This window comes from Streptomyces sp. NPDC093591, assembly GCF_044764885.1.
Lineage (GTDB): Bacteria > Actinomycetota > Actinomycetes > Streptomycetales > Streptomycetaceae > Streptomyces.
The window spans coordinates 170,117-283,523 of record NZ_JBIWIY010000008.1; the positions used below are offsets into that span (position 1 = coordinate 170,117).

At 70.8% G+C, this 113,407-nt stretch carries 102 protein-coding genes and 3 pseudogenes (1 of these 105 only partly in view); 43 read left to right on the forward strand and 62 right to left on the reverse strand.

The genetic code is table 11. The annotated features are described in order from the left end of the window. The 9 genes from ACIREI_RS18705 to pssA all read left to right on the forward strand — a co-directional run. Positions 1–240 carry the final stretch of a TetR family transcriptional regulator gene (locus ACIREI_RS18705; protein WP_403333965.1) on the forward strand. The gene continues 573 nt to the left of window position 1, outside the view, so 240 of the gene's 813 nt are visible here — the last part of the coding sequence; the start codon falls outside the window, past its left edge; the stop codon is at positions 238–240. Positions 241–365: 125 nt separating this feature from the next. Beyond that, complete coding sequence (locus ACIREI_RS18710; protein WP_403334347.1) at positions 366–1,544, forward strand: CdaR family transcriptional regulator; 1,179 nt, start codon at positions 366–368, stop codon at positions 1,542–1,544. 330 nt (positions 1,545–1,874) lie between these two features. After that, on the forward strand, positions 1,875–3,218 hold the full coding sequence (ccrA, locus tag ACIREI_RS18715; protein WP_403333967.1) for a crotonyl-CoA carboxylase/reductase: 1,344 nt from the start codon (positions 1,875–1,877) through the stop codon (positions 3,216–3,218). Between the two features lie 18 nt (positions 3,219–3,236). Beyond that, on the forward strand, positions 3,237–5,285 hold the full coding sequence (locus ACIREI_RS18720; protein WP_403333969.1) for a protein meaA: 2,049 nt from the start codon (positions 3,237–3,239) through the stop codon (positions 5,283–5,285). Further along, positions 5,282–6,241, forward strand: a complete 960-nt coding sequence (locus ACIREI_RS18725; protein ID WP_031475710.1) for a CoA ester lyase — start codon at positions 5,282–5,284, stop codon at positions 6,239–6,241. Before ACIREI_RS18720 ends, ACIREI_RS18725 begins: the two co-directional genes overlap by 4 nt. Positions 6,242–6,246: 5 nt before the next feature. Then, complete coding sequence (locus ACIREI_RS18730; protein WP_062716551.1) at positions 6,247–6,759, forward strand: MaoC family dehydratase; 513 nt, start codon at positions 6,247–6,249, stop codon at positions 6,757–6,759. Between the two features lie 2 nt (positions 6,760–6,761). Further along, the gene (locus tag ACIREI_RS18735) at positions 6,762–7,967 is read left to right on the forward strand and encodes an acyl-CoA dehydrogenase family protein (RefSeq protein ID WP_031475707.1); all 1,206 of its coding nucleotides are present in this window, start codon (positions 6,762–6,764) and stop codon (positions 7,965–7,967) included. 170 nt (positions 7,968–8,137) lie between these two features. Continuing rightward, on the forward strand, positions 8,138–8,797 hold the full coding sequence (locus ACIREI_RS18740; RefSeq protein WP_301995591.1) for a phosphatidylserine decarboxylase: 660 nt from the start codon (positions 8,138–8,140) through the stop codon (positions 8,795–8,797). A 22-nt stretch (positions 8,798–8,819) separates the two neighbouring features. Beyond that, positions 8,820–9,638, forward strand: a complete 819-nt coding sequence (gene pssA, locus ACIREI_RS18745) for a CDP-diacylglycerol--serine O-phosphatidyltransferase (RefSeq protein WP_398822774.1) — start codon at positions 8,820–8,822, stop codon at positions 9,636–9,638. Between the two features lie 193 nt (positions 9,639–9,831). Here the strand turns inward: pssA and ACIREI_RS18750 are convergent, their stop codons facing one another. After that, the gene (locus ACIREI_RS18750; protein WP_403334349.1) at positions 9,832–10,950 is read right to left on the reverse strand and encodes a glycerate kinase; all 1,119 of its coding nucleotides are present in this window, start codon (positions 10,948–10,950) and stop codon (positions 9,832–9,834) included. A gap of 166 nt (positions 10,951–11,116) precedes the next feature. Here ACIREI_RS18750 and ACIREI_RS18755 point away from each other — a divergent pair, with 166 nt between their 5' ends. Continuing rightward, positions 11,117–12,196 carry an ADP-ribosylglycohydrolase family protein gene (locus ACIREI_RS18755; protein WP_403333972.1) on the forward strand — a complete coding sequence of 360 codons (1,080 nt, stop codon included), beginning with the start codon at positions 11,117–11,119 and terminating at the stop codon, positions 12,194–12,196. Between the two features lie 80 nt (positions 12,197–12,276). Beyond that, complete coding sequence (locus tag ACIREI_RS18760) at positions 12,277–12,771, forward strand: NUDIX domain-containing protein (RefSeq protein ID WP_403333973.1); 495 nt, start codon at positions 12,277–12,279, stop codon at positions 12,769–12,771. A gap of 13 nt (positions 12,772–12,784) precedes the next feature. Here the strand turns inward: ACIREI_RS18760 and ACIREI_RS18765 are convergent, their stop codons facing one another. Both ACIREI_RS18765 and ACIREI_RS18770 read right to left on the reverse strand, forming a co-directional pair. Next, the gene (locus tag ACIREI_RS18765; protein WP_403333975.1) at positions 12,785–12,985 is read right to left on the reverse strand and encodes a DUF2191 domain-containing protein; all 201 of its coding nucleotides are present in this window, start codon (positions 12,983–12,985) and stop codon (positions 12,785–12,787) included. An 83-nt stretch (positions 12,986–13,068) separates the two neighbouring features. Continuing rightward, positions 13,069–13,734 (reverse strand): DNA-binding response regulator, encoded by a 666-nt coding sequence (locus ACIREI_RS18770; RefSeq protein ID WP_403333977.1) that lies wholly within the window; start codon positions 13,732–13,734, stop codon positions 13,069–13,071. A 393-nt stretch (positions 13,735–14,127) separates the two neighbouring features. On the opposite strand from ACIREI_RS18770, the gene ACIREI_RS18775 reads away from it, so the two are divergent. From ACIREI_RS18775 to ACIREI_RS18785, 3 genes are all read left to right on the forward strand, one after another. Next, a complete protein-coding gene (locus ACIREI_RS18775) occupies positions 14,128–14,754 on the forward strand; it encodes an NAD(P)-dependent oxidoreductase (protein ID WP_403333978.1) in 627 nt (208 codons plus the stop codon). A gap of 88 nt (positions 14,755–14,842) precedes the next feature. Further along, positions 14,843–15,568, forward strand: coding sequence for an SIR2 family NAD-dependent protein deacylase (locus tag ACIREI_RS18780; protein ID WP_403333980.1), 726 nt, complete (start codon positions 14,843–14,845; stop codon positions 15,566–15,568). A gap of 44 nt (positions 15,569–15,612) precedes the next feature. After that, positions 15,613–15,981, forward strand: coding sequence for a VOC family protein (locus tag ACIREI_RS18785; RefSeq protein ID WP_403333982.1), 369 nt, complete (start codon positions 15,613–15,615; stop codon positions 15,979–15,981). Between the two features lie 10 nt (positions 15,982–15,991). On the opposite strand, the gene ACIREI_RS18790 is transcribed toward ACIREI_RS18785, so the two are convergent. Both ACIREI_RS18790 and ACIREI_RS18795 read right to left on the reverse strand, forming a co-directional pair. Beyond that, positions 15,992–16,480, reverse strand: a complete 489-nt coding sequence (locus ACIREI_RS18790; RefSeq protein WP_403333983.1) for a methylated-DNA--[protein]-cysteine S-methyltransferase — start codon at positions 16,478–16,480, stop codon at positions 15,992–15,994. Positions 16,481–16,493: 13 nt separating this feature from the next. Next, positions 16,494–17,975: an AlkA N-terminal domain-containing protein gene (locus ACIREI_RS18795; protein ID WP_403333985.1), complete on the reverse strand. Its 1,482-nt coding sequence runs from the start codon at positions 17,973–17,975 to the stop codon at positions 16,494–16,496. Between the two features lie 155 nt (positions 17,976–18,130). Between ACIREI_RS18795 and ACIREI_RS18800 the strand changes: the two genes are divergently transcribed. After that, positions 18,131–18,493, forward strand: coding sequence for a metalloregulator ArsR/SmtB family transcription factor (locus ACIREI_RS18800; RefSeq protein WP_003996615.1), 363 nt, complete (start codon positions 18,131–18,133; stop codon positions 18,491–18,493). A 42-nt stretch (positions 18,494–18,535) separates the two neighbouring features. Here ACIREI_RS18800 and ACIREI_RS18805 read toward each other — a convergent pair whose 3' ends face one another. Beyond that, entirely contained in the window at positions 18,536–19,045 is a 510-nt protein-coding gene (locus ACIREI_RS18805) for a hypothetical protein (protein ID WP_403333987.1), read from the reverse strand. Between the two features lie 44 nt (positions 19,046–19,089). Beyond that, complete coding sequence (locus ACIREI_RS18810; protein ID WP_403333989.1) at positions 19,090–20,619, reverse strand: FAD-dependent monooxygenase; 1,530 nt, start codon at positions 20,617–20,619, stop codon at positions 19,090–19,092. A gap of 207 nt (positions 20,620–20,826) precedes the next feature. On the opposite strand from ACIREI_RS18810, the gene lanKC reads away from it, so the two are divergent. The 4 genes from lanKC (at position 20,827) to ACIREI_RS18830 (ending at position 27,313) form a co-directional block, all read left to right on the forward strand. Next, positions 20,827–23,475, forward strand: coding sequence for a class III lanthionine synthetase LanKC (gene lanKC, locus ACIREI_RS18815; protein WP_403334351.1), 2,649 nt, complete (start codon positions 20,827–20,829; stop codon positions 23,473–23,475). Then, entirely contained in the window at positions 23,462–23,608 is a 147-nt protein-coding gene (locus ACIREI_RS18820) for a SapB/AmfS family lanthipeptide (protein ID WP_403333991.1), read from the forward strand. Before lanKC ends, ACIREI_RS18820 begins: the two co-directional genes overlap by 14 nt. Positions 23,609–23,684: 76 nt before the next feature. Further along, the gene (locus ACIREI_RS18825; protein ID WP_403333992.1) at positions 23,685–25,415 is read left to right on the forward strand and encodes an ABC transporter ATP-binding protein; all 1,731 of its coding nucleotides are present in this window, start codon (positions 23,685–23,687) and stop codon (positions 25,413–25,415) included. After that, positions 25,412–27,313, forward strand: coding sequence for an ATP-binding cassette domain-containing protein (locus tag ACIREI_RS18830; protein WP_403333994.1), 1,902 nt, complete (start codon positions 25,412–25,414; stop codon positions 27,311–27,313). The genes ACIREI_RS18825 and ACIREI_RS18830 overlap by 4 nt, the downstream gene beginning before the upstream one ends. Here ACIREI_RS18830 and ACIREI_RS18835 read toward each other — a convergent pair. The 10 genes from ACIREI_RS18835 to ACIREI_RS18880 all read right to left on the reverse strand — a co-directional run bounded on the left by ACIREI_RS18835 (position 27,243) and on the right by ACIREI_RS18880 (position 37,460). Further along, positions 27,243–27,848, reverse strand: coding sequence for a response regulator transcription factor (locus ACIREI_RS18835; protein ID WP_403333996.1), 606 nt, complete (start codon positions 27,846–27,848; stop codon positions 27,243–27,245). The genes ACIREI_RS18830 and ACIREI_RS18835 overlap by 71 nt on opposite strands. Positions 27,849–27,948: 100 nt before the next feature. Beyond that, complete coding sequence (locus ACIREI_RS18840; RefSeq protein ID WP_403333998.1) at positions 27,949–28,458, reverse strand: O-acetyl-ADP-ribose deacetylase; 510 nt, start codon at positions 28,456–28,458, stop codon at positions 27,949–27,951. Between the two features lie 38 nt (positions 28,459–28,496). Then, a complete protein-coding gene (locus tag ACIREI_RS18845; RefSeq protein WP_403334000.1) occupies positions 28,497–29,684 on the reverse strand; it encodes a cytochrome P450 in 1,188 nt (395 codons plus the stop codon). Continuing rightward, on the reverse strand, positions 29,681–31,102 hold the full coding sequence (locus ACIREI_RS18850) for an alkaline phosphatase family protein (protein ID WP_403334001.1): 1,422 nt from the start codon (positions 31,100–31,102) through the stop codon (positions 29,681–29,683). The genes ACIREI_RS18845 and ACIREI_RS18850 overlap by 4 nt, the downstream gene beginning before the upstream one ends. Continuing rightward, on the reverse strand, positions 31,099–32,256 hold the full coding sequence (gene eboE / locus ACIREI_RS18855; RefSeq protein WP_403334003.1) for a metabolite traffic protein EboE: 1,158 nt from the start codon (positions 32,254–32,256) through the stop codon (positions 31,099–31,101). Before eboE ends, ACIREI_RS18850 begins: the two co-directional genes overlap by 4 nt. A 7-nt stretch (positions 32,257–32,263) precedes the next feature. Next, positions 32,264–33,118 (reverse strand): TatD family hydrolase, encoded by an 855-nt coding sequence (locus tag ACIREI_RS18860; protein WP_403334005.1) that lies wholly within the window; start codon positions 33,116–33,118, stop codon positions 32,264–32,266. A 2-nt stretch (positions 33,119–33,120) separates the two neighbouring features. After that, complete coding sequence (locus tag ACIREI_RS18865; protein WP_403334006.1) at positions 33,121–33,846, reverse strand: EboA domain-containing protein; 726 nt, start codon at positions 33,844–33,846, stop codon at positions 33,121–33,123. Positions 33,847–33,910: 64 nt separating this feature from the next. Then, on the reverse strand, positions 33,911–34,771 hold the full coding sequence (locus ACIREI_RS18870) for a sugar phosphate isomerase/epimerase family protein (RefSeq protein ID WP_403334008.1): 861 nt from the start codon (positions 34,769–34,771) through the stop codon (positions 33,911–33,913). A 35-nt stretch (positions 34,772–34,806) separates the two neighbouring features. After that, entirely contained in the window at positions 34,807–35,901 is a 1,095-nt protein-coding gene (locus tag ACIREI_RS18875; RefSeq protein ID WP_403334010.1) for an SCO3242 family prenyltransferase, read from the reverse strand. A gap of 146 nt (positions 35,902–36,047) precedes the next feature. Next, complete coding sequence (locus tag ACIREI_RS18880; RefSeq protein ID WP_403334012.1) at positions 36,048–37,460, reverse strand: phytoene desaturase family protein; 1,413 nt, start codon at positions 37,458–37,460, stop codon at positions 36,048–36,050. 97 nt (positions 37,461–37,557) lie between these two features. On the opposite strand from ACIREI_RS18880, the gene ACIREI_RS18885 reads away from it, so the two are divergent. Then, entirely contained in the window at positions 37,558–38,160 is a 603-nt protein-coding gene (locus ACIREI_RS18885; RefSeq protein ID WP_403334014.1) for a hypothetical protein, read from the forward strand. Here ACIREI_RS18885 and ACIREI_RS18890 read toward each other — a convergent pair. The 6 genes from ACIREI_RS18890 to ACIREI_RS18915 all read right to left on the reverse strand — a co-directional run bounded on the left by ACIREI_RS18890 (position 38,096) and on the right by ACIREI_RS18915 (position 46,040). Continuing rightward, positions 38,096–38,941, reverse strand: coding sequence for an inositol monophosphatase family protein (locus tag ACIREI_RS18890; RefSeq protein WP_403334016.1), 846 nt, complete (start codon positions 38,939–38,941; stop codon positions 38,096–38,098). The two genes, ACIREI_RS18885 and ACIREI_RS18890, sit on opposite strands and share 65 nt — an antisense overlap. Positions 38,942–39,110: 169 nt before the next feature. Continuing rightward, positions 39,111–40,937, reverse strand: coding sequence for a gamma-glutamyltransferase family protein (locus ACIREI_RS18895; RefSeq protein ID WP_403334018.1), 1,827 nt, complete (start codon positions 40,935–40,937; stop codon positions 39,111–39,113). Between the two features lie 433 nt (positions 40,938–41,370). Next, complete coding sequence (locus tag ACIREI_RS18900; protein ID WP_403334020.1) at positions 41,371–41,988, reverse strand: hypothetical protein; 618 nt, start codon at positions 41,986–41,988, stop codon at positions 41,371–41,373. A gap of 112 nt (positions 41,989–42,100) precedes the next feature. Next, a complete protein-coding gene (locus ACIREI_RS18905; protein ID WP_403334022.1) occupies positions 42,101–43,681 on the reverse strand; it encodes a NucA/NucB deoxyribonuclease domain-containing protein in 1,581 nt (526 codons plus the stop codon). Positions 43,682–44,265: 584 nt separating this feature from the next. Beyond that, positions 44,266–44,940, reverse strand: a complete 675-nt coding sequence (locus ACIREI_RS18910) for a response regulator (protein ID WP_403334024.1) — start codon at positions 44,938–44,940, stop codon at positions 44,266–44,268. Further along, a complete protein-coding gene (locus ACIREI_RS18915; protein ID WP_403334026.1) occupies positions 44,937–46,040 on the reverse strand; it encodes a sensor histidine kinase in 1,104 nt (367 codons plus the stop codon). Before ACIREI_RS18915 ends, ACIREI_RS18910 begins: the two co-directional genes overlap by 4 nt. Positions 46,041–46,207: 167 nt before the next feature. Here ACIREI_RS18915 and ACIREI_RS18920 point away from each other — a divergent pair, with 167 nt between their 5' ends. Beyond that, positions 46,208–47,215, forward strand: coding sequence for a carboxymuconolactone decarboxylase family protein (locus ACIREI_RS18920; RefSeq protein WP_403334028.1), 1,008 nt, complete (start codon positions 46,208–46,210; stop codon positions 47,213–47,215). A 150-nt stretch (positions 47,216–47,365) separates the two neighbouring features. Continuing rightward, positions 47,366–48,028, forward strand: coding sequence for a hypothetical protein (locus ACIREI_RS18925; protein WP_403334030.1), 663 nt, complete (start codon positions 47,366–47,368; stop codon positions 48,026–48,028). Positions 48,029–48,058: 30 nt separating this feature from the next. On the opposite strand, the gene ACIREI_RS18930 is transcribed toward ACIREI_RS18925, so the two are convergent. The 9 genes from ACIREI_RS18930 to ACIREI_RS18970 form a co-directional block, all read right to left on the reverse strand. Further along, positions 48,059–49,606 carry an NCS1 family nucleobase:cation symporter-1 gene (locus ACIREI_RS18930; RefSeq protein ID WP_403334032.1) on the reverse strand — a complete coding sequence of 516 codons (1,548 nt, stop codon included), beginning with the start codon at positions 49,604–49,606 and terminating at the stop codon, positions 48,059–48,061. Positions 49,607–49,811: 205 nt separating this feature from the next. Beyond that, positions 49,812–50,834, reverse strand: a complete 1,023-nt coding sequence (locus ACIREI_RS18935) for a TIGR03842 family LLM class F420-dependent oxidoreductase (RefSeq protein ID WP_403334034.1) — start codon at positions 50,832–50,834, stop codon at positions 49,812–49,814. 11 nt (positions 50,835–50,845) lie between these two features. Next, positions 50,846–52,249, reverse strand: a complete 1,404-nt coding sequence (gene hydA / locus ACIREI_RS18940) for a dihydropyrimidinase (protein ID WP_403334036.1) — start codon at positions 52,247–52,249, stop codon at positions 50,846–50,848. 31 nt (positions 52,250–52,280) lie between these two features. Next, entirely contained in the window at positions 52,281–53,123 is an 843-nt protein-coding gene (locus ACIREI_RS18945; RefSeq protein WP_403334038.1) for a nitrilase-related carbon-nitrogen hydrolase, read from the reverse strand. A gap of 155 nt (positions 53,124–53,278) precedes the next feature. Continuing rightward, complete coding sequence (locus tag ACIREI_RS18950) at positions 53,279–54,850, reverse strand: PucR family transcriptional regulator (protein ID WP_403334040.1); 1,572 nt, start codon at positions 54,848–54,850, stop codon at positions 53,279–53,281. 23 nt (positions 54,851–54,873) lie between these two features. Continuing rightward, a complete protein-coding gene (locus ACIREI_RS18955; RefSeq protein ID WP_403334042.1) occupies positions 54,874–56,157 on the reverse strand; it encodes an aspartate aminotransferase family protein in 1,284 nt (427 codons plus the stop codon). Next, positions 56,154–56,996 (reverse strand): nitrilase-related carbon-nitrogen hydrolase, encoded by an 843-nt coding sequence (locus ACIREI_RS18960; protein ID WP_403334044.1) that lies wholly within the window; start codon positions 56,994–56,996, stop codon positions 56,154–56,156. The genes ACIREI_RS18955 and ACIREI_RS18960 overlap by 4 nt, the downstream gene beginning before the upstream one ends. Before the next feature lie 180 nt (positions 56,997–57,176). Further along, on the reverse strand, positions 57,177–59,006 hold the full coding sequence (locus tag ACIREI_RS18965) for a hypothetical protein (protein WP_403334046.1): 1,830 nt from the start codon (positions 59,004–59,006) through the stop codon (positions 57,177–57,179). A 132-nt stretch (positions 59,007–59,138) separates the two neighbouring features. After that, a complete protein-coding gene (locus ACIREI_RS18970; protein ID WP_403334047.1) occupies positions 59,139–59,399 on the reverse strand; it encodes a helix-turn-helix domain-containing protein in 261 nt (86 codons plus the stop codon). 64 nt (positions 59,400–59,463) lie between these two features. On the opposite strand from ACIREI_RS18970, the gene map reads away from it, so the two are divergent. From map to ACIREI_RS18985, 3 genes and pseudogenes are all read left to right on the forward strand, one after another. Next, a complete protein-coding gene (map, locus tag ACIREI_RS18975) occupies positions 59,464–60,240 on the forward strand; it encodes a type I methionyl aminopeptidase (protein ID WP_403334049.1) in 777 nt (258 codons plus the stop codon). An 82-nt stretch (positions 60,241–60,322) separates the two neighbouring features. Continuing rightward, positions 60,323–60,526 (forward strand): annotated as a pseudogene (locus tag ACIREI_RS18980) (hypothetical protein); the annotation flags it as partial. Positions 60,527–60,748: 222 nt separating this feature from the next. Next, positions 60,749–63,304 (forward strand): ATP-dependent Clp protease ATP-binding subunit, encoded by a 2,556-nt coding sequence (locus tag ACIREI_RS18985; protein WP_403334051.1) that lies wholly within the window; start codon positions 60,749–60,751, stop codon positions 63,302–63,304. Between the two features lie 156 nt (positions 63,305–63,460). Here ACIREI_RS18985 and ggt read toward each other — a convergent pair whose 3' ends face one another. After that, positions 63,461–65,260 carry a gamma-glutamyltransferase gene (gene ggt, locus ACIREI_RS18990; protein ID WP_403334053.1) on the reverse strand — a complete coding sequence of 600 codons (1,800 nt, stop codon included), beginning with the start codon at positions 65,258–65,260 and terminating at the stop codon, positions 63,461–63,463. A gap of 119 nt (positions 65,261–65,379) precedes the next feature. Here ggt and ACIREI_RS18995 point away from each other — a divergent pair, with 119 nt between their 5' ends. Continuing rightward, positions 65,380–66,144, forward strand: a complete 765-nt coding sequence (locus tag ACIREI_RS18995) for a hypothetical protein (protein ID WP_403334055.1) — start codon at positions 65,380–65,382, stop codon at positions 66,142–66,144. A gap of 116 nt (positions 66,145–66,260) precedes the next feature. Next, the gene (locus ACIREI_RS19000) at positions 66,261–67,829 is read left to right on the forward strand and encodes a CocE/NonD family hydrolase (RefSeq protein ID WP_403334056.1); all 1,569 of its coding nucleotides are present in this window, start codon (positions 66,261–66,263) and stop codon (positions 67,827–67,829) included. Positions 67,830–68,055: 226 nt separating this feature from the next. Here ACIREI_RS19000 and ACIREI_RS19005 read toward each other — a convergent pair whose 3' ends face one another. Beyond that, positions 68,056–68,799 (reverse strand): amino acid ABC transporter ATP-binding protein, encoded by a 744-nt coding sequence (locus ACIREI_RS19005; protein ID WP_403334058.1) that lies wholly within the window; start codon positions 68,797–68,799, stop codon positions 68,056–68,058. Positions 68,800–68,936: 137 nt separating this feature from the next. Continuing rightward, positions 68,937–69,344: a DUF6278 family protein gene (locus ACIREI_RS19010; protein ID WP_301995635.1), complete on the reverse strand. Its 408-nt coding sequence runs from the start codon at positions 69,342–69,344 to the stop codon at positions 68,937–68,939. A gap of 216 nt (positions 69,345–69,560) precedes the next feature. Here ACIREI_RS19010 and ACIREI_RS19015 point away from each other — a divergent pair, with 216 nt between their 5' ends. Continuing rightward, a complete protein-coding gene (locus tag ACIREI_RS19015) occupies positions 69,561–71,330 on the forward strand; it encodes an SGNH/GDSL hydrolase family protein (RefSeq protein WP_403334061.1) in 1,770 nt (589 codons plus the stop codon). 110 nt (positions 71,331–71,440) lie between these two features. Here ACIREI_RS19015 and ACIREI_RS19020 read toward each other — a convergent pair whose 3' ends face one another. The 8 genes from ACIREI_RS19020 to ACIREI_RS19055 all read right to left on the reverse strand — a co-directional run bounded on the left by ACIREI_RS19020 (position 71,441) and on the right by ACIREI_RS19055 (position 82,344). Then, positions 71,441–72,220 (reverse strand): exodeoxyribonuclease III, encoded by a 780-nt coding sequence (locus tag ACIREI_RS19020; RefSeq protein WP_403334063.1) that lies wholly within the window; start codon positions 72,218–72,220, stop codon positions 71,441–71,443. A gap of 56 nt (positions 72,221–72,276) precedes the next feature. Continuing rightward, complete coding sequence (locus ACIREI_RS19025) at positions 72,277–72,912, reverse strand: MBL fold metallo-hydrolase (RefSeq protein WP_403334065.1); 636 nt, start codon at positions 72,910–72,912, stop codon at positions 72,277–72,279. A 63-nt stretch (positions 72,913–72,975) separates the two neighbouring features. Continuing rightward, entirely contained in the window at positions 72,976–74,274 is a 1,299-nt protein-coding gene (pcaC, locus tag ACIREI_RS19030; RefSeq protein WP_403334067.1) for a 4-carboxymuconolactone decarboxylase, read from the reverse strand. Positions 74,275–74,540: 266 nt separating this feature from the next. Next, the gene (locus ACIREI_RS19035) at positions 74,541–76,742 is read right to left on the reverse strand and encodes an SWIM zinc finger family protein (protein WP_403334069.1); all 2,202 of its coding nucleotides are present in this window, start codon (positions 76,740–76,742) and stop codon (positions 74,541–74,543) included. Further along, positions 76,739–79,558, reverse strand: coding sequence for an SNF2-related protein (locus ACIREI_RS19040; protein ID WP_403334071.1), 2,820 nt, complete (start codon positions 79,556–79,558; stop codon positions 76,739–76,741). Before ACIREI_RS19040 ends, ACIREI_RS19035 begins: the two co-directional genes overlap by 4 nt. 110 nt (positions 79,559–79,668) lie before the next feature. Continuing rightward, entirely contained in the window at positions 79,669–80,250 is a 582-nt protein-coding gene (locus tag ACIREI_RS19045; RefSeq protein ID WP_403334073.1) for a sugar kinase, read from the reverse strand. Beyond that, positions 80,247–81,401 carry an ROK family glucokinase gene (locus ACIREI_RS19050; RefSeq protein ID WP_403334075.1) on the reverse strand — a complete coding sequence of 385 codons (1,155 nt, stop codon included), beginning with the start codon at positions 81,399–81,401 and terminating at the stop codon, positions 80,247–80,249. Before ACIREI_RS19050 ends, ACIREI_RS19045 begins: the two co-directional genes overlap by 4 nt. Positions 81,402–81,606: 205 nt before the next feature. Next, positions 81,607–82,344, reverse strand: a complete 738-nt coding sequence (locus ACIREI_RS19055; protein ID WP_403334353.1) for a GntR family transcriptional regulator — start codon at positions 82,342–82,344, stop codon at positions 81,607–81,609. Between the two features lie 129 nt (positions 82,345–82,473). Between ACIREI_RS19055 and ACIREI_RS19060 the strand changes: the two genes are divergently transcribed. Beyond that, positions 82,474–83,496 (forward strand): Gfo/Idh/MocA family oxidoreductase, encoded by a 1,023-nt coding sequence (locus ACIREI_RS19060; protein ID WP_403334077.1) that lies wholly within the window; start codon positions 82,474–82,476, stop codon positions 83,494–83,496. A gap of 70 nt (positions 83,497–83,566) precedes the next feature. Here ACIREI_RS19060 and ACIREI_RS19065 read toward each other — a convergent pair whose 3' ends face one another. From ACIREI_RS19065 to ACIREI_RS19075, 3 genes are all read right to left on the reverse strand, one after another. Next, a complete protein-coding gene (locus ACIREI_RS19065) occupies positions 83,567–84,745 on the reverse strand; it encodes a cytochrome P450 (RefSeq protein ID WP_403334079.1) in 1,179 nt (392 codons plus the stop codon). Positions 84,746–84,801: 56 nt separating this feature from the next. Beyond that, positions 84,802–85,482, reverse strand: a complete 681-nt coding sequence (locus tag ACIREI_RS19070) for a response regulator (protein ID WP_403334081.1) — start codon at positions 85,480–85,482, stop codon at positions 84,802–84,804. Positions 85,483–85,639: 157 nt separating this feature from the next. Beyond that, complete coding sequence (locus ACIREI_RS19075) at positions 85,640–86,884, reverse strand: histidine kinase (protein ID WP_403334083.1); 1,245 nt, start codon at positions 86,882–86,884, stop codon at positions 85,640–85,642. Between the two features lie 179 nt (positions 86,885–87,063). Between ACIREI_RS19075 and ACIREI_RS19080 the strand changes: the two genes are divergently transcribed. Then, complete coding sequence (locus ACIREI_RS19080) at positions 87,064–87,264, forward strand: hypothetical protein (RefSeq protein WP_403334085.1); 201 nt, start codon at positions 87,064–87,066, stop codon at positions 87,262–87,264. 60 nt (positions 87,265–87,324) lie between these two features. Here ACIREI_RS19080 and ACIREI_RS19085 read toward each other — a convergent pair whose 3' ends face one another. From ACIREI_RS19085 to ACIREI_RS19095, 3 genes are all read right to left on the reverse strand, one after another. Then, positions 87,325–87,711: a ribonuclease domain-containing protein gene (locus tag ACIREI_RS19085; protein WP_403334087.1), complete on the reverse strand. Its 387-nt coding sequence runs from the start codon at positions 87,709–87,711 to the stop codon at positions 87,325–87,327. 154 nt (positions 87,712–87,865) lie between these two features. Then, positions 87,866–88,492 (reverse strand): dihydrofolate reductase family protein, encoded by a 627-nt coding sequence (locus ACIREI_RS19090; protein WP_403334089.1) that lies wholly within the window; start codon positions 88,490–88,492, stop codon positions 87,866–87,868. A gap of 89 nt (positions 88,493–88,581) precedes the next feature. Continuing rightward, positions 88,582–89,397 (reverse strand): AIM24 family protein, encoded by an 816-nt coding sequence (locus ACIREI_RS19095; protein ID WP_403334091.1) that lies wholly within the window; start codon positions 89,395–89,397, stop codon positions 88,582–88,584. A gap of 100 nt (positions 89,398–89,497) precedes the next feature. On the opposite strand from ACIREI_RS19095, the gene ACIREI_RS19100 reads away from it, so the two are divergent. After that, entirely contained in the window at positions 89,498–90,244 is a 747-nt protein-coding gene (locus ACIREI_RS19100) for an SDR family oxidoreductase (protein ID WP_403334093.1), read from the forward strand. A 147-nt stretch (positions 90,245–90,391) separates the two neighbouring features. Here the strand turns inward: ACIREI_RS19100 and alc are convergent, their stop codons facing one another. Both alc and allB read right to left on the reverse strand, forming a co-directional pair. Next, a complete protein-coding gene (alc, locus tag ACIREI_RS19105) occupies positions 90,392–91,507 on the reverse strand; it encodes an allantoicase (RefSeq protein ID WP_403334095.1) in 1,116 nt (371 codons plus the stop codon). 48 nt (positions 91,508–91,555) lie between these two features. Next, positions 91,556–92,896 (reverse strand): allantoinase AllB, encoded by a 1,341-nt coding sequence (gene allB / locus ACIREI_RS19110; protein ID WP_403334097.1) that lies wholly within the window; start codon positions 92,894–92,896, stop codon positions 91,556–91,558. 249 nt (positions 92,897–93,145) lie between these two features. Between allB and ACIREI_RS19115 the strand changes: the two genes are divergently transcribed. Both ACIREI_RS19115 and ACIREI_RS19120 read left to right on the forward strand, forming a co-directional pair. Next, positions 93,146–93,943, forward strand: a complete 798-nt coding sequence (locus tag ACIREI_RS19115) for an IclR family transcriptional regulator (protein WP_403334099.1) — start codon at positions 93,146–93,148, stop codon at positions 93,941–93,943. A 5-nt stretch (positions 93,944–93,948) separates the two neighbouring features. Further along, positions 93,949–94,635, forward strand: coding sequence for a DUF6304 family protein (locus ACIREI_RS19120; protein WP_403334101.1), 687 nt, complete (start codon positions 93,949–93,951; stop codon positions 94,633–94,635). Position 94,636: 1 nt separating this feature from the next. Here the strand turns inward: ACIREI_RS19120 and ACIREI_RS19125 are convergent, their stop codons facing one another. Next, on the reverse strand, positions 94,637–94,930 hold the full coding sequence (locus tag ACIREI_RS19125; RefSeq protein WP_403334103.1) for a DUF5955 family protein: 294 nt from the start codon (positions 94,928–94,930) through the stop codon (positions 94,637–94,639). 212 nt (positions 94,931–95,142) lie between these two features. On the opposite strand from ACIREI_RS19125, the gene ACIREI_RS19130 reads away from it, so the two are divergent. Together ACIREI_RS19130 and aceB are read left to right on the forward strand one after the other, a co-directional pair. Beyond that, positions 95,143–95,745: an NTP transferase domain-containing protein gene (locus ACIREI_RS19130; RefSeq protein ID WP_403334105.1), complete on the forward strand. Its 603-nt coding sequence runs from the start codon at positions 95,143–95,145 to the stop codon at positions 95,743–95,745. 210 nt (positions 95,746–95,955) lie between these two features. Continuing rightward, on the forward strand, positions 95,956–97,581 hold the full coding sequence (gene aceB / locus ACIREI_RS19135) for a malate synthase A (RefSeq protein ID WP_403334107.1): 1,626 nt from the start codon (positions 95,956–95,958) through the stop codon (positions 97,579–97,581). 4 nt (positions 97,582–97,585) lie between these two features. Here the strand turns inward: aceB and ACIREI_RS19140 are convergent, their stop codons facing one another. The 6 genes and pseudogenes from ACIREI_RS19140 to ACIREI_RS19165 form a co-directional block, all read right to left on the reverse strand. Then, on the reverse strand, positions 97,586–97,864 hold the full coding sequence (locus ACIREI_RS19140) for a SelT/SelW/SelH family protein (RefSeq protein ID WP_403334109.1): 279 nt from the start codon (positions 97,862–97,864) through the stop codon (positions 97,586–97,588). Beyond that, complete coding sequence (locus ACIREI_RS19145; RefSeq protein WP_403334111.1) at positions 97,861–98,766, reverse strand: HipA family kinase; 906 nt, start codon at positions 98,764–98,766, stop codon at positions 97,861–97,863. Before ACIREI_RS19145 ends, ACIREI_RS19140 begins: the two co-directional genes overlap by 4 nt. Positions 98,767–98,845: 79 nt before the next feature. Further along, the gene (locus ACIREI_RS19150; protein WP_403334355.1) at positions 98,846–100,117 is read right to left on the reverse strand and encodes a tyrosine-type recombinase/integrase; all 1,272 of its coding nucleotides are present in this window, start codon (positions 100,115–100,117) and stop codon (positions 98,846–98,848) included. 214 nt (positions 100,118–100,331) lie between these two features. After that, complete coding sequence (locus tag ACIREI_RS19155; protein ID WP_403334113.1) at positions 100,332–100,643, reverse strand: helix-turn-helix transcriptional regulator; 312 nt, start codon at positions 100,641–100,643, stop codon at positions 100,332–100,334. Between the two features lie 127 nt (positions 100,644–100,770). Further along, the gene (locus tag ACIREI_RS19160; RefSeq protein WP_403334115.1) at positions 100,771–101,091 is read right to left on the reverse strand and encodes a hypothetical protein; all 321 of its coding nucleotides are present in this window, start codon (positions 101,089–101,091) and stop codon (positions 100,771–100,773) included. A gap of 923 nt (positions 101,092–102,014) precedes the next feature. Beyond that, positions 102,015–102,212 (reverse strand): annotated as a pseudogene (locus ACIREI_RS19165) (hypothetical protein); the annotation flags it as partial. Positions 102,213–102,476: 264 nt separating this feature from the next. On the opposite strand from ACIREI_RS19165, the gene ACIREI_RS19170 reads away from it, so the two are divergent. The 4 genes from ACIREI_RS19170 (at position 102,477) to ACIREI_RS19185 (ending at position 106,567) form a co-directional block, all read left to right on the forward strand. Beyond that, positions 102,477–102,842, forward strand: a complete 366-nt coding sequence (locus ACIREI_RS19170) for a helix-turn-helix transcriptional regulator (protein ID WP_403334117.1) — start codon at positions 102,477–102,479, stop codon at positions 102,840–102,842. Beyond that, a complete protein-coding gene (locus tag ACIREI_RS19175) occupies positions 102,839–103,813 on the forward strand; it encodes an L-threonylcarbamoyladenylate synthase (RefSeq protein ID WP_403334119.1) in 975 nt (324 codons plus the stop codon). The genes ACIREI_RS19170 and ACIREI_RS19175 overlap by 4 nt, the downstream gene beginning before the upstream one ends. A gap of 645 nt (positions 103,814–104,458) precedes the next feature. Then, on the forward strand, positions 104,459–105,268 hold the full coding sequence (locus tag ACIREI_RS19180; RefSeq protein ID WP_403334121.1) for an alpha/beta fold hydrolase: 810 nt from the start codon (positions 104,459–104,461) through the stop codon (positions 105,266–105,268). Between the two features lie 174 nt (positions 105,269–105,442). Further along, a complete protein-coding gene (locus ACIREI_RS19185; RefSeq protein WP_403334123.1) occupies positions 105,443–106,567 on the forward strand; it encodes an amidinotransferase in 1,125 nt (374 codons plus the stop codon). Between the two features lie 156 nt (positions 106,568–106,723). Here the strand turns inward: ACIREI_RS19185 and ACIREI_RS19190 are convergent, their stop codons facing one another. Then, complete coding sequence (locus ACIREI_RS19190) at positions 106,724–107,611, reverse strand: universal stress protein (RefSeq protein WP_403334125.1); 888 nt, start codon at positions 107,609–107,611, stop codon at positions 106,724–106,726. 301 nt (positions 107,612–107,912) lie between these two features. Beyond that, entirely contained in the window at positions 107,913–108,143 is a 231-nt protein-coding gene (locus ACIREI_RS19195) for a hypothetical protein (protein ID WP_403334127.1), read from the reverse strand. A gap of 249 nt (positions 108,144–108,392) precedes the next feature. Between ACIREI_RS19195 and ACIREI_RS19200 the strand changes: the two genes are divergently transcribed. Continuing rightward, positions 108,393–109,460: a TerC family protein gene (locus tag ACIREI_RS19200; protein WP_403334129.1), complete on the forward strand. Its 1,068-nt coding sequence runs from the start codon at positions 108,393–108,395 to the stop codon at positions 109,458–109,460. 139 nt (positions 109,461–109,599) lie between these two features. Then, the gene (locus ACIREI_RS19205) at positions 109,600–109,728 is read left to right on the forward strand and encodes a hypothetical protein (protein ID WP_403334357.1); all 129 of its coding nucleotides are present in this window, start codon (positions 109,600–109,602) and stop codon (positions 109,726–109,728) included. A gap of 249 nt (positions 109,729–109,977) precedes the next feature. Here ACIREI_RS19205 and ACIREI_RS19210 read toward each other — a convergent pair. After that, positions 109,978–111,465: pseudogene (locus ACIREI_RS19210) on the reverse strand (potassium/proton antiporter); the annotation flags it as partial. A gap of 75 nt (positions 111,466–111,540) precedes the next feature. Beyond that, a complete protein-coding gene (locus ACIREI_RS19215) occupies positions 111,541–112,005 on the reverse strand; it encodes a hypothetical protein (RefSeq protein WP_403334131.1) in 465 nt (154 codons plus the stop codon). A 676-nt stretch (positions 112,006–112,681) separates the two neighbouring features. Here ACIREI_RS19215 and ACIREI_RS19220 point away from each other — a divergent pair. Together ACIREI_RS19220 and ACIREI_RS19225 are read left to right on the forward strand one after the other, a co-directional pair. After that, complete coding sequence (locus ACIREI_RS19220; RefSeq protein ID WP_319072992.1) at positions 112,682–112,918, forward strand: DUF6186 family protein; 237 nt, start codon at positions 112,682–112,684, stop codon at positions 112,916–112,918. Positions 112,919–112,934: 16 nt separating this feature from the next. Then, entirely contained in the window at positions 112,935–113,294 is a 360-nt protein-coding gene (locus ACIREI_RS19225) for a DUF6256 family protein (protein ID WP_403334133.1), read from the forward strand. Positions 113,295–113,407 lie beyond the last annotated feature (113 nt).

The following is a 113,407-nucleotide window of genomic DNA, read 5'->3' on the forward strand; positions in this document are numbered from 1 at the left end:
CTGCGCCGCTGGCTGCGCGCGGGCGGCCAGGGTGATGTGGAGGCGCAGCTCGACCACGCCTTCGCGATCGTACGGCGGACGTTCGGGACGGGTATCGGGGCCGGCCGGGAGACCGCGCCGCGCACGGCGCCCGCCTCCGTGGCGGCGCAGGGTGAGGTGCTGGTGACGGTGGCCAGGACCGACGCGCCGCTGGACGAGGTGATGCGGACCATCGAGCAGGCGCTGAAGGAGCGGGCCTAGGCGAGCGGGCCCGGGCGGGCGGAACCAGGCGGGCGGACCCAGGCAGCTACGCAGGGTGCTCGTGACGGCTCCCTCCGTGGGAACCAGCGTCGGCCCATCCGTTCGACATCGCCGCCTTCATCGCACTGTCGGTCACCCCCGTCCTCACACCCGAACTCGCCCAGGAGATCGCCTGCGACATCGGGCGCATCACCGGCTTCAACGTGCTGATCACGGACCGTGTGGCCGTCGTCATCGGCTGCGGCGACACTGCCCGCCTGGGCACGGTTCACGAGGCGTCGTACGAAGTGCTGCGCACCCGGCGACCCGCCACCCACACCGCCGAGCAGGCGCGGCGGATGCGCGGGGTGCTGTCGGGGATGAGCCTGCCGATCACCGTGGGTGACCGCGCGGTGGGCACCGTCTGTCTCACCGGCGACCCGGACGAGGTGCGGCGCTTCGGGCTGGTCGTCCAGCGGCAGGCCGAGATCCTGCTGGAGGAGGCGGTCCTGCTGCTGCACGAGCGGGCGGTCGACGACTGCGTACGGGACATCGCGCTGTACGACCCCGAGGTGGTCGACGCCGAGACGGTGGAGGCGCGACTGGCGGAGCTGGGGGCCGATCCGCGGATCCCGCGCAGGGCGGTGGTGCTGGACGTCCGGGCGGGCGGGGTGTCACGGATGTCGCTGCTGCGGACGGTACGGGAGGTGTTCGGCTCCGCCCAGGACGTGACGGGGGAACTCGCCGCTGGCCGGTATGCCGTCCTGCACGCCTCGACCGGGCGCCCCGAGCGGCTCGTCGAGCGGTGCTCCGCCCTGGTCGAGCGCCTCGGCGAGCGGCACGGGGCCGACCCGCGGTGCGGGATCGGCGAGCCGGGCCGGGGCGTCGCCGGGACGCATGCCTCGTACCGGGAGGCGGCGCTGGCACTGCGTGCCGGGACCCGGCTGGAGCCCGGTCGGCGCGTCTTCGCGGTCGCCGAGCTGCGGGTGCCCCAGCTGGTGGCGTCGGTCGTACGGCCGGAGCGCGCCCGGTACGCGGCGGCCCTGCTGGGCGGACTGCGCGAACGGGAGGACTGGGCGGTGCTGCGGGAGACGCTGATCGCGTGGGCGGAGTGCGGCTTCCAGCTCGTGCGGACCGCCGACCGGCTCGCCATCCACCGGAACACGTTGCTGTACCGGCTGACGAAGATCGAGGAGCTCACGGGCCGCGGGGTGCGGGAGCCGCGGACGGCGATGGCGCTGTATCTCGCGTGCCTGGCCGACACTCTCCAGCGCCGCGCTTCAGCACCGCCCCATTCCACCCGATTGATACCTACTCACGGGTAGCTTTGATCGATCATCGCTCATTTGTTACGTAAAGATTTCATCTGAGAGCAAGTTCTGGCACTCGGTGCCTTGCCAGGTGACACGCCGTGCCATACGTTGAAGAGGTCCGGGCGGCCGGCGTGCAGAGACCTTTCGTACGCCGGCTGTCCCCGCAAGCCCCTCCCGGGGCCTGCGCGCCCGGCGCCTGCGTCACAGGCAACCTCCCGCGCCACAAAGCGCTGCCGAACAGCACCACCCGCCGAACCGACGGCAACCACCACCAACCCTCAGCAGCACCGACGTAACCCTCAGCACCCCTCCCTCAGGGTGCTCACCGCCGGAGGCAACACCGTGACCGTGAAGGACATTCTGGACGCGATCCAGTCGCCGGAATCGACGCCGGCCGACTTCGCCGCCCTGCCGCTCCCCGAGTCGTACCGCGCGATCACCGTGCACAAGGACGAGACGGAGATGTTCGCGGGCCTCGAGACCCGCGACAAGGACCCGCGCAAGTCGATCCACCTCGACGAGGTTCCGCTGCCCGAGCTCGGCCCGGGCGAGGCCCTGGTGGCCGTGATGGCCTCCTCGGTCAACTACAACTCGGTGTGGACCTCGATCTTCGAGCCGCTGTCCACCTTCGGGTTCCTGGAGCGCTACGGCCGCACCAGCGAGCTGGCCAAGCGCCACGACCTGCCGTACCACATCATCGGCTCCGACCTCGCGGGCGTCGTCCTGCGCACCGGTCCGGGCGTCAACTCCTGGAAGCCGGGCGACGAGGTCGTCGCGCACTGTCTGTCCGTCGAGCTGGAGTCCAGCGACGGCCACAACGACACGATGCTCGACCCCGAGCAGCGCATCTGGGGCTTCGAGACCAACTTCGGCGGCCTCGCCGAGGTCGCCCTCGTCAAGTCCAACCAGCTGATGCCCAAGCCGGGCCACCTGAGCTGGGAGGAGGCCGCCGCTCCGGGCCTGGTGAACTCCACCGCCTACCGCCAGCTGGTCTCCCGCAACGGCGCCGGCATGAAGCAGGGCGACAACGTCCTGATCTGGGGCGCGAGCGGCGGACTCGGTTCGTACGCCACGCAGTTCGCCCTCGCCGGCGGCGCCAACCCCATCTGCGTCGTCTCCTCGCCGCAGAAGGCGGACATCTGCCGCTCGATGGGCGCCGAGGCGATCATCGACCGCAACGCCGAGGGCTACAAGTTCTGGAAGGACGAGCAGACCCAGGACCCGAAGGAGTGGAAGCGCTTCGGCAAGCGCATCCGCGAACTCACCGGCGGCGAGGACATCGACATCGTCTTCGAGCACCCCGGCCGCGAGACCTTCGGCGCCTCGGTCTTCGTCACCCGCAAGGGCGGCACCATCACCACCTGCGCCTCGACCTCGGGCTACATGCACGAGTACGACAACCGCTACCTGTGGATGTCCCTGAAGCGGATCATCGGCTCGCACTTCGCCAACTACCGCGAGGCCTGGGAGGCCAACCGGCTCATCGCGAAGGGCAAGATCCACCCCACCCTGTCGAAGGTCTACTCCCTGGAGGAGACCGGCCAGGCCGCGTTCGACGTGCACCGCAACCTCCACCAGGGCAAGGTCGGCGTGCTGTGCCTGGCCCCCGAGGAGGGCCTGGGCGTGCGCGACGAGGAGATGCGTGCCCAGCACATCGACGCCATCAACCGCTTCCGCAACATCTGAGAGCAGTCGAGGTCATAGATGACTGAGCGTCAGCCTGCCGAAGGCAAGCGGGAGAAGGACCGGCCGTGGCTCATGCGGACCTATGCCGGTCACTCCACGGCCGAGGCGTCCAACGAGCTGTACCGGCGCAACCTCGCCAAGGGGCAGACAGGTCTGTCGGTGGCGTTCGACCTGCCGACGCAGACCGGCTACGACTCCGACCACATCCTCGCCCGCGGCGAGGTCGGCCGGGTCGGCGTGCCGGTCGCGCACCTCGGTGACATGCGCCGGCTGTTCCAGGACATCCCCCTGGAGCAGATGAACACCTCGATGACGATCAACGCCACCGCCATGTGGCTGCTGGCGCTCTACCAGGTCGTCGCCGAGGAGCAGGGCGCGGACATCACCAAGCTCCAGGGCACGACCCAGAACGACATCGTCAAGGAGTACCTGTCCCGGGGGACGCACGTCTTCCCGCCGGGGCCGAGCCTCCGCCTGACGACGGACATGATCGCGTACACGGTCTCCCACATCCCGAAGTGGAACCCGATCAACATCTGCAGCTACCACCTGCAGGAGGCGGGCGCCACGCCGGTCCAGGAGATCGCGTACGCGATGTCCACCGCGATCGCGGTTCTCGATGCCGTACGCGACTCAGGGCAGGTCCCCGCCGAGAAGTTCGGGGACGTCGTGGCCCGTATCTCCTTCTTCGTGAACGCGGGCGTCCGCTTCATCGAGGAGATGTGCAAGATGCGGGCGTTCGGGCGGATCTGGGACCAGGTCACGCGCGAGCGGTACGGCATCGAGAACCCCAAGCAGCGCCGCTTCCGCTACGGCGTCCAGGTCAACTCCCTCGGTCTGACCGAGGCGCAGCCGGAGAACAACGTCCAGCGGATCGTGCTGGAGATGCTGGCCGTGACCCTCTCGAAGGACGCACGCGCGCGTGCCGTGCAGTTGCCCGCCTGGAACGAGGCGCTGGGCCTGCCCCGGCCCTGGGACCAGCAGTGGTCGCTGCGCATCCAGCAGGTCCTGGCGCACGAGAGCGACCTGCTGGAGTACGAGGACATCTTCGAGGGCTCGCACGTCATCGAGGCGAAGGTGAGCAAGCTCGTCGAGGAGTCACTCGCCGAGATCGAGCGGATCCAGGAGATGGGCGGCGCGATGGCCGCCGTCGAGTCCGGCTACCTCAAGTCGCAGCTGGTCTCCTCGCACGCCGAGCGCCGGGCTCGTATCGAGTCCGGTCAGGAGAAGATCATCGGTGTCAACATCTTCGAGACGACCGAGCCCAATCCCCTGACGGCGGACCTCGACACGGCCATCCAGACGGTCGACCCGGCCGTCGAGGCCCGTGTCATCGCCTCCCTCCAGCACTGGCGCGACACCCGCTACCAGCCCCCCTTCAACCACCCGCGCCCCTGCAAGGCGCTGGAGAAGCTGAAGGAGGCCGCCAAGGGCACCGCCAACCTCATGGAGGCCACCCTGGAGTGCGCCCGCGCCGGTGTCACGACCGGCGAGTGGGCCGGGGCGCTGCGCGAGGTGTTCGGCGAGTTCCGGGCGCCGACGGGTGTGTCGTCGGCTCCGGTGGCGGTCCCCGCCGAGGAGGGCTCGGCCATGAGTGAGGTGCGTCGCAAGGTCGACCTCACGGCCAAGGACCTCGGGGTCGGCAAGCTCCGCTTCCTCGTCGGCAAGCCGGGCCTGGACGGGCACTCCAACGGCGCCGAGCAGATCGCCGTGCGGGCCCGTGACGCCGGGTTCGAGGTGGTCTACCAGGGCATCCGGCTCACCCCGGAGCAGATCGTGGACGCGGCCCTCGCGGAGGACGTGCACGCGGTCGGCCTGTCGATCCTCTCCGGATCGCACGCCCAGCTGGTGCCGGACGTGCTGGAGCGGCTCCGTGTGGCCGGTGCCACAGATATACCCGTGATCGCCGGTGGCATCATCCCGAATGGTGACGCCGAGCAGCTCCGGGCCGCCGGAGTGGCCGCCGTCTTCACCCCGAAGGACTTCGACATCACCGGAATCATCGGCCGCATCGTCGACGAGATCCGGAAAGCGAACAAGCTCGACCCCCTGGAGGTCCCCGCATGACCGTCAACCGTCTCCGCCCGCGGCGCTCCTGCCTGGCCGTGCCGGGCTCGAACCCCCGCTTCCTGGAGAAGGCCCAGGGTCTGCCCGCCGACCAGGTCTTCCTGGACCTGGAGGACGCGTGCGCGCCGCTCGCCAAGCCCGAGGCGCGGCACACCATCGTCAAGTTCCTCAACGAGGGTGACTGGACGGGCAAGACGAGGGTCGTGCGCGTCAACGACTGGACGACCGAGTGGACGTACCGCGACGTCGTCACGGTCGTCGAGGGCGCCGGCCAGAACCTCGACTGCATCATGCTGCCGAAGGTCCAGACGGCCGAGCAGATCGTCGCCCTCGACCTCCTCCTCACCCAGATCGAGAAGACGATGGGCTTCGAGGTCGGCAAGATCGGCATCGAGGCGCAGATCGAGAACGCCCAGGGCCTGAACAACGTCAACGAGATCGCGACGGCCTCCCAGCGGGTCGAGACGATCATCTTCGGCCCGGCCGACTTCATGGCGTCCATCAACATGAAGTCGCTGGTCGTGGGCGAGCAGCCGCCCGGCTACCCGGCGGACGCCTACCACTACATCCTGATGAAGATCCTGATGGCCGCCCGCGCCAACAACCTCCAGGCGATCGACGGCCCCTACCTCCAGATCCGCAACATCGACGGCTACCGCGAGGTCGCCCAGCGCGCCGCCGCGCTCGGCTTCGACGGCAAGTGGGTGCTGCACCCGGGCCAGGTCGAGGCGTCCAACGAGATCTTCTCGCCCTCGCAGGAGGACTACGACCACGCCGAGCTGATCCTGGACGCGTACGACTACTACACGTCCGAGGCGGGCGGCAAGAAGGGCTCGGCGATGCTCGGCGACGAGATGATCGACGAGGCCAGCCGCAAGATGGCGCTGGTCATCTCCGGCAAGGGCCGCGCGGCCGGTATGCAGCGCACCAGCAAGTTCGAGATCCCGGAGGCCTGACCGCCATGCAGTTCGGACGCACCTACGAGGAGTTCGAGGTCGGGGCGACGTACAAGCACTGGCCGGGCAAGACGGTCACGGAGTACGACGACCACCTGTTCTGTCTCCTCACCATGAACCACCACCCGCTCCACATGGACACCAACTATGCGGAGAAGACGACGGACTTCGGCAAGAACGTCGTCGTCGGCAACTACATCTACTCGCTGCTGCTCGGCATGAGCGTGCCGGACATCTCCGGCAAGGCCATCGCCAACCTGGAGATCGAGTCGCTCAAGCACGTGGCGCCGACCTTCCACGGCGACACGATCTACGGCCAGACGACCGTGCTCGACAAGTGGCCGTCGAAGTCGAAGAACGACCGCGGCATCGTCTACGTCGAGACCAAGGGCTACAAGCAGGACGGCACGCTGGTGTGCGTGTTCCGCCGCAAGGTGATGGTGCCCACCGAGACGTACATCAAGGAGCGCGGCGGCGAGCAGCCCGGCCGCCCCGAGCTCAAGCAGCAGGAGAAGTAGCCATGGCCCGTCTCGCCCAGACCGCCGGTCTGACGGACATCCAGCAGGAGATCCTCTCCACCGTCCGCGACTTCGTGGACAAGGAGATCATCCCGGTCGCGACCGAGCTGGAGCACCGCGACGAGTACCCACAGCAGATCGTCGACGGCCTCAAGGAATTGGGCCTGTTCGGTCTGATGATCCCCGAGGAGTACGGCGGTCTGGGCGAGTCGCTCCTGACGTACGCCCTCTGCGTCGAGGAGATCGCCCGCGGCTGGATGTCGGTCTCCGGCATCATCAACACGCACTTCATCGTGGCGTACATGCTCAAGCAGCACGGCACGCAGGAGCAGAAGGACCACTTCCTGCCCCGCATGGCGGCCGGCGACATCCGCGGCGCCTTCTCGATGTCGGAGCCGGGCCTGGGCTCCGATGTGTCGGCCATCACGTCGAAGGCGGTGAAGGACGGCGAGGAGTACGTCCTGAACGGCCAGAAGATGTGGCTGACGAACGGCGGAACGTCGTCCCTGGTCGCCGTACTCGTCCGAAGTGACGAAGGACACCCCGAGGGCACCGCGCCCCACAAGTCGATGACGACCTTCCTCGTGGAGAAGGAGCCCGGCTTCGGAGAAGTCCGCCCCGGCCTCACCATCCCGGGCAAGATCGACAAGATGGGCTACAAGGGCGTCGACACGACCGAGCTCATCATGGACGGCCTGCGAATTCCGGCCAATCGGGTACTCGGTGGCGTAACGGGCCGAGGCTTTTACCAGATGATGGACGGCGTCGAAGTCGGGCGCGTCAATGTCGCGGCACGTGGCTGCGGCGTCGCTCAGCGTGCGTTCGAGCTCGGTGTCCAGTACGCCCAGCAGCGGCACACCTTCGGCAAGCCGATCGCCCAGCACCAGGCGATCCAGTTCAAGCTGGCCGAGATGGCTACCAAGGTCGAGGCCGCGCATGCCATGATGGTGAACGCGGCACGCAAAAAGGATTCAGGGGAACGAAACGACCTTGAGGCTGGGATGGCGAAGTACCTCGCCTCCGAGTACTGCAAGGAGGTCGTGGAGGACGCCTTCCGGATCCACGGCGGCTACGGCTTCTCCAAGGAGTACGAGATCGAGCGCCTCTACCGTGAGGCTCCGATGCTGCTTATCGGTGAAGGTACCGCCGAGATCCAGAAAATGATCATTGGTCGCAGGTTGCTCGAAGAGTATCGGTTCCAGGGCTGATTATCCGCATACGGGGTGTTTTCTTGGAGAAGAAGATCACACCCCGTCAGCACTCTTCAGCCGCCGACTCGACTTCCTGGCTTGCCCAGTTGTGGCCCGCGACCGGTACGATCCCGGGAAAGCCGCCGTCCCCTGATACCGCGCGGCATCATCCGCTACGAAGGTCATCCATGCCCCACAGCCAAACCTCTGCACCACGCGACAGCCAGGTCGGCGGCGTACGCCTCGCGCGCGGAGCATCGCCGTGGCTTCTCCCGACCGTCGCCACCGCAGCCGTCAGCCTGCTGCGCGCACGCCGCTCCGGCGTCGCCAAGGCCGTCGCCGTGCCCGCCACCGCTCTCGCGGCGGGCATGCTGTGGTTCTTCCGCGACCCCGAGCGCGAGATCGCCCAGGGCCGGGTCATCTCGCCCGCCGACGGTGTGGTGCAGAGCATCATGCCGTGGAAGGACGGCCGCACCCGCGTCGCGATCTTCATGAGCCCGCTCAACGTCCACGTGAACCGCGCGCCGCTCTCCGGCACGGTCACGTCCGTGGAGCACATCCCCGGCGGGTTCGTTCCGGCGTTCAACAAGGAGAGCGAGAACAACGAGCGCGTTGTCTGGCACTTCGACACCGAACTCGGCGACATCGAGATGGTCCAGATCGCCGGCGCGGTGGCCCGTCGCATCGTCCCCTACATCCCGCAGGGCACGAAGGTCGAGCAGGGCGACCGTATCGGTCTGATCCGCTTCGGCTCGCGTGTCGACATCTACCTGCCCGAGGGCGTGGAGGTCGCGGTCGAGGTGGGGCAGAAGACCGTGGCTGGGGTGACTCGCATTGACCGTGATTGATCCTGAGACCCAGGCGGGCTGGGTGCCCGAGGCCGACGAGGTGGACGAAGAGGAGGAGATGCCTCTTTCTCTCCGCCTGTCGATAGCGGACACCCTCACTCTCGGCAACGCCACGTGCGGCTTCATGGCGGTGTACTTCACCACCACCGGCATCCTGATCCCGCACCTGACCGGCAGCGAGGAGACCGGCATGGCCCGCCACAGCGCGGCCACGGCGGTCATCCTGATGCTGTGCGCGGCGGTCTTCGACCTGTTCGACGGCCTGGTGGCGAGGAAGCTGCGCTCCTCCCCCATGGGCGCGGAGCTGGACAACCTCTCCGACCTGATCAGCTTCGGTCTGGCCCCGGCGTACTTCGTCCTGGTCTACGGCATGGTCGCCAACGACGCCCACCAGCGGGTGGCGGCGGTCGGCGCGATTGTCGTTCTGCTGGCGGTGGTGCTGAGACTCGCGCGCTTCTCGTGTGTGACCGTCCCGAACGGCATGTTCCAGGGCATGCCCTCGCCGTTCGGGGCGCTGACGGTGGTCTCGATCGTGCTCCTCGAGCTGCCCTTCGTGGCGACGCTGCTGGCGATCCTGGGGACGGCCTGGCTGATGGTGAGCCGCGTCGAGTACCCGAAGCCGCGCGGGCGGCTCGCGGTGGCGATGCTGTCCTGGATCGTCGTGTCGATGGGTCTGCTGGCGGCCTGGGCCTTCGACGCCCCGTCCGGTCAGCTCCTCCTCCAGACGGGCTGCGCGCTGCAGCTGGTCATGGGCGCGGTGATCCCGCTGTTCGCCACGGCCCGCCGGGTGAACAACTTCCGCGACAACCGGCGTGAGGCGCGGGCGGCGCAGCTGCCGTAGCGCTCCGCTGAGTGGGGCCCCGAACCGGGTTGGTTCGGGGCCCTTCGCATGCCTCGGGTTCTTCGCTGCTGAGTTTTTCAGCCCGTCCGGCGTTTGAGGACGAGGCCCGTCAGGGCCGAAGCGGGGATCTGGGGGCGGCAGCCCCCAGGGGACGGGATTGGGCAGGGGCGGCCGGGGGCGAGGAAAACCTGGCCTAGGCCAGGAAGTCCCGTGCGATCCGTTCCGCCGAGCGTTCCAGGATCGGACCGGCGTCCGCGATGCACTTGGCCACGTCCGGCTCGACGTCCGTGAGGGCGTACGCCCGCCGGATGCCGGCTCGGCCCAGTGCCTCCGGGGCCAGGGCCAGGCGGCCGCACACCGCGACGACCTCCTTGTCGGCCGCGCGGGCGGCGGCGGCGACGCCCGCGGGAGCCTTGCCGTGGAGGGTCTGCTCGTCCAGGGACCCCTCGCCGGTGATGACCAGATCGGCCCGTTCCAGCGCGGGCGCGAAGCCCAGGACGTCCAGCATGACCTCGATGCCGGCGCGGAAACGGGCACCGAGGAGCAGGGCGCCGTAGCCGATGCCGCCCGCGGCCCCGGCGCCGGGGGCGGCGGCGTGCTCGGCGGCCACGGTGCCGACCGACTCCTCCAGCACCTTCGCGAAGTGCGCGAGCGCGGCGTCCAGCGTCTCCACGTCGTCCGGCGAGGCGCCCTTCTGCGGGCCGTACACCGCCGGTGCGCCCTTCGGGCCGGTCAGCGGGTTGTCGACGTCGCTGGCGAGCACCAGGTCGACGGAGGCCAGTCGCGGATCCAGGCCCGACAGGTCGGCCGTGGCCAGCTCGCCCAGCCCGCCGCCGCCCGGCGCCACCGGCTCGCCGTCCGCGTCCAGGAGCCGTGCGCCCAGCGCGGTCAGCATGCCGGCGCCGCCGTCGGTCGTGGCGCTGCCGCCGACGCCGAAGACGATCGTGCGGGCACCGGCGTCCAGCGCGGCCCGCAGGAGCTCCCCGGAGCCGTAGGTGGATGCCGTGAGCGGCGCGAAGACGCCGGCGGGCAGCCGTTGCAGGCCGCTCGCCTCGGCCATCTCCACGACCGCCGTGTCGCCGCGCAGCGCGAACGCCGCCGTCACCTCGTGCCCGAGGGGCCCGGCGACCCGGACCTCCCGCCGCTCGAAACCGGCCGCGACCGCCGCGTCCACCGTCCCGTCGCCGCCGTCGGCCACGGGCATGGCCTCCACCCGGAGGTCCGGCACGACCCGGCGCAGACCGGCCGTCACCCGCTCGGCGACCTGCACGGCCGTCAGCGAGCCCTTGAACTTGTCCGCGGCGATGAGCACGCGCTGTGTCACCTGTTTTCCCCTTGCTCTCCGGGCCTCGCGCACGTCAAGGCCAGTCGCGCCGCTGCGACCTTAACCGGAGGACGCCCCCGCCGTCATGCGGAGCCCGGACCCTGAGAATGCGGCGGGAACAACGTAAGCGGCCGGAATTGGGTAAACCGGTCCTATGACCCCTGTGGGCACTGAGCCAGAGCTCGCCGACCGCGTCCTCGGGGGCTGGCTGGGCCGGATCGCGGGCAACATGCTCGGCAAGCCGGTCGAGCAGGGCGACCTGTGGACGCGGGACCGTATCGATCAGTATCTGCGGCAGGCCGCCGCCCTGCCCCTCACCGACTATCTGCCCGAGCCGATCAGCGAGGACGACGGCTTCGAGCTGCGCCCCGAGTGGCGCCAGTGCGTGCGCGGCCGCATCCACGGCAGCTGCCGCGACGACGACGTCGACTACGCCATCCTCGGCCTCGACCTGCTGGAGACCCACGGCTTCGGCTTCAGCACCGAGCAGGTCGGCGACCTGTGGCTGCTGCGGCTGCCGTATCTGCAGACCTTCACGGCGGAGCGGGCCGCGTACCGCAACCTCGCGAACGGGCTGAAACCGCCGCTCACCGCCACGTACGACAACCCGTACCAGGAGTGGATCGGTGCCCTCATCCGCGCCGACATCTACGGCTGGACCTGCCCCGGCGCCCCGCGCCGCGCCGCCTCCCTCGCCCGCCGGGACGCGGTGCTGTCGCACACCGGCAACGGGGTGTACGGCGCGATGTGGGCGGCGGCGCTCGTCGCGGCGGCGTTCACGGCGTCCACGGTCCGGCAGGCGGTCGACGAGGCACTCGCCGTCATCCCGGCGAGCAGCCGCCTCGCCCGCACCGTACGCCGGGTCGTCTCGCTCCACGACACCCGGATGACCTGGGAGGACACGCTCACCACGGTCGCCGAGGAGACCGCCGGGCTCGGCTGGATCCACACCGTTTCGAACGCCGCCGTGCTCACCGCCGGGCTCCTGTACGGCGACGGCGACTTCACCCGCACCATCACGCTCACCGTGCGCGGCGGGCTGGACACCGACTCGAACGGGGCGACGGCCGGTTCGGTCGCCGGGGTCATGACGGGCGCGGCGGCGATCCCGGACCAGTGGACTGATCCGCTGGAGGACACGGTGCGCAGTGCGGTGTTCGGGTTCGACGGGGTGCGCATCAGCGAGCTGGCGGAGCGGACCCTGCGGCTCGCGGCGGCGGAGGCGGAGGTCTAGCGACAGTGCGCCCGGCGGACGCTTCCCTGCGCGGGGCGTACGGCCGAGGCACGGTCGGGCCGGCTGGTTACCCTTCCTCAATGACCACCACGCAGGACTTCGCCGCGTACATCGCGAGTCTCCCCCGCGTCCTCGCCGGCGCCGCCGCCCTGTTCCGTGACGCGGAGGGCCGGGTGCTGCTCGTGGAGCCCAACTACCGTGAGGGCTGGGCGCTTCCGGGCGGCACGATCGAGTCCGACGACGGCGAGACCCCGCGGCAGGGCGCACGCCGTGAGACGGCCGAGGAGATCGGCCTCGACCGCGAGCCGGGCCGGCTGCTGGCGGTGGACTGGTCGCACGGCACGGGACGGCCGCCGGTGGTGGCGTATCTGTACGACGGCGGAGTCCTCGGCGAGGACGACCTCAAGGCGATCCGGTTGCAGGAGGCGGAGCTGCTGTCCTGGCGGCTGGTTCCACGCGAGGAGATCACGGCTCATCTGCCCGGCTCACTGGGCCGCCGGGTCCTGGCCGCCCTGGACGTCCTCGCGGACGGCGGGGGGACGGTGGAGCTGGAGAACGGTCACCGGGTGGGGTGACCGGAGAACGGGTTCAGCCCTCGACGTCCCGGGGCTTCACATCCACCGCGCGCAGCGCCTCGTCGCGTTGGGCGAGCCGGGCCTCCGTGCGGTGGCCGCGCGCGATGTAGTCGCGGACGACGAGCTCGACGGCGTCCTGCGGGTTGCCGACACCCGCAAGGACCATGACTTCCACGACGAGTTCGGCATCGAGTGACACGATGACCTTGGCCATGGCCGGACGCTAGCACCGCTCCGGCCCCGTCGAATACCCATTCGCCGCCCGCCCTGCGCACCGGTTCGTCCCCGCCGTGCTGATCAGCTGCGGGTCAGGCCCAGCTTCCCCGCGCGTACTCCGGCCTGGAAACGTGAGGCCGCGTCGAGGCTGGTGAGCAGTTCCGCGACCCGGCGGCGGTAGGTGCGCAGGGACATGCCCAGTTCCCGTGCGGCTGCCTCGTCCGTTGCGCCGGAGCACAGGGCGTGCAGGACCTTGGTGGTCTGGTCGTCCATGCGGGGCCGTCGCGAATCGAGGAGCGTGGCCAGGTCGGCCGCGCTTTCCCAAGCGGCTTCGAACAGCGCGTGGGCTCCGCCGACCAGGGCCGGCGAGGCACTCATGGTGTAGGTGCGCGGGCCCGGAGCGGCCGGGGCGGAGGGCGCCGGGCCGATGAGGATCATGGTCCGGCGGTCGATGATGACGGTTCCCTGCGGGAGCGGGGCGGTGGCGATCCGCACCTGGAAGCCATGGGCGGCCATCTCCCGCAGAGCGTCCCGGTCGCGCTCGTCGGCGAGAACCGCGGGGCTGTACAGCTTGCGTGCCTGGTGTGCCCTGCCCAGGCGCGCCTGGCGGCGGGCGGCCTCGCGGGCTCCGGGCCAGGTGTCGAGGTCGTGGGCGATATGAACCCATTCCACGTCGTCCGACTCCGTCAAGGGCTTCATCCGAGCCCAGAACTCGACATCGCCGCGGAGCTCCATGACCTCTGGCATACGTCCATTGTGCCGTTGGCAGCAACATGCCACGGGCTCGCCCCGGCGAGTAGCCGCGTTGCAGGCTCACCTCCATGAGCAAACGATTCCGCGTCGATGGCGATCTGGACGTGAACCGGCTGGGTTTCGGCGCCATGCGTCTGCCGTCGAAGGCCGGCATGTTCGGTCCACGCTGATCCGCGCGACGTTGTTCCCCTACCTGTCCAGCCTGGTGATCGCCACCAAGGTGGGGCCGGGCCCTCCCCGGTGGCCCTCGCCATTCCGGGCACGGGGTCGCTTCCCCACCTGGAGGAGATCATGGCGGCCGCCATGATCGACCTCACTGAGGAAGACCTGGCCGACCTCGCCTGAATACCGCCGTATCCCGCTTTCCGGACGAAGGACACGCATTCCATGAAGCTTTTGATCCTCGGTGCGACCGGCCCCACCGGCCGCCACGTCGTCGACCTGGCCGTCGAGGCCGGCGACACCGTCACGGTCCTGGCCCGCAGGCCGCAGGCGCTGGCCGAGCTGGCGGACCGGGTCACCGTGGTCGCCGGCGACGCCACCTCGCACGGCGATGTCGCCAAGGCCATGACCGGGCAGGACGTCGTCGTCTCGGCGCTCGGCAGGAGCACATCCGTGCGGGCCGACGACCTGTTCACCCGCGCCGCGGCTGCCGTGGTCGGCGCGGCCAAGGAGCAGGGCGTGTCCCGCCTGGTGTGGCTGTCGTCGTTCGGCGTCGGTGACACCTACCGGTCGGCGAGCGCCCTGCAGAAGGTCATGTACAGCACGTTCCTGCGGAACATCTACGCGAACAAGGAGCTCTCCGAGAGAGCGATCCGCTCCAGCGGCCTGGACTGGACGCTGGTCTACCCCACCATGCTGACCAAGGGCCCCGCCAAGGGCAGCTACCTCGTCGGCGACCGCCTCCCGATGAAGGGCAACCCGACGATCAGCCGCGCGGACGTCGCCGACTTCATGTACAAGGCGGCCCACAGCCCCGAGTGGATCCACCGCGACGCCGTCATCACGGACTGACGAGTCCTGATCTCCCACCTGGCAGGGCGGTCCTCGCCCCACGGATACTCGCTCGCCGCGCTGCGGTCCACCGCCTTACTCTCGGCCCATGAACAGGCCCCTCGTAGCCATCCTCAGCGGCGCAGGCATCTCCACGGATTCCGGAATCCCTGACTATCGCGGGCCGAACGGCCTGTGGCGGCGGGATCCGGAGGCCGAGAAGCTCGTGACGTACGAGTACTACATGGGCGATCCGGAGATCCGGCGGCGCTCGTGGCAGATGCGGCGGCAGAACCGGACGCTGAAGGCCGAGCCGAACGCGGCGCACCTCGCCGTTGCCGAGCTGGAGCGGTCCGGGGTGCCGGTGCGGGTGATCACGCAGAACGTGGACGGCCTGCACCAGCTCGCCGGGATGCCCGCTCGCAAGGTGCTCGAACTGCATGGCAGCGCGCGGAGTGTGCTCTGCACGAAGTGCCATGCGGGCGGGCCGATGGAGGACGCCCTCGCACGGGTCGAGGCCGGGGAGGAGGATCCGGCGTGCCTGGAGTGCGGTGGCATCCTCAAGTCGGCGACCGTCATGTTCGGCGAGCGGCTCGATCCGGTGGTCCTCGGTGAGGCGGTCGCCATCACCAAGGCGTGTCAGGTGTTCATCGCCGTCGGCAGCAGCCTGCAGGTCCAGCCCGCCGCCGGGCTCGCCGGTGTCGCCGCCGACCACGGGGCCCGGCTGATCATCGTCAACGCCGAGGCGACGCCGTACGACGACCGCGCCGACGACGTCGTACGGGGACCCATCGGCACGGCGCTGCCGAAACTGCTGAGCGAACTCGCCGGGTAGAAATGCGGGTGCGGGGGCTCGCCGGGCAGATCAGAATCCGTGCCATGACTTCTGCGATCCGCCATGTGACGATCGACTCCGCCGACGCCTACGCCCTCGCCCGCTTCTGGTCCCAGGTGCTGGACCTGCCCGTGCACGAGGACGACAAGCCGGGTGACGAGGACGTACTGATCGAGGGCGCCGGCCTGCTGTTCGTCACCGTCCCGGAGCCCAAGACCGTCAAGAATCGCGTGCACCTGGACCTCCAGCCGCAGGACCGCACCCGTGACGAGGAGGTGGAGCGGCTGCTGGCCATCGGTGCCACGCTGGTCGACGACCGCCGCACCCCGGACGGCAGGGGCTGGGCGGTCCTCGCCGATCCGGAGGGCAACGAGTTCTGCGTGGAGCGCGGTTCGGCGGAGCGGGCCGGCTGAGCCGACGGGTTCAGAACAGCGCCGCTCCGCTCTCGAAGTCCAGCAGCCGCTTCTTGCGGTCCAGGCCTCCGCCGTACCCGGTGAGGCTGCCGCCGGCGCCGACGACACGGTGGCAGGGGACGATGATGCCGATCGGGTTCTTGCCGTTGGCGAGGCCCACGGCGCGGGAGGCGGCCGGGTTACCGAGGGCGTCGGCCAGTTGGCCGTAGGAGCGGGTCTCGCCGTAGGGGATGTGGCGCAGGCGGTCCCAGACGCGGCGCTGGAACTCGGTTCCGTTCAGCCGCAGTTCGAGGGTGAACTCCTTCAACTCGCCCGCGAAATAGGCCTCCAGCTGGTCGATCGCCGCCCCGAAGGGCCTGTCGTCCCGCTCGCCGAAGGTCTCCTCGGGTGGGCGGTGGCGCTGTTCGGTCATGTAGAGGCCGCTCAGGACGTCGTCCTCGGCGACGAGGGTCAGGGGGCCGTACGGGCTGTCGATGACGGTGTGCTGCTTCGTCGGCATGTCCTTGAGGTCCTTATACGGGGAGGAAGTTGATCGGGTGGCTGTCCGTCGCCCACAGGTACTGGACGGCGTACGCCCGCCAGGGGCGCCAGGCGGCCGCCCGGGCCGTGAGGGCCGCCGGGGTCGACGGGAGGCCCAGCTCCTGGGCGGCGCGGCGGATTCCGAGGTCGGTGGGGAGGAAGGCGTCGGGGTCGCCGAGGGCGCGCATCGCGATGACGTCGACCGTCCAGGGGCCGAAGCCGGGCAGCGCCAGGAGCCTCGCCCGGGTTTCCGGCCAGTCGCTGTCCGGGCCCAGACGCACCTCGCCGTCGGCGAGTTGTCGTACCAGGGTCGTGAACGTCGTCCGGCGGGTGCGGGGCATCGCCAGTGACTCCGGGTCCACCGAGGCCAGCGCCTCGGGGGCCGGGAAGAGGTGGGTGAGGCCGCCCTCGGGGTCGTCGACCCGCTCGCCGTGGGCGAGGACCAGGCGGGCCGCGTGGGTGCGGGCGGCGGCCGTGGAGACCTGCTGGCCGAGGACCGCCCGTACGGCGAACTCGGCCTCGTCGACCGTGCGCGGAACCCGGCGGCCGGGGGCCTTGTCGACCAGCGGGGCGAGCAGCGGATCCGTGCGCAACTGGTCGTCGATCGCGACCGGATCGGCGTCCAGGTCGAGCATCCGGCGGCACCGGCTGATCGCGACGGTCAGATCGCGCAGGTCGCCGAGGACGAGGCGGCAGGCGATGTGGTCGGGCTGCGGAGTCAGGGCCACGATGCCGTGGCCGTACGGCAGCATGAGCGTGCGCCGGTACGCGCCGTCCCGCCACTCCTCGACGCCGGGGACGGCGGTCGCGGCGAGGTGGCCGAAGAGGTTGTCGGGGTTGAGGGGGGCGCGGAACGGCAGCCGCAGGGTGAGTGCGCCGGCGGCGTTGCCGGGACTGCCGCGGGGTGCGCGGGCGCGCAGGTCGGTCGGGGCGAGGGCGAAGACCTCGCGGACGGTGTCGTTGAAGGTGCGGATGGAGGCGAAACCGGCCGCGAAGGCGATGTCCGCCATGGGCAGGGGCGTCGTCTCGATGAGGAGGCGGGCCGCCTGGGCGCGCTGGGCCCGGGCCAGGGCGAGCGGGCCGGCGCCCAGTTCGGCGAGGAGCTGGCGTTCGATCTGCCGGGTGCTGTAGCCGAGCCGGGCGGCGAGGCCGGGCACGCCTTCGCGGTCCACGACGCCGTCGGCGATCAGCCGCATCGCGCGGGCCACGAGGTCGGCGCGCTGGTTCCACTCCGGGGAGCCGGGGCTGGTGTCCGGGCGGCAGCGCTTGCACGCCCGGAACCCGGCCTGCTGGCAGGCGGCCGCGCTCGGGTGGAAGCGCATGTTCTCCGGCTTGGGCGGGACCACCGGGCAGCTGGGCCGGCAGTAGATCCCGGTCGTCACGACCGCCGTGAAGAACCAGCCGTCGAAGCGGGCGTCCTTGGACTGGACGGCGCGCACGCAGCGCTCCGTGTCGATGTGCATCCCCTTCTGCATGCGTCCAGCATCGACCAGCGGGGACGCCGAGGGCTGGCGAGAATCCGACATCAACCTCGGCTGGGCTGGGAGCTGCCGGATCGCCGGAGCCGAAGAACCCGTCGACGCATGAAGAATCATTCATGCGTTCAGGTACGATGAGTAAGATACCCGGCATGGGTCATGGAGCCGTCACCGCCGCGCAGGACGCCACCGAGCGCGTACGTCTGGACGCGGCCAACGCAGCCAAGGTGGCCACCACCCTCCAGGCCCTCTCCACCCCCTCCCGCCTGCTGATCCTGGCGCGGCTGCGGGAAGGTCCGCTGCCCGCCACGGAGTTGGCCGCCGAGGTGGGCATGGAGCAGTCCGCCTGCTCGCACCAGCTGCGGCTGCTACGCAATCTGGGCCTGGTGGTGGGCGAGCGGCGCGGCCGGTCGGTCGTGTACGCGCTGCACGACCACCATGTCGCCGAGCTGCTCGACCAGGCCGTGTACCACGTGGAGCATCTGCGGCTGGGTATCAGCGACGCGGCCGAGTGAGGCGCGGCGGTCGAGCGAGCCGCGCCGGCCGACCCGGCCGCCTTACGACGGGGTCGGGGCGGGGGTCGGGCCCACGCCCCGCAACTGCTGGATCTTTCCGCCCAGTTGGGGACGGAGCCGCTCCAGCAGCGCCGGTTTCGCGCTGACCACCCAGCGGGGCCCGACGAGGTACTTGCCGCCGTAGACGGCTGCCGCGTCCAGCCAGGTCAGCTTGTACTTCTCCGCGGGAAACGTCGTGATGAGGTAGTCGCCCTGCTTCGTCCGGCAGACGCCCTCGCGCAGTTCGTCCGCCTCCGTCCGGATCTTGACCTCGCAGCCCGTCAGGCCGGCGATCACCTCGATCTTCGCCGGCGCCACGACACCGGCCACGGTGGCGGAGACGTTCGTCGGGCTGCTCTTCGCGGCGGTGCCCTCGTCCCCGCTCCCGCCGCACGCGGTCGCCAGGAGCAGAAGAACCAGACTGCCGGCCGCCGTCGCGGTACGGCCGATGCTCCCCCGGTCGACTGCTCGGTCGCTTCCTCGCTGTGACTGCTGTGACTGCTGTGCCTGCACGGAAAGCGGTACGGATCAACGCCGGGAGCCGTTCACCCCGTGTGTCACCTGGTGCCGGTCGGCAGCCAGCGGGCGGCATAGGCCCGCAGCCCCTCCAGTGCGGCGCCGCGTGCGAGGTAACCGATGTGGCCGTCGGGCCGTACGAGTGCCTGGGCGACGTCCGGCCAAGGTCCGCGGTCGTCGAGGCGGTGCACGGTGATCAGGTCGTCCCGGCCGGCCAGGAGCGGCGCGAGCCGGTGGTCCGGCCAGAGGTGCGGTGGGCCGGTCAGGAGCAGGTGCCAGCCGGGGGCGGCGGTCCGGGCCTGGAGCCCCTGCGGCAGGTCGGGCAGCCGGTCGCCGGCCCGCGGGCCGCGGCGTGGCGGTCGCGTGCCCGTCGCCGAGGCAGGGCTGCGGCGGTAGTGGATGCCGAGTTCGGAGACGGTGCGGAAGGCCCATCCGCGGAGTGCCGTCGCGCGCACCGCCAACGGGGCCAGGCGCGGGACGAGTTGGGCGCGCGCGAACCGCAGGAGAGGACTGGAGCTGGTGCCGACGACGAACGCGCGGTCCGTGAACCGGCGTACGTGGCGGCCGACCGGGACACGTTCGATGCCGTATGTCTCCAGCAGTTCCTCCGGTGCGGCGCCCCGGCACACAAGGGCGAGCTTCCAGCCCAGGTTGAGGGCGTCCTGGATGCCGGTGTTCATGCCCTGCGCCCCGGCCGGACTGTGGATGTGGGCCGCGTCGCCCGCGAGGAAGAAGGGTCCGGACCGGTATCGGGCGGCACCGCGGTTGTGAAGCCGGAAGGCGGTCATCCAGACGGGATCGCGCAGGGCCGATGCGTCCGCACCGTACCGTTCGGCGATCTGTCGCAGCAGCGGCAGCGTCACCTCGCCGTCCGGGGCGTCGGACGGCCGCATGGCGAGCATCCGCCAAGGCGCAGGCGAACCCAGCGGGAAGAAGATCAGCATCCCGTCGCCGGTCATGTACGAGTGCACGGCGCCCGGCTCCAGCCCCGCCACCTCCAGGTCGGCGAGGAGATACGTCTGCGGATAGGCGTAGCCCTCGAAGCCGATGCCCGCCTGGGCGCGCACCGTGCTGTGCGCGCCGTCGCAGCCCACGACGTAGCGCGCCACCACGACTTCCTCCGCGCCGTCGCGACCGCGCAGCCGGCCGACGACCTGTGGGCCCTGCCGCTCCAGCCGCACCAGCTCGGTGCCCCGCTCGATCGCCACGCCCCGCCGGGCCAGGTGCTCACCGAGCACGCTCTCCGTCTCGGCCTGCGAGAGGAACAGCAGGAAGGGATAGGGCGTGTCGGGGAGTCCGATGTCGAAGAGCGGTACGGAGACCGTGCGCCGGGCCAGGTGCAGGCGCAGCCGCATCGCGGGATTGCCGCGGGCCACCAGCCGGTCGGTCACACCGAAGCCCGCCAGCGCCTCCAAGGTGCGCGGCTGGATGCCGAGCGCCCGGGACTCGCGCACCCGGTCGAGGGAGCGGTCGACGACGCGGAACCTGACTCCGTAGGCACGCAGTTGCGCGGCGAGCGCGAGGCCCGTGGGGCCCGCGCCCACCACCAGCACGTCCAGGGGGGCCGTCATGTGTCCACGGTAGAAGCCTGAGCAGTCGTTTCTCCCGGCCATCACGAGATGGTTCTCCCGGCCCCGGAGAAACAGTCTCACCGCGCAAGCATGACAAACGGTGGTATTCCGCGGCGGGCGCAGTCTGCCATCCTCGTTAGTGATCCCGGGTGAACGTTCCCCCATGAACTCCAAAAAGGTCCTCGGACCACAGGAGCCCCCGTGGACATGCGCTACGAGGCCTATTGCCTCATGGACCCGGACTTTTACGACACGCCGACCCGTGCGCGACGGCAGCGTGGTGACTTCGAGCAGACCCGGTGTCCGGCCCCGGCCGGGTGGGAGTGCTCCGAGTTCGGCGAGTGGGTGGTTTTCACCCCCGATGGCGTCGAGCTCCCCCCACAGGGCTGGAAGATCCATGTGTCGGCGTGCCTCGACAACGCACAGGACATCCTCACCACGGTGTGGGACTACTGCGTTCCTCGCCGCATCGCCTTCAAGTTCCTCCCGAGCGCGGACCACCTCCTGATCGCCAACGCCAAGTACGCGGTGCGGGGAGCGAGCGGCAAGTTCGTGACGATCTACCCGGCCGACGAGGACCGGCTCGAGGTGGTCCTCCACGAGCTGGGTGCCCTCCTGGAGGGTTGGCAGGGCCCGTACATCCTCAGCGACCTGCGCTGGGGAGCGGGCCCGCTGTATGTCCGGTACGGCGGCTTCGCCTACCGGACGTGCGTCTCGCCCGAGGGAGAGACGGTGACGGCGATCGAGGACGCCTCCGGCCGACTCGTGCCCGATGTGCGTGGCCCGTCGTTCCGGCCTCCGGACTGGGTGAAGCTGCCCGCCTTCCTCGAACCCCATCTGGCCGCCCGGGCCGGCACGACCGTCGCCGACCTGCCATACCGGATCGAGGGTGCCCTGCACTTCTCCAACGGCGGTGGCCTGTATCACGGTCGCGACGAGCGGACGGGGCAGCGGGTCGTGCTCAAGGAGGCCCGGCCGTATGCGGGGCTCACCACCGACGGCGCGGACGCGGTCACCAGGCAACGCTACGAGCGGGAGGCCCTTGAGCGGATGCGCGGGCTCGACTGCGTGCCCGAGCTGCTCGACCACTTCGTCCTGGGGGACCACCACTTCCTCGTCGAGGAGTACGTCGAGGGACGGACCCTCAGCAGTCTCTTCGTCGAGCGCTATCCCCTCGTCCACCCGCAGCCCGACGACACAGAGCTCTCCGACTACACCTCGTGGGCGCTCGGCATGGTGAACCAGGCCGAGCGAGCCGTCGCCGCCGTGCACGACCGCGGCGTGATCGTCGGCGATGTGCACACCGACAACATGCTGGTCCGGCCCGACGGCAGGCTCGTACTGATCGACTTCGAGGGTGCGATGGACGCGGCCGAGCAGCACAGGCAGCGCCTCGCCGCCGTGGGGTTCGCGGCCCCGCCCGACCGTACGGGGACCGACATCGACCGCTACGCGCTCGCCTGCCTGCGGATATCCCTGTTCATGCCGCTGACCGGCCTGTTCGGGCTCGACGACGGCAAGGCCGGGCAACTCGCCGAGGAGGCCGCCCGCTCGTTCCCGGTCCCCCGCTCGTTCCTGGACGAGGCGGTGGAAGTGATCAGCGGGGACGGAGGGCGGACACCGGCGGGCGCCGGCACGAGGACACGGCCGGAGCTGATCCGTCCGCAGAAGGTGCGGGTGGAACCGGACCGCCCTGGCTGGCTGCGCGCCCGCGCGTCCATGACCGCCGCCATCCTGGCCGCCGCCACACCACAGCGCGACGACCGGCTCTTCCCGGGCGACATCCGGCAGTTCGGCGCCCCCGGCGGGGGCCTGGGCATCGCGTACGGCGCGGCAGGAGTGCTCTACGCGCTCGACGCGGTCGGCGCCGGCCGCCACCCCCAGCACGAGGAGTGGCTCGTACAGCAGGCCCTGGACCCGCTGCCGGGCACGCACCTCGGTTTCTACGACGGCCTGCACGGCATCGCGTACGTGCTCGAACACCTCGGCCACCACGACGAGGCGACGAAGCTGCTCGACCTGTGCCTGGGTGAGCAGTGGGAGCAACTGGGACCCGACCTGCACGGAGGCCTGGCCGGCATCGGACTGAACCTCCAGCACTTCGCGGCGGCGACCGGTGACCCGGCGCCCCGCGACGCGGCACTCAAGGCCGCGGCCATCGTCGCCGACCGGCTGAACAGCCCCACCTACCCGTACGCCGGGCTGCTGCACGGCTCGGCAGGGCCCGCTCTGATGTTCCTGCGGCTCTACGAGTCCACCGGCGACCCGGAGTTCCTCGACCTGGCCGGCACGGCACTGCGTCAGGACCTGGACCACTGTGTCGTCCGCGAGGACGGGGCGATGGAGGTCGACGAGGGCTGGCGGACCATGCCGTACCTGGCCGACGGCAGCGCGGGCATCGGTCTCGTCCTCGACGACTTCCTGGTCCATCGCGAGGACGACCGGTTCCGTGAGGCGGCCGCCGCGATCCGCACGGCGGCCATGGGGCGGTTCTTCATCCAGTCGGGGCTCTTCGCGGGCACGGCCGGATTGATCCTCTGTCTCAGCAGGCCCCATGCCCCCGGCACGGCCGCGCAGCGGGACCCGGTGGTCGCCGGGCATGTGCGCAGCCTGTCCTGGCACGCGCTCACCCGCCAGGGCCACCTGATCTTCCCGGGCGAACAGTTGCAGCGGCTGTCCACCGACCTGGCCACCGGCAGCGCGGGCGTCCTGCTGGCCGTCGGCGCCGCCCTGCACGACAGCCCCGTGCGTCTTCCGTTCCTCGCCCCTTCAGGCGAACGGAGCCGCCGCACGGATGAAGACCCCCGTCCCCACGAAGTTCTCAGAGAGGAGGTGAATCTCCATGTCACTGCTTGAACTGCAGGAATTCGAGCCCGACACTGCCGGCATCCTCGGCAGCAACAAGGGTGGAGGCAGCCGCCTCAGCGCGCTTGCCTGTGGTCACGCGCCGAGCAACCTCAGCCTGACCATCTGCGGCAGCGTCAAGTGACCGACCGGGTGCGAGGACGCCCCCCGCGTCCCCGCACCCCGATACCCGATCCCGCACACGCTCGGGGGGAGAACCCATGACCCTGCGTGAGGGAGACCGCCTGTTGCTGGCGGCGGCCCGGCGGGGCGGTGTCTGGGTGGTTGCCATCCTGGTCACCTCCCTGCTGCTCACCGGCGTCACCATCGCGCTGCCCGCCGTCATGGGCCGCACCGTCGACGCCGTCCTCAACGACCACGGCATGGCGAAATGGATGGCCCTGAGCGGTGCGTTGATCTTCGTCCTGGTGGCGTTCGACGCCGTGGACGACCTGGTCTCCGGGGTGGCCGAGGCACGGTCGACCGCCTGGCTGCGGCACACGCTGCTCAGGCATGTGCTCGCACTGGGCACGCGGGCCACCCGCCGGTTCACCGGAGGAGACCTGGTCAGCCGTCTGGTCGGCAACGCCGCGAGGACCGGGAACTTCGCCTCGGGCCTGGTGTGGGTGGCCATGGCCCTCTTGCCGCCCCTCGGCGCGATCGTCGCCCTGGCCCTCATCGACTTCTGGCTGTGTCTCACCTTCCTGGTGGGCATGCCCCTCGTGGTGTTGCTGGCACGGTCCTTCCTCCGGGACGTCTCGGACGCCAACGAGGGGTACTTCCGTGTCCAGGGCACCATCGCCGCCCGGCTCGTCGACGCCCTGGGCGGTATCCGGACCATCGCCGCGGCGCGGACCCTCGACCGCGAGGCGCGTCGTGTTCTCGCACCGCTGCCCGAACTCCACCGGCACGGCCTGGGCATGTGGAGCGCGGTCGCGCGGGTGTCGGCGCGCGGAGATCTGGTCGTTCCCCTCCTGGTGGTCGCCGTACTGGCGGTGGCCGGACTGGAGCTGTCCCAAGGGCGCATCACGCCGGGAGAGATGCTCGCGGCGAGCGAGTACGTCGTCATGGCGGTCGGCATCAGCAGCGTGCTGTCGTCGGTGAACCAGCTCGCCCAGGCGCGTACCACGGCCGGGCGGATCGGCGAGGTGATCGCCGAACCCCCTGTGGCGTACGGCCACGAGCGCCTGCCCGAAGGTCCCGGAAGGCTGGAGTTCCGGCGCGTCACCGTCCAGGGGACGGACGGCCCCGTACTCAGGGACCTCAGCTTGGTCGTCCCGGGCGGCGCGCTCGTCGCCGTCGTGGGGCGCTCCGGGGCCGGCAAGTCGCTGCTGGCCGCGCTGGCCGGGCGGCTCGTCGACCCGGACGAGGGCGAGGTGCTGCTCGACGGTGTGCCGCTGCGCCGCCTCCGCCGCGAGGAGCTCAGGCGGGCGGTGGCGTACGGCTTCGAACGTCCGGTGCTGCTCGGCGAGACCTTCGCGGACGCCATCGGGTTCGGGGCGCGGACCCCTCCCTCCCAGGAGCTGGTGGCGCGGGCCAGGGCGGCCCAGGCCGACGCGTTCATCCGCCACATGCCGGCCGGCTACGCGAGCCGCGTCGCCGACACCCCGATCTCCGGCGGTGAGGCGCAGCGGGTCGGGCTGGCCCGCGCGTTCGTGCAGGCCGGACGGGTGCTCGTGCTCGACGACGTCGCCGCGAGCCTGGACACCGTGACCGAGCACCACATCAGCCAGGTGCTCACGGGTGCGCTCGCCGGCCGTACGCGGCTCATCGTGACGCACCGGGCCTCCACGGCCGCGCAGGCGGACGTCGTGGTCTGGCTCGCCGACGGCGGGGTCCGAGGTCAGGGGACACATCGCGCACTGTGGGCGGATCCCGGATACCGGGCCACGTTCCAGCCGACGGCCGACGCCGGGGCGGTGGCCGGCATGGGCGCCGGGAGTATCCGGTGAAGCGGCGGTCCGTCCAGATCCTGCGCTCCTCGCTCGGGCGGCGGCGCCGGGAGTACCGGCGACTCGTGGCCTGGTCCCTGGTGCAGGCCGTGCCCGCCTTCCTGTCCGGGTGGATCGTGGCCCGCGCCGTCGACCACGGATTCCTCGCCGACCGGCCCGCGACCGGCTTCCTCTGGCTGGGCGCGCTGGCGGGCGCCTACCTCGTCGGGGCCTGGGGCACCCGGCACGCCATGCTGGGCCTCGCCTCGCTCATCGAACCGTTCCGGGACGAGCTGATCACGCTCGTGACCACGGGCACGCTGCATCGGTCCGCCCGGCTGGGCGCGCCCGCCGACACCGCCGGCGTGGCACGGCTCACCGAGCACGTGGAGCGGGCCCGGGACGCCTACGGCGCGATCGTCCTGTTCATCCAGGGCTTCGTCGTCACCGCCGTCGCCGTGCTGCTGGGCTTGGCCGGCCTCGACCCCGTGCTGCTCATCCTCGTCCTGCCGCCGCTGCTGATCGGCCTCGCCCTCTTCGTCGCCGCGCTGCGGGCGATGGCCGCACGTCAGCGGGAAGTGATCCTGGCGGACGAGCGCATCGCCGAGACCGCGAGCGCCCTGACCGGCGGGCTGCGGGACGTGGTCGCGTGCGGTGCCGAGGAACGTGTACGGGCGCAGACCGGCGGGCAGGTCGACGCCGCGCAGCGGGCGGCGGTGTCGCTGGCGCGGCTGACGGCCGTACGGACCGCCGCCCTGGGTATCAGCGGCTGGGTACCTCTGCTGCTCATCCTGCTCGGCGCGCCCTGGCTGGTGCGCAACGGTGTGACGGCGGGCGCGATCCTCGGGGCGGTGACCTATGTGTCGCAGGCCCTGCAACCGGCTCTGCAGGGCTTCGTCCAGGGACTCGGCAGCAGCGGGCTGTGGCTGCTGGTCACCGTCGGCCGGATGGCCGAGATCGCCGTGCCGCCCGACGAACCCGAGACCGCCGGGGCCGGGGCCGGCGCCGCGCCGGTGCACATGCCGGGACGGCCCGGTGGCGCCCGCGTGGAGACGCACGGTCTCACCTTCGGGTACGCCCAGTCCGCGGAGCCGGTGATCCGCGACCTCGACCTGGTCCTGCGCCCGGGCGAGCACCTCGCCGTGGTGGGGCCGAGCGGCGCCGGAAAGTCCACCCTCGCCGCGCTGATCGCGGGGGTACTCGAACCGCAGGCCGGGCGGGTGCGCGTGGACGGCGTGCCGGTCCTCGCCCTGGGCGACGGCGAGGAGCTGGCCCGGCATCGTGTGCTCATCCCGCAGGAGGCGTACGTCTTCGCCGGCACGTTGCGGGAGAACCTCACCTACCTGGTGCCCGGCGCCGCCCCCGCGGACGTGGCAGCGGCGGTCCACGCCGTGGGCGCGGCGCCGCTCGTGGAGCGCCTGGGCGGCTACGACGCGCTGGTGGACCCGCGAGACCTCTCGGCCGGGGAGCGTCAGCTTCTCGCCCTGGCCCGCGCCCTGCTTCCGGCACCGCGCCTGGCCCTGCTCGACGAGGCCACCTGTCACCTCGACCCGGTCGCCGAGGCGGTCGCCGAGGAGGCCTTCGCCCGCCGCCCGGGCACCTTGATCGTCGTCGCCCACCGCATCAGTTCGGCCCTGCGCGCCGACCGGATCCTGGTCATGGACGGCACCCGGGTCGAACTCGGCACCCACGAGGAACTGATCGCCGGCTCCGCGCTCTACCGTGACCTGGTCGGCCACTGGGGCGCGGCGAGCGGTTCCCCGGCACCGGTCGGGGCGGCGACCCGTACGGGACGGGTACGGGGTGCGGTCCGCGTCCTCTCACGGCTCGCCGCGCACCTTGGAACGGTCACATCCAGCCCGACTCCCGGGCGATCCGGATGGCGTCGATCCGATTGCGTCCGCCGGTCTTCCTGGTGATCGCCGACAGGTGGTTGCGGACCGTGGCCACGGAGAGGGACAGCCGCTCGGCGATCTCCCGGGTGGGCGTGCCGTCGGCGGTCAGACGAAGGATCTCCGCGTCCCGCGGGGTCAGCGGGTTCGCCCCGGCGTCGAGCGCGACCAGTGCGAACTCGGGGTCGATGAACCGCTGCCCCCTGACCAGCTTGCGGACGCCGTGGACGAGGCGGTCCGCGGGGGCGTTCGTGCTGATGACCCCGCCGGCGTGCAGGTCGAGGATGCGGCGGAGCCGCTCGGGCGTCGTCGAGGCCATCAGCAGCAGCATCCTGCAGTCGGGCAGCCGCGCCCTCAGGTCACTGCGGGCGGCGAGTTCCTCGCCCTCCTTGGAGTCGACGTCGATCACCACCACGTCGGGGCGGCACATCAATGCCCGCGCGATCACCTCCCCGTCGCCCCCGGCTTCGGCGACGACTTCGATGTCCTCTTCGCGAGACAGGAGGGCGGCGACCGCTCCCCGCATGAGGCGGGCTTTCTCGACGAGAAGAACGCGGATCAATGTCGCTCCCACATGGCGCTACGCGGCCTGCTCGGGAACCTCACCCTGCGTGCCGCACTCCCTGAACGCCTCTGGGGCCAATTATCCGGCCGCTCCGCGATCAGCGCACGTGCGCGGCGAACGCCTCGTACGCCCGCTCGTCGAAGAGCACGAACCGCACCTCCTCGACCGCGGTGTCCGCCGCCCGCACGGTCTCCACCGCGATCCGGGCACCGTCGTCCATCGGCCAGCCGTAGACGCCCGTGGAGATCGCCGGAAACGCGACCGTCCTGGCGCCCAGTTCGTCGGCCACCCGCAGCGACTCCCGGTAGCAGGAGGCCAGCAGGTCCGAGCGGTCCTCGGTGGACGACCAGACCGGGCCCACCGTGTGGATCACGTGCCCGGCGTCCAGCTCGCCCGCCGTCGTGGCGACCGCCTGCCCCGTGGGCAGACCCTTGCCGTACCGGGAGGCGCGCAGCTTGCGGCACTCGTCGAGGATCGCGGGGCCGCCCCGGCGGTGGATGGCGCCGTCGACTCCTCCCCCGCCGAGGAGGGAGGAGTTCGCGGCGTTGACGATCGCGTCGGCGGTCTCTCGTGTGATGTCGCCCTGAACGAGCCTGATGGTGGTCATGACCGCCTCTATAGCAGCCCCGGCCACCGAGGGCCGGTTCATTCCCAGGCGACCGGCAGCGAGCGCACCCCGTGCACCGTGCTCGTGGAGAGCGCCAACGACTCCGGCGGGGCCGTCATGCGCAGCGACGGGAGCCTGCGGAACAGGGTGGACAGGCCCAGGCGGAGTTCGGTGCGGGCCAGCGACTGGCCGAGGCACTGGTGCAGTCCGTGCCCGAAGGCGAGGTGGCCGGCGGCGTCGCGGCGGACGTCGAGCGCGTCGGGGTCGGCGTACACGGACGGGTCGCGGTTGGCGGCCTGCAACGCCACCACCACGCCCTCCCCCGCGCGGATGCGGACGCCGGACAGTTCGACGTCCTCGGTGGCGATCCGCCGTATGCCGGAGTGGATGACGGTCAGATGGCGCAGGAGCTCCTCCACGGCCCCCGGCCACAGGGAGTCGTCGGCGCGCAGGGCGTCCAGTTGGGCCGGGTTCTGCAGCAGGGCGATCACGGCCAGGGGAAACATGTTCGCCGTGGTCTCGTGGCCCGCCAGCAGGAGCAGGGAGACCATGCCGGTGGCCTCGTCGAGGGTGGCCTCGCCGGTCGCGACGCGCTCGGTGGCCAGGCGGGAGATCAGGTCGTCGGCGGGGTCGTGCGTGCGGCGCTCGATCAGGGCGCGCAGATAGCCGTAGAGGGCCATGCGGGCCGCCATCGCCTCGGCCGGGTCACCGGCGACGCTGGTGAGGGCGTTGGACTTCGCGCGGAAGAACCCGTGGTCCTCGTAGGGGACGCCGAGCAGTTCGCAGATGGCGAGGGTGGGCAGGGGCAGCGCGTACGAGGCGACCAGGTCCCCTCGCGTCGCGTCGCCGTCGGTCATCGCGTCCAGCAGGTCGTCGCAGATCCGCTGGACGGCGCCCTCCATCTGCTCGATGCGCCGGAAGGTGAAGTCGGGGATCAGCATGCGACGCAGCCGGGTGTGGTCCGGCGGGTCCATCTGGTGGAAGAGGCCGGGCGCCTGCGGCGGTGCTCCGGGGCGGGTGTGAGGGAAGCCGGGGTGGCCGGCGTCCGCGCTGAAGCGGGCGTCGGCGAGGACCGTGCGGGCGTCCTCGTGGCCGGTGATCAGCCAGGGGCTGTTGTCGCCCCAGATCGTCACCCGGCGGACCGGTTCCTCGGACTGCCACTTGGCGTACTCGGGGGCCGGGTCGAGCAGGGGGCGGATCGTGGGCAGGGGCGGGTGGATCGTCACTTCTGCGTGCCTTCCGTCGCGTCGGGCGTCTCGTGCAGGCCGGCGAGGCCCAGCAGCAGGGACTTGACCTCGGTGGCCGCGTAGGCGTCCCGGGCCCGCTCCGGCTGCGAACACAGCAGCACGGGGCCGTGGTCGGGGTCCTCGGGCAGGCGGCCGTGGCTGCCGCGGACGCCGGACGGGTCCAGGGGGACGGTCTTGAGGCGGTAGCGGAAGCCGAGCTTCTTGCGGGCGACCTGGCCGACGGCGCGCAGCTTCACCGCGGGGACGGTCTCGTCGTAGAGGAGCTCGGCGGGGTCGTAGCCGGGCTTGCGGTGGATCTCGACCTGGCGGGCGAAGTCGGGGGCGCGGTCGTCGTCCAGCCAGTAGTAGTACGTGAACCAGGCGTCGGGGTCGGCGAGTGCGACGAGTTCGCCGGAGCGCTCGTGGTCCAGGCCGTGGGCCGTCTTGCCCTCGGCGTCCAGCACCCGCTCCACACCGCCGAGTTCACCGACGAGCTTCGCGACCGCCTCGACGTCGGCCGGGTCGCGGACGTAGACGTGGGCGACCTGGTGGTCGGCGACCGCGAAGGCGCGTGAGGTCCAGGGGTCCAGGTACTCCATGCCGTCCTGCGTGTACACCTCCAGCAGTCCCGCCCGGCGCAGGGCGCGGTTGATGTCGACCGGGCGGGAGACGGGTGTGATGCCGTACTCGCTGAGCGCGACGACGGTCGCGCCCTCGCGCAGGAAGTGGTCGATCAACGGGCGCAGGGAGTCGTCGAGTTGGCGGGCGGCGCGGATGGTCTCGGGTGAGTCGGGGCCGGAGCGCTGGGGCTCGTAGTCCATCTGCGGGATGTAGACGAGGGTCAGGTCGGGGCGGTGTTCGTCGAAGACCTGGCGGGCGGCGGCCAGGATCCACTGGGTGGAGGGCATGCCCGCGTTGGGACCCCAGTAGGTGAACAGGGGGAACGGGCCGAGCCGGTCGGTGAGTTCGTCGTGCAGGGACGGCGGCCAGGTGTAGCAGTCGGGTTCCTTGCGGCCGTCGGAGTAGTAGACGGGGCGCGGGGTGACCGTCCAGTCGACGTCGGCGCCCATCGCGTACCACCAGCAGATGTTGGCGACCTTGTAGTCGGGGTTGGTCCTGCGGGCCGTCTCCCAGATCTTCTCGCCGCCGACGAGGGCGTTGTGCTGGCGCCACAGCATGACTTCGCCGAGGTCGCGGAAATACCAGCCGTTGGCCACCGCACCGTGTGCGGACGGGGGTTCGCCGGTGAGGAGGGTGGACTGGACGGTGCAGGTGACGGCGGGGAGCACGGTGTCGAGCCGGGCCCGGAAGCCGCGGTCGCCGAGGGCGGCGACGGACGGCATGTGCTTCAGGAGGTCCGGGGTGAGGCCGACGATGTCGAGGACGACAACGCGGTTCACTGGGTGGTCGGTCGTCATGACGGGTCCTCCTTGAGGCCGAGGCCGGTCAACCGGTCGCGGGCCCAGGCGAGTTCGGCGGCGATGCCGCCGGGCAGGTCGGCGGGTGGTTCGGGGAGGACGGACCAGGTGTAGGTCTCGACCTCGATGTGGTCACAGGCGGCCGAGGAGCCGCCCAGCAGCCCGGCGAGGACCTGGTCGAGCTGGTCGGCCGTCGTACGGAGCGGGGCTTCCGGCTCGGTGTGCAGCGGGGCGTGGAAGTGGACGCGCCAGGGGCCGCCGTCGGCGGGGAGGGCGCCGTCGAGGGCGTCCGGGAGGTCGTCGGCGCCGAGGACGTCACCGTCGCTCGTCGTCCGGGTCTGGTGCAGGAACCGGGGTTCGGCGAGCCGGCGCAGGGCGGCACGGGCGGCGGGGTCGGCCGGGTGCGGGGCTTCCACGGCGCAGGACGCCTGGAGCTTGACGACGGGCAGCCCCGCTTCGGTGAGCCGCCGCAGCGCCTCGGCCGGTTCCTCGAACTGCACGGCGAGATGGCAGGCGTCGAGGCAGATGCCGAGCCGGTCGGGGTCCAGTCCGCCCAGTTCCCGCACCGCCTGGGTGGTGGTCTCCACGACGCACCCGGGTTCCGGTTCGAAACCGACGCGGATACGGCGGCCCGTCCACGCCTCCAGCGCGGCGAGCCCGGTGGTCAGCCGGTCCAGGGCGTGCCGGGCCTCCTCGGCGCAGACGTGCGTCCACGGGGTGCGCCAGGCGAGCGGGAGGGTGGAGACGCTGCCGTGGCCGACGTCGTCCGGGAGGAGGGCGGCGAGGACGCGGGCGCAGTCCAGGGTGTACTTCAGCCGGGCCTCGTCGGCCCAGTCGGGTTCGTACACGTCCTTCTTGACGACCTCGCGGTGGAAGCCGGCGTACGGGAAGGCGTTGAGGGTCACGGTCTCCAGGCCGCGCGCCCGCAGCTCGGTCCTCAGGCGCGTCAACGCGCCTTCGTCGTCGGCGAGTTCGGTGACGACGGGGCGGGCCAGCCACAGCCCGATGCCGAGCCGATCGGCGCCGAGGCGTTCACGCACGGGCTCGGCGTACTCGGCGAGCTGGGCGATGACACCCGCCAGGTCCTCCGCCTGGTGGACGTTGCTGCAGTAGCCGAGGTGGACGGTCGTACCGTCCGGGTGCTGAAACCGCATGGACCGCTCACGCTCCCCCGCGACGTATGGAGTTGCCTCGGAAGGTGGCCTCCTCGTCCGGCTTGGGCTCCTCCAGCTCCAGCCGCCCGCTCTGGCCGTAGAAGGCGACGGGGTTGCGCCACAGCACCTCGTCGACGGCGTCGTCGTCGAACCCGGCGGCGAGCATCGCGTCAGCCGTCTTACGGGTCTTGAGCGGATCCGAACGTCCCCAGTCGGCGGCGGAGTTGACGAGCACCCGCTCCGTCCCGTGCTCCTTGAGGATCTGCACCATCCGGTCCTCGCTCATCTTGGTCTTCGGGTAGATCGAGAACCCGGCCCAGCAGCCGCTGTCGAGGACCATGCCGACGGTGAGCTCGTTGAGGTGGTCGAGGACGACGAGTTCGGGGGCGATGCCCGACTCCCGCACGACGTCCAGGGTGCGCCGGGTGCCGCCCGCCTTGTCGCGGTGCGGGGTGTGCACGAGGGCGGGCAGTTCGTGCTCGACGGCGAGCTGGAGCTGCCGGGCGAGCGCCTCGTCCTCCTGAGGGGTCATCGAGTCGTAGCCGATCTCCCCGACGGCGACGACCCGGTCCTTGGCGAGATAGCGGTCCAGTTCGTCGAGGACCGGGAGGCAGCGGGGGTCGTTGGCCTCCTTCGGATTGAGCGCGATCGTGCAGAAGTGCTGGATGCCGAACTGCGCGGCGCGGTACGGCTCCCAGCCCAGCAGCCCGTCGAAGTAGTCGTAGAAGCTCTCGGGCGAGGTACGGGGCTGGCCCAGCCAGAAGGCGGGCTCGACGACGGCGCGCACCCCGGCCGCGTGCATCGCCTCGTAGTCGTCGGTGGTCCGGGAGGTCATGTGGATATGGGGATCGAAGATGCGCACGGTCAGCCCTCTTCCTTGAGTACGTCCGTGAGTGGGTCCGGGAGTGCGTGCTCGGGTACGCGCTTGAGTTCCGTGAGTTCCTTGAGTTCCGCGCCGAGGACGTCCGGGAAGGCACGGACGACGGGCAGGATGTCCTGGGGTACGTCCCGTCCGGCGACGATCCGTTCGTGGGCGAAGTCGGCGAGCATACGGGCCAGTTCGCGGTCGGCGCGAGTGTCGAGGCCGGTGACGCGGGCGAGCGGGATCTCGTAGAAGACGCACTTCAGTACGGCCTGGCGGTACTCGGCGTCCGGGAGGTGCGCGGCGGCGTACGGTCCGAGGGCGGCCTCGATCAGGGTGGTGTCGTTGCCGCGCAGGCTCTCGCGCACCAGGGGCAGGGCGAGGTCGCCCAGGTCGAGCAGTGGCAGGGTGCGCAGGACGGCGCGTTGTTCCGCCGGGTCGCCGTGGCGGTGGAGTCGGGTGACCTCGTCGGCGAGGGCCCGGCCGCGCAGGGGCAGTGCGGTGAGCAGGGCGGCCCGGGCGGCCTCGTCGACGGTCCAGTAGGGGTCGAGGCGCCCGTGTCCGCAGCGCCTTCGGGCAGCGGGGAAGAGCCGTCGTACGGCGGCGGGGTCGGCGGCGGCCTTGGCGACGCTCGACTCCAGCCAGGTACGGGCCGTGTCATCCAGTACGGCGATCAGGGCGGGGTGGGGATCGGGCGGAGCCGGGGGCGAGGCGGTCGTGACAGCCATGGGGGTGCAACTTCCGGAGAGATGGGAGGAGTAGAGCTGAGCCAGAAGGAAGGCCGGGCGGTGTCTACCGGCCCGCCACGGTCTTCACGGCCGCGCGCAGGAACTCGATCGAGCGGCGGGCGACGTCGGGCGCGTCGAGCGAGCCGCCCTGGATCTCGACGGAGACAAGGCCACGATGCCCGAGGTCACGCAGGGCGGTCAGGACGGACGGGAAGTCGATCTCGCCCGCGCCGAATTCGAGGTGCTGGTGGATGCCGCGCCGCATGTCCTCGATCTGCACGTTGCGCAGGAGCGGTGCCGCCCGGCGCACGCAGTCGAGCACGGGGCGTTCCTCCACGCAGTGCGCGTGCCCGATGTCCAGGGTGATCCCGAACAGCTCGTGCTCGTCGACCAGTCGGGCGAGATGCAGGCACCGGTCCACGGTGTCGACGAACATGTACGGCTCCGGCTCGAAGGCCAGCGCCACCCCGTACGTCTCCGCCGTCTCCAGCACGCTCTCCACACCGGCCGCGAGCCGCTTCCACGCGTCCCGCTCCGGCAGCCCGTCCGGCGCCGGGCCGCTGCACAGATGGACGGTGGGCGAGCCGAGGTCGGCCGCGATACGCAGGGCGCGGCGCAGCAGGTCGACCCTGCGCTCGGAGCCGTCCGACATCAGCGTGGGCAGGTGCTTGCCCCACGGGTCGAGGAAGTACGGCGCGCCGGTCTCCACCGTCACGTCGAGGCCGTGCCGCTCGAGTCGCCGCGCGAGGGCGGCGACACGCCGGGGCAGATCGTCGGCGTACGGGTCGAGGTGGCCGTGGTCGAGGGTGAGGGCGACACCGTCGTAGCCGAGGTCGGCGAGGACGGCCAGGACGTCGGTCAGCCGGTGGTGGGTGAAGCCGTTGGTGCCGTAGCCGAATCTCAGATCGGTGGGGGGAGGTCTCATGGTGCCGGTTCCTCACACGGAGGGTGTGGTGGGTCTCAGGTGGGCGATATGCGCCGGGCCAGCCGTCGCGCGAGGGGATGGACGACCCCGAGCGCCGCCGCGACGCCCGGCGCCCCACCGCGTGCGGTGAGCGCCGCCTGAAGGGGCATCAGCCCGAGAATCCCGGCCCCGACGGCACGTCGTACGTTCTCCCCCGACGGGTCCTTCACGGCGCGGACTTGGGCGGTGCCGTAGGTACCGAGGTAGGCGAGGGCAGCAGCTGCGGTGACGGAGGTGCGGAGCTTCGCGGACAGCGTGGTTCCGAGCTTCCCGAAGCGGGCGGCGCCGGCAACGCCCATAAGGGGCGCGGGGCTGTGCCGAACAGCGGCTCCGCCGCGGGGCGCGACAAGCCACGACGGCGCAGCAGACGCCAGACGCCCCTTCGCGGCACTTCCCGCGGCGGCTCGGGCAACCGGAACAGCCGTCGCGACGGCCGTAGCCGCCGACACGGCAAGAGTCGCAACCGGCACCCGCACAGGCGCCCCGCCGACCTCGTGCCGACTGAGCGCCATCAACGTGCCGGTATGCACCCCGACCAGCCCGGCAGGCACCGCGGCACGCCGCAGCGCGACGCCGGTCGACACGGCACCGGGGCCGGAGCCGGAGGCAACCGCTCCAGCCAGGACGTCCAGAACCCGGGCTCCCGCCATGGCAACGCCGCCCAACGGCGTGGACTTGAGCTTCAGGTCATACGCCCACACCAGCCCGGCCAAGGGAAGCGCGGCACGCACACTGCGCCGGCCCCCCGCCGCGGCGGCGAGACCGAGCCCCGCCACGGTGAGCCCACCGGCCACACCGAGCGCGGTCCGGCGCGGAACACGCCCCGACGGCACAGGGCGGCCCGGCCTCTCGACGGAGTCCACCGTGGCGTCGGCGTAGTCGTTGAGGGCCATGCCGGCCCAGTACAGGCACACGGAGGAACCGATCACTCCGAGGGTGCGGGCGCCCAGCGGGCGTCCGGCGGCGGCCGCTCCCGCGATCACGTCACCGGGGACACTCAGCGCGGCCGGCGCTCTGACGAGCAGGGCGAGGTCGCTGAGGCGCACGGGAGACCGGGATCCGAAGCGGACAACCGCTTTCCGATCTTTCATGGCCGCACCTTACTCGCGGCTGTTGAGCAGTCAGGTACCTACCCCCCGGTAAGGGGAGTGACAAAGAAGACACAGATTTTTCTTACCGTGCGGCCCGAACTAGCGGTAAACGTGGGTCGTTTGAGCAGACTCACAGCGCCCGGTACTCAGGGCTCCTGACGTAGCCGCCGCCACACCGCCTTGGCCGCGTTGTGCCCCGACATGCCGTGCACGCCCGGGCCGGGCGGGGTGGCCGACGAGCAGATGTAGACCGCCGGGTGCGGGGTGGTGTACGGGAAGAGCGACAGCTTGGGGCGCAGCAGGAGTTGGAGTCCGGAGGCCGCGCCGGAGGCGATGTCCCCGCCGACGTAGTTGGCGTTGCGGGCGGCGAGTTCGGCCGGCCCGGCCGTGGCCCGGGCGAGGACGCGGTCGCGGAACCCCGGGGCGAAGCGCTCCAGTTGGCGCTCGATGACGTCGGTGAGGTCTCCGGTCCAGCCGTTCGGCACATGCCCGTACGCCCAGAAGGCGTGCTTGCCCTCGGGAGCCCGGGTGGAGTCGACGACGCTGGGCTGCACCGTGATCATGAACGGCTTGTCCGGCGCCCGGCCCTCCCGGGAGGCGGCGCGCAGTGCGGTGCCGATCTCCGCGCTGTCCGCGCCGATCTGCACGGTCCCGGCGCGGCGGGCCTCCGGGGCGGTCCACGGCACGGGGCCGTCCAGCGCGTAGTCGATCTTGAAGGCGCCGGGGCCGTAGCGGTAGCCCTCGTAGTACCGGCCGAGACCGGCGATGCGGGCCAGCGCCGTGGGTGAGGTGTCGAAGACGTACGCGCGGGCGGGGGGCAGGTCGTCGAGCCGCTTGACCTCGTAGTCGGTGTGGACGGCGCCGCCGAGGTCCTTCAGATACGCGGTGAGGGCGTCGGAGATGGACTGGGAGCCGCCGCGGGCCACGGGCCAGCCGCGGGCGTGCGCGGAGAGGGCGAAGACCAGGCCGATGGCGCCGGTGGCGAGGCCGCCGAGCGGCGCCATGACGTGGGCGACGAGGCCGGAGAACAGGGTCTTGGCCCGCTCGTCTCGGAAGCGGCGCATCAGCCAGGTGGACGGCGGCAGCCCGACGAGGCCGAAACGGGCGAGGGTGACGGGGTCGCGTGGCAGCGCGGTCAGGGGCAGGGACATGAAGTCGCGGGCCAGGGTGTCCCACTTGGCCAGGAACGGCTCGACCAGTCTGCGGTACGCCCCCGCGTCGCGCGGGCCGAAGGAGGCGGCGGTCTCGGCGACGGAACGGGACAGGACGGCGGCGGTGCCGTCGGTGAAGGGGTGCGCCATGGGCAGCTCGGCGTGCAGCCAGTCGAGGCCGTAGCGGTCGAGCGGCATGGTCCGGAACACGGGCGAGTTGATGCCCAGGGGGTGCGCGGCGGAGCACGGGTCGTGCCGGAAGCCGGGCAGGGTCAGCTCTTCGGTGCGGGCGCCCCCGCCGACGGTGTCACGTGCCTCGAACACGGCCACGGAGAAGCCACGCCGGGCCAGCTCCACGGCAGCGGTCAGCCCGTTCGGCCCCGCACCCACCACGACCGCATCGAGCATCGACGGCACCTTCGGACTCCTTCGTCAGCCGACGGCCTTGAAGGATCAGGATATGCCGGGCCACTGACAGCGCAGGGGCGCGGGTAAAGTCCGCCGGGTGACGCGCCGCTTTCGTTTCCCTGCGCCCGAGGACGATCTGTGGCACTGGTTCGAGGTGCGGGACGCCGGTCGGGTGGTGCGGCAGATCTCCTTCCGGGGGCCCGATTCGGTCCCCGTGGTGGCCGCCGAACCGGTCGAGATGGAGCGGACGCGGCAGGCGTGCGGGGAGTGGGGCGTACGGCTGTACGAGACCGTGTACGGGGCGCCGGTGCGGGAGCCGGTCGTGGAGCCGCCGGGCGCCCGGCCGGTCGACGCGCGGGAGTTCGATGTGGCGTGGGGCCGTGCCCGGTCCTTCCGCCAGTGCCACGTCCGCCATGACACGGGTCCCCTGCCGGTGGGGACGCACCTGACCGGGAGATTCACCGTCTCGCCCTGGGGTCCCGGTGTCACGGGTGTGTTCGTCGACGTCGGTCTGCCCGCTGCCGGCTTCGTGGACGCCCTGGTCCTGCTGCAGGCGGAATGCGAGTGGCCCGCGGACGGCACCCCCGCCGAGTTCGAGGTGGTCGACCTCCGTTTCGGCGGGGGCCGCCCCCAGATCAGGCTGCGTCCGACAGCAGTTCCCGCACCCGGCGAGCCGTGGCCGCGTCCCGGGCCGCCGTGAACGGCAGGGCGTTGCCGCCGGTGATGCGGAACGGCTCGCCCGCGCGCGTCAGGTGGGCGCCACCCGCCTCCTCGACGAGGAGAATGCCCGCCGCGTGGTCCCAGGCGGCCTCCCACGAGAACGCCGTGGCGTCCAACTGACCCCGGGCGATGGCGAGATACTCCAGCCCCGCGGAACCGCAGGCGCGCGGCGCGACGCCGTCGGTCCACAGGCCGAGCAGCGCGCTCTTCTGCTCGTCGGTCGTGTAGTCCGGGTGGGAGGTGGCGACTTCCAGGTCACGACCGGGGTCCGGCGCGCCGGAGTACAGCCGCTCGCCGTCGAGGAAGGCGCCCCGGCCCCGTATCGCCGTGGCCAGCTGGTCGCGGGCGGGGGCGTAGGTCCAGGAGGCGAGCAGGACGCCGCGCCGTGCGAGCGCGACCAGGGTGCAGAAGCCGGTGTCTCCGTGCACGAACTGGCGGGTGCCGTCGACCGGGTCGACGATCCAGACGAGGGCGTCGCCCTGGAGCGCGTCGTACGTCGCCGGGTTGGCGTGCACCGCCTCCTCGCCGACCACGACCGAGCCGGGCAGGAGCGCGGCGAGCGCCTCGGTGAGGTACTGCTCGGCGAACCGGTCGGCGTCGGTCACCAGGTCGTGCGGTCCGGCCTTCTGGTCGACCTCGTGCGCGGCGAGCTGCCGGAAGCGCGGCATGATCTCGGCCGCGGCCGCCTTGCGGACCGCTTCCTCGACGTCGGCGGAGCGCTGTGCGAGAAACTCGTCGATGGTTTCGTAGTCTTCGATCACCCCTCCATGAGAGCACGCCCCACTGACAAACCCCGCCTGCCCGATGGACGCCGGATGGCGTCGGCGTGAACAGGAGGGGCACGTATCAGCAGGTCAGAGGCGTTCCCTCGGCCGCGCGAGACCCTCCCTCAGCGGTCCGGGCCCCGCCCTCGGCGCCCCGGACCAGCCCTCAGCGCCCGACCGCGTACCCCTGCATCCCCCGCGGATTCGCCGCCGCCGACAGGACCCCGGTCTCCGGATCCCTCGCGACCGCGCACAGCCGCCCCTCCGACCAGGCGTCACCGACGGTCACGTGATGACCACGCCGCCGCAGCTCCTCCACGACCTCGGCGTCCATCCGCGACTCCACGGTGACGCTCCCCGGCCGCATCCCGCGCGGGTAGAAGGAGCCCGGGAAGCTGTCGTTGTGCCAGTTCGGGGCGTCGATCGCGCCCTGGAGGTCGAGACCGCCGCGGACCCGGTCCCGCAGGGCGACCGCGAGGAAGAAGTGCAGCTGCCACTGGTCCTGCTGGTCCCCGCCGGGCGTGCCGAAGGCCATGACGGGGACGCCGTCGCGCAGGGCGATCGAGGGGGTGAGTGTCGTACGCGGCCGCCGCCCCGGGGTGAGCGAGTTCGGCAGGCCCTCCTCCAGCCAGGTCATCTGCAGCCGGGTGCCGAGCGGGAAGCCCAGTTCGGGCACGACGGGGTTGGACTGGAGCCAGCCGCCGCTGGGGGTGGCCGCGATCATGTTGCCCCAGCGGTCGACGATGTCGAGGTGGCAGGTGTCGCCGCGGGTGCCCCCGTCGGCGGCGATGTCGGGCTCGCCCGGCACCGGGGACGTCGGGCGCTTGGCGACGGTCGGCTCGCCGACGCCGAGCACCTCGAAGCCGGGGTCGTCGGAGGCCACCGCGTGGGCGTGCGCGCACAGCCGCGGGGCCCGTCCGCCCGGGCTGCCGGGCCGCAGCTCATGGGAGGCCTTCTCGCCGACCAGCTCCCGCCGGGCCGAGTTGTACGGCTCCGACAGCAGCTCGGCGAGCGGTACCTCGGCCGCGTCCCCGTACCAGGCCTCCCGGTCGGCCATCGCCAGCTTGCAGCCCTCGATCAGCAGATGGACGTACTCGGCGGACCCGTACCGTGGCAGCTCGGGCGGGAGCAGCGCGAGCTGCTGGAGCAGGACCGGGCCCTGGCTCCAGGGGCCGGCCTTGCACACGGTCCAGCCGTTCCAGTCGTACGTCGCCGGCGCCTCGTAGGTCGCGGACCAGCCGGCGAGGTCGGCGGCCGTGAGGGTGCCGGAGTGCCGCTCACCGCTGGTGTCCATGGTGGGCCGCTGCGCCTGCCGTACGAGGGCCTCGGCGATGAACCCGGTGCGCCACACCTCCCGCGCGGCCTCGATCTGCGCGACCCGGTCCCCGGCGCCGGCGACCTCGTCGAGCAGCCGCTTCCAGGTGGCGGCGAGGGCGGGATTGCGCAGCAGCTCCCCGGCCCGGGGTGCCTGCCCGCCCGGCAGATACACATCGGCCGACGAGGTCCACTCCGTCTCGAACAACTCCCGCACGGTCTCGACGGTCTCCCCGACGCGCTCCACGGGCGCGTGCCCGTGTTCGGCGTACCCGATGGCGTACGCGAGCACCTCGGCGAGCGTCCTGGTGCCGTGGTCGCGCAGCAGCAGCATCCAGGCGTCGAACGCCCCGGGTACGGCGGCGGCGAGCGGCCCCGTCCCCGGTACGAGCTCCAGCCCGAGCCCTCTGTATTGCGCGACGGTCGCCCCGGCGGGCGCGACGCCCTGCCCGCACAGCACCCGCACCTCCCCACCCGCCGGCGCGAGCAGGATCGGCACCTCACCGGCCGGCCCGTTGAGATGCGGCTCGACGACATGCAGCACGAACGCCCCCGCCACGGCCGCGTCGTACGCGTTGCCGCCGCTCTCCAGCACGGCCATCGCCGACTGCGAGGCGAGCCAGTGGGTGGAGGACACCATGCCGAAGGTGCCCTGGAGGGTGGGTCGGGTGGTGAACATACGGCCTCTCACCTCGCTGTTTACGCGCGTCTGCCAGCCTGATGGACGCTCAGGAACGGCCCTGGGGAGGGAATCCGGGAGTTCGGGCCGCGGCTCTCCTCCCTCCGCTCCCCCAGCAGGCTATCGATCGCCCTGCGTCCCTTCCTCCCCGCCTCCGGCACGAAGGGGGCGTAGCGGTCGAGGGCGAGGGGCGGCGACGAATGCCCCAGCGCACCTGCCGCCGGACGTGAAGGATTCCGCGCCCGCCATCGATGCCCTCCGGGCCGAGCCCGAGAAATTCTCCTTGGCGCAGGCCACACCCGAGCCCCGGAACCACCGCTGTGCGGTGCCTCTGGCTGATCCCATCATCAGGCGACTTCGGCCAAGGGACCGACCTGGACCTCAAATACAGCGTTCGACGACCAGGCGAACTTATCGGTACGACAACGGATTCTCAGCGGCTGCTTGTTTGGCCCGCGATCCAGCCGTCCGTATTGACGCAATCGGTCAAGTGACGGCGTGAGACAGCGTAGAAGGCAGTATCCAGCCGCTCTAGGTCACGCATCTCCTGGAGGTGCGGAGCCAGCGCCCGGAAGCCTCCGCCGTGAAATCCGGCCTCCGTCAACGCCCGGTCCATATCGGGCGCGAGTTCACCGCGCCGGTCTCCGCTCAGTGTGTTGATGTACGCCGGGTTCATGCCGCTGGAGGAGACGAGCACCTGTGCGTTGCCGCTGTCGTAGAAGCAGCTGTAGGCGATGCCGTATGACTCCGACACCGAGCGCAGGATCTCCGTCTTGCAACCCGTCCAGCCGGTCATTCCGTCGACTTCGATCGCAACGGACCAGTCGTTGTCCACAGCCGCCGCGACGAGGAGGGGCGTCTCACGGTCCTCCGGGGCGCCCATGTTCTCCTGGACCCACGCGTACTCGTGATGCTCCTGTAGTTCCTTGAGTGCGTCCTCGACCGTCTCGTATTCGACGACGCCAAGGGCCGTGAGGAGTTTTGGGGGACTTGTCGGGGCGAGAGTGAACGCTGCGGCACCAAACTCGCGATACCACTCGGACAGATCCATTACTGCTTTCTCTCTGCTGTGCATGCGAAAGGGAACCCGCAGTGTGACACGGCGATGGGCCGGCAGGAACATCCCTGCCGGCCCATTGTGATCTCTGGCCGCAGGCTGGATGTCAGCTGATGCGCACGTAGAACGTGTCGTTGGTGGCGTCCGGGCTCGGCAGGGTGGGGTCCCACGCCAGCACCCGGTCGGAGTTGTAGAACGCGATGAGGCTGCCGCCGGCGGACTGGTTCTGTGTCGTGTCGACCGCCCGGACGGAGAAGTCCCAGTCGGGGCTCGCTGCTCCCTCCAGCGTCGAGCGGAACGGGTACTCGTCGCAGTCCTGTCCCGTCTTGGGCTGAAGCGTGTACGGCAGGCCGGTGTCGGCGTAGTCGCCGATCTTCTGGCAGGCGTCGTTCTTCTCCGCCTCGTTCGCGTTCATCACCGACGAGTGCAGCGACTCGGTCAGGCGGTGCAGACCTTCCGGTGCCCACGTTCCGTCGTACTGGCCGGGGAACACCTTCGCCGTGGAACTGGTCGGGTAGGTGCTGTTCGGAGCGGTGAACGCGTCCTGGATGTGCTGGGCGACCTCGCGGTTCGGCGAGTCCGCGCCCGTGGCGTACGCGACGAACGGTACCGCCTCGAGGAACACGCACGACTGGGGCCGGCTCGACGAGAAGTACGTGGCCGAGTCACACCGCGGCGACAAGGACGGGACCACGCCCGGCTGGTCCATGTCGTACTCTTCGCTGTCCGTGTAGAACTGCATGTTGAGGCCGTGGAGCCCCTGCTTGTCGCGCCCCCACATGCCGGTCTCGGGGCTGTTGGTGTTCCATGGGAACCAGGTGGTGTTGTTGTCCCACGTGCCCCACGTCATCGTTGCCGGTCCCTGGAACGTGGAGCACTGGGTGAGCAGCTGCTCGCACTGCCCGATCATCGACAGCGGAACCCCCGGGGCGGTCCACCAGTCGTCGATCGGGCCCCACTGGTAGTCCACGGAGCCCTGCTGGAGCCGCGCGAACAGACGCGTCGACCGGCTGTCGGTGTAGTTCTGGCCGAAGAGTTCCATGTTGGCGTACGTCGTGCCCAGGTGCTCGATCTTCGCCCCGGTCGTCTTGTCGACCTTCCAGTAGTCCGCGCCGATCTTCTGCCGTGCGCAGTAGGTGTACCGGTCGAACAAGATCGTGTAGTCCGTGAAGCTGCTGTCGCTCGAGAAGCACAACTGGGCGAGCGCGTCCGGCGGAGTGTCGCCAACCGCGTAGGTGTGCGTGAACGCGTTGACGTTGCCCATGGACAGCGCGCCCGGGGACTTGACCGTCTCGGGCTCCGGGAGCTTGAACGGCTTGCCCTTCGCCTCGGTGGCGAACGACCGGGCCCTGTCCATCACCGCCATGAAGTCCTCAGCGGTGCCCTTGCCGTCCTTGAGCTTCGGCTTCAGATACTCGGGCCGGTCGGTCTGGGCACTCTTCGCCGTGGGCGACGTCAGCTCACCCTTGACGCGCTTCTTGGCCTTGGCGATGTCCTCCTCGGTGAGCAGAACCTCCATCTTCAGGACTCCGTGGCCCGGACGGGCGGTGGTGGAGATCTGCGGCTCGATCTGGTTCGAGACCGTGGTGACGGTATCGCCGTCCTGTGCGCTATAGGGGGTGAAGGACCCGGCGAGCGCTGCTGTGGCCGTGAGGGCTGCAGCCACCGGAAGTGCGCGTATACGCATGAAGTTCCTTTGTTTCGAACATGTGTTCACCAAGTGGGCGTCAAGGAACTTATCAGGGCGAAGCACCCTTGTGATCATGGAATTGAAGGCAGACTGTGCCTTCCCTGTGAAGATCCTGAGGAGCGCAGAGGAGAGAGGGGCATCCGGCGGCGCGGCACAGCGCGGCGAGAAATCAGACTCGTGGCGGTTGCGCGGCGAATCGGGCGGCGGCCGCGACGACGGTCGCTGCCGTCAGGACATACAGCAGGCCGCTGCCCCCGGCGGCCACGAAGTCCATAGGACCTGCATCAATTCGCCTACGCCCGACCGCTGTTGCCCGACACACTTGCCCGGGAGTCGAGAAACTCGGCCAACGCCGCGCCGACCCTGACCCCACCTCCAGGCCTGCATCGTCCGTGACGGCCGAACGGCGATCTCGCCACGCTCCACCTCACCGTCAGGGGGCCGTGCGTCCACTCAACCGGCCGCGGCCACCAGCCCGCCCGGCCGGGCCGCCCGGTGCGCCTCGGTCAACACCCTTACTCAGCCGGCCCGTTCGGGCAGGCAGTAGAGCCGGCCCGGGATCTGCACCATGGCGCAACGGGTCATGCCCCGCGGGCCGTCACCAGCCCCGACTCGTACGCGAACACCACCAACTGCGCCCGGTCCCGCGCCCCCAGCTTCGTCATCGCCCTGCTGACGTGCGTCTTCGCGGTGAACGGGCTGATGACCATGTGCTCGGCGATCTCCTCGTTGGTCAGACCCCGCGCCGCCAACGCCGTCACCTCGCGTTCGCGGCGAGTCAGGCACTCCAGGCCGGGGGCGGTGGCCCGGTCGGGTGGGCGGGAGACGAACTCGCCGATCAGGGTGCGGGTGACCGACGGGGACAGCAGGGCCTCGCCCCGTGCCACCACCTCGATCGCCTGGAGCAGGTCGGCCGGTTCGGTGTCCTTCAGGAGGAAGCCGCTCGCGCCGGCCCGCAGGGCCTCGAAGACGTACTCGTCGTGGCCGTAGTTCGTCAGGATCACCACGCGGACCGCCGCCAGTGCCGGATCCGCGGCGATCCTGCGCGTCGCCTCGATGCCCGTCATCACCGGCATCTGTACGTCGATCAGCGCGATGTCGGGGACCTGGGCGCGGATCAGCTCCAGGCCCCGCTCCCCGTCCGCCGCCTCGCCGACCACCTCGATGCCGTCCTCGGCGTCCAGCAGGGCCCGGAAGCCCGCCCGCATCAGCGCCTGGTCGTCGACGAGCGCCACCCTGATGACGTGGTCCGTCATGCCGCCTCCCCCAGCGGCAGCCATACCCGCACGGCGAACCCGCCCTCCGCGCGCGGGGCGGCGTCCAGGGTGCCGCCGAGGGCCGTGACCCGTTCACGCATGCCGGTCAGACCGATGCCGGGGATGGGAGGTCTGGTCGCGTCGGCGGAGCCGTCGTCCTCGACGCATATCGTCAACTCCCCCTTGCCATAGATGAGTTGCACTGCCACTTTCGCCGGACCCGCGTGCCGCGCCGCGTTCGTCAAGGCTTCCTGGACGATGCGGTACATCGCCCGGTCGACCGTCGCCGCGAGCGGCCGCTCCTGTCCCGTCACCGTCAACTCGACAGCGAGGCCAGCCGCCCGCGCCCGCTCCACGAGCAGCGCGGGTGTACCGGTGGGCTCGTCCGTGCGCAGCACCTCCAGCGTGGCGCGCAGCTCGCGCATCGCCTCCCCGCTCGCCTCCTGGATGGCGAGCAGCGCGGGCGGCACCTCCTCGCCGCGCTTGCGGGCCAGGTGCACGGCGACTCCCGCCTGGAGCTTGACGATCGAGATGCTGTGGGTGAGGGAGTCGTGCAACTCCCTTGCTATGCGCAGCCGCTCCTCGCCCGCTCGGCGCAACGCCGCCTCCTCGCGGGTGCGTTCGGCCTCCAGGGCGCGCTGCTCGGTCTGGCGCAGATACGCCTGCCAGTTACGGTCGGCCAGGCCCGTCACCACCGCGCACAGGAACCAGCCGGCGAGCAGCAGCGCCTCCCGCGTGACGTCCGAACTCGCCGAGCCCGCCGCCACGTATCCGCCGAGGAAGACGGCGGCGGCCGCCGCGGCCGTGCCCCGGTGTCCGGTCCGCGACGCCGTGTGCGCCGCCCCCACCACGGGTATGGCCAGACCGGCGGCGGGCCCTGTGTGGACGACCTCGGCGAGCAGACAGCCGGTGGCGACGGCGAGAACCACGCGAGGAGCGGTGCGATGCGCGGCCAGGGCCAGCGAACCGGCCCCGATCAGCGCGCAGTCCACGAGCCCCGCGCGGTCGTCCGCCACGGCGGCGAACACGGTGATCACACCGACCACGACGGCGGCCGTCATGTCGGCGAGCCGCTCGCGTGTGATCCGGTACCCGCTCATGCACGCACAGTAGACGGCCCCACCGACAGCGACGTCAGCCCTGTGGACGGCTCTGCGACTACTCCCGGCGTAGTAGGGCGGGGCACCTGCCCGCCCCGCCGTCGCAGCACCGACTGCCTTCGGCGGTACGACGACCCGGACCGCCCCTGCGGCGCACGCTGTTGCCCATGCCCACACCCTTCCGATACACCGAACCCCTCCCGGCGAAGTCGGCCACCGGCACCGTCGCCGAGGTGTACGCCCAGATCGCCCTGGACTTCGGCATCGCCGAGCCCGTCACCTTCGCGGTGCTGTCCTGCGCACCCGAACTCCTCGCCCCCACCTGGGCATTGATGCGCGAGTCGCTCATCGCCGGGACCGGCAGCCGGACCGGCAAGGAACTCGTGGCCCTCGGGGTGTCGCTCGCCAACAAGTGCCCGTTCTGCGTGGACGCGCACACCGTGCTCCTGCACGCCACCGGCGACCACGCGCTCGCCGAACGGCTGGCCCGCGGGGAGCGACCGCAGAACGAGGAGCACGCGCGCCTGCTCGCCTGGGGGCGGCACACGCGCGTGCCCGGCGCCGCCCTGGAGCCGTACCCCTTCCCGCGCGAGCACGCCCCCGCCTATCTCGGCACCGCGCTCACCTTCCACTTCATCAACCGGATCGCGTCGGCCCTGCTGACCGAGAACCTGCTCCCCGCGGGCGCCCAGCGCTTCCGGGCGGTGCGCAGCCTCGCGGGCCGTACGCTCGCCAGGACCGTGCGCCGCCCCGCCCGGCCCGGCACCTCCCTCGCGCTGCTCGAGCACGTCGATCCCGGCGAGGCGCCCGCATGGGCAGGCGGCACACCCGTCGGCCTCGCGTACGCGGCGCTGCTCAGGGCGGCCATGCGGGGCGCCGGACTGCTCGACACCGACGACCATCACATCGTGGAGCAGACCCTCCAGGACTGGGACGGAACCCATCCGCCGCTCACCCTGGCCGGGTTCCCGGACCGCCGGGAGCGGCCGGCGGCGCGCCTGGCCCTGCTGGCCGCTCTCGCGCCGTACCGCATCACCGACGAGGACGTGGCGGCCTGGCGCCGGCCGGAGCACACCGACCACTGTCTGGTGCATCTCATCGCGTACGGCGCTTTCGTGGCCGTGGACCGCATCGAAAGCTCACTTTCCACCCAAATCACCAGGCAGCCTATGTAACTCACCCAGAGCTCCACGTAATTACGACCGTCCCGTAACAGCGTCAGCACGGAGCGAGTTGGCACTTCCGCCCCACAGGGAGTCATGTGACACTGGCGTCCCGTCCGCAGTGCGGACTCCCTCCGCACCGTCCCCCACGAAAAGTGCGCCGTGCGTTCTCTTCCCTTGCCGCTCGCTCTCACCGCGCGTCTGTCGCCCGTCGTCGTGCTCGCCGTGGCCGGCTGGGCACTGTCGTCCGGACCCGCGACACAGGCCGCCGACGCGCCGGCGACGCAGAAGAGCGGCGACGCTTCACCCTCGGCCCCCGCGACGGCGGCGGTGTCGAAGACGTACTCCTCCGCTCCCGCGCCGTGCGACAGCCTGAGCACGAAAACGGTCAAGTCGCTCGTGCCGGGCGCCAAGTCGGCCGGCAAGGAGATCCCGTCGACGGACTCGAAGCTGCGCCGCACCTGCTCGTGGAACGCGCTCAAGGGCTACGACTACCGGTGGCTGGACGTGTCCTTCGAGATCACGGCCTCGGACGACGCGGCGGAGAAGTCCTACGAGGAGCGCGTCGGGAACAAGAGCGGCGGCGGCGCCGTCCCCGGCATCGGCGACTCGGGGTACTCCGTCGTGAACCTCACCACCGAGGACAAGCAGCAGACCCGGGAGGGCGTGGTGATGGTCCGCGCGTCCAACGCGCTGGTCTCCGTCACCTACAGCGGAAGCGACTTCGAGTCGAAGACGGCGCCCAGCACGGACGAGATCAACAAGGGCGCCATCAAGGCGGCCAAGGAGGCGGTGGCCGCGCTGGAGGACGGCCAGAAGAGCTGACCGTCCTCCAGATCTCCTTCCACGGCGGGTTCAGGCCTCCACGCGTTCCCTGTGTCCGGCCATCAGCACCACGTACAGCACCAGCGAGGCACCCAGGCCCACCGCCCAGCCGTAGTCGGCGAGCGGCTTGAGGAACGGGATCAGCCCGTCCACCGGGAACGGCCCGGTCTTCGCGCCGTCGGCGCCGACGCCCGAGTACGAGCCGCCGACCGCGAGCACGCCGCCGACCAGGAAGGCGACGATGGCGCGCCAGTTCCAGCCGGACGAGTACCAGTAGCGTCCGCCGGGCGTGTACAGGTCAGCGAGGTGCAGGACCGTGCGGCGGACGATCCAGTAGTCGGCGATCAGGATGCCCGCGACCGTGCCGAGCAGGCCGCCGACCACGCCGAGCCAGGTGAAGATGTAGAACTCCGGGGTGGAGATCAGCTTCCACGGGAAGATCAGCACACCGATGACGCCGGTGATCAGCGCGCCCGTACGGAAGTTGATGAGCTTCGGCGCCAGGTTCGCCAGGTCGTACGCCGGGGAGACGACGTTCGCCGCGATGTTCACGGAGATCGTGGCGACCAGGACGACGATGAGGGCGAAGAGCAGGCCGAAGGCGCTGTCCGTCTTGGCGGCGAGGGTGACCGGGTCCCAGATCGCCTCGCCGTAGACCACCTCGGAGCCGGAGGTGACCAGCACGGCGAGGACGGCGAAGAGCGTCATGGTCGTCGGCAGCCCCAGGGACTGGCCCCAGGTCTGCGCCTTCTGGCTCGCTCCGAAGCGGGTGAAGTCAGGAATATTGAGGGACAAAGTGGCCCAAAAACCTATCATTCCCATGAGGGACGGGAAGAAGACCGGCCAGAAGTCGGGCCCCCAGCCCAGCTTCGAGGGCTGGTCGAGCAGCGCGCCGAAGCCGTCCGCCTTGACCGCGATCCAGATCAGCAGCACGAAGGCACCGACGATCACGAAGGGCGCGGCCCAGTTCTCGAAGTGCCGCAGGAAGTCCATGCCGCGGTAGATGATGGCGATCTGCGCGGCCCAGAAGAGGAGGAAACAGAGCCACAGCGGCCAGGGGTTGCCCGCGATCTTGCTCGCGTTCTCCCACCCGCCGCCGGTGAGCTTGGAGCCCAGGGCGAAGATGCCGCTGCCGCCGATCCAGGTCTGGATGCCGAACCAGCCGCAGGCCACGGCCGCCCGGATCAGCGCCGGGACGTTGGCACCGCGCAGCCCGAAGGAGGCGCGCGCCAGCACCGGGAACGGTATGCCGTACTTGGGCCCTGCATGCCCGGTGGCCAGCATCGGCAGCAGCACGATGACGTTGGCCAGGGCGATGGTGAAGACGGCCTGCTTCCAGTCCATGCCGAGCGCGACCAGGCCGGAGGCCAGGGTCCAGCTCGGGATGCAGTGGGCCATGGAGATCCACAGGGCCGCGAAGTTGTACGTCGTCCACTTGCGCTCGGCGACGGGGACGGGACGCAGATCCTCGTTGGCGAAGGGGCTGTCGGCGGGGAATGCCTCGGGGGCGAGTTCGATGCGGCCGCCGGCGTCGGCGGACTGGGATATCGGTGACCCCGTGGGGACTGTTTCGGTCATGGGCAGGCCAATCGACAATGCGGGACGGGATGGAGAGGCCGTGCGGGGGCCTTGGGCGGGGCCGGGGAGGGGCGTGCCTGTCCCTCCCCGGCCCCGCCTCCCTCCCCGGGGCGGTGGCGGGGAGGCCGGGACCGCGGGGAGGGAGTCAAGGTGGGGGGTCGGATGGAGCGGTGGTGCCGGGTGCGTACGAACTCGAAGGCGCCCGTCAGGAGTTGACGGCGGGGATGACCTGGGAGCCGTACGCGTCGATGACGGCTTCCTGCGCGTCGTGCATGTCGTAGACGGCGAACTGGTCGACCCCCAGCTCACGCAGCGCGTTCAGCTTCTCGATGTGCTTCTCCACCGGTCCGATGAGACAGAACCGGTCGACGATCTCGTCGGGCACGAACTGGGTGTCCGGGTTGTCGGCGCGCCCGTGGTGGGAGTAGTCGTACCCCTCACGCGCCTTGATGTAGTCGGTGAGTTCGTCGGGTACGGCGGCGGAGTGCTCCCCGTACTTGGCGACCAGGTCGGCGACGTGGTTGCCGACCATCCCGCCGAACCAACGGCACTGTTCGCGCGCGTGGGCGAGTGCCTCGGGCGAGTCGTCCTCGGTGACGTAGGCGGGAGCGGCGACGCAGATCTTGACGTCGTCGGGGTCGCGGCCGGCCGCGATCGCCGCGTCCTTCACCGCCTTGACCATGTACTCGGTCAGATAGAGGTCGGCGAGCTGCAGGATGAACCCGTCGGCCTCCTCACCGGTCATCTTCAGGGCCTTGGGGCCGTACGCCGCCATCCACACGGGGAGTTCGGCGCCCGGTTTGATCCACGGGAACCTGACGACCGTGCCGCCGCCGAGGTCGGCCTCGTCGCCGCGGCCCAGCGCCCGGATGACCTTCATGGCGTCGCTGATGCGTGCGAGGGTGTTGGGCTTGCGGCCCGCGACGCGCATCGCCGAGTCGCCGCGGCCGATGCCGCAGACCGTGCGGTTGCCGAACATGTCGTTGAGGGTGGCGAAGGTGGAGGCGGTGACCTCCCAGGTACGGGTGCCCGGGTTGGTCACCATCGTGCCGACCTTCAGCTTCTCCGTGTTCGCGAGGATCTGGCTGTAGATCACGAACGGCTCCTGCCACAGCACGGCGGAGTCGAAGGTCCAGCCGTAGGTGAAGCCGCTGCGCTCGGCGCGCTTCATCAGGCTGACGACCCGCGAGGCCGGCGGGTCGGTCTGCAGGACGAGTCCGAAGTCCATGGGCTCCGCTCCTAGTTGAGGTACTGACAGGTGGAGCGGGGGGTGTAGACGCCGTGCCCGGCGTGCCCGGTGTACTCCCGCTCGGTGATGACGAGTTCGCCGCGCGAGAGGACCGTCTCGACCCGGCCGGTGGTGCGCTTGCCCTCGTACGCCGAGTAGTCGACGTTCATGTGGTGCGTGACGGCGGACATGACCTGCTCGGCCTGCGGGTCGTAGATGACGATGTCGGCGTCGGCGCCCGGCGCGATCGTGCCCTTCTTCGGGTACATGCCGAACATCCGGGCCGGGGTCGCGCAGGCGATCTCGATCCAGCGGCGGCGCGAGATGTGGCCGTCGACGACGGCCTGGTGGAGCAGGTCCATCCGGTTCTCGACGCCGGGGAGGCCGTTGGGGATCTTCGAGAAGTCCCCGCGCCCCAGCTCCTTCTGGCCGACGAAGCAGAAGGGGCAGTGGTCGGTGGAGACGACCTGCAGGTCGTTCGTCCGCAGCCCCTGCCACAGCTTGGCCTGGTGCTCCTTCGGGCGAAGGGGCGTGCTGCACACGTACTTGGAGCCCTCGAAGTCGGGCTCGGCGAGGTTGTCGGTCGACAGGAACAGGTACTGCGGGCACGTTTCGCCGAAGACGTTCAGCCCCTCGTCGCGCGCCCTGGCCAGCTCGGCGACTGCCTCCATCGCCGAGACGTGGACGACGTACAGGGGCGCCCCGGCCACCTGGGCCAGCTTGATGGCGCGGTGGGTGGCCTCGGCCTCCAACAGGGCCTTGCGCACTTCCCCGTGGTAGCGCGGGTCGGTCTCCCCCCGCGCCAGCGCCTGCTCGACCAGCACGTCGATGGCGATGCCGTTCTCGGCGTGCATCATGATCAGGCCGCCGTTCTCGGCGGAGCGCTGCATGGCGCGCAGGATCTGGCCGTCGTCGGAGTAGAAGACCCCCGGGTAGGCCATGAACTGCTTGAAACTGGTCACGCCCTCCTCGACCAGCAGGTCCATCTCCTTGAGCGTCTCCTGGTTCACATCGGAGACGATCATGTGGAAGCCGTAGTCGATCGCGCAGTTGCCCTCGGCCTTGGCGTGCCAGGCGTCCAGGCCCTCGCGCAGCGAATGGCCCACGCTCTGCACCGCGAAGTCGATGATCGTGGTGGTACCGCCCCAGGCGGCGGCCCGGGTGCCGGTCTCGAAGGTGTCGGAGGCGAAGGTGCCGCCGAACGGCAGCTCCATGTGGGTGTGGGCGTCGACGCCACCGGGGATGACGTACTTCCCGGTGGCGTCGATGACCCGGTCGGCAGTGAACGATTCGGCTGCCGGCGTGCCGGAGGCGGCGAGGGCCGCGATGCGGCCGTCCTCGATCAGCACGTCGGCGTGGATCTCGTCGGACGCGGTGATGACGAGACCACCGCGGATGACGGTACGGCTGCTCATGATCCCTCTCCTGCCAGGGTGGATGATTCGGTCAGGGTGCGGTCAGCGGGGGGTACGCGTCGGGACGGCGGTCGCGGTAGAACTGCCAGCGGTCGCGGACCTCGCGCAGCTTGGCCATGTCCAGGTCGCGGACGACCAGTTCGGTCTCCTTGTCGCTCGCCACCTCGCCCACGAACTGGGCCTCCGGGTCGACGAAGTAGGTCGTCCCGTAGAAGTCGTTGTCGCCCAGCTCTTCGACACCGACCCGGTTGATCGCACCGACGAAGTACTCGTTGGCGACCGCGGCTGCCGGCTGCTCCAGCTGCCAGAGGTAGGCGGACAGCCCGCGCGAGGTGGCCGACGGGTTGAAGACGATCTCCGCGCCCGCGAGCCCCAGCGCCCGCCAGCCCTCCGGGAAGTGGCGGTCGTAGCAGATGTAGACGCCGATCTTCCCGACCTTGGTGTCGAAGACGGGCCAGCCCAGGTTGCCGGGGCGGAAGTAGAACTTCTCCCAGAATCCCGGCACTTGGGGGATGTGGTGCTTGCGGTACTTGCCGAGGTACGAGCCGTCCGCGTCGATCACCGCGGCCGTGTTGTAGAGGACGCCGGGCTGCTCCTCCTCGTACATCGGCAGGATCAGGACGATGCCCAGCTCCTTGGCGAGCGCCTGGAACCGCTTGACGATCGGCCCGTCCGGGATCGCCTCGGCGTACTCGTAGAACGCCTTGTCCTGGACCTGGCAGAAGTACGGCCCGTAGAACAGCTCCTGGAAGCACAGGACCTGAGCACCCTGCGCGGCCGCGTCGCGGGCCGCCTGCTCGTGTACCTGGATCATCGATTCCTTGTCGCCGGTCCAGGCGGTCTGGAAGAGGGCGGCACGGATCACTCTGCTCATCGGGACCTCCGGTCGCTCGGTGTGCGAGAAGGCTAGGAAGTCGACGAGCGGGCTTTGAGTTGCACGGTGTCACGTCTGCGGGCGTGCGGCGTGCCACGGTGTCACCCTGTCGTGGACCCATGTTTCACCGCCGTTTTCCCAGGTCGTCGCATGTTTCACCCCTGTTGCGCATCATGCGCGAGGAGCGCGATGTGCACCGAGGCGGCCTGCTCGAAGTCGTCGAGGTCCACGCCGAGCCGGGTCTGTATCGCCTCCAGGCGCCGGTACAGGGCGGGCCGGGAGACGTGGTGGAGCTGGGCCGTGCGCGATTTGTTGCGGCCGGTGGCGAGATACGTCCGCAGCACGGCGAGCAGGTCGTCGCCGGACCCGCACAGCAGCCCGTCCAGCTCCCGCTCCGCGAACGACTGGACGTGCGGATCGTCCCGCAACAGCCGTACCAGACCGCGCAGATGGACGTCCTTGAGGCGTACGACGGCCGGCAGGTCGAGGGCGGCCGAGGAGTCCGCCACCGCGTCCGCGACGTGCTGCGCCTCACGCAGGCCCGCCGGCAGGTCGTCCCAGGCGGTACGGGGATCGGCCGCGGCGACGACGGTCCGTTCCGCCTCCGAGCGCAGCCGCGCCGCGAAGTTCGCCGTCAGCACCGAGGCGTCCTGGTCCCGGGCGAGACTCAGCAGGACCGCGACGACACCGTCGGCCAGCTCGGCGACCAGCCCCGGCAGCCCCAGCATCCGCAGTACCCGGTCGAGTTGGGCGGGCTCGACGTCCCGTACGACCAGCGGCACGAAGGTGCGCCGGTTGACCGGCAGCCCGGCGGCACGCGCGCGTGGCAGCAGCTGACGTGCCGGTACGACCCTGCTGACGAGGTCGGTCAGCAGGCTCTGCGCGGACTGCTCCTCCCAGGTGTGCGCGGAGTTGCCGCCCAGCATGCGGTGCAGGACGAGGGCCTCGGCGGCGCGTTCGGCGAGGAGCCGTCCGGTGGCGGTGTCGCCGCGGTGCCCGCACAGCACGATCTGGCCCCACCGCTCCCCCCGCCCGCCCAGTTCGGCGCGGATCCAGCCGTCGCCCTGGCTGCCGCCGGCCTGACGGGCGATGCGCTCCCAGTCGCGCAGCACGTCGTCCACCGCGGAGCGCTCCCCCGCCGTGGCGAGGACGCGGTGGGCGAGGTTCGTGACGACGACGGGGCAGGCGCTGTGCGCGGCGACCTCGTCGAGGAGCCGCTGGAGCGGGGCGCCGGCGGTGATGAGTCCGGTGAGCGCGGTCCGTACGGCCTCCGAGAGGCTGACGGCGGCGAACTTCCGCCGCACGAGCCGGGACTGCACCTCTTCGGTCAGCTCGGCGAACGGGAAGGGCCGGTGCAGGACGACCATGGGCAGCCCGCACCGCTCGGCCGCCCGGCGCATCACGTCCGGCGGGGCGGGAAACGCCCGGCCCAGGCCCAGTACGACGGCCGCGGCCTCCGCCCGGTGCAGGGAGCGGATGTACTCGGCCTGCTTGTCGTCGTCCCCGGCGAGCAGCACCCCGGTCGTCAGCACCATCTCGCCGCCGCTGAGCATCACCCCGACGTCCGGCGCCTCGGCGACGTGCACCCAGCGCACCGGGCGGTCGAGCTGACCGGCACCGGCCACCACCTCGGGCTCCCCGGCCAGCACCCGCTCCAGGGTGAGGACCTGCCGGACGGACAGGACCGGTTCGAGGCGCTCCCAGGTCTCCGAGGTGGTGGTCGTCATGGTGGTTCCCTTGCTCGGGCGGTTCAGATGCTCCTCAGAGCGCTCTCCAGGATCTCGGCGCCTTCCTCGGCCTCCGCGACGGTGAGGGACAGGGGCGGGGCGACGCGCAGCGAAGTGGTGTTGTGGCCGCCGCCCTTGCCGATGAGGAGGCCGCCCTCGCGGGCCGCTTCCAGCACGGCCGACGCCGCGTTCGGGTCGGCCTCGTCCGTGCCGGGCCTGGTGATCTCGATGCCCAGCATCAGGCCCCGGCCCCGCACCTCCCGTACGTGCGGCACCTGCGCCGCGACGGCCCTGAGCCGCTCGACGAGCAGTCCGCCGACGCGCCGGGCGTTGCCCTGGAGGTCGTGTTCCAGCAGGTAGTTGAGGTTGGCGAGGCCGGCCGCCATGGTGATCTGGGTGCCGCCGAAGGTGGAGATGCTGTTGGCGTCCAGGCAGTTCATGATCTCGGCGCGGGCGACGACGCCGCCGATGGACATGCCGTTGCCGATGCCCTTGGCGAAGGTGAGGATGTCCGGCGGGCCGTTCTGCCCGTGTGCCTGCCAGCCCCAGAAGTGGTCGCCGGTGCGGCCCCAGCCGGTCTGCACCTCGTCGGCGATCCACAGGATGCCGCGCTCGGCGAGCACCTCGCGGAACGCGGCGTACAACCCGTCAGGCCCCGAGGTGAAGCCACCGACGCCCTGGATGGGCTCGGCGATGAGGGCCGCGGGCGGGCGGGTGTGGCCGAGGACGTCCACCAGGTCGTCGACGCAGGCCGCGATGAAGTCGTCGTCGCTCAGGTGCGCGTACGGCCCACGCGTGCGCACCCCGCCGTGGACGTACAGCGTCTGCAGCGGCGACAGCGAGGTCGGCGACCAGCCGCGGTTGCCGGTGATGCCGACCGCGCTGAAGGAGCGGCCGTGGTAGCTGTTGCGCATCGCGAGGATCGTGTTGCTCTGCCGGTGGGTCGTGGCGAGCAGCAGGGCGGTGTCGTTGGCCTCGGTGCCGGAGGTGGTGAAGAAGACGCGGGCGTCCGGGATGCCGCTCAAGTGGGCGACGCGCTCGGCGAGTTCGACCATGGGACGGTTGAGGTACAGGGTCGAGGAGTGGATGATCCGCCCCGCCTGTTCACTCACCGCCTTCGTCACCTCGGGGAGCGCGTGCGCGGTCATCGTCGTCAGGATGCCGCCGAAGAAGTCGAGGTACCGGTTGCCCTCGGAGTCCCACACGTACCGGCCCTCGCCGTGGGTGATCTCCAGCGGGTCCTCGTAGTAGAGGGCGAGCCAGTCCGGCATGACGGCACGGTGGCGTCCCAGCAGGTCCTTGGTCACGGCTGCACCAGTCCTTCGTAGGCGTCGGGTCGGCGGTCACGATAGAAGGCCCACTGCTGCCGCACCTCTTCGATGAGGTCGAAGTCCAGGTCCCGGACGACGAGTTCCTCGCCCTTGTCACTGGCGACCTCACCGACGAACTGCCCGCGCGGGTCGACGAAGTACGACGTCCCGTAGAAGTCGTTGTCCCCGTACGGCTCCTGCCCGACGCGGTTGATCGCGGCGACGAAGTACTCGTTGGCGACGGCCGCCGCGGGCTGCTCCAGCTGCCACAGGTAGGCGGACAGGCCCCGCGAGGTGGCCGACGGGTTGTAGACCAACTGGGCGCCGTTGAGCCCGAGTTGGCGCCAGCCCTCCGGGAAGTGGCGGTCGTAGCAGATGTAGACGCCGACCTTGCCGACGGCCGTGTCGAAGACGGGCCAGCCGATGTTGCCGGGCTTGAAGTAGTACTTCTCCCAGAAGCCCTTGACCTGCGGGATGTGGTGCTTGCGGTACTTGCCGAGGAAGGTGCCGTCGGCGTCGATCACGGCCGCGGTGTTGTAGTAGAAGCCGGACTGCTCGACCTCGAAGACGGGCACGACGACCACCATGCCCGTCTCGCGGGCGAGCTCCTGCATACGGCGCACGGTCGGCCCGTCGGGTACCGGCTCGGCCCAGCGGTAGTGCTCGGGTTCCTGGACCTGACAGAAGTAGGGAGCGTTGAAGACTTCCTGGAACCCGATGATCCTGGCGCCCTGGCGGGCCGCCTCGCGGGCGTGCTCCTCGTGTTTCGCCACCATGGACTCGGTGTCGCCGGTCCAGGTGGCCTGGACCAGAGCGGCACGTACGACGTTGGCCATGAGCTGCTCCTTCGACGGGACGTCAGAGCCTCTACGCCCGTAGAGGTGGCCGTAGAGGCTTGAAAGTAAGCCCCTGGAACAGCCTTGCCAAGACCATCGTCGTTAACCCGCTGAGTCGATCACGTTTCACACTCCAGTGGGGGACGGAGGTGGCCCGTGGGACGGGTGCGCGGTGGAGTGTCAGGCGGTGAACCCCGCCACCCGCAGGGCATGGACGAGATCCCAGTGGCGCTCGTCCGACACACCCCGGGCGGCCTCCACGAGCAGCGGAACGAGCGTCTTCGGGGCGGGCTCGGCGCTGCGGGCGGCCTCCTCCGGGGTGCGGACGCGGACGTAGGCGTCGAGCAGCGCGCGGACCTCGCGGTGCCGCCCCTCGCCGGCCAGCCCCACCACAGCCTGCCCGATCTCGTGCGCGGGCCGCGCCACGCCCTGCCGCAGGATCTGCTCGCCGTCGTCGGCACGTCCCGCCCCGGTCAGCGCGTCGGCCGCGGCCACGAGCCGCTCGGCGGGCAGCGAGGCGGCCTCCCAGAGCAGGGTCGCCCAGTCGGCGCCGAGTCCGGCGCGCTGCATCTCGGCGGCGAGCAGGGGGAAGCGTCCGGCGGGCCAGTACGCGGCCTCCACGAGCAGCACATGCGCCTCACCGGTGCGCCCCTCACGCCGCAGCCGCACCAGGGTCTCCACGGTCCCGACGACCTCCCGCCGGTCCACCGGGTCCATCGGCTCGGTCTGCGGCTGCGGTTGCGGTGACGTGCGTACGGGCGTCTCGGCGGCGGCCCCGGCGAACCGGGCCCCGCGTGGACTGCGGCCGGTGGTGGCGGGCTGCGCGGGGAGGACGGGTTCGGCGGTCGGCGGTACGGCGACGGGGGCGGCCTCCTCCTCGGCCATCCCGGCGAAGCGGGCGCCGCCTCGGCGGCGCTTGCGCTGTTTGGGGGCGGGGTCGGGGGCGATCGAGGGGGCCTGCGGGTGGTCCTCGGACGTCGAGTCGGCGGAGTGCTGCACTTCTGGCCAGTCGGACGCCGCGGCGGCGCCGAATGGGGCGGTTCGGGCCGTGGGACGCGCGGTGGGGTGGTCCGTGTCGACGCCCGTGTCCTGTGCGTCGGGCCAGTCGGACGGCCCGGTGATGCCTGCCGGGGCGTAGGGGGCCGCGGGCCACCCCTGGCCGGGCCCGCCGCCTTCCGCCGCCCCTGGGCCGGGGCGCCGCCGGGCCGCGCGCCACTCAACCGCTTCGTCGGCCGGGGTGGTGGCTCCGCGCCCGTCGTGTCGTTCCGCGGCCGTGCCGGCAGGCGCTGTCCCCCGCCCTTCGGACCAGGTCGCCGCCCGGGCCGCCGACTGCGCGTCACGCTGATGCGGCAGACCGGGGAATCCGCTGCCCTGAGTGCCGGTCGCCCTCGACGGTCCACGGCCCGCGTCGGCCCCCTCGCCCCCGACGCCGTCGTCGACGCGGAACACGGACCCCTCCCCCGTCCGGTCCCGCCGTATCGCCTGACTCCGTTCGCTCGCCGCCCGGCGGTCCAGGTCCGCCATCCTGGCGCGCAGTTCGGCGCACCGGGCAGTGGCGCGTTCGTGGTCGTCGCGGGCCCAGGCGAGGTCGAGGCGGATGGAGTCGGCCTCCTCCTGGCTGGTGGCGGCGGCGAGCGATCGCCCCAGTTCCGCCTGCCGTTCGGCGGCGTACCGCTGCTCGCGGAGCATGACGTCGAGCCGGTCGCCGAGGGCGTCGCGGCCACCGGGCCGGGAGTCGTACGCGGCGAGGGCGGCGGCGTGCAGGGCGCGGGCGCGCTCCGCTTCGGGGCCGGCGCCGCCGGGGCCGTACTGGCCGGCGAGGTCGTGCAGGAGTGCCTCCACCACGTCCCAGGGCGGCACTTCGCGTCCGTCGAGGCAGGCCTGCATGCCCTCGGGGTCGCGCTGCCAGAACACCGCGCACCAGCCGCCGCCCTGATCCAGGCGCGCCAGAAGGCCGTCCAGGTAGTTCACGAACTCCCGCACCCGGGCCGGGAGTTGATCCACTGACATCGCCCAACTCCCGCCAGACCGGAGTACTCCGGTCCGTTAGGCAACACCAGCCATGTTACGAACGCGCTACGGGAAGTTTTCCGTATGGACGCAGAGTACGCCGGACCTGCCGGAACGTGACGTGCGCACCCGTCAGGCGGCGACCTCGACAACCGGTGCGCAACGTCCGGCGAGTTCGTCCATCGACAGACCGAGGGCGTGCGCCAGTGCGGCCACCGTGAAGAAGGCGGGGGTCGGCGCCCGGCCGGTCTCGATCTTGCGCAGCGTCTCGGCCGAGATGCCCGCGCTCGCCGCGACCTCGACCATGCTGCGGCCGCCACGTGCCTCGCGGAGCAGCCGGCCGAGCCGTTCGCCGCGTTCACGCTCTTCGGGGGTGAGAGGGGTGCGCACCATGGCGCCCATTCTAATACCGCCCCAGAGGACCGGACCCTATTCAAATACCGGTATAGTAATTGGCATGGTGGAACTGAAGACGGACACGTCGATCGATGAGATGTATGCGGCCGGGCAGGCCGTCGGCCAGGCCCTCACCGCCGTACGCAAGGCGGCCGACGTGGGGGTTTCCCTGCTGGAGCTGGACGAGGTGGCGCGTGAGGTGCTGGACGCGGCGGGCGCGGCCTCCCCCTTCCTCGGCTACCGGCCCTCCTTCGCCCCCGTCCCCTTCCCCGCCGTCATCTGCGCCTCGGTGAACGACGCGATCGTGCACGGCATCCCGACCGGTTACCGCCTGCGCGACGGCGACCTCGTCTCCATCGACTGCGGCGCCGAACTGGGTGGCTGGGCGGGAGACTCGGCGATCAGCTTCACGGTCGGCAGGGCGCGACCCGCCGACGTACGACTGGTCGAGACGGCGGAACGGGCGCTGGCGGCCGGCATCGAGGCGGCCGTGGTCGGCAATCGCCTCGGCGACATCGCGCACGCGATCGGCTCGGTGTGCCGGGCCGCCGGGTACGGCATCCCGGACGGTTTCGGAGGGCATGGCATCGGCCGCAAGATGCACGAGGATCCGTCGGTGCCGAACGAGGGCCGTCCAGGCCGGGGGATGCCACTGCGGCACGGTCTGGTCCTCGCCATCGAGCCGATGCTCATCGCGAGCGGCGAGGACGGCTACCACGCCGCCGCGGACGGCTGGACCCTGCGCACGAACGACGGCTCCCGGGCGGCGCACGTGGAGCACACCGTGGCGATCACGGAGGCGGGACCGCGCATTCTCACCGCCCGGGAAGCCCTCTGAGCACGCCGCCCGCCGCGCTCCGCACCCTGCGCGCGTGGTGCATGCCGACAGCGGTGCCGCGCGCCCCGGCGGCTCCCCTCACGCCCTGCCGGTCATCGCGCACCGCCTGTCCACGGTGCAGCACGCCGACCACATCGTCGTGCTCCGCCAGGGCCGGACCGCCGCCTGCGCACGCCACGAGGACCTGCTGACCGGCAGCCCCCTCTACCGCGATCTCGCCACGAGCCAGATGCTGCGCCCCGGAGGGCCGCCCGCGGACCACAGCGGCCCTCGGACGGACGGCTGAGGAGAACGCACGGAGCGGACCCCGCCGCGCGGGAGCGGACCAGCCTCGGCACCGGACCGCCGCAAGCGGTGGAAGCGGCTGACGCCCGGGTGTTCCTGCACATGCCCCCTGAGCCAGAACGTGCCATCGTGGCATGAGCGTGCCCCACCCGGGTTACCCGGCCCCGGCACGTCGATCAGCGAGGGCGACCCTGCCCGCGCAGGGACGCCGGATGGGAACGCCATGACCAGCGGCTTCAATGGTGGTCCGGAAGACTACGACCCCTTCGGGGAATTCCTCGCCCGCTTCTTCGGGGGACCGCGCCCCGGCCCCCGGCAGATCGACATCGGCCGCCTGCTCAGTCAGCCGGCCCGGGAACTGGTGCGGGGCGCCGCCCAGTACGCCGCCGAGCACGGCAGCCGCGATCTGGACACCCAGCACCTGCTGCGCGCCGCGCTGTCCGCCGAGCCGACCCGGAGTCTGCTCAGCCGGGCCGGCGCGGACCCGGACTCGCTGGCGACGGAGATCGACGAGCGGTCGGGCCCGGCCCAGCATCCGCCGGGCGAGGCCCCACCGCCTACGTCGCTCTCCCTCACGCCGGCCGCCAAACGCGCCTTGCTGGACGCGCACGACCTGGCCCGGGCGCGGGGCGCCGGTTACATCGGCCCGGAGCACGTGCTCAGCGCCCTCGCCGCGAACCCCGACTCCGCGGCGGGGCACATCCTCAACGCGGCCCGGTTCGCCCCCTCCGGCGGGCCGTCCGAGACCTCCGACGCCCCCGATTCCCGGCCCCGCATCGACCAGCGGCCACGCGTCGACACCGGCACGCCCACCCTCGACAAATACGGCCGCGATCTCACCGACCTCGCCCGCCGGGGCCGTATCGACCCGGTGATCGGCCGGGACGAGGAGATCGAGCAGACCATCGAGGTGCTCTCCCGACGCGGCAAGAACAACCCGGTGCTCATCGGCGACGCGGGCGTCGGCAAGACCGCGATCGTGGAGGGCCTGGCCCAGCGGATCGCCGAAGCCGACGTGCCCGACGTGCTCAGCGGCCGACGGGTGATCGCCCTCGACCTGACGGGCGTGGTCGCGGGCACCCGCTACCGGGGCGACTTCGAGGAGCGGCTCAACAACATCGTGGGCGAGATCCGCTCGCACTCCGACCAACTGATCGTCTTCATCGACGAGTTGCACACGGTCGTGGGCGCCGGAGGCGGCGGCGAGGGCGGGTCCATGGACGCCGGGAACATCCTCAAGCCGGCCCTCGCGCGCGGGGAACTGCACATCGTCGGCGCGACCACGCTGGAGGAGTACCGCAGGATCGAGAAGGACGCGGCGCTCTCCCGACGCTTCCAGCCGATCCTCGTCCCCGAGCCGACCGCCGCCGACGCCATCGAGATCCTGCGCGGCCTGCGCGACCGCTACGAGGCCCACCACCAGGTCCGCTACACCGACGAGGCGCTCGTCGCCGCCGTCGAACTGTCGGACCGCTATCTCACCGACCGCCGCCTGCCGGACAAGGCGATCGACCTGATCGACCAGGCCGGCGCCCGGGTACGGCTGCGCGCGCGGACCAAGGGCACAGACGTACGGGCCATGGAGCGCGAGGTCGAGCAGCTGACCCGGGACAAGGACCAGGCGGTCGCCGACGAGAGTTACGAACAGGCGACGCAACTGCGCGACCGTATAGTCGAGTTGAAGCAGCGTATGGCGGACGCGTCCGTCGACGAGGAGGTCGACGAGGGCCAGCACCTGGAGGTCACCACCGAGGCGATCGCGGAGGTCGTGTCGCGGCAGACCGGCATCCCGGTGAGCAGCCTCACCGAGGAGGAGAAGGACCGGCTGCTCGGCCTGGAGGAGCACCTGCACGAGCGGGTCATCGGCCAGGACGAGGCGGTGCGCGTCGTCTCCGACGCGGTGCTGCGCTCGCGGGCCGGACTCGCGAGCCCCGACCGGCCGATCGGCAGCTTCCTCTTCCTCGGCCCCACCGGCGTCGGCAAGACCGAACTGGCCCGGGCGCTCGCCGAGGCGCTGTTCGGCAGCGAGGAGCGCATGGTCCGCCTGGACATGAGCGAGTACCAGGAACGGCACACCGTCAGCCGCCTGATCGGCGCCCCGCCCGGCTACGTCGGGCACGAGGAGGCGGGCCAGCTCACCGAGGTCGTCCGCCGGCACCCGTACTCACTGCTCCTCCTCGACGAGGTCGAGAAGGCCCACCCGGACGTCTTCAACATCCTGCTCCAGGTCCTGGACGACGGCCGGCTGACCGACTCCCAGGGCCGGACCGTCGACTTCACCAACACGGTCATCGTGATGACCAGCAACCTGGGCTCCGAGGCGATCAGCCGGGGCGGCACCGGGATCGGGTTCGGCGCGGGTGACGAGGAGGCCGACGAGGAGGCGCGGCGCGAGCGGATCCTGCGGCCGCTGCGCGAGCACTTCCGGCCCGAGTTCCTCAACCGCATCGACGAGGTCGTCGTCTTCCGCCGGCTGACCCACGACCAGTTGGAGCGGATCACCAACCTGCTGCTGGACCAGACCCGTCGGCTGCTCCGGGCGCAGGGCGTCTCGGTCGAGTTCACCGGCACGGCCATCGACTGGCTCTCCGAGCGCGGCTACCAGCCCGAGTACGGTGCCCGCCCGCTGCGTCGCACCATCCAGAAGGAGGTCGACAACCAGCTCTCCCGGCTGCTCCTGGACGGCCGGATCGGCGAGGGCGGCCGGGTGACGGTGGATGTGGAGGACGGACGGCTCGCCTTCCGTACGGAAGAGCTGCCGCCCGCCCCCGAGTTGTGACGCGCCATATGTGGTGCGGCCCTATGTGGGGACGCCCCATGTCGGGAGGGCCCATGTGAGGACGGCCCACGTGGCGCGGGCTCACATGGTGAGGGCCCACATGAGGACGCCCCACGTGGTGAGGGCCCACATGGGGACGCCCCACGTGGTGAGGCGCTACGGCGCCGGCCGCACCACCATCGCCGAGCCGCCGCCCCGCCGCACCTTCTCGGCCGCGGCCAGCCACTGCCCGTTCGGCAAGCGCTGCACACCGGTAGCCGCGCCGATCTCGGCGTTCTGCCGGAAGCCGTGCCCGATCGCTTCCAGCTGGGCCTTCAACGGGCTGTTCCACAGGCCCGGTTCGACCTCGGTGGTGGTCTGGTTGCGCTGGCTGGCGCGCGGCGCGGCGATCGCGTCGACGAGCGGCAGCCCGCGGTCGAGGAACCCGGTCAGTGTCTGCAGCACGGTCGTGATGATGGTCGCGCCACCGGGCGAACCGAGCGCCACGACCGGCTTGTTGTGCTGGTCGAGGACGATCGTCGGGGACATCGAGGAGCGCGGTCGCTTGCCCGGGCCCGGCAGATTCGGGTCATGGACGTCAGGGCTGGCCGGGGTGAAGGAGAAGTCCGTCAGCTCGTTGTTGAGGATGAAGCCACGGCCCGGCACCGTGATGCCGCTGCCGCCGGTCTGCTCGATGGTCAGCGTGTACGAGACGACGTTGCCCCACTTGTCGGCCACCGTGAGGTGGGTGGTGCTGTCGCCCTCGTACGTGGTCGGCGCCGCCGTGCCACTCGCGTCGCAGGACGCCGGATCGCGCGGGTCACCCGGCGCGACCGGGCTCGTCAGCACCGCGTCGTCCTTGATCAGGCACGCCCGCGAGTCGGCGTACCGCTGCGACAGCAGCTCCTTCGTCGGTACGTCCTCGAAGGCCGGGTCGCCGACCCAGCGCCCGCGGTCGGCGAAGGCGATACGGCTGGCCTCGATGTAGCGGTGCAGGTACTGGACCTCGCTCGCCTTCGACAGGTCGGTGTTCTCCAGGATGTTGAGGGCTTCGCCGACCGTGGTGCCGCCGGAGGAGGAGGGAGCCATGGAGTAGACGCCGAGTCCGCGGTACGAAGTCCTCGTGGGCGCCTGGGACTTGACGCGGTAGGCGGCCAGATCCTTGGCGGACAGGTCGCCGGGGCGGGCCTTCCAGCCGGAACCCGGATCCACGGGCGGGTGGTTGACCGTGTCGACGATGTCCTCGGCGAGGTCGCCCCGGTAGAGCGCGCCGACGCCGTTCCTCGCCAACTCGGCGTAGGTGCGGGCGAGATCGGGGTTCTTGAAGGAGGAGCCGACGACCGGAAGCTGCCCGCCCGGCAGGAACAGCCTCGCCGTGTCCGGGAAGTAGCGGAACCGGGTCTCGTTGGCGGCGGTCTGCGCGCGGAAGGTGTCGTCGACGGTGAAGCCGTCCCGGGCGAGCCGCTCGGCGGGCTTCAGCAGGGTGCCGAGCCCCCTGCTCCCCCACTTGTCCAGCGCCTTCTGCCAGGTGGCGGGCGTGCCCGGAGTACCGACGCTCAGTCCGCTGCTGACGGCCTCGGCGAACGGGATCGCCGCGCCGTTCTCCATGAACAGGTCGGAGTCGGCGGTCAGCGGCGCGGTCTCACGGCCGTCGATGGTCTGCACCGTGCGGGACTTGGCGTCGTAGTAGACGAAGTAGCCGCCTCCGCCGATGCCGGCGGAGTAGGGCTCGGTCACGCCGAGCGCGGCGGCCGTGGCCACGGCCGCGTCGACGGCGTTGCCGCCCTTCCTCAGGACCTCGATGCCGGCCGCGGAGGCGTCCGCGTCGACGCTCGACACCGCGCCGCCGTAGCCGACGGCGACGGGGACCTTCTGGACTGCCGTGCTCTGAGCGGGGGGTGGCGCTGCGGCCCCCACCGACACCACGGCGGCCGAGACCGCCAGGACCGACAGTTTCCGCGCGACAGGGCGACGCATCCGCACCTCCAGTCAGGGACCGTTCGGGCAGCCTATGCGATCGACATGCCCCCGTCAGCCCGCCCGCGCCGGAGCTTGCTCGAACACGGGTTTGCGTTCGCCCGCTACCATGCGCGCCCATGAATGACGACGTGCGCAACATCGTGCTGGGCGTGGTCGCGGCGGGCATCAGCGCCGGGCTGGGCTGGCTCGCCCGTACCTACCTGTGGAAGCGCAAGCTCCGCCGCAAGCAGGCATTCTTCGGGCTGCCCGACAACGCCGAGTCCTTGCTCGTGGTCAACCGCGGCGCCGGCGGACCCGAGCTGACGGTGATGCGCTACGACGTGTTCGCGCTCCTCGAACTCGCTGCTCTCATCAAGGACTGCAACGCCCACGCCCAGATCGTCCCGCACGACGCGGCACGCCAGGGCTTCGGCGAGCGCACCGAGTTCTGCGTCGGCGGTCCGGCGTCGAACCGCCGCATGATGGCGCACCTGGCCTCACTACTGCCAGGGGTACGGGTGAACGTCGACGCCGAACCCGGTCCGGACCGGGGCGCCCTGCGGGTCGGTTCCGAGCGATACCGGGTGGAGGCCGGCAAGGAGGAGTATGCGCTGCTCGCCCGGCTCACCGTCGACCAGAGCCACGGCACCCGCCCCGTCTTCCTCTTCTGCGGCCAGACCGCGATCACCAACCAGGCCGCCACCCGCTACCTCGCCCGCAACCACGAGCGGCTCACCCGCAAGCACGGCACCAAGCCCTTCGTCCTGCTGCTGAAGGTCGTCAACTCGCAGGCATACGGCCCGGACGTCGTCGAACTGGTCGCGGACGTGACCCGGGCCGCACAGGCCCCCCTGCCGGCCACGGAGACCGCTCCCGCACGGAACTCGCACCGCGCCTCCTGAATTCATTCACGTGACAACAATCGTTACTGCCACGTAACTTACCGACGGGTTACTTGCGGTAAGGGGCCCCGGTTACCGTTCGGTCACTTTGCACTGACACGAGTGAGGAGTGACCCGTGGGACACCATCGCGAGGCCCTGCGTACGACCGCTGTGGGCGCCGTCTCCGCGACCCTGATCGCCGGTAGCGCCCTCGGGCTCGCCCCGAGCGCGCAAGCCGCCACGAACAGCGTCCGCTTCGTCGACATCACCGGCGACGGCGGCACCACCCTCAAGGCGAACGTCGTCACGCCGGCCGGCGCCGACGGCAGCCGCCGCTACCCGCTGCTCGTGCTGCCCACGAGCTGGGGCCTGCCTCAGGTCGAGTACTTCGCACAGGCACAGAAGCTCGCGGACTCAGGCTACGTCGTGGTCAGTTACAACGTGCGCGGCTTCTGGCAGTCGGGCGGCGAGATAGAAGTGGCGGGCCCGCCCGACATAGCCGACGCGTCCAAAGTGATCGACTGGGCGCTCGCCAACACCCCGGCCGACGCGGGCCACATCGGCATGGCGGGCGTCTCGTACGGCGCCGGAATCAGCCTGCTGACCGCCGCGCACGACAAACGGGTCAGGGCGGTCGCCGCCCTCAGCGGCTGGGCCGACCTCATCGGCTCGATCTACTCCGGCCGCACCCAGCACGTCCAGGCCGCCGGACTGCTGGACGGCGCGAGCCTGGTCACCGGCCGCCAGAGCGCCGAACTCCGGCAGATCTTCAACGACTTCTACGCCTCCAACCTGTCCAAGGAACAGGACATGATCAATTGGGGGAAGAAACGTTCGGCCGCTACATACGTGGACCAACTGAACGACAACGGCGCCGCGGTCATGATGGCCAACGCCTGGGGCGACACGATCTTCCCGCCCAACCAGTACGCGGACTTCTACGAGAAGCTGACCGGCCCCAAGCGGCTGGAGTTCCGCCCCGGCGACCACGCCACTGCCGAGATGACCGGGCTGTTCGGCCTGCCCAACGACGTGTGGACGGACACCGAGCGCTGGTTCGACCGCTACCTCAAGGGCGAGGACAACGGCATCGACCGCGAGCTGCCCGTCCGGCTCAAGTCCCGCTCCACGGGCGGCTACGAGGGCTATCCGGACTGGAAGTCGGTCGGCGCGACGAACAAGAAGATCGCCCTCGCCGGCACGACCACGATCCACACGAACGTCAACTCGGGCGCGGACGGCGGGGTCGTCTTCCTGTCCAACATCCTCGACCAGGTGGCCCAGCTGCCCCCGGTGGCCTCGATCCCGCTGATCCCCCGGCTCTGGGCGGGCGTCTGGCAGTCCGAGAAGTACGCCACGGCCCAACGTGTGCGCGGCACCGCGAAGTTGCACACCACCGTCACACCGACCAAGGAGAGCGGCACCCTCGTCGCCTACCTGTACGACGTGGGCCCGCTCGGCCTCGGCAAGCTGGTCAGCAACGCGCCGTACACCTTCCACGGGCGTACGCCCGGAAAGCCGTTCACCGTCGACCTGGAGCTGTACTCCACGGCCTACGACGTCCCGGCAGGGCACCGACTCGCCCTGGTCGTCGACACGGTCGACCCGCTCTACATCGAGCACAACCCGTCCGGCGCGCGACTGACCTTCTCCTCACCGGCGAACGACCCGTCGTACGTGTCGATCCCCCTGCGCGAGCAGTGATCTCCGGCCGGCGCCGGGCGGGTATGGCTCTGTGACTGCTGCCCCCTGCTACCCCTGGTCCAGGGGCTGTGGGGGGATCCCCACCCGGCAGCAGCGTCCCTGGTCGCGGCCGGGGCCACCGCCACGACCTTGGGGACGGACGGAACATCGTAGTCGAGGTCGGACACGGCGAGGATTCGGGCGTGGAAATACGCCGTTCGTCTCGGCATGGGTGGTATGTCCCCGCTCAGTGATGGAGGATCTTCGAGAGGAAGTCCCGGGCGCGTTCGCTGCTGGGGTTGGTGAAGAACTCGTCGGGGCTGCGGTCCTCGACGATGCGGCCGTCGGCCATGAACACGACACGGTTGGCGGCCGAGCGGGCGAAGCCCATCTCATGGGTGACGACCATCATCGTCATGCCGTCGCGGGCGAGTTGGCGCATGACCTCGAGGACCTCGTTGATCATCTCCGGGTCGAGCGCGGAGGTGGGCTCGTCGAACAGCATCACCTTGGGCCCCATGGCGAGGGCCCGGGCGATGGCGACGCGCTGCTGCTGGCCGCCGGAGAGCTGCGCCGGATACTTGTCGGCCTGGTCGGCCACACCGACGCGGTCGAGGAGTTCACGGGAGCGCTTCTCGGCGTCCTCCTTCTTGCGCCCGCGGACCTTGACCTGGCCCAGCGAGACGTTCTGCAGGACCGTCTTGTGGGCGAAGAGGTTGAAGGACTGGAAGACCATGCCGACTTCGGCGCGCAACCGCGCGAGGGCCTTGCCCTCCTCGGGCAGCGGCTGCCCGTCCAGCAGGATCGTGCCGGACTCGATGGTCTCCAGCCGGTTGATGGCCCGGCACAGTGTCGACTTCCCCGAACCCGACGGGCCGATGACGACGACCACCTCGCCCTTGCCGACGGTGAGGTTGATGTCCTGCAGCACATGCAGGTCCCCGAAGTGCTTGTTGACGTCACGCAGCTCGATCAGCGGATCGACAGCCATGCCCAGCCCCAGTTCATGTCAGCTGTGTAGCGGTAGTCGCAAACTATCCACGCAAAAGCAGACTTGGCCAACGACACGCACCTTTCGGACAAAAGCCGTATTTATCTCAAATTTATGCCATCCCGGAGGTCAGAGCGTCACGCCTCGGCCACTTCCGCGTACAGCTGCGACAGCTCGGGCACCCCGCTCGCGGCCCACTCCTGCCCCGAGGCCACGACATCGAACTCGCGGCCGGAGGCGAGGCGGACGACCGGCTGACCGTCCGGCCGGATCTTCCACGCAGCCCCCGGCACGGTGCGCACGATGACGGTACCGAGATACAGGCCGGCGTCGTTGCCGAGCCAGGGCAGCACCTCCTCGTCGTCCCGCCAGCGCGGCACCAACTGGTCGACCGCCTCCAACGAGGCCGCGCTGTCGTCGAGTTGGACCCCGGCCCGGGACGCGTGGGAGCGCAGGAGTTCACACTCGGAAAGGAGTTCGGCGATGCCCTCGGGGTCGGGGGCCCCGCGCTTCTCGGGCCGGTCGCCCAGAAAAGGGATCTTCATACCCCCAGCGTGTCATTCGTACTGCCGAACGCACCACAGGCGCGCGGGCCACCGATTCCGGTCGAGTTCACGCCGAGTTCGGGCATGGCTCGTTGACGGGTCACGGGCGCCTCTCTAACTTCACGGTGCGTCCTGCGTCTCGTCTGAGCGTCTCACTGAACTTGTCATGTGCAGTCATACGCGGTCCTGAGCGGTCGCGAACGGGAGGAGTCGGAGTTGCGCCGACGTGTGTGGAGTTCCACGGTCGTCCTCGCTCTCTTCGCCGCCGTGGTGCCGGGTGTCTCCGCGCAGGCGGCCACCGAGCGCAGAGCCGGGCCGCTCCCGCTGGAGCGGCTCTTCGACAACACGGCCGTCAGCTACAACGACCGGCCCGCCGAGGCGAATTTCGACGGGCTGGGCGGCTCCCTGTCGGCGCAGGACCTCTCGGCCGCGGGCTGGACACCCGGTCGCACGCTCACCGTGCAGGGCGCCCGGCTGACCTGGCCGAACCGGCGGCCCGGCGATCCTGACAACGTGCGGGCCAACGGACAGCAGGTGCGGGTGCGCGGCCACGGTGACGCGCTCGCCTTTCTGGTGGCGGGCACGGAAGGGCGCGACGTCGGTGGCACGGGGACGGTGACGTACGCCGACGGCACCCGGACCGGTTACAGCCTGACCGCCTCCGACTGGCGCACCGGCCCGCTCGCCACCAAGGCGGTCGCCCTGCCGCACATCAACACGCCCGGCGGCCAACTCGCCGAGCGGGCACGGCTGTACGTCATGACCGTGCCGCTGGTCACGGGGCGCGAGGTCGCCTCAGTACGGCTGCCGTTCGCGCCCGGACTGCATGTGTTCGCGCTGGCGGTCCGGGCCGCGACCCCCGGCTGGACGGGGAGTTGGGCCACCGCGACCGGTGGCTATCCGACCGTGGGGCCGTGGACCGACCGGACGCTGCGGCTGGTGGTGCACACCTCGGTGGGCGGCCCGCGGGTGCGGCTGCGGTTCGACAACACCTTCGCCGCGGCGCCGGTGCGGATCGGGAGCGCCACGGTGGCGGTGCAGCAGGCGGGCGCGGCGGCACGGAGGACGCCGGTTCCGGTGTCCTTCCGGGGCAGGGCGGGCGTCGAGATCCCGGCGGGGGCGCAGGCGTACAGTGATCCGCTCGGCTTCGAGGTGCCGGCGGACACCAATTTGCTGGTGAGCTTCCATCTGCCCGGGAGCGTGCCGGCCGCGCCCGTGCACCGGCTCGCGCAGCAGCGGTCGTATGTGAGCGGGCCGGGCGACCATACGGGGGACGGCTCCGCGGCGTCGTACGGCACGGTCCTGACCAGTTGGCCGCTGCTGACGGGTGTCGACGTGGGCGGTGGGCCGGGGTCCGTGGTGCTGCTGGGGGACTCGATCACCGACGGCGACAAGTCCACGATGGACGCCAATCGGCGGTGGCCCAATGTGCTGGCCACACGGCTGCTGAAGCAGCATGTGGTCCCGCGCTATGGGGTGTTGAACCAGGGGATTTCCGGCAACCGTGTGGTCAGTGACCGCTATCCCGGTGACGGGGTGTCCACGGACACGGCCGGGGTGAGCGCCTTGTATCGGTTCGACCGGGATGTCCTGGCCCAGACGTCGGCGCGCACCGTGGTGGTGTTCGAGGGCGTCAACGACGTGCGGTGGGGCACGACCGCGGAACAGGTGATCGCCGGGCTGCGCGCGATCGCCGACCGGGGGCACGCGCGGGGGCTGCGGATGCTGGCGGCGACGATCCTGCCGTGCGAGGGGGAAGTGCGCTGCACGGCGGCGGCCGACGCGGAGCGGGTCAAGGTGAACGAATGGATCCGCCGCTCCGGGCCCGCTTTCGACGGCGTGCTCGACTTCGACGCCGTGGTACGGGACCCGGCGCGGCCGTCCCGGATGCTGCCCGCGTACGACAGCGGGGACCATCTGCACCCGGGGGACGCGGGGCTCGCCGCGCTGGCCGAGTCGGTGGATCTGCGGGGGCTGGTCCGGTGACGTCGTCCGGCGTCGCAGGGCAGTCCGGTGGCTCTGCCCCCGGACCCCCCTATCCGGCCTGAACGGCCTCGCCCTCAAACGCCGGACAGGCTGCTCCGGGCCGGCCTCGGTTACACGTCCAGGTCGACCACGACCGGCGCGTGGTCCGACGCGCCCTTGCCCTTGCGCTCCTCGCGGTCCACGTAGGAGTCGGTGACCGCCTTGGCGAACGGCTCGTTGCCGTACACCAGGTCGATGCGCATGCCGCGGTTCTTGGGGAAGCAGAGCTGGCGGTAGTCCCAGTACGTGTACGGCTGGTCGTACTTGAGGGGGCGGGGGACGACGTCGGACAGGCCGGACTCGCGCAGGGAGGCGAGGGCGGCGCGCTCGGCGGGGGTGACGTGGGTGAGGCCCTCGAAGGCGGCCACGTCGTAGACGTCGTCGTCCGTCGGCGCCACGTTGTAGTCGCCCAGTACCGCGAACGGGCGGCTGCCGCCCGCGTCGCCGGCGACGGCGGCCTTGAGGGCCTCGAACCACTGGAGCTTGTAGGCGTAGTGGGGGTGGTCCACCTCACGGCCGTTCGGCACGTACACCGACCAGACGCGGACCGGGCCGCAGGTCGCGGAGATGGCGCGGGGCTCCACGGCGCCGTCGAAGCCGGGGTCGCCCGGGAGGCCCTTGACGACCTCCTTGAGGCCTACGCGGGAGAGCACCGCCACGCCGTTCCACCGGCCGGTGGCGTGGACCGCCGCCTCGTAGCCGAGGTCGCGCAGCGGGTCGAACGGGAACTGCTCCTCGGCGACCTTGGCCTCCTGCAGGCACAGCACGTCGGTGCCGCTGCTCTCCAGCCAGGCCAGGAGCCTCGGCAGGCGGGCGGTGATCGAGTTCACGTTCCAGGTCGCGATGCGCATGCCTGACAACCTACCGGGCGGGACTGACAACCCGGCCCCGCCCGGGGTGGGCCCCCTCACACCTGCGCCGAATCCCCCGGCGTCAGACGCAGGTGCTCCGCGCCGCCCAGGCCGCCGATCTGGCGGTCGTAGATCGGGCGGGCCAGGTCGGTGAGCAGGGCGTCGTGGATGTCGTAGGCGCGCTGCGGCTTGACCTCGCGGACGTAGTCGATGACCTCAGAGATCTTGCTCCAGGGCGCCATGACGGGGAGCATCAGCGTCTCGACGGGGTGGTCCGGCACGGTGAGGGCGTCGCCGGGGTGGAACACCTTGCCGCCGTCGATGAGGTAGCCGACGTTCGTGATGCGCGGGATGTCGGGGTGGATGACGGCGTGCAGTTCGCCGTGGACCTGGACGTCGAAGCCGGCCGCGGTGAAGGTGTCGCCGTGGCCGACGGTGTGCACGCGGCCCGGGAACGCCGCCGAGATCTGCTCCGCCACCGACGCGAGCGTCCAGATCTCGGCGGCGGGGTTGGCCTCCATGGCCGCCCGCAGATGCGCCTCGTCGAAGTGGTCGGGGTGCTCGTGCGTGACGAGGATCGCATCCGCGCCGAGAGCGGCGTCCTCCTCGCTGAATCCTCCGGGGTCGAGAACGAGGGTGCGCCCGTCCTTCTCGAGGCGGACGCAGGCGTGCGACTTCTTCGTGAGCTTCATGGCACCATCCTGCCCCCGTGCCGACGCGCGATCTCCCTGAGAGTGGTCACTGCGCGGGCGGGGTCACTCCGTGGGAGTGGTCTCCTCCCTTATCACCTGCTGCGCCACCTTGAACGCGCTGTTCGCCGCCGGTACGCCGCAGTAGACGGCCGCCTGCAGCAGCACTTCCTTGATCTCGTCGGGAGTCAGTCCGTTGCGCAGGGCGGCACGGGTGTGGAAGGCGAGTTCGTCCAGGTGACCGCCCGCGACCAGGGCGGTGAGGGTGACACAGCTGCGCGAACGCCGGTCGAGACCGGGTCTGTCCCAGATCTCGCCCCACGCGTACCGGGTGATGAACTCCTGGAAGTCCCCCGAGAACTCGTCCGCCTGCGCCAGCGCCCGGTCGACGTGCGCGTCGCCGAGGACCTCGCGGCGGACCTTGATACCCGCGTCGTACGGATCGGGCCGTCCCGTCGTCTGCGGCGGTACGGCCACCGGGGCTATCTCGGCGATGGGCGCGGGCTGCGGCGGAGCGGCGGCCAGGACCGGCTTGACGGGGGCGGCCGGGATGGCGATCTGGCCGGTGGAGGAGTCGTAGGCGGGCTGCCAGGCGGTGGAGAAGTGCCGGACCAGCAGGTCGGTGACGGCCGCGGGCTGCTCGACCGGCACCAGGTGGGAGGCACCGGGGACCACGGCGAGACGGGCGTCCGGTATGCCGGCGACCAGGGTGCGGGCCTCGGCGGGGCCGGTGACCTGGTCGTCCGAGCCGACGAGGACGAGAGTGGGCACGGTGACGCCGCCGAGCTGGGGCCGCACGTCGAAGGAGGCGAGCGCCTCGCAGGCGGCGATGTAGCAGCCGGGGTCGGTGGTGCGCACCATCTGCACGGCCCACTCGGTGATCGCGGGCTGGGCGGCGGCGAAGCCGGAGGTGAACCAGCGGTCCGGCGAGGTGCGGGCGATGGGGTCGAGGCCGTTCGTGCGCACGATCACACCCCGCTGCCGGAACTCGTCCGCCGTGCCGAAGCGGGGCGAGGCGGCGATCAGGGCGAGCGAGGCGAGGCGCTCGGGGTGGCGCAGCGCGAGTTCGATGCCGAGAGCTCCGCCGAGCGCGCAGCCCGCGTAGCCGAAGCGCTGTACACCGAGGCCGTCGAGGGTGGCGAGCAGCCGGTCGGTGAGGTCGGCGACGGAGCCCGCCGGGTACGCGGGCGCGCCGCCGTGTCCCGGCAGGTCGAACCGGAAGACGCGCCACTGCTGGGTCAGCTCGGGGACCTGCCGGTCCCACATGTGCCACGTCGTACCGAGCGAGGGGCCGAGGATGAGGACCGGGGCGTCTTCCGGGCCGTCGAAGCGGTACTGGAGGGCAGGGGTCTTCGTCTCACTCACCGCTCCACGCTAACCGCCTTTCCTGAACGCCGGACCCCTGGCCCCCACGTCCTCACACCTGGCTCCCGCACATCAGCGAGGAACTCTCACACGGCCTTCACGTCACGCCGGTACGGCTCGGCGGGGACGGTGGCCCCGAACCGGTGCCGCGTGCGCCGCAGCTCCCACCGCGGGCGGCGGTCACCGACAGCGGCACGCGGCCCGAGAGATCCGCTCCAGCTCTGGCCGCCCGGTCCGTCGCCGGTCGGCCGCGGCAGTCGACCCTGTCAGCCCTCCGGCGAAGCGCCCAGGCCCGTCAGGGCACCGACGGGGTCGAGGTCCGGTGTCCCGCGCGGCCACCAGTCGTCGTGGCCCGGTTCCGATTCGTACGGGTACCACAGGCCGTCGCGGCCGAGGCGGAGCTGGACATGGCCGCGGGGATGCGTGAGGTGATTGCGCCAAGGGCGGAAGGCGGGCAGGTCGGCGGCGAGGAGGAGAGGGCGGGCACGGTCGAAGCGGCCGGCCGGCGGGTCCCAGGGCTCTTCGAGGACGGCGAGGCCTTCGAGGCCGCCCTGACGCCAGGCGGCGACCGCACGCGCCAGCTCTGCCGGGGTGCGCTCGGCCGCGGAGGCGAGCGAGGCGTACAGGGCGCGGGTGCCGGCGGTGAGGCCGGAACCGGGGCGGGCGGCGGCGAGTCTTACCGCGTCCTGCCACAGGGTCAGTTCGCCGACCGGGTCGCGGCCGGTGCTGAGCAGGGCGTGCGCGCGGGCGGCCGCGTCGGTCGCCAGCTGGTCCAGTGCGAAGGGATCCGGGCCGCCCGGTGCCGCCGGGTAGACGGGAGGCTGCTCCGGGTGCGGCGGCGTCGGCAACGGGGCTGGGAGCGGAGGCAGTTGGCGGTCCGCGGCCAGGGCATCGGTGGCGCGTACGCCCGGGAGGGGCGCCGGCTCCCGCTCCTGTGCGGCACGGGCCGCGCGGGCGGCGCTCAGACGGGAAAGGGCGTCGAGCAGCTCGCGCTCACCTCGGCCGCGCAGCAGGAGCAGTACGAAGGGGTCGGCGTCCAGCAGGCGTGCGGTCTGGTAGCAGAGGGCGGCGGCGTGTTTGCAGGGGTGCCCGCGGTCGGGGCAGCTGCAGTGGGGGTCGAGCTCGCCGGGGCCCGGCAGGAGGGGCACCCCGCACTCGGCGAGGGAGTGGGGCATCTCCTTGTCTAGCAACGCCGCGATGTGTCCCGGCCGGTCGGCCGCGGCGTCCAGGAACCGCGCCCAGTCGCCGTCACCGAGCGTCCGCAACCGCACCTGCACGCGGTACGGCCGCGGACGGCTGCCCCGCACATACGCCAGGACCAGCCCCGGCGTCACGGTGATGGCATCGACGTGCCCCTCCTGCGCGTAGCCGCGTCCGCGAGCAAGCCGCTTGGGATCGAGGGCGCCCTCTTCCAGGGCGGCCACCCACGCATCGCCCCACCAGGTCTCGGCGAAGCGGGCCTCGTCCGACGGTCGGGGCGCGAACGCCGGGAAGGTACGGCGGAGTTCACCGTCCCGGCCCGGGGCTGCCATGGAACGGGGGACCTGGGGTGTGGCGGGAACGGAGTGCGCCGAGGGTGCCGTGGGTGGCCCCTCCTGTCCTGAGTCGGAGTCGGTGGGTGCCGGGGAGGCGGAGGGCTGCGGGGCCGGAGTGGTGGACGAGTCGGGGGTGCGGGGCGCCGGGTTGCTTCGGTGCCGAGTGTCCGGATCGGGCGTCGCCGATTCGTCCGCATGTGGCTCGTCCGCACGTGACTCGTCCGCACGTGACTCGTCGGCATGCGGCTCGTCCGCACGTGACTCGTCCGCATGCGGCTCATCCAGGGGTGGCATCCGGAAGGCGTCGGCGAGGAACTCCCTTACCTCACGCGCACGGAGAGCGGCAGCCTCGCCGGCGGAACCCCTTCGCGCCCGGGGGTCGGCAGGAGCCGGACGTCGCGGCCGACGCGTGCGCTCCTTGTTCCCGCTCTCTTCTTCGTCCGCCTGGGCCTGCCGCCTCTCGCCGAGGGCTGCCCGCAACGCCTCACGGGCGGCATCGGCGGGACGCGCCCCCCGCCGATCCGATGCGGGGGCGGGAGCGGGGGCCTGCGGGACGGGCCCTCCTTCGGTGCCGGATCGGTCCGCTTCCGCGCCGGACGCGCCGGACGCGCCGGTCCCGGTGCCCGCACGGCGCAGTGCCGCCCGGGCCGCGTCACCCGGCCGAGCCCTGGGGTGCTCAGCCCGGTCCCGGCCTTCGGAGGAATCACCCACCGCCCCCTCGCGTCGCTCCCGCGCGGCCCGCAGCGCCCGACGTGCCGCGTCGGCCGGGCGGGCCTCGGACGGTCGGCTCGGCTGCTCCTGAACCGGTGCCGGGTCAGTGTCCCGCTCGGCGCCACTCGGAGCGGCTTCAGGGCCCGCCCCACCAGCAGCACTCGGAGTACCGTCACGCGACGCCGCACCAGCCGCGCTCCCCCGCTCCACCGGCCCCGTCATGACGTCCTCCGCAGTGACACGAGGTCGGACAGCTCACGGTCCGTCAGTTCCGTCAGGGCCGATTCGCCGGAGCCGAGGATCGCGTCGGCCAGGGCCCGCTTGGACTCGAGCATCTCCGCGATGCGGTCCTCGACCGTGCCCTCGGTGATGAGGCGGTGGACCTGGACGGGCTGGGTCTGGCCGATGCGGTAGGCGCGGTCGGTTGCCTGTTCCTCGACGGCCGGGTTCCACCAGCGGTCGAAGTGGACGACGTGGCCCGCGCGGGTGAGGTTCAGGCCGGTGCCCGCCGCCTTCAGGGACAGGACCAGGACCGGGGTCTCGCCGCTCTGGAAGCGGTCCACCATGCGTTCGCGTTCCGGGACCGGCGTGCCGCCGTGGAGCAGGTCCACCGGGACCGCCCGCGCGGCGAGGTGGGAGGCGATCAGCCGGGCCATCCCCACGTACTGCGTGAAGACCAACGCCGAGCCGTCCTCGGCCAGCAAGGTGTCCAGCAGTTCGTCCAGCAGCGTGAGCTTGCCGGAGCGGGTGGCCGGCCGCTCAGTCGCCGCTTCGGTCTCCTTCAGGTACAGCGCCGGGTGGTCGCAGATCTGCTTCAGGGACGTCAGGAGCTTGAGCACCATGCCCCGGCGCGCCATGCCCTCCGCCGTCTCGATCGCGTACATCGACTCGCGCACCACCGCCTCGTAGAGCGCGGCCTGTTCCCGGGTGAGCGGGACCGGGTGGTCCGTCTCCGTCTTGGGCGGCAGCTCCGGCACGATGCCCGGGTCGGACTTCTTGCGGCGCAGCAGGAAGGGGCGGACCAGTCGGGCCAGCCGGGCCACCGCCTTGTCGTCCTCGCCGTTCTCCACGGCGCGCGCGTGCCGGGCACGGAAGGACTTCAGGGGGCCGAGCAGGCCCGGTGTCGTCCAGTCGAGCAGGGCCCAGAGCTCGGAGAGGTTGTTCTCGACCGGTGTGCCGGTCAGCGCCACGCGTGCGGGCGTCGGGATCGTGCGCAGGGCCTTCGCCGTCGCCGAGTACGGGTTCTTGACGTGCTGTGCCTCGTCGGCGACGACCATGCCCCAGGGGTGCTGGGCCAGCGTCGGTGCCGTCGACCGCATCGTGCCGTATGTCGTGAGCACGAAGCCGCCGTCCATGTCCTCCAGGGTGCGGTCCGGCCCGTGGAAGCGGCGGACGGGGACGCCGGGCGCGAAACGGGTGATCTCCCGCTGCCAGTTGCCGAGCAGTGAGGCCGGGCAGACCACGAGGGTCGGGGCCGTCCGGGCGCGCTTCAGGTGCAGGGCGATGACCGTGATCGTCTTGCCGAGCCCCATGTCGTCGGCCAGGCAGCCGCCGAGGCCCAGGGAGGTCATGAGGTCCAGCCAGGCCAGGCCCCGGAGTTGGTAGTCGCGCAAGGTCGCCCGCAGTCCCGGCGGTGGTTCGGCCGGGTGGATCCCCGCCGTCAGGCGGTCGCGCAGGGCGGCCAGGGCGCCGGCCGGTACCGCCTCGACCGTCTCGCCGTCGACCTCCGCGCTGCCGGTGAGGGCGACGGACAGCGCGTCGACCGGGTCGAGCAGGCCCAGTTCGCGTTTGCGGGCCTTGCGGACGAGGGCCGGGTCGACCAGTACCCAACGGTCCCGCAGCCGGACGACCGGGCGGTGCGCCTCGGCGAGCGCGTCCATCTCGCCCTCGGCGAGCGGGTCGCCGCCGATCGCCAACTGCCAGCGGAACTGGAGCAGTTCCTCACTCTCGAAGAAGCCGGTGCCGTCGGTCGCCGAGCCCGGCGCCGGCCGAACGACCGCGGCGGCGCTCAGGTCCTGCGCCAGGTCCCGGGGCCAGTGCACCGCCACCCCGGCCGCCGCGAGCCGGGTCGCGGCCACGCCCAGCAGATCGCCCAACTCCTCGTCGGACAGGGCCAGCACATCGGGCACGTCCTGCTCGGACAGCCGGTCCAGCGGGGCCCACACCCGGGCCGCGCGCCGCACCGCAAGCGCCGCGTCCACCCGCGCGCGTGGGCCGAACGCCGCGTCCGCCTCGCCCGACCACAGGGCGGCCGCGTCGGCCACCAGGGTGGGGTCGGCGAGGCTGTGCACCTGGACGATCGCCGCGCCCGCGCTGCGTACGCCGTCGCCCCCGCCGTCGAAGAGGTCGTACGCCGACAGGTCGAGTCGGAGCGAGATCCGCACGCCCGCGTCCATGCCGGCGGCGACCTCGGCGGCCCAGTCGTGGGCGTCGGGCAGGCGCTGTGCGGCGCGCGAGGCGAAGGGCTTTCCCGAGGCGTGCGGTGCCGCGGGGGTGCGGGGCAGGGTGTCCGCGACGGCGTCCAGGAAGGTGCGCATCAGCGCCTCCGGCTCGGGCAGCCGCAGCGGGCCCGGGCCGGTGAGGGGCACCGCATGGCCCTCGTACGGCAGGGCCGCGGCGACCGCTCGCAGGTGCGCGATGTCGTCCGGGTCGAGGGGGCCGGCCCGCCAGGCGTCGTGGCCGGTGGGGGTCAGGCCGGGCAGCAGCCGGCCGCGGGCGGTGAGCCGGAGCGCGTGCAGCGCGGCCGCGCCCCAGCAGGCGGTGGCGGGGTGGGCGGCCGGGTCGCGCCGGGCGCGCACGAGCAGCGGCAGCGCGTCGGCGAGCGGCAGGGACAGCGCGGGGGTGGTCCGGCGGCGGATTCCGGCCCCATGACGCCGTACGACGGTGAGCTCCGTGTCCTCGGCGGGCAGCGGGCCGCCCTCCGGGTCCCAGAAGGCCATCCGCCCCTCGCGCGGGAGGGGCGCCGGCAGGAAGACAGCCGCGAGTCGGACGGGGACGGCCTCCCCCGCACGCTCGGCCACCGCGGCCATGTCGCTCATACGTCCTGTCACCTCCCGCCCATGAGTCGGATCAACCGCCTTCGACTCTACGGGCGGGGTCTGACAATCGGCCCCGGCACCCGGCGCGGGCCGGAGACCTCACGGGGGGATCAAGGGACCGTGCGGGAGACGACGTACACGAACGGATTGTCCGGGTCGGACATGTTCACGACGACATCCTGGGTGGGCGCCGGGTTCTTCTGCTTGTGGACGAAGCCGTACCACGGTCCGGGGCGCTTGAAGTCCCAGCCGGTGATCTTCTGGTCGCGGGCGCTGATGGTGATGGCGTCCGGCCTCAGGTCGCTCCGGCTGACGCCGATGGTCTTCAGGAACCAGTCCATGTTCTTGTCGGCCGTCTGGAACTGGACGTAGAGGCGGCTGGTCTTCCAGTTGTTCGTCTCGTAGTACGCGACCTGGTACGACGGGTCCGGGACCGGGATCTGGTACAGCCGGCGCTGCACCCTCGACGGCCAGCCCGCGGTGAGGCCGGTCGCCGAGTACTTCGCCTCCTTGTCCTTGCCGCTGTCGCGGCTCTGGTTGGCGGAGATCACGAGATAGCCGGCGGGTACGCCGATGAGCAGCACGATGATGAGCAGGGTGAGCGCCCTGCGGCGGATCATGTGGCGGCGGTCCTCGGCCGGCTGCTGCGGCTCGTCGGGAGAGTCCGGTTGGCGGGGTACGGTCACGGTCACGCCGAATCCTGGGACGACGACCGGCGGGCCTCGGTGAAGCGGGCATAGCGCTCGTAGCGCTCGACCCGGCGCCGGTTGGCGCGGCGGAAGCGGCGGGCGACCAGGCGGGCCAGGTCGGCGGCGCCGACCATGCCGGCCTCGGGGCCGAGCTGGGCCCGGGTGACGCGGGCCTCGGGGCGGTAGCCGCGGCCGGTGAGGTGGCGTTTGAAGGCGTCCCGCGCGGGGCCGATCAGCAGGTCGTCGGCGGCCGACACGCCGCCGCCGATCACGAAGCAGGACGGGTCGAGGGCGGCCGCGAGGTTGGCGATGCCGACGCCGAGCCACTGCCCGATGTCCTGGAGCAACTCGATGCACATGGCGTCGCCCTCGCGGGCCAGCTCGGTGATCATCGGGCCGGTGATGTCGCCGATGTTGCCCTTGACGTGCTCGATGATCCCGTACGCCACCGGCGAGTCGGCGGCGGCCAGTTCGCGCGCCTCCCTGACCAGCGCGTTGCCGGAGCTGTACTGCTCCCAGCAGCCGCGGTTGCCGCACGGGCAGCGGTGGCCGCCGGGCACCACCTGCATATGGCCGAACTCGCCGGCGACGCCGTACTTGCCGCGCTTGACCTGCCCGTCCTCCAGGATCGCGCCGCCGATGCCGGTACCCAGCGTGATCATGACGAGGTGGTCCTCGCCACGCCCGGCGCCGAAGCGCCACTCGGCCCAGGCGGCCGTGTTGGCGTCGTTGTCGACCAGGACGGGCACGGCGAGGCGGCCCGCGATGCGGTCGCGCAGCGGCTCGTTGCGCCAGGACAGGTGGGGCGCGAACAGGACTCGATTGCGGTCGGCGTCGACCCAGCCGGCCGCGCCGATGCCGACGGCGTGCACATCGTGACGGTCGGACAGGTCCAGGACCAGCTCGACGATCGTGTCCTCGACGACCTTCGGGCTCTTGGACTTGTCCGGGGTCTCCGTGCGGAGCTTCTCCAGGATGTTGCCGTCGGCGTCCACGACGCCCGCCATCACCTTGGTGCCGCCGATGTCGATGCCCACGGTCGGCACCCGGGGCGCCGACAAGTGTGAGCGGCGTTCCCGGGGGCCGACCGTGCGCAGCGCCGGCGCGCGGCGGGAGCCGATGGGGGCGGCGGTGAAGTCGCGGTAGGTGCTCATCAGGCCCGATTGTGCCTCACCGCCGGTATGGATGCCGTACGGGGGAACAATGGGGTGGTTCACGACGTACGCCGTCTACAGGTCGTATGTCGCCGGCCGCGCCCACGCGGCAGGACCGCACATCGATACAGCCCCGTGCCCCTTCAGGGCGTTTCGCCCCAGCGCGTCGCATTGTCCTGACATTGCAACGTACCAGCCGGTCCGTTCACGACCGTACGAGCAGCTGGAACTCGAACGAATAACGCGTCGGCCGGTACGTGTGCGTGCCGTACTCGACCGCCCTGCCCGTGTCGTCGAACGTCACCCGCTGCATCGTGAGCAGCGGGGCGCCCTCCTCCTCGGCCAGCCGCTCGGCCTCGGCGGCGGTGGCCGCGCGGGCGCCGATCGTCTGGCGGGCGCTGTGCAGGGTGATGCCGGCGGCGCGCATCAGGCGGTACAGGCCGGTGGCCTCCAACTGCGGGGTGTCCAGGTCGATCAGGGCCGGCGGCAGGAAGTTGCACAGGTAGGCCATCGGTTCACCGTGCGCCAGGCGCAGCCGCTCGATCCGGTGCACGTCGCTGTCCTCGGGCACCCCGAGCGCCGCCGCGACCTCGGCGGACGCCGGGACGACGGTGTTGACGAGCACCTTGGTCGCCGGGCGCTGGCCGGCCGACTCCAGGTCGTCGTAGAGGCTGCTGAGCTCCAACGGGCGCTTGACCTGGCTGTGCACGACCTGCGTCCCGACGCCTCGACGGCGCACCAGCAGGCCCTTGTCGACCAGCGACTGGATGGCCTGACGGACGGTCGGCCGGGACAGGCCGAGGCGTGCGGCGAGTTCGATCTCGTTGCCCAGCAGGCTGCCGGGCGTGAGCGCTCCGTGCTCGATCGCGGCTTCGAGCTGCTGGGAAAGCTGGAAGTACAAGGGCACCGGACTGCTCCGGTCCACACTGAGCTCGAGTTCCACGGTCGGATCCACTTCTGGTTTCGGCACGGGCCGAGCGTAGCTCTACGCGTTGTTGACGGGAAGTAGTGTAGTTCGATTGTCCTGACATATACATTGACAGCGTACGCACTGAACCCGCACTTTGTTTCCATGCGCATCGGGGTCATCGGTACGGGTCGCATCGGCACGATTCACGCCCACACGCTGAGCCGTCACCGCGACGTCGGCTCCCTGATCCTCACGGACGCGGACGGCGCGCGGGCCCAGGAGCTGGCGCGGCGCCTGGGCGAGACGGCGGCCCCCGGCGTGGACGAGATCTTCAGGTGGGGCGTGGACGCCGTGGTGATCACCACGGCGACTTCGGCCCACGCCGAACTGATCGGTCGGGCAGCACGGGCGGGCCTTCCGGTGTTCTGCGAGAAGCCCATAGCGCTCGATCTGCCGGGCACCCTGCACGCGATCGGTGAGGTGGAGACGGCCGGGACGATTCTCCAGATGGGTTTCCAGCGCCGCTTCGACCCGGGCTACATGGGCGCGCGCGAGGCGGTGCGATCCGGGCGGCTCGGGCGGCTGCACACCGTGCGGGCGGTCAGCAGCGACCAGGAGCCGCCGCCGGTCGACTGGCTGCCGTTGTCCGGCGGGCTGTACCGGGACACGCTGATCCACGACTTCGACGTGCTGCGCTGGGTGACCGGGCGCGAGGTCGTCGAGGTGTACGCGGCCGGGTCGGACGCCGGACCCGCGATGTTCCGTGAGGCGGGCGACGTCGACACGGCCGCGGTGGTGCTGACCCTGGACGACGGCACGCTCGCCACGGCCACGGCGACGCGGCTGAACGGCGCCGGGTACGACGTACGCATGGAGCTCGCCGGGGAGTTGGACCAGATCGTGGTGGGTCTGGACGACCGTACGCCGATCGCGTCCACGGAGCCGACCGGGCCGCCCGCGGCGGACAAGCCCTGGTCGGGGTTCCTGGAGCGGTTCGGGCCGGCCTACGAGGCGGAGCTGAACGCGTTCGTGGAGGTGGTGCGCGGGGAGCGGGCCAATCCCTGCGACGGGCGGGAGGCCTTGCAGGCGTTGCGGATCGCGGAGGCGTGCGAGCTGTCGCGGGGCGAGCGAAGACCGGTCGCGCTCGGGGAGATTCCGGGCGGGGCTCAGGCCGGGGCTCTGTGAGGACCGGATTCCATATCCTCGACCGGATTCGACACCCTCCACCGGACTCGGCACTCTGGGCGTCCGCCCGCTACCAGCGCACCGGCAGACTCCGCACCCCTCGCACCAGCATCCCCGGCAGCCACTCCCCCGGCGGGCCGTCCGGCGCCAGGCCGGGCGCGCGCTCCAGCAGGGACCGTATCGCCGTGCGGGCCTCCAGACGGCCCAAGGGGGCGCCGATGCAGAAGTGGATGCCGTGGCCGAAGGCGACGTGGCCCCGGGCGTCTCGGCGGATGTCGAAGGTGTCGGGAGCGGGATAGCGGCTCGCGTCCCGGTTGGCCGCCGTGAGGCCGACCATCACCGGTTCGCCCTTCTCGATGGGGACACCGGCGATCTCCAAGGGCTCGGCGGCATACCGGAAGCTCGCCGTCTCCACCGGGCCCTCGTGACGCAGCATCTCCTCCACCGCACCGTCCAGGAGCGTCATGTCGGCGCGCAGGGCGGCCAGTTGATCGGGGTGGGTGAGCAGGGCGTGCACGCCGCTGGTGATGAGGTTGACCGTCGTCTCGTGCCCGGCGATCAGCAGGATGAAGGCCATGCCGCGCAGTTCGTCCGGGGAGAGCCGGTCGCCGTCCTCGGCAGTGGTGCGGATCAAGTCGCTGAGCAGGTCACCGCCGGGGCCGGCGCACCTCTTGTCCTCGATCAGGTCGGTGAAGTACGCGCCGAGGCGGGTGAAGGCGTCGACCTCATTGCCCGGCCTGGCGGGCGCGATCGCCTCCGTCGACATCTTGCGGAACTCCACGCGGTCCATTTCGGGCACGCCGAGCAGTTCGCAGATGACGGTGAGCGGCAGCGGGTGGGCGAAGGACTCCACGAGGTCGGCGCGGCCCCTCGGCAGCATGTCGTCGAGCAGGGCGTCGGTGATCTGCTGGATCCTCGGCCGCAGTTCCTCCACGCGGCGCATGGTGAAGGCCCGCGAGACGAGCCCGCGCAGCCGGGTGTGCTGCGGCGGATCGGTGGCCAGCAGGCTCTTCCCTATCAGCTGCTCTTCGAGTGACTTCAGGCCGATCTTGGTGCCGTCCTTGGCCAGCCGCTGGTCGGCGAGCGCCGCGCGAGCCTCCTCGTGGCCGACGACGAGCCAGACATCGGACTCCCAGTCGGGCAGCCGGACGCGGTGCACGGGGCCCCGTTCACGCAGACGGGCGTACACCGGATGCGGGTTCTCGCGGAATCCCGCTCCGAACTCGCCCAGGTCGATCACTTCTGTCATGAGACTCCCCCCAAGACTCCCGCTCCCACCACACCGAGAACGCGCGGGACCCCCCTCTAGTGCCCGTCCTCCTCCACTTCCTCCAGAAGTCCCGCGTCGTACGCCAACAGGGCGATCTGTACACGGTTGTTGAGGTCGAGCTTGGCCAGGACGCGGGAGACGTGGGTCTTGACGGTGGCGACGCTCATGAAGAGCTCCGCGGCGATGTCGGCGTTGGACAGGCCCCGGCCCACCGCGACGGCGACCTCGCGTTCGCGGTCGTTGAGGGCACTGAGCCGCTCACGCGCGCGTGCGCGGCGCGTGTCGGCCGCGGTGTCCGCCGCGTGGTCCATCAACTGGCGTGTCACGGTGGGCGACAGGACCGGGTCACCGGCCGCGACCCGGCGCACCGCGTCGACGATCTGCGCGGGCGGCGTGTCCTTGAGGACGAACCCGGCGGCGCCGGCTCGCAGGGCGCGCAACACCTGTTCGTCGGCGTGGAAGGTGGTCAGCAGCACCACCTGCGGGGCGTCCGCCCTGCCGCGCAGCCGCTCCGTGGCGGTGAGGCCGTCGACCGACGGCATCCGGATGTCCATCAGGACCACGTCCGGCCGGGTCCGGTCGACCAGCGTCTCGACCTCGGCGCCGTCGGCCGCCTCCCCGACGATCTCGATGTCGTCGGCGCCGCCCATCATGAAGGACAGGCCGGCTCTGACCAACGGGTCGTCGTCGACGAGGAGCAGTCTGATCGCAGTCATGCGCCTTACGTAATCACGGTTGTACGGCGCGGATGTGCGGTACGGCGAGGAGCGCCCCTCGGGCACGCGGGCTCACTCCGAGACGTGAACGGCGCCGCACGCGCGCGTGGGGGACCCAGGCAGCCCCACCTCCCCCAGTCGCCCCACCCGCGCTCACTCACCCCCACGGCAGCCAGGCCCGCACCTCGAACCCGCCGTCCGCCACCGACCCGTGCTGCAGTCGGCCGCCCGTCAGCGTGGCCCGTTCCGTCAGCCCGATCAGGCCCTGTCCGGAGCCGGGAACATGGGGAACCTCGCCGTCGGGCGCGGGGTTGCGTACCGCTACCGACAGGCCCTCGCCCGGTGCGCCGGCCACCGTCACCGTGACCTCCGTGCCGGGGGCGTGCTTGCGGGCGTTGGTCAGGCCTTCCTGGGCGATGCGGTAGGCGGTGCGGCCCACGGAGGCTGGCACGGCCGCGGGCTCGGTGACGTGCTGGTCGAGGGTGACCTTCATGCCGGCCTCCCGGGATTCGGTGACCAGCGCCTCCAGCGCCGCGAGGGTGGGCTGCGGGCGTCCGGCGTCGTCCTGCTCGCCCGCCCGCAGTACGCCGATGATCTCCCGCAGGTCCTGGAGGGCCTCGTGGGCGCTCTCCCGGATGACGCCCGCCGCCCGCGCGATCTCCTCCCGGGGCGCGTCGGGCCGGAACTCCAGGGCGCCCGCGTGCACGCTGAGCAGCGTCAGCCGGTGGGCGAGGACGTCGTGCATCTCCCGTGCGATGGCCTCGCGGGCGAGCCGCTGGGCCTGTTCGGCACGCAGCCGGGCCTCAGTCTCGGCGCGCCGGGCGCGGTCGCGCAGGCTCAGCATGAGCTGCCGTTTGGACCGTACGAACATGCCCCAGCCGACCACGCCACCGGTCAGCATCGCGGCGAGGAAGACCGTCCAGCCGTAGGGGATCTCGGGGTCGGGGCGCAGCCAGAAGAACAGCGGGACCAGCGCCACGGAGGCCCCGCCCACCCAGGCCACATAGCGGAAGGGCCGGTGTACGGCGAGGGTGAAGAGGGCGACGACGCCCGCGCCGCCCGCGGTGTTCGACACGAAGCAGACCGGGACCATCGCGATCGCGAGCCCGACCGGCCAGCGGCGCCGCAGCCACACCGCGGCGCAGGCGAGGGCGCCGATGATCTGGTCGACGGCGGCGAGGGCGACCGGGATGTCCTCGTCGGCCACCGTGTCCGCGGTCAGCAGACCGATGATCACGGCCAGGAGGAAGCAGGAGAAGTCGACCACCCAGTCGCGCGCGGTGCGCCGGGGCCGTCCGGAGCGCTCGGGGTCGGGCTCGAACTCCTTGATCAGGGCCGAGGGCAGCAGCCACCGCCGCCCCGCGAAGGCCTGCGGTACCGGCTCCGGCTTGTCACCACTCACGGTCGACAAATCTACGCAGTACCGGGCCCCGGTGCGTCTCCTCGGGCGCGATCGACGACCAAAGTCGCGGCATCGCCGACCTTGGTCGCGGCGGGCCGCGGCGGAAGACGGACTTCCGTCGGGCAAGGCTCGCCCCGCGGCCGATTGGCGTGGGGGGTCCGCGGGGCGAGAGTCATGGCATGAAGCAGTTGCTGGAGTTCCTTGGATTCATCGCCCTTTTGCAGGGCGCCGCGGGCCTGGTGCACGAGTTCACCGACTGGGACTGGGGGCTCGTCCAGCGGATCCGCTTCCTCGACGGTTTCGAGATCTACGCGAGCGTCGCACTGCTCGTGCTGGCCTTCGCGCTGTTCGCCGCCGCCGAGAGCCGGAAGTCCGGTTGAGCGCGGACCGGACTCCCGGCTGGTCGCACCGTTCCTCGGCGCCGACCGTGAGCTGCGGGCTCAGCAGCCGTAGTTGATCAGGTCGAACGACGCGTAGTGGTCGGCCGTGTAGTAGTCCTCCTGGTTCTCCTCACCGGTGACGATCCGGCGAGCTCCGCGCGTGGACGAACCAGGGGTGATGACCGTGTACTCGTGGTAGTAGCCGGTCGACTGGCTGGGCAGGATGCCTTCCCGGTTCTGGAAGACGGTGCCGTCCTGTTCGAACGGGAAGGGGCCGCCCTGTTCGATCAGGTCGAGGGTGTCGTGGGCCTGCGAGGGCAGGTCGCCGTAGCAGATGCTGCCGACCGCGGCGGCCGCCGGAGTGGCGGTGACGGTGCCGCCGACGAGGAGGGCGGACAGGACGGCGGCTGCGGCGCCGATGCGAGTGATTCGTGGGGGGAATCTCATGCCTTCATGATGACGCGCGTAGACAGTGGCATGTCAATGACAACGGTGGAGATTTTCCCGGCAAGTCCGATGAGTTTTCGGGAAGTTAACGTGCGCCCCGGCGTTCTCACGCGATCTCCATAGGTGACCGTGCGAGAACGCCGCGGACGGGTCGTCACGCGTTCTCGGGGAGCTCGAAAGAGCCGTATTCGGGGCGGCCCGCGAGGTCGTACGAGTGGATGGCGACGCCCTTGCCCGTGGTGCGGCCGGCGGTGTGCCTGAACGCGGTGGGCACGGCGCCCTCGACGAAGAGGCGGTGGCCCGTGCCGAGCACGACCGGGAAGGTCAGCAGGTGGAGGGTGTCGACGAGGCCGAGGGACAGCAGCGACCTGACCAGGGCGCCGCTGCCGTGCACCTGGAGCTCGCCGTCGGTGCGCTCCTTGAGGGCGGTGACCTCCTTGCCGAGGTCGCCGCTGATCACCGTGGTACCGGCCCACTCGGGGTCCGTCAGCGTCGAGGAGGCCACGTACTTCGGCAGTGCGTTGAGCCTGGAGGCGACGGGGTCGAGGGGATCGGTCACCTTCGGCCAGTACGACGCGAAGATGTCGTACGTACGACGTCCGAGGAGGAAGGCGCCAGGGCGCGCGAAGACCTCGTTGATGAACTGGCCGAAGTCGTCGTCGGCGTACGGGAAGACCCAGCCGCCGTGCTCGAAGCCGCCGCGGGTGTCCTCCTCCCGGCCGCCGGGCGCCTGGTAGACGCCGTCGAGCGTGACGAAGAGGGTGGAGACGAGCTTGCCCATGAGGAGTGCCTCTTTTCCGGGGTGAAATCTGCTGTCATCACCTCAGACCCCACCGGCACTCGCAACTCATCGCTGCGCCGGGTGCCGCCTCAGCCCGCGTGGGTCGAGAACAGGCCGCCCGTCGGGCCCTGCTTGTCACCGCCCTGGGCCTTCTTCAGGGCGGTGGCCAGGCCCTCGATGGTGAGGGACTGGAGGATGACGCGGCCGTTGCCCTCCAGGGTGGCCAGGGACAGGCCCTCGCCTCCGAAGACGGCGTTCATCAGACCCTGGCGGTTGAGGCCGCCGACGCGCTGGACGCCGTACTGGATGCCCTCCTCGAAGGCGACGACGCACCCGGTGTCGACCTCGATGCGACCGCCGAAGTCGGCCGGGTCGAGGTCGATGAAGTTGCCGGCGCCGGCGATGATCACCGTGCCGTACCCGGTGAACTTCTCCAGGACGAAGCCCTCGCCGCCCTTCATGCCGGTCCTGCCGCCCTGGAAGGCGATGCCGAAGTCGACGGTGGACTCGGCGGCCACGAAGGCGTCCTTCTCGGCGAACCACGCGCGCGTGCCGTCGAGCTCCAGTGCCCGCATCTCGCCCGGCAGTACGCCCGCGAAGCCGACGGTGCCTTCTCCGCCCTGGGACGTGAAGTACTGGAACGCGATCGACTCGCCCGCGAGGACGCGCTGGCCCACCTGCATGGCGGTGCCCATGGCCTGGCGGAGCATGCCGCCCATGCCACCGCCGCCGCCCGCCTGGGGCTGGCCGCCGCCGTTGGACGGGCCCGTCAGGCGGGTCTCCATGGTCACGTTCGTGGTCTTGAAGAGGAACTTGCCCGCCTCGCAGTACACGGTCTGGCCGGGCTGGAGGTTGACGACCGCCATCTGCATGGCGTTGCCGACGATTTCCTGCTGAAGAGTCACGTGGGGGGAACGAAAGAAGCGGAGTAAAGAGTTCCACTCGCTGATCTCGACGTCCGTTCGCCGCCAGCACCTCGGCCCGCACGGCGGTGGGATGGACCTCATGACAACGACTTACGGAACCCTGCACGGGAAGATCGCGCTGGTCACCGGCGGCAGTCGCGGCATCGGCGCGGCGACGGCACTGCGGCTCGCGCGGGAGGGCGCGGACGTCGCCGTGACCTACGTCAGCGGCAAGGAGGCGGCCGAGGAGGTCGTACGGTCCGTTCGGGCACTGGGACGGCGGGCAGTGGCCCTGCGCGCGGACTCCGCGGAGGCGGCTGAGGTGGCGGACGCGGTGAGGTGTACGGCGGAGACGCTCGGGGGCCTGGACGTGCTGGTGAACAACGCCGGCGTGGGCGTCCTGGGCCCGCTGGAGGGCCTGTCGCTCGCGGACGTGGACCGGGTTCTCGCCGTGAACGTCCGGGGCGTCTTCCTGGCCTCCCAGGCGGCGGCCGGCCGCATGACGGCAGGAGGGCGGATCATCACGATCGGCACCTGCATGACCCAGCGTGTGCCGGGACCGGGCGGGACGCTCTACGCGACCAGCAAGTCTGCCCTCGTCGGCCTGACGAAAGCCCTGGCGCGAGAGCTGGGGGTGCGTGGCATCACCGCGAATATCGTCCACCCCGGTCCCATCGACACGGACCTGAACCCGGCGGGTGGGCCGTATGCGCCCGGACAGGCGGCGATGACCGCCCTGGGGCGGTTCGGGACGGTCGACGAGGTGGCGGGGATGGTGGCGTATCTGGCGGGGGCGGACTACGTCACGGGGGCGGAGTTCGCGGTGGACGGGGGCCACGCGGCGTGACGCGGGGGTTTTCGCCCCCGCCGCCCCTACCCGTCCCATCCCTGGGGCTGCCGCCCCCAGACCCCCGCTTCGGCCCTGAACGGGCCTCGTCCTCAAACGCCGGACGGGCTGAGAGACACCGGCCGGCGTTTCGAGGGTGCTGTTCGCTCAGCCGCCCAGCTCCTGATGCCGGGCCGCCAGCCCCGCCGCTCCCTGCTCCGTCAGCGAGCCGTGCAGGCGCAGTCGGGAGATGCCGCCGTCCGGGAAGATGTCCACGCGCGCGTGGGTGCCGACGGCGGGGGTCGGCAGGACGAAGCGGTGGTTGGTGTCGGGCTGGAGGCGGGTGCGCGGGAGGATCTCCCGCCAGTCACCGTCGTCACCGTCCTTGACCGACACCGACGCCCAGCCCGCGCTGTTGCCCTTGAGGTACGCCGTGTCGATCTCGATCGCCCGGATCTGGGACTGCGCCACCAGCCGGTAGCGGATCCAGTCGTTGCCCTGGTCCCGACGGCGGCGCGTCTCCCAGCCGTCGTCCATCTTGCGGGAGCGGCCCGGCTGGATGGTGTTCGTGGCGGGTGAGTAGAAGAGGTTGGAGGCGTCCTCGACCTGGCCGCCGTTCTCCAGGGCGACCACGTCGAAGGTGCTCAGCACCTCCAGCCACTGCGGGTCCGGTGCCACCTCGCCGTACACGCGCAGACGGGCGATACCGCCGTCGGGGTGCTGGTTGACCCGGAGATGGGTGAAGCGCTGCTCGACCGCGATGGAGAAACCATTCGCCGCATGGCCGCCCACCGGCGTGCGCGGCACCAGCGTCGTCCACTTCACGTCGTCCGCGAGCAGCTCCTCCGGCGACGGCGAGCCCGGCACCGACGTGCCCTCGACGGACACCGCCTGCGGGTAGTTGCCGCGGAAGTGGGCCGTGTCGACGACGATGCCGCGGATGACGCCGGGCGCGCCCAGGCGCACCAGCGCCCAGTCGTGGTCCTCGGCCGTCGGCCACGGGTGGTCGGCGGACGCGCCGCGGCGGCGCCTCGTCTCCCAGCCGTCCATGATCTTGCCCTTGTGCCCGAAGTGCTCGGGGTCGAACTCGGCCCGCTCGGGCACCAGCAGGTTCTCGCGCTGGGCGAAGAACTCGTCGTTGGCGGCGACGACACCGGCGCCGAGCCGGCGGTCGGCGAGGTTGGCGTACTGGGTGAAGGGGAAGTCGGCGGTGCGGTAGTCCGCGTACGGGTCGCCGCCTCCGTAGGGGTTCGCGTCGCCGCTGAAGCTGGGTATCGCCGTCACGAGGTGTGCCTTTCAGGGAATCGGCCGCTGCGGGTGCGGGAGGGGTGGTCAGTGGGCGCGGGTGAGCAGGTGGCCCTTCGGGGCGGTGAACTCGCCCTCCGCGACGATGCGTTCGCCTCGCAGCCAGGTGGACTTCACGACGCCGTACAGGGTCTTGCCCGCGTACGCCGTCACTCGGTTGCGGTGCTGGAGGGCGGCCGGGTCCACGGTGAACGTCTCGTCGGGCGCGAGGACCGCGAAGTCGGCGTCGCGGCCAGCCTCGATGGCGCCCTTGCGGTCGTCGAGTCCGACCAGTTCGGCCGTTCGCGCGGACATCCAGCGGACCACGTCCTCCAGGCCGTGCCCACGCCTGCGGGCCTCGGTCCACACCGCGGCCAGGCTCAGCTGGAGCCCGGAGATGCCGCCCCAGGCGGTCGCGAAGTCGCCGGTCTTCAGGTCGGCCGTGGACGGCGAGTGGTCGGTCACCACGCAGTCGATCGTGCCGTCGGCCAGCGCCTGCCAGAGCAGGTCCTGGTTGGCGGACTCGCGGATCGGCGGACAGCACTTGAACTCGCTCGCGCCGTCCGGGACTTCCTCGGCGGTCAGGGTCAGGTAGTGCGGGCAGGTCTCCACCGTGATCCGTACGCCGTCCCGCTTGGCCTCGGCGATCAGCGGCAGCGCGTCGGACGAGGACAGGTGGAGTACGTGCACGCGCGCGTGGAGGCGTCTCGCCTGGGCGATCAGCTGGGTGATCGCCGTGTCCTCCGCGTCACGCGGGCGCGAGGCCAGGAAGTCGGCGTACTTGGGGCCGCCCTGCTGCGGGGCGGCGTCGAGGTGGTGCGGGTCCTCGGCGTGCACGATCAGCAGGCCGCCGAAGGAGGCGATCTCGGCCAGGGACTGGGCGAGCTGGTCCTGGTTCAGGTGCGGGAACTCGTCCACGCCGGACGGGGACAGGAATGCCTTGAAGCCGAAGACGCCGGCCTCGTGCAGCGGGCGCAGGTCCTTGACGTTGTCGGGCAGGGCGCCGCCCCAGAAGCCGACGTCGATGTGCGCCTTGTCGGCGGCCACGTCCTGCTTGATGTGGAGGTGCTCGACCGTCGTGGTGGGCGGGAGCGAGTTGAGCGGCATGTCGACGAGGGTGGTGATGCCGCCGGCCGCCGCCGCGCGCGTGGCGGTCCAGAAGCCCTCCCACTCGGTGCGGCCGGGGTCGTTGACGTGCACGTGCGTGTCGACCAGGCCGGGCAACAGGACGTCGTCGCCGAAGTCCTCCAGGCGGGCACCGGCCGGGACTTCGGCGTCGTACCCGAGTACGGCCGTGATCTTGCCGGCGGAGACCGCGACCGAAGCGGCCCGCGTCCCCTCCGGAGTGATGACGCGCGTCGAGCGCAGCACCAGTTCGACGTCGGACACCCGGACCCCTCTCTGCCGCCGTTAACTTCCGCGTAACGGAATTCAACTTTCTGTTGAAGGAGTCTCCGCTCCCGCTTCCGCGCCGTCAAGGGCACACTTCTCCACAGTGCACCCACCTCATGCACTCTGGACGTTTCCACAAAGCGGAATTAGAATTCCAGCACGCAGAACGTAGCTACGTACAAGCGGGGAGTCAACCGACTGGCGGGTAGGCTTGCGCCCTCCCACCGGTCCCGAAAGGAACGCGCCGTGCCGACGTCCAGCGCCAGCACCACCGACTCCGCCAGGTCCAACAACAGTGGCGGTGTCCAGTCCCTCGAGCGCGCCTTCGACCTGCTGGAGAGGATGGCGGACGCGGGCGGCGAGGTCGGTCTGAGCGAGCTGTCCGCGAGCAGCGGGCTGCCGCTGCCCACCATCCACCGCCTCATGCGGACGCTCGTCGCGTGCGGATACGTACGCCAGCAGCCGAACCGCCGCTACGCGCTCGGCCCGCGCCTGATCCGCCTCGGCGAGTCCGCCGCCCGGCTGCTCGGCACCTGGGCCCGGCCCTACCTTGCCCGGCTGGTCGAGGAGACCGGCGAGACGGCGAACATGGCCCTGCTCGACGGCGACGAGATCGTGTACGTCGCCCAGGTGCCGTCCAAGCACTCGATGCGCATGTTCACCGAGGTCGGCCGGCGCGTGCTGCCGCACTCCACGGGCGTCGGCAAGGCGCTGCTCGCCGGATTCCCGCCGGAGGAGGTGCGCGCCCTGCTGTACCGCACCGGCATGCCCGCCGCCACGGAGAAGACGATCACCACCCCCGACGGATTCCTGGCGGCCCTGGAGGACGTGCGGCGCAACGGCTACGCGGTCGACGACAACGAGCAGGAGGTCGGCGTCCGCTGCCTCGCGGTCTCCGTCCCCAACTCCCCCACCGCGGCCGCGATCTCGATCTCGGGTCCGGCGGGCCGCGTCACGGAGGCCGCGACGGACAAGATCGTGCCGGTGCTGCAGCAGGTGGCCGGCGAACTGTCCGAGGCACTCGCCAGCCAGAACCACGCCTGACGGCCATGCAGCGCTGGCCCGGGCGCTACACCGACCGGCACGGCTCGGAGGAGATCGTCCTCGAGACCGACGGCCGGGAGTCGATCCGTACGACGATCAGGGGCGTCGTCTTCGAGGGCGACATGATGGACGACCTCGGCGCCCTGGGCGGAACCCCGCCCGAGCAGGAGTTCTCCTTCCTGGACGGGGCCCTGTGCTCCTGCCTCCTGGAGTGGGAGGTGCCGCTGCCCGTCGAGGTCGAGGGGCGGGGCGTGCGAGCGGGAGTGCTGCACTGCGCCCTGCGGCTCGGGGACCCGGTGGGCCCGGGCCTGGACGAGCAGAGCCTGTTCACCACCCTGCGCCTCGACGGCCGCGAGTACCGCAACACGGACGGCCAGGACGACTTCGAGGGAGCGCTGCACGACATCCAGCGCACACTGCCGCGAGGGGCGCGGATCAAGGCGTGCGTGGCCTGCGCCTGGTCCGACTACAGTCCCGGCAACCCCCCGCTGATGGCGGGGCTGGCCTGCTTCCGTGACGCCAAGGACCTCTACCGGCGGTGCGACGGCAAACACGGCCCGCACGGCATCTTCGCGATCTGGCAGGAGCGCACGGAGTTCGTACAGGAGACATGGCTCTGCGAGGAGTTCGAGCACCGGACCTCGAACCGGGGCTACCGGGGGCCGTTCCCCTACCTGGGTCCGTTCCAGTGAGCTAACCCCGCCCGCGCGACTGCTCCCCGAACAGATCCACGGCGTCACGAACATCCGACAAACCCCGCGACAACGCGCTCACGGACCCGATCGCCCCCGCGATCAAGAGCAAGGACCTCCGCAGCCGCGGTGTCTCCGGCACCCCGTCGACCGTCATCGCGGCCAGCGCGGCAAGCTCGTCCTCGGCGATCCCCCGGTCCGGGAAATCGGCCGGATGCGCGGCGAGTTCGCGGCGCAGACGGGACACCGCCGTCCGCAGTTCCGCCACCCTGAAGTCCTCGTCGCTGCCCGTCACCGGCCTCTGTCCCAAGCTCCGCAACACAGCACTCCCCCCTCCACGCCGTTGTGCGCCAGTAGTCCCGCTCCCCCATTGAGCCACCCTGGCGTTGGCCGGGCGCCGGGACGCGGGTCAGTAAACGCCACCCCCTGCCGGGCGCGCCACCGTACGGACCGAAATTCAGCCCAAGGAAACCGGACGCACCCGTGGGCGTCAGGTATGCAGGACGCATGACGGAGAAGGAAGCACCCCAGATCGCCGGTCTGCTGCTCGCCGCGGGCGGTGGACGACGGCTCGGCGGACGGCCCAAGGCACTCCTGCAGCACCGCGGCCGGCCGCTCGTCGAGCACGCGGTCGGGGTGCTGCGCGCGGCCGGCTGCGCCCGCGTGCACGTGGTGCTGGGCGCGCAGGCCGGCGCCGTACGGGAACGGGCGGAGCTCGGTGACTGTGTGCTGGTGGACAACCCCGGCTGGGCCGACGGGATGGGCTCCTCCCTGCGTGCCGGGCTCGACTCGCTCGCCGGTACGGGGGCGAGGGCGGCGCTCGTCTCGCTCGTCGACCAGCCCGGCATCGGAGCGGAGGCGGTCGCGCGCGTGCTGGCCGCGTACGAGGACGAGACGTCGCTCGCCTCGGCCGCTTACGACGGCGTACGCGGGCATCCCGTTCTGTTCGGCGCCGCGCACTGGGCGGGCATCGCGGCGACTGCGACCGGCGATCGAGGGGCACGCGCCTATCTGAAGGAGCGTGAGAAGGCGATCCGTCTCGTCGAGTGCGGGGACGTGGCGCGGCCCTACGACATCGACACGGAGGCCGATCTCGCCCACCTTGAGTAAGGGCGGTGGCACCCAGAGCCACCTTGCCTCGACTCAGAGAATCTCGATGTCAACAAACAATTGAACTTCCACCATGAGGAAACTAGTATCCACTGTTCAGAAGCGCCCGACCGTTCCCCGGGCGTTCCTCGCCGTATCCGGGAAGACTGGCACCCGGTGCCAAAGCTCGACCGCTCGTCTTCGTTAGCTCGCTGAAGGAAGTGACAGCTCATGTCCGCACCAGCGCCGTCCCCGCTGGCCATCGTCGACGCCGAGCCCCTGCCCCGGCAGGAGGAGGTCCTTAACGAGGCGGCCCTCGCCTTCGTGGCCGAGCTGCACCGCCGGTTCACGCCCCGGCGTGACGAGCTCCTCGCCCGCCGCGCGGAGCGCCGTGCCGAGATCGCCCGTACGTCCACGCTCGTTTTCCTCCCCGAGACGGCCGCGATCCGCGCGGACGACTCCTGGCGGGTGGCCCCGTGCCCGCCCGCGCTCCAGGACCGCCGGGTCGAGATCACCGGCCCCACCGACCGCAAGATGACCATCAACGCCCTCAACTCGGGCGCGCGGATCTGGCTCGCGGACTTCGAGGACGCCTCGGCTCCCACCTGGGAGAACGTGATCCTCGGCCAGGTGAACATGGCCGACGCGTACACCAGGAACATCGACTTCACGGACGAGCGCACCGGCAAGTCGTACGCCCTGCGCCCGAACGAGGAGCTGGCCACGGTCGTCATGCGCCCGCGCGGCTGGCACCTGAACGAACGCCACCTCGTCGACGCGGACGGCACCCCGGTCCCCGGCGCGCTGGTCGACTTCGGCCTGTACTTCTTCCACAACGCCCAGCGTCTGCTCGACCTCGGCAAGGGCCCGTACTTCTACCTCCCGAAGACGGAGTCGCACCTGGAGGCCCGCCTCTGGAACGAGGTGTTCGTCTTCGCGCAGGACTACGTCGGCATCCCGCAGGGCACCGTCCGCGCGACCGTCCTGATCGAGACGATCACGGCCGCGTACGAGATGGAGGAGATCCTCTACGAACTCCGCGACCACGCCTCCGGGCTGAACGCCGGCCGCTGGGACTACCTGTTCTCCATCGTCAAGAACTTCCGTGACGGCGGCGCCAAGTTCGTCCTCCCGGACCGCAACGCGGTGACGATGACCGCCCCGTTCATGCGGGCGTACACCGAACTCCTCGTCCGCACCTGCCACAAGCGCGGCGCACACGCGATCGGCGGCATGGCGGCGTTCATCCCGTCCCGCCGGGACGCCGAGGTCAACAAGGTGGCCTTCGAGAAGGTCCGCGCCGACAAGGACCGCGAGGCCGGCGACGGCTTCGACGGCTCCTGGGTCGCCCACCCCGACCTGGTCCCGATCGCCATGGAGTCCTTCGACAAGGTCCTCGGCGACAAGCCGAACCAGAAGGACCGCCTGCGCGAGGACGTCCACGTCGAGGCGGCCGACCTGATCGCCGTCGACTCCCTGGACGCCAAGCCGACGTACCCCGGTCTCGTCAACGCCGTCCAGGTCGGCATCCGCTACATCGAGGCCTGGCTGCGCGGCCTCGGCGCGGTCGCCATCTTCAACCTCATGGAGGACGCGGCCACCGCCGAGATCTCCCGCTCCCAGATCTGGCAGTGGATCAACGCGGGCGTCGAGTTCGAGAACGGCGAGAAGGCCACGCCGGAGCTGGCCCGCAAGGTCGCCGCCGAGGAACTGTCCAACATCCGCGCGGAGATCGGCGAGGAGGCCTTCGCGGCCGGCCACTGGCAGCAGGCCCACGACCTGCTCCTGGAGGTCTCCCTCGACGAGAACTACGCGGACTTCCTGACGCTGCCGGCGTACGAGCAGCTCAAGGGCTGAGCCCTCAGGAAACGGTTCTGTCCGAGTGGCCCAGGGACTTCCCCGGGGCCACTCGGTCGCGTACGGCCTGCTTCACGGCCGTGGGCTCCGGGAAGCCCTGTTCCTTGCGGTCCCATACGACCTCGTCGTCGACGCGGACGACGAAGACGCCGCCCTTGCCGGGCTTCAGCGCCAGCTCGGACAGCTCCGCCTCGAAGGTGGTGAGCAGCTCCTGTGCCAGCCATGCCGCGCGTGGCAGCCAGCGGCACTGGGTGCAGTACTCGATCTCCACACGGCCACTCATCCGAGGTGCACCGACCAATCCTGTTCCGCGGCCGGCTTGCCGTGCAGGTCGGGGACCCGCTGCAGCCACTTCGGCCGGCCTTGCTGTGTCCTCGCCGCCCGGAGGGCCTCCTCGGCGGCGAGCTCCTCCCGGCTGGGGAAGTCCGTGGGCAGCCACTGCTGCGAGGCGCGCACGCGCGCGTGGAGGTACGTCACGTAGGCCTCACGTGCCTCGTCGGGCGAGGCGAAGTCGGTCAACCAGGGATCCGGGACCTCTGCCACGATCTCCCGCAGCAGTTCCTCGGTCACCTTGGGCGCCAGCTCCGCGTCGGCCGCCCGCACGTCCGGGGCGTAGCGGCCCAGGGCGTGGTGGCGGAAGTCGTACGCCTTCTCGGGGTCGGAGCCGTCCCAGCGGTGGTGGAAGACCAGGGCCGCCCCGTGGTCGATCAGCCACAGGCGCGGGGGGACGGTCCCGAGGGTCGGCCAGACCATCAGGTTCGAGCTGTGCACCGTACGGTCGACGTTCGTGGTCAGGGCGTCCAGCCAGACGATCCGGCCGGCCTCCAGCGGATCGACGCGGAAGGCCTCGGCGACCTCCGGGGTGAAGTCCGCCGCGCCCGGCAGGTAGTCCATGCCGAGGTTGACCCCCGCGCTGGACGCGTGCAGCTCCCGCACCTCCTGGTGCGGCTCGTGCTCCGCGATCGCGGGATCGAAGTGGACCAGGACCAGTTCGGGAAAGCGCAGCCCCAGGGCGCGGGCCAGTTCGCCGACGATCACCTCGGCGACCAGCGCCTTGCGGCCCTGCGCGGAGCCGGTGAACTTGACGACGTACGTGCCCAGGTCGTCGGCCTCGACGACTCCGGGCACGGAGCCGCCGGAGCGCAGGGGGGCGACGTAGCGGGTTGCAGTGACCTCTCTCAGCACTTTCTCAGGCCACCCACTTCATTGACCTTGCAATCCACGGTCAGCCTCGGAGGCACCCAACAGCGAGAATTGCCCGTCATCAGCCCTGGGGAGAATCTGGGGAGTTTCGACTGGCATGCAAATCTCCCTGCCTCCCCAGCAGTCCGTCAATGGCCGTCCGCCCCTTGCTTCCGGCCTCCGGCATGAAGTGAGCATAGTAACCGAGGGTGATTGCCGGCGAGGAGTGGCCGAGCCACCGCGCCACGGTCACCACGGACTCTCCCGCCTCCAGCATGATCGATGCATAGGTGTGCCGCAGCACATGGAAGCCATCCTTCGGCGCAGCCTCCCACTGCCAGTCCTTTGCTCCCTTGACACGCGGCGGGATGACGCCAGCCTTGGCCAAAGCGGGCTTCCAGGTGTAGGTGTTCCACGTGTTCACCGCAATGGCGTTGCCGAATCGTGTGGTGAGCAGCAGGGAGAACTTCCTCCGCTGCCCCTCCGCCTCCGGCTTCCCCCACGGGAGCTCCACCTTCACCGGCGGAAACGCCTCGGCATGACGCTTGAGCTCCTCGGCCACCGAGGAGGGCATGTCGACGACACGGGTCTTCTTCCCCTTCGGCAGGGTGAAGTACAGCCTCCCCTTGATCGCTTGGACTTGGCGGCGGACATGAAGCACGCCTTTCGCGTAGTCGATGTCCTCCGGGCTCAATCCGAACACCTCGCCCTGACGGAGCCCGCATCCCAGACCGAGGACGACGGTTATCCGGTTGCGCGGGTTGATGACGTCGCGGACCCGCAGCGCCCTCTCCAACGGCCACGCATCGCGTCGCTCCTGTGGCGCCTTGGGCCACCGCACAGATTTCGCGTGCATGGGGTTCCCGGCAAGCCGCTTGTCATCGACGGCCGCCTCCAGAATGGAGGAGAGCTCCGACAGGATGCCGCGCTGGTAGTCGACCGAGGAGACGGTTGACTCCAACTTAACTATGTACGCGCGCAGATCCGCCGCCGTGATGTTCCTGAGGGGGAGTTGGCCCAAGTGCGGAATGATGTGAAGGCGCGCTCTCCGCTCCTGGTTGTCCTGGGTCTTCGGAACACCGCCTCTGCCCGGCGCCCAATGCATCGCGATGTAGTCGGCCAGCGTGATGGATCCGTCACGCGGGTCGACGAACTCGCCCCGCTCCTCATCCGTGGCTGCGCGACGAAGCCACGCCTTGGCATCTTCCAAGGTGTCGAAGGAGCGATCCCGGACCCCGGGTATGCCGGCAACCTTGTATCGCTTCCCCTCGCCGTAGCGGGCGGTTCGTTCTCTTTTCCCGGTTATCGGGTCCTTCTTCTTCTTGATCCAGCGATCTTCGATATAGCCGGGCAGGTGCGTCTCCTTGTCGACGGGGGTGAAAACGGCGCTCTATGGCGCGCGGTGCGTCAGGCGCTGCACATGCGGCTGGAGCGATGCTGTGGAACGGCTTTCAGTGGGCTCAGGGCCGGGTTGGAGCGCGAGTCGGCCCCTCCCTGTTCACTGGATCCAGGCGCCGAGGGATTCTCGCTGGTATGACGCGACCGCGACCTTTACGAGGCGCCTTGTGTCAAGCGCTTGCCGTATAGCCGGATCGATGCTGAGGTGCAGCGCTCAGAGGGCTCAGGGCCGGGTTGGAGCGCGAGTCAGCCTGTTCCTGTTCGTGGACCCAGGCTTCGAGCGCTTCCAGCCGGTACATGACGCGGCCGCGTTGACCCATGCGGAAGCTCGGGGGTCCTTGGCGCCGGTGCCGCCAGACGTACAGGGTGCGGGGTGAGAGGCCGAGGTACTCGGCTGCGTCCCTGACGTTCAGGAACGCTTTGCCGACGGCGCCGGGCGCGCCAGGTGCGGTGGAGGGATCGGGTAGCGGGCGTGCAGGCATGGGAAGTCCTGTGCGAGAGAAGTGAGTAGTGGGGGGCCGCGGGCGGGTGAAGTGCGGGACTCCTCCGCCCGCGGCCTGTGCTGGAAGCGCGGCGACATCCGCGGTCAAGCCGCAGATCGACGCACCGTTACGGGTTCAGGGCGGCGGCGGGCTTCGCCTCGCAGTCCAGGTCGGTCATGGCGAAGGAGGCTTCGATGAGGTCGTTGGAGACCTCACCCGACGCCTGGAAGCAGTGTGGGAAGCGCCGGGCGAGTGAGGGGGCGCTGACGCCGACGCGTTCGGCGACCTTGAAGACCTCCAAGGCGGTGCGGTGCCCGCTCAACCAGGTTGCGATGCGGGCGTCTCGGAGGTCGGAGACACGCCTGCCGAGTGGCGAATCGATCTCGTGCACCTCCAGGACCGCCTTCCGTGCCCCGTCCCACGCCCTGCGGTAAACCGCGCCCGACAACGGCCGACCGTCATCCCGAGTGAACAGCGTGCCATCGGGACGAAGTCCCCGCCGGGCTGCCTCGGCCCTCAAGACCTCTACGAGTTCCGGGCACGCCGGAACGACCCGCGGTTCACCCGCTCCCTCCGCTTCCTCGTCCCCATCCGCGAGTCGGCGGGAGTGAATCACGAGAGCGCCAGGGCCTTCGTCGGGCAGATGCGCATCACGAACCCGCAGCGCAAGTGCCTCCTGCGGCCTCAGCGCAGCAAAGGAGATGGCTGACAGAAAGGCGCGCAACGGGCGTCCGTTCAGCGGACGTTGACCGATCCAGTCCAGCAGGTCATCACGCTGCCGATCCGACAGCAGAAACCTTTCATCAACAACGGCAGCACACATAGGGGCAACTCCTCGTACTCGGGGATGTACTTGCTGCAGGGCAAGGCATTCTCGGCATCGCACCGACGAACACCTGCAATACTCCGGACAATCGCCGGTTTGGGTAACCGGCGATTGCGTGTTATAAGCCGGAGGCGAAGTCCGACTTACCCATTAGGAACCAGTGGCGAAGCCCCACCAGGCACCACGAGAGGCATAGGTGGACCGGCACTCCGGAAGCCTGCACGGACGGCCGGGCGAGAGGTATCGAACCGCCCTCCCATGACACTTTCAACACCCCGACATGATCAAGGTTGACATAGCACGGACGGTTACTTCCAGTCCGTTCCACCTCGAATTGGTCTGCCGTCGGCGAACTGCCTTCATAGCGGTACACACCGGTTTGCCAGCAGAACAAAGAGGGGGTGCTTCCTGATGAGAGTTCAGCTACCCTAGAAGCGCCTTCTGGCATGCCGCCAAAAGACACTGACACGGTGCCACGCGGCGCGACACACCACCGCCGGGCAAGGGCTCCGGAGCCGTGTGCGGTCGCTGTCGGCACCCAGTCACAGGATCTCGTCAGCACCTGCGCCGCCGTCGACCGACGTGATCTCGGCGGCCGGGAGCCGCAGGACCCGTACCGGGATCTCGGGCTCGGCCAGCGAACTTTTCAGCAGTTCCGAGTCCGTCTCGCTGATCAGGCCGATCCGCTGGGACTGCGCCACGAGGTGGGTGAGCTGCTCGCGGTTGTGGACCGAGACAGGCTCCGGACATGTCGGTACCTGATGCCCGGAGCCGCCCGACCGGCCGGTTCACCGGAGAGGATGCAGCCCAGGCCCGCGCGGGAGAGCAGGACGCGGAGCCGCCGACACAAGTGCACAACGTTGTGCCGCACCAAGTCAACGACAGGTGCACCGGCAAGTGCACGCATCCAGCACGGACGGCACTACGGTCATGCTCGTCTCTGCCAAAATGGGTGATGAGGGTTTCCGGTATTCTGCATCGCCCATCAAGCGGGGAACGGGGCGGGGATGGCTGCTGACGCCACGGATCACCAGGAGCGCCGGTGGACGTTCCTGACCAACCATGCGCGGGTGCTCGCCGCGCTCGCCCGGGACCCCCACGCACGGTTGACCCAGGTCGCTACCGCATGCCAGATCCCCGATCGCTCCGCCCAGCGCATCGTGACCGCGCTCGAAGAGGCCGGCTATCTGCACAGACAACGGGTCGGCCGGCGCACCCAGTACATCGTCAACCGCGACGGGCCGTTCCGGCACCCGGCCGAGGCCGGCCTGTCCGTCGGTGCCCTCCTGGAGCTCATGGCCGGCCACAAGCTCCAGGACACGGACGCCGACGCCGACGCCGACGCCGCGCAGCGAGAGGATTGCAAGACGTGACCGCGAGGACCAGTGACATCGAGAAGGCGGCCGGTGTGCTGCGCGCCGGAGGTCTGGTGGCCTTCCCGACCGAGACCGTCTACGGTCTGGGCGCCAATGCCGAGGATTCCGCCGCGGTCGCGCGTGTCTTCCAGGTCAAGGGGCGCCCGCCTTCTCACCCGCTGATCGTTCACATCGGGGGCGCGGAGCACCTGGGCGACTGGGTCGAGGACGTGCCCGCGACGGCGCGTCTGTTGGCCGAGCGCTTCTGGCCGGGGCCGCTGACGCTGGTTCTGCGGCGCGGTCGCCGGGTGCCTCTGGAGGCTACTGGTGGGCTGGAGACGGTGGCTGTGCGGGTGCCCGACCACCCCGTGGCCCTCGCGCTGCTGGCGGCCTTCGGCGGCGGGGTGGCGGCACCGTCCGCCAACCGCTTCGGCTCGGTCAGCCCCACAACGGCCGACCACGTCCGTGCGGAGCTCGGTGGTGCCGTCGACTTCGTGCTGGACGGCGGCCCCTGCGAGATCGGCGTCGAGTCGACCATCCTCGACGGCACGAGCGAGATCCCGAGCGTCCTTCGGCCCGGCGGGGTGACGCGCGAGGACCTCGAAGCGGTGCTGGGGTGCCCGCTTGCGGTCCCTTCGACGAGCCGGGTGCGGGTGCCGGGCCAGCATCCGTCCCACTACGCACCGCGGGCGCGGGTCGTCCTCGTCGAACCGGAGAAGGTCGTCGCCGAAGCGGAACTCGCGCAGGAGCTGGGGCACCAGGTGGGCGTCTTTCTTCCCCCCTCCCTCGCAGACACTCCGGTGAAGGCGCACGCCGTGGTGGCGGTCCCCGCCTCGATGGCCGCCTACGCGCACGGGCTGTACGGGTTCCTGCGCGAGCTCGACCAGCAAGGGTGCGACCTCATCGTCGCGTCGTTGCCGGTGGAGGAGGGGCTGGGAATGGCGATCGCCAACCGGCTCCGCCGCGCCGCGGGGCCCCGGCTCTCTTAAGTACCAGCATCGACGCCGTTCGAAGGTGCTGCCGAAGTGCCCACCAAATGCGCGTCCGACCCTGCGCAAGGTCGTGCCTCCCCTGGAAGCAACCGTCCTGACCAGGCCCGCCAGGGATGGGTGGCGTGCCCTCATTGCTCCCGGAGGCGGGTGCCGGGCGAATTCGTGACGGGTTCGGCGCGGCGCTCACCGGTCTGCCCTGGGAGGCGTGACCGAGATGGGCAAGCCGCCCGCCCCCGGCGCTGCCTTCTCGCGGCCGTGAGCGGGCCGTTCACCAGCCTGGTCATCGAGGGAGCGGCGCTCGGCGCAGGGGCGGGGCTTGATGCGGGACTCGGCTGGGAGGTGTCCGCCGCTGTCCTGATGTGGCTGGGGTGGGCGAACCTTCTGCTGGGGGTGGTCCTACCAGGGGCTACGCGCCTGTCCTCGGCCAGGACCCCATGTGTCCGACCCATACAGTTCGAGCACTTCACACCGCTCCACGGAGATCATTTCACTGAGAAAGACCTCAGCAGCCTGCTGTGCGTCAACTCCAGGAGCGTGTCTGTACCCGGCGGGCCAAGACCGCCCGAGTAGCTTCTGATCACCATCGCCCCACGGAAGCGCGTGCCCGCCTTCCGAGTCGCGCCCGCGAGGAGCACTCAGCCAATGAGAGTTGATCAGCACACCATCTCCGCGAATGGCGCCGACCTCTACTGCGAGGTTCGTGGTGCAGGCCCCACGGTGCTCTTCATCTCGGGAGCCACCGGCGATGCCGGACACTTCGAGCATGTCGCAGACCTGCTCGCGAGTGAGTTTACGGTGGTTACCTACGATCGACGCGGAAACTCCCGCAGCCCTCGCCCCATGGGATGGAACTCAACCTCGGTTGCTGAGCAGGCTGACGATGCAGCAGCCCTCCTGACCGTGCTCGGGGTTGCCCCCGCCGCGGTGTACGGCAACAGCTACGGGGCAACCATCGCTCTCGACCTGCTCATCCGCTACCCCAACCTCGTGCGGGGCGCGATGCTGCACGAACCGCCGCTCCCGTCCGTGCTGGAGAAGCCCGACGAAGTCCAGGCAGCTGTCGGATCTGTCGTCCAAGAGGGGATGACAGCGGGCGGGCCTTCGAAAGCCGTGGAGCATTTCATGCGCTTTGCGGCCGGTGACGCCAACTGGGAGGGCATGAAGCCAAGTCTGCGCCAGCGGATGTCGGCCAACGGCGAGACACTCTTCGGCGTCGAAATGGGAACCTTCGAGCCCTACCGCCCTGACGACGCCACCATGGCTGCCATCCGTGTCCCGACTCTGGTGCTCGTCAGCGAAGAATCGGCATCATTCTTTCACGCGGTCGCCAGCTGGCTCGCCGGGCAACTCGGCGTCGAAGTGAGACACACCCCAGGCACGCACCTCCCGCAGCTGGATCACCCTGAGGAACTCGTAAGTACCATCAGGCCGTTCCTGCAAGACCTCCCGTAGCCACCGTTCTCGACCGTCGACTGCTGTAGAGGGTGGAGCAGGGGAACTGCTGAGAAAACCTCAGTGAATTATGTTTTGCGATCGGGAGCGGTTGAGTATGGCGGTTGCACAGAGTCCCGGCATTCCGACGGCGGCGGTCGGCAGCGATGCCCCTGCGTGGGATGTGGATTACGCATGATGTCGGCACCCTCGGCCGCGAGTGTCAACGCTGCGGAGCCTCTCGTTTCGCCGGTCAATTCACACAACGAGTGGGACCCGCTGGAGGAGATCATCGTCGGGCGTCTCGATGCCGCGACGATCCCGTCCAAGCATCCAGTCGTGGCGTGCAACATGCCACCGTGGGCGGCGCGGTTGCAGGGGCTGGCCGCCGGCTTCAGGTATCCGCGCGTGCTGATCGAGCGGGCTCAGTATGAGCTCGATGGGTTCATTGCTCTTCTGCGGTCTCTCGGCATCACGGTCATGCGCCCAGACGCGGTCGATCACAGGCGACGCTTCGGCACCCCCGACTGGTCGTCGCGCGGTTTTTGCAACACCTGTCCGCGTGACAGCCTGCTCGTGATCGGCGACGAGATCATCGAGACCCCGATGGCATGGCCGTGCCGGTATTTCGAGACCCATTCCTACCGCGCGATCCTCAAGGACTACTTCCGGCGCGGCGCGCGCTGGACGGCGGCACCGAAGCCGCAGCTCACCGACGAACTGTTCGAGGCGGATTTCCGCATCCCCGAGGCCGACGAGCCGGTGCGCCACATCCTCACCGAGTTCGAGCCGGTGTTCGACGCGGCGGATTTCGTGCGCGCGGGTCGCGACCTCTTCGTGACGCGGAGCAACGTCACCAACCGGATGGGCATCGACTGGTTGCGCCGCCATCTCGGGCCCGGCTATCGCATCCACGAGATCGAGAGCCGCTGCCGCACGCCCATGCACATCGACACGACGTTCGTGCCGCTCGCGCCTGGCAAGGTCCTGGTCAATCCCGAATACGTCGACGTCGACCGCCTGCCCGGCATCCTGAGTTCGTGGGACGTCCTGGTCGCTCCCGAGCCCGATCCGATCGACGAGCGCCTGCTCAGGATCACCTCGATGTGCGGCAAATGGCTCAGCATGAACGTGCTCATGATCGACGATAAACGAGTGATCGCTGAGCGCCACCACACCGGCATGCTGCGCGCGCTTGAGAAATGGGGGTTCGAGCCGATCCCGTGCGATCTGCTGCACTACGCGCCGTTCGGCGGCTCATTCCACTGCGCGACGCTCGATATCCGGCGCCGCGGCACGCTCGAATCGTATTTCCCCTGATCGGCCCACCGATCGTACGCACCAAAGAGCGGACGAGGTCAACGGTTCAGCAGCGGGAGGCATCGTGCAGTTCCGGATCACCGGCATACTGCGGCGCCTGCGTACGTCGCGGCGGCTGGGGTTTCCGCGGTGCCGCCGCAGCCTCCGGTGAGGCGGTCAGAGGTCGGAGCGCACCACAGTGACCGGGCAGTGGGCGTGATGGAGGGCGGCTTGGCTGACCGATCCCAGGAGCAGGCCGGTAAATCCGCCGTGCCCGCGTGCTCCGACCACCATCAGTTGGGCGTTCGCGCTCGCTTCGATCAGTGCCGGGCGGGTGCGCCCGCGGACCAGACGGGGCCGTACGGTCACGCCCGGGTACTGCTCGCGCTGTCCTGCGAGAGCTTCGGTCAGCACTTGCTCTTCCTCCTGCCGGAGCCGGTCCACGTCGCCCACCAGATCCACTACATCCACCGGGCGGCCCAGAGCGTGCTCGCCGTGATCGGTCCAGGTGCTCCAGGCGTGGAGCGCGACCAGGTCTGTGCCCCGCAGGACGGCCTCCAAGAAGGCGAAGGCGATGGCGCGCTGCCCACCTGGGGAGCCGTCGACAGCCACCAGCACCGGACCAGCCGGCTCCGGGCGGCCTCGCACGACCATCACCGGGCAGCGGGCGTGCGCGCTCAGATGTACGGCGGTGGAACCCACGAGCAGCTCGGCGAAGCCCCCATAGCCTCGATGACCGACCACGATGAGCTGCGCCCTGCGCGACTGTGCTTGCAGGACCGTCGATGCCTCACCGGCTACCACTGCATGGCTGACGGGCAGGCCCGAAGCCTGGCTCCGCGCCCGTTCCACGGCGTCGGCCACGATCCGTTCGACCGTTTCGTGCAGGGCGCCGGTGAGAGGACCCAGCGGCGACGGACGGGGCGGGGCGTGCATGGCGGGCCACAGAAAGGCATGCACCACGCGCAGTTCCACACCTCGCAACGACGCCTCTTGGGCTGCGGCGCCCACCGCTGCCAGGGCGGAGGGCGAACCGTCCACTCCCACTACCACCGGTCCGTTCATTGCCTGCTTCTCCCGTCCGGGGCGCCATAGCCAGACGCATGCCACCCACTCGGGGTACCGGGGCGGAGGGGCGTCCTTGCGCGTGGGGCGCTCGCCTGCCGTGCTGTCATCTCCAGCCTCCCCCCGAGCCCTGGCCGGGGGCCACGGGGCATACGGTGTCCCGCGATACGCCGCCCGGGGCGCACGAACGAAAGGACCTTTGCGTAGGCAGCGCCGGGCTGGCAAGGGCCGGAACCTGGTGTGCCACCGTCCCGCCGACACGCCTCGACCTCCCAGACCCGGCGCCGGGCGACGTCCAGACTCAGAATGCCCGTGGGGGCATCACCGTCTCCTCCCCGGCGATCACGGTGGTACAGCGGGGCCCGCCGGGCCCGGGCGTGATGCGTACGGTCACGGGCAGTGGAGGATCGGTGGGGAGTTCGCCGGTGAGAATCAGGGGCCGGCTCCCATGGATCTCGGCGCGGCCGGTTTCCTTGCCGTCGACCAGCAGCTCGACCGCACCACGGTGGCCACCGTCGATGTTCACGGTCACCGAGTGTCCCCTGGCGTCAATGTGGAAATGGTGAGTCCGCGCCATCGCAAGTCTCCCTGGGGCATTCGCAGCCTCTATCCGAAGCATGCCCCCGCTCACTCGCCGGCGCCGGTGCAGAGGGGCGAGGCCAGTGGGACCCGGCCGCTCCGCCGGCGCCTTCCTGCCCCTGATGTCGCCCAGTGCGATGAAATGCCGCAGACTCCCATATAGGGCCCGTATCGGCGTGGGCTGCGGAGAAGGTGACCTGTTGTGCTTGAGGTCCCGTTGTGGCTGTGGGGGGCGTTCGCCGCGACTGTAGTGGTGTCGCTGGCGGTAGACCTCCTGGCCCACCGCACCGCGCATGTCATCGGCTTCAAGGAGGCCGCCGCCTGGAGCGCCCTGTGGGTGGGCCTCGCGCTGGTCTTCGCCGCCGTGGTCTTCCTCGTCCTCGGTGCAACGGCCGGCACCGAGTACACCACCGCGTGGCTGCTGGAGAAGAGCCTGTCGGTGGATAACCTCTTCGTCTTCGCCGTGATCTTCGCCTACTTCAAGGTGCCCCGCGCCTACCAGCACCGAGTGTTGTTCTTCGGCGTGATGGGCGCCCTCGTGTTCCGCGGGATCTTCCTCTCCCTCGGGGTCGCCGTCGTCAGCCGCTTCACCGCCGTGCTGTTCGCCTTCGCCGCTGTCCTCTTCTACAGCACCTACAAGCTCCTCAAGGACGAGGAGGAGAGCTTCGACCCCGGCAAGAGCTTCGCCCTGCGGATGCTCCGTAAGATCATTCCGGTCCGGGACGAATACGCGGGCATGAAGTTCTTCGTCAAGGAGGCCGGCAAACGCGTGGCCACCCCGCTCCTCGCGGTGGTCGCCGCGATCGAGGCAGCAGACCTGATCTTCGCCGTCGACAGCGTTCCCGCCGTCCTGGCCGTCAGCGACGACGCCTTCATCGTCTACACCAGCAACGCGTTCGCCATCCTGGGCCTGCGCGCCCTGTACTTCATGCTCGCGGGCCTGCTGGACCGCTTCCACTACCTGAACAAGGGCCTCGCGATCATCCTCGCCTTCATCGGCGTCAAGCTCATCCTCCAGGCATCCCACAAGACGATCAGCACCAGCATCCCGGAAATCCCCTCACCGATCAGCCTCGCCGTCATCGTCGTCGTGCTGGCCGCATCCGTCGTACTCAGCCTGCGGCGACCCGCCCCGCTCCACCTGCCCCCCGCCGCTCAGGAGGAGAAGCCGCCCGCACTGTCTGACACCGCTACCGAGAACCCCGGGTCCGCCGGCGCACAAGCTGAGCAGGACCAGCAGCCGGATGATCCGCCCCGACCGGCGCCCTGACCAGCGCCGCACAACGAGCGGCAGGCGGCCCGCCCCTTCGCCGACCACACAGCCTTATTGTTAAAGAATGAGCAAAGCCGAGCATGAAACCAGTCCCCCGGGGACTCCTGTGTGCCCGGTCTGCAAGCAGCCCCTGGAGATGACCATCAAGAAACGGCACAAGACGCTCGGAATCTTCGTGCCCGTCTGGGGCCCGAGCCCCTGCCACAACCCCGACTGCCCCGAATACCTGGAAAAGCCGGAGCTCAACAGCCCCCAGGACCACTGACGACAGGCCGCACACGACTGTTCCACAGCAGGGCGAGCGGGCACCGCCGTCCGTGCAGCCACGGGCAGTCGACCCGCGGCATCGAGCAGCCGGAACCGGGACAGCGTCATCGCCGGGCCGGTCCACCAGGGGACGCCCAACTCCTGGTCCTGTTGCGCGGTAGAACCACGACGAGCTCATCCTGGGCGCGGCGCAGTACGCGCATCGCTCTCGCCGCCGTGTCAGGCAGCACCGGGACCGGGAGGTCCGGGGGTGACCGTGTTCGCCGAACCACCGGGCGAGTCTGCCGCGGCGGCCGATCGCGCGCAGCCTCCGTTCGGCCGGCTCCCGCGCACGCGGTGTGGTGATGAGCAGCAGCTCGTCGCCGGTGCGCAGCACGGTGCCGGGCTGCGGAACGATCGTGCTGCCATCGCGGATGATCAAGGTGACCACGCCGGGGGCGGCAACCGCAGTTCGAAGACGGCCACACCCTTCAGCCGGGAGCCCGGCGGGATGGTGACGGTGAGCAGGTCGGCATCGAGTACGTCCAGGGGGGCGGTCTCGACCCGGACCTCGCGCAGGGCGTCGGGGCGGGTCAGGCCGAGCCGGCGAGCAGCCAAGGGCAGGCTGGGACCTTGGAGCAGGGTGAACAGTACGACCAGAACGAACACGATGTTCAGCAGGTCCCGGGCGTCGGTGACGCCTTCGACGATGGGGTAGGTGGCAGCACGATCGGGACCGCGCCGCGCAGCCCGGCCCAGGAGATGAACGCCTGCTCGCGCCAGGGGATACGGAACGGCAGCAGACAGGCCAGGACGCAGACGGAGCGGGCAGCCAGCAGCAGGACCAGCCCCACCACGATGGCGGGCAGGACGGCCGCGGGCAGTTCGCTGGGGGTGACCAGCAGGCCGAGCATGACGAACAGGCCGATCTGGACGAGCGAGCCGGTGCCCTCGGCGAAGGAGCGGGGGCGGCGCGGTGCGGCAGTTTGGCGTTGCCGAGCACCAGCCCGGCCACGTAGGCGGCGAGGAAGCCGCTCGCCCCGGCCGCCCCGGCGGCGGCGAACGCGACGATGCCGAAACCGACCGTGGCCAGCGGATGCCACCCCGTCGCCGGCAGGGCGATATGCCGCAGCCCGGCCACGCCGATCCGGCCGATCACCAGCCCCATCACTCCACCAACCGCCAGCTGCATGAGCACGTCACCAACGATCAGCGCTGCGCCGGGCAGTTCCGCGGTCGCCGTAGAGAAGGCCAGCACCAAGATGACGGCGGGCGCATCGTTGAACCCGGACTCCGCCTCCAGCAGCCCGGCGACCTTCTGCGGCAGCGGCAGGGCGCGCAGGACCGCGAAGACCGCGGCGGCGTCCGTGGGAGAGACAATCGCCCCCAGCAGCAGCGCCAGGTGCCAGCCCATGCCGAGGAGAACATGGGCTCCAGCAGCGGTGACCAGCACCGAAACGGCCACACCGACCGTGGCCAGCACCCCGGCGGGCAACAGCGGTGACCTGACGTCCGCCCACTCGGTGCTCAGACCGCCCTCCACCAGGATGACGGCCAGTGCCGCAGTGCCCAGGGACTGGGCCAGCTGCGCATCGTCGAACTCCAGGCCGATCACGTCTTCCCCGGCCAGGACGCCGACGGCCAGGAAGAACAACAAGCTGGGCAGCCCGAGACGCCCGGCAGTGCGGGCGGCGGCAACGCTGGCCAGCATCGCGCCACCGACCAGCAGCGACATATACAGGTGCTCCAGAGTCACCGCACCGCCATCCTCTTCGTCCCCCGGCAGTGGCACTCACCCACCAGCGGACTTCCGTGCCCCTCCCGGGACGGGTCATAGGCCCATGCCCACGTGAGGCAGTACTCCATCAGCCGGCCAGCGCTGATCGCGACGACCGTGCGCGTCCGCCCACGCTCGTTCGGCACGACCGCCACGAGTGGGTGTGCGGGTCCGCGTTATGAGCGCGGCAATCTGCACCGCGTCGGTATCGGGCCCGACCATGGCAGGCATCGCGCCGTGCCGGGGCAGCCATGGCTCGACCGCGCGCCCGCCGAGATGATCTTTAAGCGGCTCGGTATCGGTCTCGCGCAGCGCGCCGGCCAGCGCCGGATCCTTCAGGGCGCAGTCCGCCACCATGACGTTCAGCAGTTGTGAGCCGGTCACGACCGCGTGCAGCCGCTGATCGGCATCGAGAACCAGCAGCGCGGGCAAACGGCGCTCAACGAACACCCGCGCCGCCGCCACGTCGTCGTCCGCGGACACCGCCGGATACAGTTCGGCCAGGTCGCGTACACGCATGCGCGTCCGCCTCGATCCCCGGACCAACGCCGGTACGACGCCGCCAGCCGGAGCCCGACTCGAAGATCAACGCACCTGCAGCCCCTGAGCACGCGCCCCGGCACGCGAGCCGCACGTTACGTGTGCTTTTACCGGAAATCAGCAGGTGGGTATCTACGCAACCAACGGCGCCGGTCGATGGCCACGCATTCGGTACTGCGGATTACCTCGCAGAAGTCGGCTGCCGGCGGACGACGACAGCTTGTTGTGCGCCCGCACTGAGGCGAGTTGTTGTGCGCCCGCACTGAGGCGAGGCACTCCGGCCCGGCGCCCTGCCGACGCGCTTGCCCCATCGGGATCCCCTCCCGCCCCGGGGCGCCGGGCAGGCGCAGCGCGAGCTGTGGCCCACGCGCGGGCAGTGGTCGCAGCTGCGGCATCCCGGCGACAGCCGTCGGTCGGCTGACATGCGTTGTCGGCGACGGCCGAACATCGTGGACTCGTTGACGCTGTCGGGCGCCACGACGACGGGGACAGTACTCGGCCAGTCGGCCGCCAGGTGGCCTTGGCCGTCGGGCCGTGTCGTGGACAGGGATCCCCTCGGCAGATTGACGCGCGGGCCGGGTCCGGAGCACCGAGCCCGATGTGACCGATCATCGACCTGACAGGCACCGATAACCCCATCACAGCAGGAGAGCCCGTGGCAGAGCATCCGGTGATCGGCTACCTCGTCTGGGCCGCGCTGTTCGGCGCCATCTTCGCCTGGGAAGGCATCGGCCTGCTGCGGCCCGACGACGGCTTCCCCACCCTCAGCGACGCAACCAACGCCGTCATGCGCTACCCCGCGGGCCGCTGGTCCCTGTTCGCCTTGTGGCTGTGGTTCGGCTGGCACACCTTCGTGCGTGGCTGGCACTTCCTGCTTCAGGACCCGACCTGACCGTCAGAAGCCTGCCGTGCTTCCCGTACACCTCAACGTTGCGGTCATGCTGACCGGCTACCTCCTGGTCATGGGCTATCTCGGCCTCGGCCTGCTCATTCTCCGACGCCGTCCGGCCGAGTCCTGGAGACCTGCGCAACGGTCGGCTCCTGCCACGGCCGGGCAGCGCTGGTCCGCACTGGTCCGTCGCGTCGTGGGCACCGCGATCGGCGGATATCTGGTGCTGATGGCTGTCGTGGTCAGCTGGTACCAGGGCATCGCGCAGTTGGGAGGCGGCTTCCTCTTGAGCGCGGTCACCGGCGCCGCACTGCTGATCGGGATCACCCTGCCGCTGTTCTTCCTGGCCTCTTGGGCTGCCTCACGTCGGCGCAGATGAGGCCCGAGATCTCCATGTCTGCCCCTCTTCGTCAAGTCCGGTCACCTCAGGTGTGCCCGGGCGATGGCACAGTCCCCTCCGCTTCGCCGGGTTGACGCACGCAGAAGCATTGC

Bases quoted from the DNA above. Each gene is read 5' to 3' on its own strand.
- ACIREI_RS19085 (WP_403334087.1), bottom strand. From the start codon at position 87,711: ATGAGATTCCCCCCACGAATCACTCGCATCGGCGCCGCAGCCGCCGTC.
- ACIREI_RS19020 (WP_403334063.1), bottom strand. From the start codon at position 72,220: ATGCGCATCGCGACCTGGAACGTGAACTCGATCACCGCCCGCCTGCCG.
- ACIREI_RS18810 (WP_403333989.1), bottom strand. From the start codon at position 20,619: ATGACGGCCCCCCTGGACGTGCTGGTGGTGGGCGCGGGCCCCACGGGC.
- ACIREI_RS18965 (WP_403334046.1), bottom strand. From the start codon at position 59,006: ATGTCAGTGGATCAACTCCCGGCCCGGGTGCGGGAGTTCGTGAACTAC.
- ACIREI_RS18970 (WP_403334047.1), bottom strand. From the start codon at position 59,399: ATGGTGCGCACCCCTCTCACCCCCGAAGAGCGTGAACGCGGCGAACGG.
- ACIREI_RS18870 (WP_403334008.1), bottom strand. From the start codon at position 34,771: ATGAGACCTCCCCCCACCGATCTGAGATTCGGCTACGGCACCAACGGC.
- ACIREI_RS18800 (WP_003996615.1), top strand. From the start codon at position 18,131: ATGGGTCATGGAGCCGTCACCGCCGCGCAGGACGCCACCGAGCGCGTA.
- ACIREI_RS18790 (WP_403333983.1), bottom strand. From the start codon at position 16,480: ATGCCGACGAAGCAGCACACCGTCATCGACAGCCCGTACGGCCCCCTG.
- ACIREI_RS18945 (WP_403334038.1), bottom strand. From the start codon at position 53,123: ATGAGCAGAGTGATCCGTGCCGCCCTCTTCCAGACCGCCTGGACCGGC.
- eboE (WP_403334003.1), bottom strand. From the start codon at position 32,256: ATGCGGTTTCAGCACCCGGACGGTACGACCGTCCACCTCGGCTACTGC.
- ACIREI_RS18880 (WP_403334012.1), bottom strand. From the start codon at position 37,460: ATGCTCGATGCGGTCGTGGTGGGTGCGGGGCCGAACGGGCTGACCGCT.
- ACIREI_RS19130 (WP_403334105.1), top strand. From the start codon at position 95,143: ATGACGGAGAAGGAAGCACCCCAGATCGCCGGTCTGCTGCTCGCCGCG.
- hydA (WP_403334036.1), bottom strand. From the start codon at position 52,249: ATGAGCAGCCGTACCGTCATCCGCGGTGGTCTCGTCATCACCGCGTCC.
- ACIREI_RS19180 (WP_403334121.1), top strand. From the start codon at position 104,459: ATGAGAGTTGATCAGCACACCATCTCCGCGAATGGCGCCGACCTCTAC.
- ACIREI_RS19120 (WP_403334101.1), top strand. From the start codon at position 93,949: ATGCAGCGCTGGCCCGGGCGCTACACCGACCGGCACGGCTCGGAGGAG.
- ACIREI_RS19060 (WP_403334077.1), top strand. From the start codon at position 82,474: ATGCGCATCGGGGTCATCGGTACGGGTCGCATCGGCACGATTCACGCC.
- ACIREI_RS18850 (WP_403334001.1), bottom strand. From the start codon at position 31,102: ATGACGACCGACCACCCAGTGAACCGCGTTGTCGTCCTCGACATCGTC.
- ACIREI_RS18760 (WP_403333973.1), top strand. From the start codon at position 12,277: ATGACCACCACGCAGGACTTCGCCGCGTACATCGCGAGTCTCCCCCGC.
- ACIREI_RS19050 (WP_403334075.1), bottom strand. From the start codon at position 81,401: ATGAGCACCTACCGCGACTTCACCGCCGCCCCCATCGGCTCCCGCCGC.
- ACIREI_RS19215 (WP_403334131.1), bottom strand. From the start codon at position 112,005: ATGCGTGTACGCGACCTGGCCGAACTGTATCCGGCGGTGTCCGCGGAC.
- ACIREI_RS18755 (WP_403333972.1), top strand. From the start codon at position 11,117: ATGACCCCTGTGGGCACTGAGCCAGAGCTCGCCGACCGCGTCCTCGGG.
- ACIREI_RS19205 (WP_403334357.1), top strand. From the start codon at position 109,600: ATGACCATCAAGAAACGGCACAAGACGCTCGGAATCTTCGTGCCCGTC.
- ACIREI_RS19185 (WP_403334123.1), top strand. From the start codon at position 105,443: ATGATGTCGGCACCCTCGGCCGCGAGTGTCAACGCTGCGGAGCCTCTC.
- ACIREI_RS19090 (WP_403334089.1), bottom strand. From the start codon at position 88,492: ATGGGCAAGCTCGTCTCCACCCTCTTCGTCACGCTCGACGGCGTCTAC.
- ACIREI_RS18725 (WP_031475710.1), top strand. From the start codon at position 5,282: ATGACCGTCAACCGTCTCCGCCCGCGGCGCTCCTGCCTGGCCGTGCCG.
- ACIREI_RS18735 (WP_031475707.1), top strand. From the start codon at position 6,762: ATGGCCCGTCTCGCCCAGACCGCCGGTCTGACGGACATCCAGCAGGAG.
- ACIREI_RS18910 (WP_403334024.1), bottom strand. From the start codon at position 44,940: ATGACGGACCACGTCATCAGGGTGGCGCTCGTCGACGACCAGGCGCTG.
- ACIREI_RS18825 (WP_403333992.1), top strand. From the start codon at position 23,685: ATGACCCTGCGTGAGGGAGACCGCCTGTTGCTGGCGGCGGCCCGGCGG.
- ACIREI_RS19040 (WP_403334071.1), bottom strand. From the start codon at position 79,558: ATGAGCGACATGGCCGCGGTGGCCGAGCGTGCGGGGGAGGCCGTCCCC.
- ACIREI_RS18780 (WP_403333980.1), top strand. From the start codon at position 14,843: ATGAACAGGCCCCTCGTAGCCATCCTCAGCGGCGCAGGCATCTCCACG.
- ACIREI_RS18785 (WP_403333982.1), top strand. From the start codon at position 15,613: ATGACTTCTGCGATCCGCCATGTGACGATCGACTCCGCCGACGCCTAC.
- ACIREI_RS18740 (WP_301995591.1), top strand. From the start codon at position 8,138: ATGCCCCACAGCCAAACCTCTGCACCACGCGACAGCCAGGTCGGCGGC.
- ACIREI_RS18765 (WP_403333975.1), bottom strand. From the start codon at position 12,985: ATGGCCAAGGTCATCGTGTCACTCGATGCCGAACTCGTCGTGGAAGTC.
- lanKC (WP_403334351.1), top strand. From the start codon at position 20,827: ATGCGCTACGAGGCCTATTGCCTCATGGACCCGGACTTTTACGACACG.
- ACIREI_RS18950 (WP_403334040.1), bottom strand. From the start codon at position 54,850: ATGACGACCACCACCTCGGAGACCTGGGAGCGCCTCGAACCGGTCCTG.
- aceB (WP_403334107.1), top strand. From the start codon at position 95,956: ATGTCCGCACCAGCGCCGTCCCCGCTGGCCATCGTCGACGCCGAGCCC.
- ACIREI_RS19080 (WP_403334085.1), top strand. From the start codon at position 87,064: ATGAAGCAGTTGCTGGAGTTCCTTGGATTCATCGCCCTTTTGCAGGGC.
- ACIREI_RS18930 (WP_403334032.1), bottom strand. From the start codon at position 49,606: ATGACCGAAACAGTCCCCACGGGGTCACCGATATCCCAGTCCGCCGAC.
- ACIREI_RS19100 (WP_403334093.1), top strand. From the start codon at position 89,498: ATGACAACGACTTACGGAACCCTGCACGGGAAGATCGCGCTGGTCACC.
- ACIREI_RS19140 (WP_403334109.1), bottom strand. From the start codon at position 97,864: ATGAGTGGCCGTGTGGAGATCGAGTACTGCACCCAGTGCCGCTGGCTG.
- ACIREI_RS18985 (WP_403334051.1), top strand. From the start codon at position 60,749: ATGACCAGCGGCTTCAATGGTGGTCCGGAAGACTACGACCCCTTCGGG.
- ACIREI_RS18865 (WP_403334006.1), bottom strand. From the start codon at position 33,846: ATGGCTGTCACGACCGCCTCGCCCCCGGCTCCGCCCGATCCCCACCCC.
- ACIREI_RS19190 (WP_403334125.1), bottom strand. From the start codon at position 107,611: ATGAACGGACCGGTGGTAGTGGGAGTGGACGGTTCGCCCTCCGCCCTG.
- ACIREI_RS19070 (WP_403334081.1), bottom strand. From the start codon at position 85,482: ATGACTGCGATCAGACTGCTCCTCGTCGACGACGACCCGTTGGTCAGA.
- map (WP_403334049.1), top strand. From the start codon at position 59,464: ATGGTGGAACTGAAGACGGACACGTCGATCGATGAGATGTATGCGGCC.
- ACIREI_RS18840 (WP_403333998.1), bottom strand. From the start codon at position 28,458: ATGACCACCATCAGGCTCGTTCAGGGCGACATCACACGAGAGACCGCC.
- ACIREI_RS18730 (WP_062716551.1), top strand. From the start codon at position 6,247: ATGCAGTTCGGACGCACCTACGAGGAGTTCGAGGTCGGGGCGACGTAC.
- ACIREI_RS19010 (WP_301995635.1), bottom strand. From the start codon at position 69,344: ATGAAGATCCCTTTTCTGGGCGACCGGCCCGAGAAGCGCGGGGCCCCC.
- ggt (WP_403334053.1), bottom strand. From the start codon at position 65,260: ATGCGTCGCCCTGTCGCGCGGAAACTGTCGGTCCTGGCGGTCTCGGCC.
- ACIREI_RS18960 (WP_403334044.1), bottom strand. From the start codon at position 56,996: ATGGCCAACGTCGTACGTGCCGCTCTGGTCCAGGCCACCTGGACCGGC.
- ACIREI_RS18895 (WP_403334018.1), bottom strand. From the start codon at position 40,937: ATGTTCACCACCCGACCCACCCTCCAGGGCACCTTCGGCATGGTGTCC.
- ACIREI_RS19170 (WP_403334117.1), top strand. From the start codon at position 102,477: ATGGCTGCTGACGCCACGGATCACCAGGAGCGCCGGTGGACGTTCCTG.
- ACIREI_RS19005 (WP_403334058.1), bottom strand. From the start codon at position 68,799: ATGGCTGTCGATCCGCTGATCGAGCTGCGTGACGTCAACAAGCACTTC.
- ACIREI_RS18920 (WP_403334028.1), top strand. From the start codon at position 46,208: ATGCCCACACCCTTCCGATACACCGAACCCCTCCCGGCGAAGTCGGCC.
- ACIREI_RS19155 (WP_403334113.1), bottom strand. From the start codon at position 100,643: ATGCCTGCACGCCCGCTACCCGATCCCTCCACCGCACCTGGCGCGCCC.
- ACIREI_RS19035 (WP_403334069.1), bottom strand. From the start codon at position 76,742: ATGACGGGGCCGGTGGAGCGGGGGAGCGCGGCTGGTGCGGCGTCGCGT.
- ACIREI_RS18820 (WP_403333991.1), top strand. From the start codon at position 23,462: ATGTCACTGCTTGAACTGCAGGAATTCGAGCCCGACACTGCCGGCATC.
- ACIREI_RS18905 (WP_403334022.1), bottom strand. From the start codon at position 43,681: ATGCGTATACGCGCACTTCCGGTGGCTGCAGCCCTCACGGCCACAGCA.
- ACIREI_RS18720 (WP_403333969.1), top strand. From the start codon at position 3,237: ATGACTGAGCGTCAGCCTGCCGAAGGCAAGCGGGAGAAGGACCGGCCG.
- ACIREI_RS18935 (WP_403334034.1), bottom strand. From the start codon at position 50,834: ATGGACTTCGGACTCGTCCTGCAGACCGACCCGCCGGCCTCGCGGGTC.
- ACIREI_RS18915 (WP_403334026.1), bottom strand. From the start codon at position 46,040: ATGAGCGGGTACCGGATCACACGCGAGCGGCTCGCCGACATGACGGCC.
- ACIREI_RS18770 (WP_403333977.1), bottom strand. From the start codon at position 13,734: ATGCCAGAGGTCATGGAGCTCCGCGGCGATGTCGAGTTCTGGGCTCGG.
- ACIREI_RS18900 (WP_403334020.1), bottom strand. From the start codon at position 41,988: ATGGATCTGTCCGAGTGGTATCGCGAGTTTGGTGCCGCAGCGTTCACT.
- ACIREI_RS19025 (WP_403334065.1), bottom strand. From the start codon at position 72,912: ATGAAGCTCACGAAGAAGTCGCACGCCTGCGTCCGCCTCGAGAAGGAC.
- ACIREI_RS18995 (WP_403334055.1), top strand. From the start codon at position 65,380: ATGAATGACGACGTGCGCAACATCGTGCTGGGCGTGGTCGCGGCGGGC.
- ACIREI_RS18795 (WP_403333985.1), bottom strand. From the start codon at position 17,975: ATGCAGAAGGGGATGCACATCGACACGGAGCGCTGCGTGCGCGCCGTC.
- ACIREI_RS19065 (WP_403334079.1), bottom strand. From the start codon at position 84,745: ATGACAGAAGTGATCGACCTGGGCGAGTTCGGAGCGGGATTCCGCGAG.
- ACIREI_RS18875 (WP_403334010.1), bottom strand. From the start codon at position 35,901: ATGAAAGATCGGAAAGCGGTTGTCCGCTTCGGATCCCGGTCTCCCGTG.
- ACIREI_RS18775 (WP_403333978.1), top strand. From the start codon at position 14,128: ATGAAGCTTTTGATCCTCGGTGCGACCGGCCCCACCGGCCGCCACGTC.